At 60.4% G+C, this 111,984-nt stretch carries 106 protein-coding genes, 3 pseudogenes and 1 riboswitch (2 of these 110 running past the window's edge); of the genes and pseudogenes, 52 read left to right on the top strand and 57 right to left on the bottom strand.

The features are described from left to right. The 7 genes from ACA051_RS28060 to ACA051_RS28030 form a co-directional block, all read left to right on the top strand. On the top strand, positions 1–54 hold the 3' end of the coding sequence (locus ACA051_RS28060; protein ID WP_497372728.1) for a heavy metal translocating P-type ATPase. The gene continues 2,250 nt to the left of window position 1, outside the view; only the last 54 of its 2,304 coding nucleotides appear in the window; its start codon lies off the left edge, out of view; the stop codon is at positions 52–54. Positions 55–70: 16 nt separating this feature from the next. Further along, on the top strand, positions 71–934 hold the full coding sequence (locus ACA051_RS28055; RefSeq protein WP_497372726.1) for a LysR family transcriptional regulator: 864 nt from the start codon (positions 71–73) through the stop codon (positions 932–934). Positions 935–1,165: 231 nt separating this feature from the next. Further along, entirely contained in the window at positions 1,166–2,242 is a 1,077-nt protein-coding gene (locus ACA051_RS28050) for a putative 2-aminoethylphosphonate ABC transporter ATP-binding protein (protein ID WP_010466754.1), read from the top strand. After that, entirely contained in the window at positions 2,242–3,966 is a 1,725-nt protein-coding gene (locus ACA051_RS28045; RefSeq protein WP_497306185.1) for a putative 2-aminoethylphosphonate ABC transporter permease subunit, read from the top strand. Before ACA051_RS28050 ends, ACA051_RS28045 begins: the two co-directional genes overlap by 1 nt. A gap of 57 nt (positions 3,967–4,023) precedes the next feature. Then, entirely contained in the window at positions 4,024–5,049 is a 1,026-nt protein-coding gene (locus ACA051_RS28040) for a putative 2-aminoethylphosphonate ABC transporter substrate-binding protein (protein ID WP_497306184.1), read from the top strand. 123 nt (positions 5,050–5,172) lie between these two features. Then, positions 5,173–6,306 carry a TIGR03364 family FAD-dependent oxidoreductase gene (locus ACA051_RS28035; RefSeq protein WP_497372724.1) on the top strand — a complete coding sequence of 378 codons (1,134 nt, stop codon included), beginning with the start codon at positions 5,173–5,175 and terminating at the stop codon, positions 6,304–6,306. Next, positions 6,306–6,863 (top strand): phosphonate degradation HD-domain oxygenase, encoded by a 558-nt coding sequence (locus ACA051_RS28030; RefSeq protein ID WP_497306181.1) that lies wholly within the window; start codon positions 6,306–6,308, stop codon positions 6,861–6,863. Before ACA051_RS28035 ends, ACA051_RS28030 begins: the two co-directional genes overlap by 1 nt. 144 nt (positions 6,864–7,007) lie before the next feature. Here the strand turns inward: ACA051_RS28030 and ACA051_RS28025 are convergent, their stop codons facing one another. Continuing rightward, positions 7,008–8,384 carry a GTPase/DUF3482 domain-containing protein gene (locus tag ACA051_RS28025; RefSeq protein ID WP_497372722.1) on the bottom strand — a complete coding sequence of 459 codons (1,377 nt, stop codon included), beginning with the start codon at positions 8,382–8,384 and terminating at the stop codon, positions 7,008–7,010. Next, positions 8,377–9,756: a DUF2868 domain-containing protein gene (locus ACA051_RS28020; protein WP_497372720.1), complete on the bottom strand. Its 1,380-nt coding sequence runs from the start codon at positions 9,754–9,756 to the stop codon at positions 8,377–8,379. The genes ACA051_RS28025 and ACA051_RS28020 overlap by 8 nt, the downstream gene beginning before the upstream one ends. 85 nt (positions 9,757–9,841) lie before the next feature. On the opposite strand from ACA051_RS28020, the gene ACA051_RS28015 reads away from it, so the two are divergent. Further along, complete coding sequence (locus ACA051_RS28015) at positions 9,842–10,354, top strand: dihydrofolate reductase (protein ID WP_497372718.1); 513 nt, start codon at positions 9,842–9,844, stop codon at positions 10,352–10,354. A 120-nt stretch (positions 10,355–10,474) separates the two neighbouring features. Here the strand turns inward: ACA051_RS28015 and ACA051_RS28010 are convergent, their stop codons facing one another. After that, on the bottom strand, positions 10,475–11,866 hold the full coding sequence (locus ACA051_RS28010; RefSeq protein WP_497372716.1) for an L-cystine transporter: 1,392 nt from the start codon (positions 11,864–11,866) through the stop codon (positions 10,475–10,477). Positions 11,867–12,108: 242 nt separating this feature from the next. Between ACA051_RS28010 and ACA051_RS28005 the strand changes: the two genes are divergently transcribed. Then, the gene (locus tag ACA051_RS28005) at positions 12,109–13,164 is read left to right on the top strand and encodes an HAD family hydrolase (protein WP_497372714.1); all 1,056 of its coding nucleotides are present in this window, start codon (positions 12,109–12,111) and stop codon (positions 13,162–13,164) included. A gap of 188 nt (positions 13,165–13,352) precedes the next feature. Here ACA051_RS28005 and ilvD read toward each other — a convergent pair whose 3' ends face one another. The 5 genes from ilvD to ACA051_RS27980 all read right to left on the bottom strand — a co-directional run bounded on the left by ilvD (position 13,353) and on the right by ACA051_RS27980 (position 20,327). Beyond that, complete coding sequence (ilvD, locus tag ACA051_RS28000; protein ID WP_497306169.1) at positions 13,353–15,194, bottom strand: dihydroxy-acid dehydratase; 1,842 nt, start codon at positions 15,192–15,194, stop codon at positions 13,353–13,355. Positions 15,195–15,452: 258 nt separating this feature from the next. Further along, the gene (locus tag ACA051_RS27995; RefSeq protein ID WP_497372712.1) at positions 15,453–16,658 is read right to left on the bottom strand and encodes an MFS transporter; all 1,206 of its coding nucleotides are present in this window, start codon (positions 16,656–16,658) and stop codon (positions 15,453–15,455) included. Next, positions 16,651–17,628 (bottom strand): diiron oxygenase, encoded by a 978-nt coding sequence (locus ACA051_RS27990; protein ID WP_497372710.1) that lies wholly within the window; start codon positions 17,626–17,628, stop codon positions 16,651–16,653. The genes ACA051_RS27995 and ACA051_RS27990 overlap by 8 nt, the downstream gene beginning before the upstream one ends. Next, on the bottom strand, positions 17,625–18,704 hold the full coding sequence (locus tag ACA051_RS27985) for a SagB family peptide dehydrogenase (RefSeq protein WP_497372708.1): 1,080 nt from the start codon (positions 18,702–18,704) through the stop codon (positions 17,625–17,627). Before ACA051_RS27985 ends, ACA051_RS27990 begins: the two co-directional genes overlap by 4 nt. A gap of 426 nt (positions 18,705–19,130) precedes the next feature. Further along, positions 19,131–20,327, bottom strand: coding sequence for a class I SAM-dependent rRNA methyltransferase (locus ACA051_RS27980; RefSeq protein WP_497372706.1), 1,197 nt, complete (start codon positions 20,325–20,327; stop codon positions 19,131–19,133). Between the two features lie 310 nt (positions 20,328–20,637). Between ACA051_RS27980 and ACA051_RS27975 the strand changes: the two genes are divergently transcribed. From ACA051_RS27975 to ACA051_RS27965, 3 genes are read left to right on the top strand one after another with little or no spacing between them, the layout of a single operon-like run. Then, the gene (locus ACA051_RS27975; RefSeq protein ID WP_497310675.1) at positions 20,638–21,453 is read left to right on the top strand and encodes an HDOD domain-containing protein; all 816 of its coding nucleotides are present in this window, start codon (positions 20,638–20,640) and stop codon (positions 21,451–21,453) included. Positions 21,454–21,498: 45 nt separating this feature from the next. Next, on the top strand, positions 21,499–22,311 hold the full coding sequence (gene mutM / locus ACA051_RS27970) for a bifunctional DNA-formamidopyrimidine glycosylase/DNA-(apurinic or apyrimidinic site) lyase (protein ID WP_010466788.1): 813 nt from the start codon (positions 21,499–21,501) through the stop codon (positions 22,309–22,311). 54 nt (positions 22,312–22,365) lie between these two features. Beyond that, positions 22,366–22,689 carry a multidrug transporter gene (locus ACA051_RS27965; protein ID WP_131061097.1) on the top strand — a complete coding sequence of 108 codons (324 nt, stop codon included), beginning with the start codon at positions 22,366–22,368 and terminating at the stop codon, positions 22,687–22,689. Between the two features lie 126 nt (positions 22,690–22,815). Here the strand turns inward: ACA051_RS27965 and ACA051_RS27960 are convergent, their stop codons facing one another. From ACA051_RS27960 to ACA051_RS27940, 5 genes are all read right to left on the bottom strand, one after another. Further along, positions 22,816–23,067: a YfhL family 4Fe-4S dicluster ferredoxin gene (locus ACA051_RS27960; protein WP_048722619.1), complete on the bottom strand. Its 252-nt coding sequence runs from the start codon at positions 23,065–23,067 to the stop codon at positions 22,816–22,818. 102 nt (positions 23,068–23,169) lie between these two features. Continuing rightward, on the bottom strand, positions 23,170–23,649 hold the full coding sequence (coaD, locus tag ACA051_RS27955) for a pantetheine-phosphate adenylyltransferase (RefSeq protein ID WP_109635631.1): 480 nt from the start codon (positions 23,647–23,649) through the stop codon (positions 23,170–23,172). Between the two features lie 115 nt (positions 23,650–23,764). Continuing rightward, a complete protein-coding gene (locus tag ACA051_RS27950) occupies positions 23,765–25,360 on the bottom strand; it encodes a GMC family oxidoreductase (protein ID WP_497372704.1) in 1,596 nt (531 codons plus the stop codon). A gap of 121 nt (positions 25,361–25,481) precedes the next feature. Beyond that, positions 25,482–26,027, bottom strand: coding sequence for a twin-arginine translocation pathway signal protein (locus ACA051_RS27945; protein ID WP_497372702.1), 546 nt, complete (start codon positions 26,025–26,027; stop codon positions 25,482–25,484). Positions 26,028–26,054: 27 nt separating this feature from the next. Further along, positions 26,055–27,485, bottom strand: a complete 1,431-nt coding sequence (locus ACA051_RS27940; RefSeq protein ID WP_497372700.1) for a coniferyl aldehyde dehydrogenase — start codon at positions 27,483–27,485, stop codon at positions 26,055–26,057. A 147-nt stretch (positions 27,486–27,632) separates the two neighbouring features. Between ACA051_RS27940 and ACA051_RS27935 the strand changes: the two genes are divergently transcribed. Continuing rightward, positions 27,633–28,304, top strand: coding sequence for a TetR/AcrR family transcriptional regulator (locus tag ACA051_RS27935; protein WP_010466800.1), 672 nt, complete (start codon positions 27,633–27,635; stop codon positions 28,302–28,304). Positions 28,305–28,337: 33 nt separating this feature from the next. Continuing rightward, positions 28,338–29,192 (top strand): sulfurtransferase, encoded by an 855-nt coding sequence (locus ACA051_RS27930; protein ID WP_497372698.1) that lies wholly within the window; start codon positions 28,338–28,340, stop codon positions 29,190–29,192. 128 nt (positions 29,193–29,320) lie between these two features. On the opposite strand, the gene ACA051_RS27925 is transcribed toward ACA051_RS27930, so the two are convergent. From ACA051_RS27925 to ACA051_RS27905, 5 genes are read right to left on the bottom strand one after another with little or no spacing between them, the layout of a single operon-like run. Beyond that, entirely contained in the window at positions 29,321–30,160 is an 840-nt protein-coding gene (locus tag ACA051_RS27925; RefSeq protein ID WP_497372696.1) for an AraC family transcriptional regulator, read from the bottom strand. Between the two features lie 3 nt (positions 30,161–30,163). Continuing rightward, positions 30,164–31,162 (bottom strand): hydrolase, encoded by a 999-nt coding sequence (locus tag ACA051_RS27920; RefSeq protein ID WP_497306154.1) that lies wholly within the window; start codon positions 31,160–31,162, stop codon positions 30,164–30,166. 56 nt (positions 31,163–31,218) lie between these two features. Next, entirely contained in the window at positions 31,219–31,830 is a 612-nt protein-coding gene (gene rsmD, locus ACA051_RS27915; RefSeq protein WP_109635619.1) for a 16S rRNA (guanine(966)-N(2))-methyltransferase RsmD, read from the bottom strand. Beyond that, positions 31,830–33,320, bottom strand: a complete 1,491-nt coding sequence (locus ACA051_RS27910) for a M16 family metallopeptidase (RefSeq protein ID WP_497372694.1) — start codon at positions 33,318–33,320, stop codon at positions 31,830–31,832. The genes rsmD and ACA051_RS27910 overlap by 1 nt, the downstream gene beginning before the upstream one ends. Then, a complete protein-coding gene (locus ACA051_RS27905; protein ID WP_497372692.1) occupies positions 33,313–34,668 on the bottom strand; it encodes a M16 family metallopeptidase in 1,356 nt (451 codons plus the stop codon). The genes ACA051_RS27910 and ACA051_RS27905 overlap by 8 nt, the downstream gene beginning before the upstream one ends. A gap of 344 nt (positions 34,669–35,012) precedes the next feature. Between ACA051_RS27905 and ftsY the strand changes: the two genes are divergently transcribed. The 4 genes from ftsY (at position 35,013) to rpoH (ending at position 39,158) form a co-directional block, all read left to right on the top strand. Continuing rightward, a complete protein-coding gene (ftsY, locus tag ACA051_RS27900) occupies positions 35,013–36,503 on the top strand; it encodes a signal recognition particle-docking protein FtsY (protein ID WP_497372690.1) in 1,491 nt (496 codons plus the stop codon). Continuing rightward, positions 36,500–37,171 carry a cell division ATP-binding protein FtsE gene (ftsE, locus tag ACA051_RS27895; protein ID WP_123434743.1) on the top strand — a complete coding sequence of 224 codons (672 nt, stop codon included), beginning with the start codon at positions 36,500–36,502 and terminating at the stop codon, positions 37,169–37,171. Before ftsY ends, ftsE begins: the two co-directional genes overlap by 4 nt. Continuing rightward, positions 37,168–38,190, top strand: coding sequence for a permease-like cell division protein FtsX (gene ftsX / locus ACA051_RS27890; protein ID WP_497306147.1), 1,023 nt, complete (start codon positions 37,168–37,170; stop codon positions 38,188–38,190). Before ftsE ends, ftsX begins: the two co-directional genes overlap by 4 nt. Positions 38,191–38,303: 113 nt before the next feature. Further along, on the top strand, positions 38,304–39,158 hold the full coding sequence (gene rpoH / locus ACA051_RS27885) for an RNA polymerase sigma factor RpoH (RefSeq protein ID WP_007897890.1): 855 nt from the start codon (positions 38,304–38,306) through the stop codon (positions 39,156–39,158). 67 nt (positions 39,159–39,225) lie between these two features. Here the strand turns inward: rpoH and mtgA are convergent, their stop codons facing one another. Further along, positions 39,226–39,948, bottom strand: coding sequence for a monofunctional biosynthetic peptidoglycan transglycosylase (gene mtgA, locus ACA051_RS27880; protein WP_497372688.1), 723 nt, complete (start codon positions 39,946–39,948; stop codon positions 39,226–39,228). Between the two features lie 74 nt (positions 39,949–40,022). Here mtgA and ACA051_RS27875 point away from each other — a divergent pair, with 74 nt between their 5' ends. From ACA051_RS27875 to trmB, 4 genes are all read left to right on the top strand, one after another. Then, a complete protein-coding gene (locus ACA051_RS27875; RefSeq protein WP_497372686.1) occupies positions 40,023–40,394 on the top strand; it encodes a DUF423 domain-containing protein in 372 nt (123 codons plus the stop codon). A gap of 90 nt (positions 40,395–40,484) precedes the next feature. Further along, positions 40,485–40,685, top strand: a complete 201-nt coding sequence (gene thiS / locus ACA051_RS27870) for a sulfur carrier protein ThiS (protein ID WP_454246176.1) — start codon at positions 40,485–40,487, stop codon at positions 40,683–40,685. 60 nt (positions 40,686–40,745) lie between these two features. Beyond that, positions 40,746–41,540: a thiazole synthase gene (locus tag ACA051_RS27865; protein ID WP_007897902.1), complete on the top strand. Its 795-nt coding sequence runs from the start codon at positions 40,746–40,748 to the stop codon at positions 41,538–41,540. 9 nt (positions 41,541–41,549) lie between these two features. Further along, a complete protein-coding gene (trmB, locus tag ACA051_RS27860) occupies positions 41,550–42,275 on the top strand; it encodes a tRNA (guanosine(46)-N7)-methyltransferase TrmB (RefSeq protein ID WP_497306140.1) in 726 nt (241 codons plus the stop codon). 131 nt (positions 42,276–42,406) lie between these two features. Here the strand turns inward: trmB and ACA051_RS27855 are convergent, their stop codons facing one another. From ACA051_RS27855 to ACA051_RS27805, 11 genes are all read right to left on the bottom strand, one after another. Continuing rightward, a complete protein-coding gene (locus tag ACA051_RS27855; RefSeq protein ID WP_497306138.1) occupies positions 42,407–42,955 on the bottom strand; it encodes an RNA 2'-phosphotransferase in 549 nt (182 codons plus the stop codon). A gap of 157 nt (positions 42,956–43,112) precedes the next feature. Next, entirely contained in the window at positions 43,113–43,436 is a 324-nt protein-coding gene (locus ACA051_RS27850; protein WP_084322429.1) for a DUF3392 domain-containing protein, read from the bottom strand. A gap of 22 nt (positions 43,437–43,458) precedes the next feature. Further along, positions 43,459–44,664 carry a radical SAM family heme chaperone HemW gene (gene hemW, locus ACA051_RS27845; protein WP_497372684.1) on the bottom strand — a complete coding sequence of 402 codons (1,206 nt, stop codon included), beginning with the start codon at positions 44,662–44,664 and terminating at the stop codon, positions 43,459–43,461. After that, positions 44,661–45,257, bottom strand: a complete 597-nt coding sequence (rdgB, locus tag ACA051_RS27840; RefSeq protein WP_497306134.1) for an RdgB/HAM1 family non-canonical purine NTP pyrophosphatase — start codon at positions 45,255–45,257, stop codon at positions 44,661–44,663. The genes hemW and rdgB overlap by 4 nt, the downstream gene beginning before the upstream one ends. Next, positions 45,254–45,688 carry a DUF4426 domain-containing protein gene (locus ACA051_RS27835; RefSeq protein WP_497306132.1) on the bottom strand — a complete coding sequence of 145 codons (435 nt, stop codon included), beginning with the start codon at positions 45,686–45,688 and terminating at the stop codon, positions 45,254–45,256. Before ACA051_RS27835 ends, rdgB begins: the two co-directional genes overlap by 4 nt. Before the next feature lie 26 nt (positions 45,689–45,714). Beyond that, positions 45,715–46,335 (bottom strand): methionine biosynthesis protein MetW, encoded by a 621-nt coding sequence (gene metW / locus ACA051_RS27830; protein WP_497372682.1) that lies wholly within the window; start codon positions 46,333–46,335, stop codon positions 45,715–45,717. Between the two features lie 7 nt (positions 46,336–46,342). Continuing rightward, positions 46,343–47,482 (bottom strand): homoserine O-succinyltransferase MetX, encoded by a 1,140-nt coding sequence (gene metX, locus ACA051_RS27825; protein ID WP_497306130.1) that lies wholly within the window; start codon positions 47,480–47,482, stop codon positions 46,343–46,345. A gap of 182 nt (positions 47,483–47,664) precedes the next feature. Beyond that, positions 47,665–47,961, bottom strand: a complete 297-nt coding sequence (locus ACA051_RS27820; protein ID WP_415758753.1) for a DUF167 domain-containing protein — start codon at positions 47,959–47,961, stop codon at positions 47,665–47,667. Next, complete coding sequence (locus ACA051_RS27815; protein WP_497306128.1) at positions 47,961–48,548, bottom strand: YggT family protein; 588 nt, start codon at positions 48,546–48,548, stop codon at positions 47,961–47,963. The genes ACA051_RS27820 and ACA051_RS27815 overlap by 1 nt, the downstream gene beginning before the upstream one ends. 24 nt (positions 48,549–48,572) lie before the next feature. Further along, positions 48,573–49,391, bottom strand: a complete 819-nt coding sequence (gene proC / locus ACA051_RS27810; RefSeq protein ID WP_497372680.1) for a pyrroline-5-carboxylate reductase — start codon at positions 49,389–49,391, stop codon at positions 48,573–48,575. 34 nt (positions 49,392–49,425) lie between these two features. Then, a complete protein-coding gene (locus tag ACA051_RS27805) occupies positions 49,426–50,112 on the bottom strand; it encodes a YggS family pyridoxal phosphate-dependent enzyme (protein WP_497372678.1) in 687 nt (228 codons plus the stop codon). 56 nt (positions 50,113–50,168) lie between these two features. Between ACA051_RS27805 and ACA051_RS27800 the strand changes: the two genes are divergently transcribed. After that, a complete protein-coding gene (locus ACA051_RS27800) occupies positions 50,169–51,203 on the top strand; it encodes a type IV pilus twitching motility protein PilT (protein WP_461977523.1) in 1,035 nt (344 codons plus the stop codon). A gap of 132 nt (positions 51,204–51,335) precedes the next feature. Here ACA051_RS27800 and ACA051_RS27795 read toward each other — a convergent pair whose 3' ends face one another. Beyond that, positions 51,336–51,953, bottom strand: coding sequence for a C40 family peptidase (locus ACA051_RS27795; RefSeq protein WP_077747226.1), 618 nt, complete (start codon positions 51,951–51,953; stop codon positions 51,336–51,338). Positions 51,954–52,202: 249 nt separating this feature from the next. Between ACA051_RS27795 and ACA051_RS27790 the strand changes: the two genes are divergently transcribed. Then, a complete protein-coding gene (locus ACA051_RS27790) occupies positions 52,203–52,634 on the top strand; it encodes an NINE protein (protein WP_497306122.1) in 432 nt (143 codons plus the stop codon). Positions 52,635–52,731: 97 nt separating this feature from the next. On the opposite strand, the gene ACA051_RS27785 is transcribed toward ACA051_RS27790, so the two are convergent. From ACA051_RS27785 to gshB, 7 genes are all read right to left on the bottom strand, one after another. Further along, the gene (locus ACA051_RS27785) at positions 52,732–54,003 is read right to left on the bottom strand and encodes a dihydroorotase (protein ID WP_497306120.1); all 1,272 of its coding nucleotides are present in this window, start codon (positions 54,001–54,003) and stop codon (positions 52,732–52,734) included. Next, positions 54,000–55,004, bottom strand: a complete 1,005-nt coding sequence (locus tag ACA051_RS27780) for an aspartate carbamoyltransferase catalytic subunit (protein ID WP_007897943.1) — start codon at positions 55,002–55,004, stop codon at positions 54,000–54,002. The genes ACA051_RS27785 and ACA051_RS27780 overlap by 4 nt, the downstream gene beginning before the upstream one ends. 27 nt (positions 55,005–55,031) lie before the next feature. Continuing rightward, positions 55,032–55,535, bottom strand: a complete 504-nt coding sequence (pyrR, locus tag ACA051_RS27775) for a bifunctional pyr operon transcriptional regulator/uracil phosphoribosyltransferase PyrR (protein ID WP_497306118.1) — start codon at positions 55,533–55,535, stop codon at positions 55,032–55,034. An 80-nt stretch (positions 55,536–55,615) separates the two neighbouring features. Continuing rightward, positions 55,616–56,053 carry a Holliday junction resolvase RuvX gene (gene ruvX / locus ACA051_RS27770; protein WP_003195067.1) on the bottom strand — a complete coding sequence of 146 codons (438 nt, stop codon included), beginning with the start codon at positions 56,051–56,053 and terminating at the stop codon, positions 55,616–55,618. Then, positions 56,053–56,625, bottom strand: a complete 573-nt coding sequence (locus tag ACA051_RS27765; RefSeq protein ID WP_077747229.1) for a YqgE/AlgH family protein — start codon at positions 56,623–56,625, stop codon at positions 56,053–56,055. The genes ruvX and ACA051_RS27765 overlap by 1 nt, the downstream gene beginning before the upstream one ends. Before the next feature lie 197 nt (positions 56,626–56,822). Beyond that, positions 56,823–57,722 carry an energy transducer TonB gene (locus ACA051_RS27760; protein WP_497306115.1) on the bottom strand — a complete coding sequence of 300 codons (900 nt, stop codon included), beginning with the start codon at positions 57,720–57,722 and terminating at the stop codon, positions 56,823–56,825. Positions 57,723–57,799: 77 nt separating this feature from the next. Then, complete coding sequence (gshB, locus tag ACA051_RS27755) at positions 57,800–58,753, bottom strand: glutathione synthase (protein ID WP_497306113.1); 954 nt, start codon at positions 58,751–58,753, stop codon at positions 57,800–57,802. 235 nt (positions 58,754–58,988) lie between these two features. On the opposite strand from gshB, the gene pilG reads away from it, so the two are divergent. The 6 genes from pilG (at position 58,989) to ACA051_RS27725 (ending at position 68,972) form a co-directional block, all read left to right on the top strand. After that, complete coding sequence (pilG, locus tag ACA051_RS27750; protein WP_497306111.1) at positions 58,989–59,393, top strand: twitching motility response regulator PilG; 405 nt, start codon at positions 58,989–58,991, stop codon at positions 59,391–59,393. Positions 59,394–59,450: 57 nt separating this feature from the next. Next, positions 59,451–59,816, top strand: coding sequence for a twitching motility response regulator PilH (gene pilH, locus ACA051_RS27745; protein WP_027926574.1), 366 nt, complete (start codon positions 59,451–59,453; stop codon positions 59,814–59,816). A 10-nt stretch (positions 59,817–59,826) separates the two neighbouring features. After that, on the top strand, positions 59,827–60,366 hold the full coding sequence (locus tag ACA051_RS27740) for a chemotaxis protein CheW (protein ID WP_497306109.1): 540 nt from the start codon (positions 59,827–59,829) through the stop codon (positions 60,364–60,366). A gap of 147 nt (positions 60,367–60,513) precedes the next feature. Continuing rightward, positions 60,514–62,571 (top strand): methyl-accepting chemotaxis protein, encoded by a 2,058-nt coding sequence (locus tag ACA051_RS27735; protein ID WP_497372676.1) that lies wholly within the window; start codon positions 60,514–60,516, stop codon positions 62,569–62,571. A 52-nt stretch (positions 62,572–62,623) separates the two neighbouring features. After that, positions 62,624–68,524 carry an Hpt domain-containing protein gene (locus tag ACA051_RS27730; protein ID WP_497372674.1) on the top strand — a complete coding sequence of 1,967 codons (5,901 nt, stop codon included), beginning with the start codon at positions 62,624–62,626 and terminating at the stop codon, positions 68,522–68,524. Then, on the top strand, positions 68,517–68,972 hold the full coding sequence (locus ACA051_RS27725; protein WP_497306103.1) for a chemotaxis protein CheW: 456 nt from the start codon (positions 68,517–68,519) through the stop codon (positions 68,970–68,972). The genes ACA051_RS27730 and ACA051_RS27725 overlap by 8 nt, the downstream gene beginning before the upstream one ends. Positions 68,973–69,104: 132 nt before the next feature. Here the strand turns inward: ACA051_RS27725 and ACA051_RS27720 are convergent, their stop codons facing one another. Next, positions 69,105–69,488, bottom strand: a complete 384-nt coding sequence (locus ACA051_RS27720; RefSeq protein WP_497372672.1) for a DUF6124 family protein — start codon at positions 69,486–69,488, stop codon at positions 69,105–69,107. Between the two features lie 305 nt (positions 69,489–69,793). On the opposite strand from ACA051_RS27720, the gene ACA051_RS27715 reads away from it, so the two are divergent. From ACA051_RS27715 to madM, 3 genes and pseudogenes are all read left to right on the top strand, one after another. After that, entirely contained in the window at positions 69,794–70,423 is a 630-nt protein-coding gene (locus tag ACA051_RS27715; RefSeq protein ID WP_497372670.1) for a nucleotidyltransferase domain-containing protein, read from the top strand. Further along, positions 70,413–70,727 (top strand): annotated as a pseudogene (locus ACA051_RS27710) (hypothetical protein); the annotation flags it as partial. The gene ACA051_RS27715 and the pseudogene ACA051_RS27710, both read left to right, overlap by 11 nt. After that, positions 70,727–71,326 (top strand): annotated as a pseudogene (madM, locus tag ACA051_RS27705) (malonate transporter subunit MadM); the annotation flags it as partial. The pseudogenes ACA051_RS27710 and madM, both read left to right, overlap by 1 nt. A 137-nt stretch (positions 71,327–71,463) precedes the next feature. On the opposite strand, the pseudogene ACA051_RS27700 reads toward madM, so the two are convergent. Continuing rightward, positions 71,464–72,377: pseudogene (locus tag ACA051_RS27700) on the bottom strand (LysR family transcriptional regulator). Between the two features lie 129 nt (positions 72,378–72,506). Between ACA051_RS27700 and trhA the strand changes: the two are divergent. After that, a complete protein-coding gene (gene trhA, locus ACA051_RS27695) occupies positions 72,507–73,124 on the top strand; it encodes a PAQR family membrane homeostasis protein TrhA (RefSeq protein ID WP_497372668.1) in 618 nt (205 codons plus the stop codon). A 95-nt stretch (positions 73,125–73,219) separates the two neighbouring features. Here trhA and ACA051_RS27690 read toward each other — a convergent pair whose 3' ends face one another. Continuing rightward, on the bottom strand, positions 73,220–73,939 hold the full coding sequence (locus tag ACA051_RS27690; protein ID WP_497306093.1) for a 16S rRNA (uracil(1498)-N(3))-methyltransferase: 720 nt from the start codon (positions 73,937–73,939) through the stop codon (positions 73,220–73,222). Positions 73,940–74,163: 224 nt separating this feature from the next. Continuing rightward, entirely contained in the window at positions 74,164–75,570 is a 1,407-nt protein-coding gene (locus ACA051_RS27685; protein ID WP_077747239.1) for an adenosylmethionine--8-amino-7-oxononanoate transaminase, read from the bottom strand. Positions 75,571–75,792: 222 nt separating this feature from the next. On the opposite strand from ACA051_RS27685, the gene ACA051_RS27680 reads away from it, so the two are divergent. The 3 genes from ACA051_RS27680 (at position 75,793) to ACA051_RS27670 (ending at position 79,095) form a co-directional block, all read left to right on the top strand. After that, positions 75,793–77,571 (top strand): flavin monoamine oxidase family protein, encoded by a 1,779-nt coding sequence (locus ACA051_RS27680; protein ID WP_497372666.1) that lies wholly within the window; start codon positions 75,793–75,795, stop codon positions 77,569–77,571. 346 nt (positions 77,572–77,917) lie between these two features. Further along, positions 77,918–78,469 carry a cytochrome b gene (locus ACA051_RS27675; protein WP_497306087.1) on the top strand — a complete coding sequence of 184 codons (552 nt, stop codon included), beginning with the start codon at positions 77,918–77,920 and terminating at the stop codon, positions 78,467–78,469. A 32-nt stretch (positions 78,470–78,501) separates the two neighbouring features. Further along, on the top strand, positions 78,502–79,095 hold the full coding sequence (locus ACA051_RS27670; protein WP_497306086.1) for a YceI family protein: 594 nt from the start codon (positions 78,502–78,504) through the stop codon (positions 79,093–79,095). A 246-nt stretch (positions 79,096–79,341) separates the two neighbouring features. Here the strand turns inward: ACA051_RS27670 and rhlE2 are convergent, their stop codons facing one another. The 4 genes from rhlE2 to ahcY form a co-directional block, all read right to left on the bottom strand. Next, positions 79,342–81,219, bottom strand: a complete 1,878-nt coding sequence (rhlE2, locus tag ACA051_RS27665; RefSeq protein ID WP_497306084.1) for an RNA helicase RhlE2 — start codon at positions 81,217–81,219, stop codon at positions 79,342–79,344. A 222-nt stretch (positions 81,220–81,441) separates the two neighbouring features. Then, positions 81,442–82,257 carry a substrate-binding periplasmic protein gene (locus ACA051_RS27660; protein ID WP_497306083.1) on the bottom strand — a complete coding sequence of 272 codons (816 nt, stop codon included), beginning with the start codon at positions 82,255–82,257 and terminating at the stop codon, positions 81,442–81,444. 124 nt (positions 82,258–82,381) lie between these two features. Next, a complete protein-coding gene (gene metF / locus ACA051_RS27655; protein ID WP_497306081.1) occupies positions 82,382–83,227 on the bottom strand; it encodes a methylenetetrahydrofolate reductase [NAD(P)H] in 846 nt (281 codons plus the stop codon). A gap of 181 nt (positions 83,228–83,408) precedes the next feature. Beyond that, the gene (gene ahcY / locus ACA051_RS27650; RefSeq protein ID WP_219095081.1) at positions 83,409–84,818 is read right to left on the bottom strand and encodes an adenosylhomocysteinase; all 1,410 of its coding nucleotides are present in this window, start codon (positions 84,816–84,818) and stop codon (positions 83,409–83,411) included. Between the two features lie 23 nt (positions 84,819–84,841). Beyond that, a riboswitch (S-adenosyl-L-homocysteine riboswitch) is annotated at positions 84,842–84,944 on the bottom strand. A gap of 198 nt (positions 84,945–85,142) precedes the next feature. Between ahcY and ACA051_RS27645 the strand changes: the two genes are divergently transcribed. Together ACA051_RS27645 and ACA051_RS27640 are read left to right on the top strand one after the other, a co-directional pair. Continuing rightward, on the top strand, positions 85,143–85,547 hold the full coding sequence (locus ACA051_RS27645; RefSeq protein ID WP_109635529.1) for an acyl-CoA thioesterase: 405 nt from the start codon (positions 85,143–85,145) through the stop codon (positions 85,545–85,547). Positions 85,548–85,728: 181 nt separating this feature from the next. Further along, positions 85,729–86,616, top strand: a complete 888-nt coding sequence (locus ACA051_RS27640; protein ID WP_497306079.1) for a formate/nitrite transporter family protein — start codon at positions 85,729–85,731, stop codon at positions 86,614–86,616. A 19-nt stretch (positions 86,617–86,635) separates the two neighbouring features. Here the strand turns inward: ACA051_RS27640 and ACA051_RS27635 are convergent, their stop codons facing one another. Continuing rightward, complete coding sequence (locus tag ACA051_RS27635; RefSeq protein WP_497372664.1) at positions 86,636–87,805, bottom strand: MFS transporter; 1,170 nt, start codon at positions 87,803–87,805, stop codon at positions 86,636–86,638. A gap of 219 nt (positions 87,806–88,024) precedes the next feature. Here ACA051_RS27635 and ACA051_RS27630 point away from each other — a divergent pair, with 219 nt between their 5' ends. Next, positions 88,025–88,858, top strand: a complete 834-nt coding sequence (locus ACA051_RS27630; protein ID WP_497306076.1) for an EamA family transporter — start codon at positions 88,025–88,027, stop codon at positions 88,856–88,858. 40 nt (positions 88,859–88,898) lie between these two features. After that, a complete protein-coding gene (locus ACA051_RS27625) occupies positions 88,899–89,282 on the top strand; it encodes an MAPEG family protein (protein WP_497306074.1) in 384 nt (127 codons plus the stop codon). 117 nt (positions 89,283–89,399) lie between these two features. On the opposite strand, the gene mltA is transcribed toward ACA051_RS27625, so the two are convergent. After that, on the bottom strand, positions 89,400–90,584 hold the full coding sequence (gene mltA / locus ACA051_RS27620; protein ID WP_497372662.1) for a murein transglycosylase A: 1,185 nt from the start codon (positions 90,582–90,584) through the stop codon (positions 89,400–89,402). Between the two features lie 128 nt (positions 90,585–90,712). On the opposite strand from mltA, the gene ACA051_RS27615 reads away from it, so the two are divergent. Then, complete coding sequence (locus tag ACA051_RS27615) at positions 90,713–91,162, top strand: c-type cytochrome (RefSeq protein ID WP_219095086.1); 450 nt, start codon at positions 90,713–90,715, stop codon at positions 91,160–91,162. Positions 91,163–91,347: 185 nt separating this feature from the next. On the opposite strand, the gene ACA051_RS27610 is transcribed toward ACA051_RS27615, so the two are convergent. From ACA051_RS27610 to ACA051_RS27595, 4 genes are all read right to left on the bottom strand, one after another. Continuing rightward, complete coding sequence (locus ACA051_RS27610) at positions 91,348–91,743, bottom strand: DUF1090 domain-containing protein (protein ID WP_497306070.1); 396 nt, start codon at positions 91,741–91,743, stop codon at positions 91,348–91,350. Positions 91,744–91,841: 98 nt separating this feature from the next. Further along, on the bottom strand, positions 91,842–93,515 hold the full coding sequence (gene ligB / locus ACA051_RS27605) for an NAD-dependent DNA ligase LigB (RefSeq protein ID WP_497372660.1): 1,674 nt from the start codon (positions 93,513–93,515) through the stop codon (positions 91,842–91,844). Positions 93,516–93,796: 281 nt separating this feature from the next. Further along, positions 93,797–94,987, bottom strand: a complete 1,191-nt coding sequence (metK, locus tag ACA051_RS27600; RefSeq protein ID WP_010466931.1) for a methionine adenosyltransferase — start codon at positions 94,985–94,987, stop codon at positions 93,797–93,799. 18 nt (positions 94,988–95,005) lie between these two features. Next, positions 95,006–96,001 carry an ArsR/SmtB family transcription factor gene (locus ACA051_RS27595; RefSeq protein ID WP_497372658.1) on the bottom strand — a complete coding sequence of 332 codons (996 nt, stop codon included), beginning with the start codon at positions 95,999–96,001 and terminating at the stop codon, positions 95,006–95,008. A gap of 273 nt (positions 96,002–96,274) precedes the next feature. On the opposite strand from ACA051_RS27595, the gene tkt reads away from it, so the two are divergent. The 6 genes from tkt to fba all read left to right on the top strand — a co-directional run bounded on the left by tkt (position 96,275) and on the right by fba (position 102,625). After that, entirely contained in the window at positions 96,275–98,272 is a 1,998-nt protein-coding gene (gene tkt / locus ACA051_RS27590) for a transketolase (protein ID WP_497372656.1), read from the top strand. A 160-nt stretch (positions 98,273–98,432) separates the two neighbouring features. Further along, a complete protein-coding gene (gene epd, locus ACA051_RS27585) occupies positions 98,433–99,482 on the top strand; it encodes an erythrose-4-phosphate dehydrogenase (protein ID WP_497306062.1) in 1,050 nt (349 codons plus the stop codon). A 17-nt stretch (positions 99,483–99,499) separates the two neighbouring features. Next, positions 99,500–100,663, top strand: coding sequence for a phosphoglycerate kinase (locus ACA051_RS27580; RefSeq protein WP_497306060.1), 1,164 nt, complete (start codon positions 99,500–99,502; stop codon positions 100,661–100,663). Between the two features lie 34 nt (positions 100,664–100,697). Beyond that, on the top strand, positions 100,698–100,919 hold the full coding sequence (locus ACA051_RS27575; RefSeq protein ID WP_411960199.1) for a hypothetical protein: 222 nt from the start codon (positions 100,698–100,700) through the stop codon (positions 100,917–100,919). Positions 100,920–100,975: 56 nt separating this feature from the next. Then, on the top strand, positions 100,976–101,308 hold the full coding sequence (locus ACA051_RS27570; RefSeq protein ID WP_077747251.1) for an MliC family protein: 333 nt from the start codon (positions 100,976–100,978) through the stop codon (positions 101,306–101,308). 252 nt (positions 101,309–101,560) lie between these two features. Continuing rightward, positions 101,561–102,625, top strand: a complete 1,065-nt coding sequence (fba, locus tag ACA051_RS27565; RefSeq protein ID WP_219095091.1) for a class II fructose-bisphosphate aldolase — start codon at positions 101,561–101,563, stop codon at positions 102,623–102,625. 62 nt (positions 102,626–102,687) lie between these two features. On the opposite strand, the gene ACA051_RS27560 is transcribed toward fba, so the two are convergent. Together ACA051_RS27560 and ACA051_RS27555 are read right to left on the bottom strand one after the other, a co-directional pair. Continuing rightward, positions 102,688–102,981, bottom strand: coding sequence for a fructose-bisphosphate aldolase (locus ACA051_RS27560; protein ID WP_497306058.1), 294 nt, complete (start codon positions 102,979–102,981; stop codon positions 102,688–102,690). A 592-nt stretch (positions 102,982–103,573) separates the two neighbouring features. Beyond that, a complete protein-coding gene (locus ACA051_RS27555; protein ID WP_497306056.1) occupies positions 103,574–104,242 on the bottom strand; it encodes a polysaccharide lyase family 7 protein in 669 nt (222 codons plus the stop codon). A gap of 323 nt (positions 104,243–104,565) precedes the next feature. On the opposite strand from ACA051_RS27555, the gene ACA051_RS27550 reads away from it, so the two are divergent. From ACA051_RS27550 to ACA051_RS27540, 3 genes are read left to right on the top strand one after another with little or no spacing between them, the layout of a single operon-like run. Continuing rightward, complete coding sequence (locus tag ACA051_RS27550; protein WP_497372654.1) at positions 104,566–106,689, top strand: putative bifunctional diguanylate cyclase/phosphodiesterase; 2,124 nt, start codon at positions 104,566–104,568, stop codon at positions 106,687–106,689. A gap of 46 nt (positions 106,690–106,735) precedes the next feature. Further along, the gene (locus ACA051_RS27545) at positions 106,736–107,227 is read left to right on the top strand and encodes a M48 metallopeptidase family protein (RefSeq protein WP_497306053.1); all 492 of its coding nucleotides are present in this window, start codon (positions 106,736–106,738) and stop codon (positions 107,225–107,227) included. A gap of 13 nt (positions 107,228–107,240) precedes the next feature. Beyond that, positions 107,241–107,537, top strand: coding sequence for a winged helix-turn-helix domain-containing protein (locus ACA051_RS27540; protein ID WP_090178776.1), 297 nt, complete (start codon positions 107,241–107,243; stop codon positions 107,535–107,537). A 96-nt stretch (positions 107,538–107,633) separates the two neighbouring features. On the opposite strand, the gene ACA051_RS27535 is transcribed toward ACA051_RS27540, so the two are convergent. After that, positions 107,634–108,086, bottom strand: coding sequence for a GNAT family N-acetyltransferase (locus ACA051_RS27535; protein WP_497306051.1), 453 nt, complete (start codon positions 108,084–108,086; stop codon positions 107,634–107,636). A gap of 257 nt (positions 108,087–108,343) precedes the next feature. Between ACA051_RS27535 and ACA051_RS27530 the strand changes: the two genes are divergently transcribed. Beyond that, positions 108,344–109,081, top strand: coding sequence for a substrate-binding periplasmic protein (locus tag ACA051_RS27530; protein WP_497306049.1), 738 nt, complete (start codon positions 108,344–108,346; stop codon positions 109,079–109,081). Positions 109,082–109,204: 123 nt separating this feature from the next. Here ACA051_RS27530 and yccS read toward each other — a convergent pair whose 3' ends face one another. Beyond that, a complete protein-coding gene (gene yccS / locus ACA051_RS27525) occupies positions 109,205–111,388 on the bottom strand; it encodes a YccS family putative transporter (RefSeq protein WP_497372652.1) in 2,184 nt (727 codons plus the stop codon). Between the two features lie 249 nt (positions 111,389–111,637). Beyond that, positions 111,638–111,984, bottom strand: the end of a protein-coding gene (locus tag ACA051_RS27520) for a BaiN/RdsA family NAD(P)/FAD-dependent oxidoreductase (protein WP_497306045.1). Its footprint extends 832 nt past the window's final position; only the last 347 of its 1,179 coding nucleotides appear in the window; the start codon falls outside the window, past its right edge; the stop codon is at positions 111,638–111,640.

The raw sequence follows: 111,984 nt of genomic DNA, 5'->3' as shown, positions 1-111,984 counted from the left end.
ATGGGCGTCAGCCTGTTGGTGGTGTTCAACGGTTTGCGCCTGTTGCGCAAATAAGCGATGAGGAGCGGGTGTGCTGAGTGCCGAGCTGAAGGCGTTTTACATGGTTGCCCGCCTGGGCAGCATTACCCTGGCGGCGAAAAAGCTCGGCCTGAGCCAACCCACCGTAACGACCCAGATTCGCAATCTGGAAAGCCAGTACTCGGTTGAACTGTTCTATCGGGGTGGGCGCCGCCTCAGCGTCAGCGATGAAGGCGCGCGGTTGTTGCCGATGGTCAAGGCGCTATTGCAGCAGGAAGCCGAGATTGAGTTTTTCCTGCGCAACAGCGGCCAGGTCCAGGGCACGTTACGTATCGCCGCGACGGCGCCGTATTACATCCTCGACTTGGTGAAGACCTTTCGCGAGCGCTTGCCGCAAGTGGAAGTGTCGGTGGAAATTGGCAACTCCCAACAAGTGCTGGAAGCGCTGGAGGATTACCGGGTAGATGTCGCAGCGTCGTCGCAGTTGCTCGACGATGCGCGGCTGATTCGGCGGGTGCTCGGCAGCGATCCGCTGGTGTTGGCGGTGCATCGCAATCATCCGCTGGCAGTTCACGACCATGTTCCTCTGAGTGCCTTGGCCGGGCATACCCTGTTGATGCGCGAGTCGGGCTCGACCACTCGGCGATTGACCGAAGAGTTGCTGGCCAGCGCGGGGGTGAGTTTCGGGCCGCTGTTGGAAATTGGCAGCCGTGAATCGATCCGTGAGGCGGTGCTGCGCAACATCGGCATCAGCATCATTGCCCGACAGGAAGTGCCGCATGACCCGCAATTGCGCGTGCTGACGATAGAGAATGCGCCGCAGATTCCCGAGTATCTGTATTGCCTCAAAGAGCGAAAAAGCGCACGGCTGCCGGCGGCGTTTCTGGGGTTGGCGCAGGAAATGGCCCCGGCCTGATTTTTGTGTTGCCGGTGCCGGCCTCTTCGCGGGCAAGCCTCGCTCCTACAGGGAAATGCGATCACCTGTAGGAGCGAGGCTTGCCCGCGAAGTCGTCAGATCAATCGCCACATCAGCTGTAACTTTGAACACAAATCCTTGAATACCACTATCAGCCGTTTTTGCCTCACTGCCACATGACGGACGCATTACAAACCTAGGATGGCTTCATCTGCTTGATGAGGCCTGTCCATGAACCACTCGATTGCAACTGCCCTGACCAACCCCGGCGCCCCTATGAAGGTGCGCGGTGTGCAGAAACGCTTTGGCGCCTTCACTGCGCTGGACAATGTTTCCCTCGACGTGGCGGCCGGTGAGCTGGTGTGCCTGCTGGGCCCGTCGGGTTGTGGCAAAACCACCCTGCTGCGTTGCATCGCCGGCCTGGAGAAACAGGACAGCGGCGAGTTGTACCTCGGCGATCGCGACGTTTCCCACCTGGCACCCCAGGCCCGGGACTACGGCATCCTCTTTCAGTCCTACGCCCTGTTCCCCAATCTCACGGTCGAAGCGAACATTGCCTACGGCCTCGCCGGCAGCGGTCGCGATGAAGTGCGCAAGCGCGTGGGTCAGATGCTGGAACTGGTCGGCCTGACCGGCAGTGAGAAAAAGTACCCCGGCCAACTGTCCGGTGGTCAACAGCAACGTGTCGCGCTGGCTCGGGCCTTAGCGCCCGCGCCCTCGTTGTTGCTGCTGGATGAACCCATGTCGGCCCTCGACGCCCGGGTTCGCGAACATCTGTGCACCGAATTGCGCCAACTGCAGCGCAACCTCGGCGTCACCACCCTGATGGTCACGCACAATCAGGACGAGGCCATGCTGATGGCCGACCGCATCGCCGTGATGAACAACGGCAAGGTCGAGCAGTACGCCACGCCGCAGGACATCTACGACCGCCCGGCCACGCCGTTTGTGGCGGAGTTTGTCGGCCAGGGTAACTGGCTGCCATTCAGCCGCAGCAGCGACAGCCACGCCCAGGTCGGCGGGATGAGCATGCGCCTGGCCGATGGCAGCGCTAAAACCACGTCGGGCCGCCTGTTCTGCCGCCCGGAAGCGATCAACGTCAACCCGCCGGTGCATGAAGAAAACCTGTTCCCGGCCAAGGTCCGCGAGATCACCTTCCTCGGCAACCGCTGCCGCATGAGCTTCGAACTCGATCAACTGCCGGGTCATGCGCTGCTGGCGGAACTGGCGCCGGAAGCCATGCCGCGTCTGGGCGCGCAGCAGATCATGGTCGCCTTGCCGCCGCGCAGCCTGCAGGTGTTTGCCTGATGAGCGCGAACATCGCGCTGCCGATACCGCGCAAGCAGGTTCGGCAGACCTCCCGTGCCGAGATCGGCGACCGGGTGTTCGTGGTCGGCGGCAAAGTCCTTTTACTGGGGTTGCTCGGCCTCGCGGTGTTGATGCCATTGCTGGCGATTTTCTGGCGCGGCTTCAGTTCGGAAGCAGGGCAGGGCGGTGGATGGGTCGCCGCTCGTGAATTGGTGACCAGCGCCAATTTCCACTGGTTGCTCGGCAACAGCCTGAAAGTGTCCCTCAGCGTCGCGGCGATTGTCGTACCGCTGGCCTACCTGTTTGCCTACGCATTGCAACGCACGTTGATTCCCGGCAAAGGTATCTGGCGCGGGATTTCGCTGTTGCCGCTGATGGCACCGTCGATGCTGCCGGGGATTGCGCTGGTCTATCTGTTCGGCAATCAGGGCATGTTGCGTGGTTTGCTCTCGGACAATATCTACGGCTTCTGGGGCATTGTGCTCGGCGAGGTCATCTACACCTTCCCACACGCGTTGATGATTCTGCTGTCGGCCCTTTCCCTGGCCGATGCGCGACTGTTCGATGCCGCCTCCAGCATGGGCGCCAGTCCGGCCAAAGCCTTTCGCAGCATCACCTGGCCGGCGACCCGTCAGGCCGTGTTCGCGGCGTTCTGTCTGGTGTTCACCCTGACCATCACCGACTTCGGCGTGCCCGTGGTGGTCGGTGGCGACTATCAAGTGCTGGCGCTGGAAGCCTACAAGGCGGTGGTCGGTCAGCAACAATTCGGGCGCGGCGCGTTGATCGGCATGGTCCTGCTGCTGCCGGCGCTGTTCAGTTTCGGGGTAGATGCCTGGTTGCGTCGACGTCACGGCGACTCCATGAGCGGCCGGGCTCAGGTGTTTCAACCGGCGCCGTCGAAATGGCGGGACGGCTGCTACCTGGCCATCGTGTTGCTGATCTGCGCGGTGTTGCTGCTGGTGTTCGGCATGGCGGTGTATTCGTCGCTGGTGAAATTCTGGCCGTACAACCTGTCGCTGTCGCTCAATCATTACCAGTTCAACGATACGGCGGGCGGTGGCTGGCTGGCCTATGGCAACAGCGTGAAGATGGCCTTGTGCACGGCGTTGATTGGCAGCGTGCTGATCTTCACCGGCGCCTACCTGATGGAAAAAACCAAGGGCCAGCGCGGACTGAACCTGACCCTGCGCATGCTCAGTTTCGTACCGATGGCGGTGCCGGGGCTGGTGCTGGGCCTGGGGTACGTCTTCTTTTTCAACCTGACCGGCAACCCGCTGCATGTGCTCTACGGGACCATGACCCTGCTGGTGGTCTGCACCATTGCTCACTATTTGACCACCGCGCAAATGACGGCCACCACGGCGCTGCGCCAGCTCGACGCCGAGTTCGAAGCCGCCGCGTTGTCGCTCAAGGCGCCTCTATATCGGCATTACCTGCGGGTCACCGTGCCGATCTGCCTGCCGGCGCTGCTGGACATCGTGCGCTACCTGTTCGTCTCGGCCATGACCACCGTTTCAGCCGCGATCTTCCTCTACAGCCCCGACACCATCCTCGCGGCGGTGGCGGTGCTGAACATGGATGACGCCGGCAACGTCGGCGGCGCGGCGGCGATGTCGACCCTGATTCTGTTCACCTCGGCGGGCGTGTCCCTGCTGCTGGCCTGGGCTTCGCGCGGTTTGCTGCGCCGTTCCCAGGCCTGGCGGCAGACCGCTCCTGGTAAATAAATCTGTCCCCATAAAAGCCCTCAACCCAAAAGCCCTCAACTCAAACAGGAAAAGATCATGTTCAAGCCTATGGCCCTGGCCGCTGCTGTCCTCACCGCTTTCAGCCTGAACGCCTTTGCGGCGCAAACCGAGTTGACGGTGTACACCGCCCTCGAAGCCGAACAACTGAAGACCTACAAAGAAGCCTTCGAAAAGGCCAACCCGGACATTGAGATCAAGTGGGTGCGCGATTCCACCGGGATCATCACCGCGAAGTTGCTGGCGGAAAAAGCCCGCCCACAGGCTGATGCCGTCTGGGGCCTGGCGGCGTCGAGCCTGGCGATTCTCGATCAGCAAGGCATGCTGCAAAGCTATGCGCCGAAGGACCTGGGCAAGATCGGAGGCAACTACCGCGACGCCGCCAACCCGCCAGCGTGGGTCGGCATGGACGTCTGGGCCGCGACCATTTGCTTCAACACCGTCGAAGCCGAAAAGCAGGGTTTGACCAAGCCCGTGAGCTGGCAGGACCTGACCAAGCCTGAGTACAAAGGCAAGATCGTGATGCCCAACCCGGCCTCGTCCGGCACCGGTTTCCTCGACGTCAGCGCCTGGCTGCAAACCTTCGGCGAGAAACAAGGCTGGCAGTACATGGACGACCTGCACCAGAACATCGGCCAGTACGTTCACTCCGGTTCCAAACCATGCAAATTGGCGGCGGCGGGTGAGTTCCCGATCGGGATTTCCTTTGAGTACCCGGCGGTTCAGCTGAAGCGTCAGGGCGCGCCGCTGGACATCATCCTGCCGAAGGAAGGCCTGGGCTGGGAGATCGAAGCGACCGCTGTCATCAAGGGCACGCCGCACGAAGAAGCCGCGAAGAAACTGGCTGACTTCTCTGCCAGCCCGGCGGCGATGGAGCTTTATAAAGAGAACTTCGCGGTGCTTGCTCAACCGGGGATTGCCAAGCCACAGACTGAATTGCCGGCGGATTATGAGCAGCGTTTGATCAAGAACGACTTCGCCTGGGCGTCGAAGAATCGCGACGAAATCCTCACCGAGTGGCGCAAGCGCTATGACGGCAAGTCCGAGAAAGTGGTTGCCAAGTAACTGACTCACACCTTGTGGCGAGGGAGCTTGCTCCCGCTGGACTGCGCAGCAGGCCCATTTTCAGGGCCGCTACGCGCCCCAGCGGGAGCAAGCTCCCTCGCCACAAAAAGCGGGATTATCTTCATGACACAACACAACGACATGCTGATCGTAGGCGCCGGCATCCTCGGCCTTTCCCACGCTTACGCCGCCGCCCGACGCGGTCAGAAAGTCACCGTTTTCGAACGCAGCGAAACGCCTTTGGGTGCCTCGGTACGCAACTTCGGTCAGGCACTGGTCACCGGCCAACCCCCGGGCCAGATGCTCGAGCTGGCCAGGGCCAGCCGTGACATCTGGGGCCAATGGGCACAACTGGCCGGCCTGCAACTCAAGCGCAACGGCTCATATTTGTTCGCCCGCAACGAAGCCGAAGAACACCTGCTGGAAGCTTTCTGCACCGGCCGCGCCGTGGAACACGGTTACCGCGTCGAATTACTGCGCGGTGCTGCATTGCGCGATCTGTACGGCGGTCAGTTCATCCATCACCGTGCCGCGTTGCACGGCATGGACGATCAGCAACTGTATTCCCGTGAAGCGATTCCAGCGCTGATCGACTATCTGCGCCGTGAACTCGGCGTCACGTTTCACTTCTCCACACTGGTGCGCGACATCGAGCCCGGCCGCTTGCACAGCACCGCTGGATCCTTCAGCGCCGAGCAGATCATCGTCTGTTCCGGCCACGATTATCAGACGCTGCTGGCCGAGCCGATCGCCGAACTCAACCCGCAAATCTGCCGCCTGCAAATGCTCCGCACCCGACCGCAGATCAACCTCAATCTGCAACACGCATTGCTCACCGGTTTGAGTTGCGTGCATTACGGCGCCTTCGCCGATCTGCCGGAAGCGGCGGCGGTGCAGGCGCAAATTCTGCGCGAGGCACCGCACTTGCACGAAAACGGCATCCACCTGCTGATCAGCCCGACGCCTTACGGTGAGTTGATCATCGGCGACTCGCACCATTACGGCCGCGATCCATCGCCGTTCAATGCCGAGCAGGTCGATGACTGGATGATCGAACTCGCTGAACAAACGCTGGGTTGCAGGGTGCAGGTGGTCGAACGCTGGCAGGGTGTCTATGGTTCGCGGGGGCCGGGGCCGTTCTCGTTCTTGCGGCCGATGCCGGGTGTGAGCGTGGCCCTGATGCACACCGGTGTCGGCATGAGCGTCGGGCCGGCGATGGCCGAACGCAACGTTGCGCAGTTGTTGGGGGAAAGTTGATGGAGCGTCATGAACAAGTGATCGCCGAAGTGTTCGGTTTGTACGAGCGCTTTGGTGACGCCGACTACATCGGCGAACCGGTGTCGCAGATCGAACACATGTCCCAGGCCGCAGAGTTGGCCATGGCAGAAGGCTTTGATGATGAAGTGGTGCTGGCCGCGTTCTTCCATGACATCGGCCATATCTGTGGCGAGAGCGCGCAGAACATGGGCGGCTTCGGTGTGGTCAGCCACGAACGGTTGGGTGCGGATTATTTGCGTCTGGCCGGTTTCAGCGAGCGCCTGGCGCGGCTGGTGGAATACCACGTCCAGGCCAAGCGTTATCTGACGCTTGAAGAGCCCGGGTATTACGAGCGATTGAGCGAAGCCAGCCGCCGGACCCTGGAATATCAGGGCGGGGTGATGACCGCGGAAGAGGCTGAAGCCTTCGAGAAGGATCCGTTATGCAAGGTCAGTTTGCGGATGCGCCAGTGGGATGAGTTGGCCAAGGAGATGTGGGTGCCGGTGATTGATCTGGGTGTCTTGAAGGACAAGGCGTTGCGGCTGTTGGCTGCGTAACGGCTCGAAACCGAGGCGCCGCCTTCGCGAGCAAGCCCGCTCCCACAGGTTCCGTAGTGACTACAGAACTTGTGTCCACCACAAATCCTGTGGGAGCGAGCCTGCTCGCGAAGGGGCCAGCCCGGACACCACAATTGCCAAGGTTTACAACTGCTGCGCCAACACCTCAACCTGCTCCTGCCTTTCTGCCTGACTCAACTTGGGATGAGGATTGAGCGACGACCACTGCGGATGTGCCCGGGCCTTGTTCAGGGCTTCGGGCAGTTTGCCTTCGCGCCAGGTCTTGTCCTGTGGCGTGGCCACCTGGATGCTGTCCAGCGCCGCATGCCCACGGGCATTCAGCGCTTGCAGCAATTGCCGCTGACGCAACGCCAACAGCCGCAGCACGCTGTCGTCGACCGTCAATTCTCGCTGACCTCTGATCTTGCCCATCAACCGGCTGCCATAACTGCGGGCGGTTTGCAGGGCGCCGCCGGCAATTGCGCCGGCCAGTGCCGCCGCGCCGAGGGTCAGGCCGCCCACCAGCAAATCCACCCCGGCACCGGCCGCCGCGCCGGCCGCGATGCCGCCACCGACCCGAACGCCGAGTTGCTTGAGGGTTTCCGGGTTGAACAAATCGTCGCCCCAACGGCCATCGAGCAGCGGCAGATCACTGGCCGCCGCGTCCTGTGGACGGAAGGCGTAGAGCTTGAGCAAGGCTTCAACGCAGCGTTGCTCCCGTTGGCGAACGGCTTTGCGCAGTTCGCTGATCGCCTGCTGTTCTTGCTCGGCTTCGCTGACCACACTGCGCCGGCACGCGGCGCAATCGATCAGTAACTCGGCAATTAATCGCGCCGCACTGTGTTGGCGGGCCAAGCGTTGGGCCTGTTGATCGGCGATCAGGCGCTCCAATTGTGCGCGGGAGTTTTCCAGCAGCAAGGCGAGGCTTTCATAGAGTCGACGTTCGCCATCTTCGGGCGGTGCAACGCTGTCGAAACGCACCAGGGCATGCAGGCCCAAGCGTGCCAGGGCTTCACGCCAATCCGGTTCCCGATGGCTGGCGCTGCTGACGAAATTCAGCACCGGCAGCAGCGGTTTGCCGCAACTGGCCAGCACTTCCAGTTCGTCGCGGTACTTGGCCAGGACCGGCTCCCGAGCGTCGATCACATAGAGACCGGCGTCCGAGGCGAGCAATTGGCGCAGCACTTTGGCTTCCTGTTCAAAACGCTGCCGGGCTTCGCTGCCCTCGAGGAATCGGGCCAGCCGGGCCGGGCCGTCGAGGCGTTCGCCGGGGCGTTCCAGGCGTTCGAGGTAGTCGAGCAGGGCAATGGCATCTTCAAGGCCAGGCGTGTCGTAGAGATCGAGCAACGGCTCGCCGTCCACCGACAACCGCGCGCCTTCGACATGGCGGGTGGTGCTCGGGCGATGGGACACTTCACCGAAACCGACATCCCGGGTGAGCGTGCGCAGCAACGAGGTTTTGCCGACGTTGGTGTGGCCGACCACGGCCAGCTTCAAGGGGGCTTTCCAAGTGTTAGTCATGGCCGGTCTCCAGCCAGTTCACGGGCACACAATCGGCGAACGGCAGGTCCAGCTGTTGCAGCGCCACGTGCCAGTCGCCGAGGCGTTCGGCATCCAGTGCTTCGCCGGGCGGCGCTTGCAGCAGCCAGACACGGGTGGCGGCGGCATTGCGCGCCAGTTCGGCGATCAGCGCCAGGCTGCCACGGTCCGGTGAGCGACGCGGATCGCAGGCAATCGCCAAGCGTGCCGGGGGAAAACGACTCAGCTGTTCGAGCAGTTTGTTGCGCGATTCGCGGCTGTCGAGGATGCCGGCGTTGTTCACGGTTTTCGGCAGCTGCGGCGGCCACGGGCGTTGATCGTCCAGCTCGATGGCCACCAGCAACGCGCCGTCGCTTTGCTGTTCACTGACACCGCTTTCGACACGATGCAGTTGTGCAGGCGCCGCATCGCTGATGCCGAGGCGTTCGCTGGTGGGCATCAGGCGTTCGCGCAACTGGGCATAACCGGGCAGATTCAAATCCAGGCGCAAAGTGGTTTGGCCGGATGACCAGCGCCACCGACAGAACAGCACCAGCAACAGACGCGGCAACACGCCGTAGACCAGCAACACGCCCACCAGCCATGCCGCCCATGCTTGGCGGGCGCTTTCGATGTTCAGCGCAGCATCGCCACTGGCGCGGATCATCTCCACGCTGGGCACGCTGAAACCGAGCAAGGCCGGCAGGGCGCCGAGGGTTTGGGTCATGGCGACGAAGGTGTCGCCGCTAAGAAGGGTGGTTTCCCAGACAAAGCCGTAACGCCGGGTCGCCATTAACGTCAGCAACATCGCCAAGGCGCTGAGCATCGCCAGCAACCATAAGCCGTTGACCAACACGCCGATCGCCCAGCGATTGAGTTTGCGTCGCTGCAATAACAGCAGCAGGGCCGGCGCCAGTTGCGCAGCTTTGGCATCGCGAGCGAGTTTTTCGCTGAGCCACAGCCACAAGCGTCCAAGGCTGGCGCCGTGTTCACCGGCAAACACCAGGCCCAACGCCCAGCTCAACAGCAGAATCAGATTGAGCCCAAGCAGACTGCCCAGGGCCCAGAACACATTCACCGGGGTCTGACCGTCACCCAGTGCGGCAAACGCCAGGCCGGCGCCGCTGACGATGGCCAGCACCGCCATGACGATCAGTGCCAGTCGCGCGCCTTGCAGCCAATGCGTTAGCGCGTCGGCCAAGCCGTCACGCTCGGCCAGCCACACCGCCCGGCGCTGAATCCGCGTCGGCAAGTCGCCGCCGGCACCGCGGGCCAGTCGGTTGGCTTCCAGATCATCCAGGGGGCCGGCGTGTTCTTCACGCAGGCGCACCGTCTCGGTCAGCCAGAGGTTTTGCAGTGGAGTCAGTTCAGTCACGCGCCATCCCGTCGCTCAAATGAGCTGTGAGCATAACCGCTGTGGCGCTTATCGGGGTACGGGAGGCTCTGGTATCCTCGCCGTCATGACTAAATCACTCCCCCTCAGCCTGATCGCAGCCCTCGGTGAAAACCGTGTGATCGGCGTCGACAACAGCATGCCCTGGCACTTGCCGGGGGACTTCAAATACTTCAAGGCCACCACTCTCGGCAAGCCGATCATCATGGGTCGCAAGACCTGGGATTCCCTCGGTCGTCCGCTGCCGGGCCGATTGAACATCGTGGTCAGCCGTCAGGCGGACCTGGTGCTGGAAGGCGCGGAAGTTTATCCGTCGCTGGAGGCGGCCGTGGTTCGCGCGCAGGAATGGGCGAACGAGCAGGGCGTCGATGAGGTGATGCTGATTGGCGGCGCACAGTTGTATGCGCAGGGGTTGGCTCAGGCGGATCGGTTGTATTTGACGCGCGTGGCGTTGAGCCCGGAGGGAGATGCGTGGTTTCCGGAGTTTGATTTGACGCAGTGGACATTGGTGTCCAACACCCCGAATCCGGCCGTCGATGACAAGCCGGCGTACAGCTTTGAGGTGTGGGAGAAAGTCTAAAAGCTTCGCGGGCAAGCCTCGCTCCTACAGGATTTGTGTTGATCGCGAAAATTGCGTACGACACAAATCCTGTAGGAGCGAGGCTTGCCCGCGAAGAGGCCCGCTCAGTCGCTGAACGGGTTAAGCGTGAGCCAACTCCGAATGCTCATCCGCTTCCAACAGCTCTTTATCCGTCTGTTGCATGATCTGGCTGGTAATCGCCCCGGCGGTCATTGACCCACTCACGTTCAACGCCGTGCGGCCCATATCGATCAGCGGTTCAACCGAAATCAGCAACGCCACCAATGACACCGGCAAGCCCATCGCCGGCAGCACGATCAGCGCGGCAAACGTCGCACCACCACCCACGCCCGCCACACCGGCCGAACTCAAGGTCACAATCGCCACCAGCGTCGCGATCCACAGCGGGTCCAGCGGGTTGATGCCGACCGTGGGCGCCACCATCACCGCCAACATCGCTGGGTACAGGCCGGCACAGCCGTTCTGGCCAATGGTCGCGCCGAACGAAGCGGCGAAACTGGCAATGGATTGCGGGATGCCCAAGCGGCTGGTCTGCGCTTCGATGCTCAGTGGAATCGTCGCAGCGCTGGAGCGGCTGGTGAACGCGAACGTCAGCACCGGCCAGATCTTGCGGAAGAACCGCAGCGGGTTGATCCCGGCCGCCGACACCAGCAGGCCATGGACCACAAACATCAGGCCCAGGCCGATGTAGGAAACCACCACAAAACTGCCGAGCTTGATGATGTCTTGCAAGTTGGAACCGGCGACAACTTTGGTCATCAGCGCCAAGACGCCGTAGGGGGTCAGCTTCATCACCAGACGCACCAGACGCATCACCCAGGCTTGCAGGGTGTCGATGGCGTTGATCACTTTCTGACCTTTCTCGACATCATCCTTGAGCAATTGCAGGGCAGCGACACCGAGGAACGCTGCGAAGATCACCACGCTGATGATCGACGTCGGTTTGGCGCGGGCGAGGTCGGCGAACGGGTTTTGCGGAATGAACGACAGCAGCAGCTGCGGCACATTCAGGTCAGCGACCTTGCCTGCATAGTCGGTCTGGATGGTTTGCAGGCGCGCCATTTCCTGGGTGCCGGCCACCAGGCCTTCAGCGGTCAGGCCAAACAGGTTGGTCAGGCCGATACCGATCAGCGCTGCGATGGCGGTGGTGAACAGCAGCGTGCCGATGGTCAGGAAGCTGATCTTGCCCAGCGACGACGCATTGTGCAGACGGGCCACGGCGCTGAGGATCGAGGCGAACACCAGCGGGATGACGATCATTTGCAGCAACTGCACGTAACCGTTGCCTACCAGATCGAACCAGCCGATCGAGGCCTTCAGTACCGGGTTGCCGGCACCGTAAATCGTGTGCAAAGCGACACCGAACACCACGCCCAACACCAAGGCGAGCAAGACTTTTTTCGCCAGGCTCCAGGTGGTGTGACGGGTTTGCGCGAGGCCCAACAGTAACGCGAGAAACACCAGCAGATTGAGGATCAGCGGCAGATTCATGAGAACTCCGAAAGTGACTTGTGCCAGCCACCTTCCGGGGCAGCTGCGAACCGGCAAGCCTAACAGCTTGATTTCCAATGATTTAATATCAAAAAAGTCTGATAACTGTCGTTTTTGGAATAAGTCGGTGTCGCTGTCGGGGATGCATTTGGCGCGAAAGGGACGTGAGCGGTCGCTGGCAGGCGAGAGCTGTCACACTTATTTGTTAGCGTCGACATCTTTGGATCAGGGAGAACCCGCCGATGAAACTCGCACCGAAACTTCTCGCAGCAGCACTCTGTTTTGGCCTCGCTGGCCAGGTCTTCGCCACGGATTTGAAACACTGGCCAGCCGATCAGGCCAAGGCGCTGGACGCGATGATCGCGGCCAACGCTAACAAAGGTAACTACGCGGTGTTCGACATGGACAACACCAGTTACCGCTACGACCTTGAAGAGTCGTTGCTGCCCTACATGGAAAACAAGGGCCTGATCACTCGCGAGAAACTCGACCCCTCCCTGAAACTGATTCCGTTCAAAGACACCGCCGACCATAAGGAAAGCCTGTTCAGCTACTACTATCGCCTCTGCGAACTCGACGACATGGTGTGCTATCCATGGGTCGCGCAAGTGTTCTCCGGTTTCACCCTCCAGGAACTCAAAGGCTACGTCGATGAGCTGATGGCCTCAGGCAAACCAGTGCCGGCCACCTATTACGAAGGCGATGTGGTGAAGAACCTCGACGTCAATCCGCCGAAAATCTTCACCGGTCAGAAAGAGCTCTACAACAAGCTGATGGAGAACGGCATCGAGGTCTACGTGATGACCGCCGCCTCCGAAGAACTGGTGCGCATGGTCGCTTCCGATCCAAAGTACGGCTACAACGTCAAACCGCAAAACGTGATTGGCGTGAGCCTGCTGCTCAAGGACCCGAAGTCCGGCGAACTGACCACGGCACGCAAGCAAATCACCGCGGGCAAGTATGACGAGAAGGCCAACCTCGGTCTCGAACTGACCCCGTACCTGTGGACCCCGGCGACCTGGATGGCGGGCAAGCAAGCGGCGATCCTGACCTACATCGATGAGTGGAAAAAACCGGTGCTCGTTGGCGGCGACACCCCGACCAGCGACGGTTTCATGCTCTTCCACAGCGTCGACGTGGCCAAGGGCGGCATCCACTTGTGGGTCAACCGCAAAGACAAATACATGACCCAGATTAACGGCATGATGGCCAAGCACGCGGCGGCACAGGCCAAGGAAGGGTTGCCGGTGACGGCGGACAAGAACTGGGTGATCGTCAAGCCTGAAGAAATTCAGTAAGCATCGAAGATCCAATGTAGGAGCGAGCCTGCTCGCGTGAAGACGGTGGGTCATTCAGCATTGATGTTGACTGACCCGGCGCTTTCGCGAGCAGGCTCGCTCCCACAGTTGATCTCCATTGGCTGAGGGATTTTGCTCAAAAAAATGCCCCGCACTTGGCGGGGCATTCTTATTTCTACGACTGACGTTTACAGACCGTCGAGCATCGCCTTGTTACGCACGGCGCCCTTGTCGGCGCTGGTCGCCAGCAGGGCGTAGGCCTTCAGTGCAGTGGTCACCTTGCGTGGACGTTTTTCCACCGGTTTCCAGCCTTTCTGATCCTGCTCGGCACGGCGGCCGGCCATTTCTTCGTCGCTGATCAACAGGTTGATCGAGCGGTTCGGAATGTCGATCAGCACCTTGTCGCCGTCCTGTACCAGACCAATCGCGCCACCTGCTGCGGCTTCCGGCGATGCGTGGCCGATGGACAGGCCCGAGGTGCCGCCGGAGAAACGGCCGTCGGTGAGCAGAGCGCAGGCTTTGCCCAGGCCCTTGGATTTCAGGTACGACGTCGGATAGAGCATTTCCTGCATGCCCGGGCCGCCTTTCGGGCCTTCGTAACGAATGATCACGATGTCGCCGGCCTTCACTTCGTCGGCGAGGATGCCGCGAACGGCGCTGTCCTGGCTTTCGAAGATCTTCGCGTTGCCTTCGAAGACGTGGATCGATTCGTCGACGCCGGCGGTTTTCACCACGCAGCCATCCAGCGCGATGTTGCCGTAGAGAACGGCCAGGCCGCCTTCTTTCGAGTAAGCGTGCTCGACACTGCGGATGCAGCCGTTTTCACGGTCATCGTCCAGGGTTTCCCAACGGGTCGACTGGCTGAACGCGGTTTGCGTCGGGATGCCCGCAGGACCTGCCTTGAAGAAGTGATGCACGGCTTCGTCGTCGGTCTGGGTGATGTCCCACTTGGCGATGCCTTCAGCCAGGGTTTTGCTGTGCACGGTCGGCAGGTCGGTGTGCAGCAGACCGCCACGGGACAGCGAGCCGAGGATGCTGAAGATCCCGCCGGCACGGTGTACGTCTTCCATGTGGTACTTCTGGATGTTCGGCGCGACTTTGCACAGTTGCGGCACGTGCCGGGAGAGACGGTCGATGTCGCGCAGGTCGAAATCGATCTCGGCTTCCTGGGCGGCGGCCAGCAAGTGCAGGATGGTGTTGGTGGAGCCGCCCATGGCGATGTCCAGCGTCATGGCGTTTTCGAACGCCTTGAAGTTGGCGATGTTGCGCGGCAATACCGACTCGTCGTTCTCGCCGTAGTAACGTTTGCACAGCTCGACGATGGTGCGGCCGGCCTGCAGGAACAGCTGTTCGCGGTCGCTGTGGGTGGCCAGGGTCGAACCGTTGCCCGGCAATGCCAGGCCCAGGGCTTCCATCAGGCAGTTCATCGAGTTGGCGGTGAACATTCCGGAGCATGAGCCGCAGGTCGGGCAGGCGCTGCGCTCGTACTCAGCGACTTTCTCGTCAGAAGCGCTGGAGTCGGCGGCGATGACCATGGCGTCGACGAGGTCGAGACCGTGGCTGGCCAGTTTGGTCTTGCCGGCTTCCATCGGGCCGCCGGAAACGAAGATCACCGGGATGTTCAGGCGCAGGGCGGCCATCAGCATGCCAGGGGTGATCTTGTCGCAGTTGGAGATGCAGACGATGGCGTCGGCGCAGTGGGCGTTGACCATGTATTCGACGGAGTCGGCGATGATCTCGCGGCTCGGCAGCGAATAGAGCATGCCGTCGTGGCCCATAGCGATGCCGTCATCCACGGCGATGGTGTTGAATTCTTTTGCCACACCGCCAGCGCGTTCGATTTCGCGGGCGACCAGCTGGCCGAGGTCCTTGAGGTGGACGTGGCCCGGTACGAATTGGGTGAACGAGTTGGCAATGGCGATGATCGGCTTTTTGAAGTCGTCATCTTTCATCCCCGTGGCGCGCCACAATGCGCGGGCGCCGGCCATGTTGCGGCCATGGGTGGACGTTTTCGAGCGGTAATCAGGCATGAAGCACTCCGGGCGGCTAATCAGGTATCAAAAGGGAAGTGAGCTTCTATTGACGTCTGGAACACCCAGAAATGGCCGTGTGTCCGGAAGTTGCCGATAACTTTGCGGGATCGCCGCGCGCTTCAGCTTGAGCTCATAAACCCGCCGGGGGATGACTGGCGATGAATGTCGCGATTCTACACGGCTGGCGTCAGGAGGGAATGCCGGGAAGCGTTGATCCGGCGCTGGCGCAACGTGAGGGATGACGACTGGCAGGTTTCAGCCCGCCTTCAGCGCAAGATGCCGTCGTGTAATCAAGACATTCAGGCCAAGACCCGTGGCACTCAAGCTCAGGAAGCACACGGCGAGTGCCGTGGTCAGGTCTTCGGAAGCGAGATTGATCACCACACTGATCACGCCGCCGCACATGAAAATCAGCACGCCGCCGACCGAGGTAGAGGTCCCGGCATTCTGTGGGTAGAGACTCATGGCTTTGGAGTTGGCGATGGGCCTGGCAATGGTGGTGCCTGCCGTACAAATCAGCATGGGTATCAGCACCGCTGCCGCAGAGAGCCCGAACTGATCCGCCAACCACAACATGACCAGCCCTGACAAAGCGATCAGGCCCAGACCAATGACTATTTGCGTGTTGGCCTGCAGATGCCGATGCAGAGCGCTGGCGACAATTCCGCCAAACACATAGGCCACGCCATACAGCAACAACGCCCAGGCAAATGCGTAAGGCGACAACGCCAGCCGCTCCATGAAAATGATCGGTGAAATGACGATGAACGAGAAATGGCAGGCAAAAGCCAAGGCTGAAATCAACCAATACCCCATGAAACGTATATCTGAACACAGCCGCCAATAGGCGCTGAAAAAACGTTCATGTGCCGTGGTATGAAGGTGAGGGTTTTCCCTGAGCAGAAAAAGGGCTTTAAACCAGACAATGACGGCCAGGCTGATAAACACAAAAAAGCTGCCCTGCCAGCCTAGCTGCAATTGCAACCACGTCCCCAGCAGCGGCGAAATCGAAATGAACACCCCGCCGCCGGTCACCATCCAGATTCTGATTCGCTCCTGTTCCTTGCCGACGAACAGATCCTGAACCAGTGCCTGTGACAGGACGAAGGATCCGCAACCAACGGCCTGGATCACCCGGAAGAACAAAAACCAGCTGTATTCGCTGGACACCAAACATCCCGTGGCTCCAACCACCGCAATCGCGATACCGGCCAGCAGTAGTTTCTTGCGCCCCCACACATCTGACAAGGGGCCGACCAGCACCACGGACAACGCCAGACCAATGGCGAACACGCTGACGGACAGGGCGATGTCGGACGGTGAGGTCCGAAAGTAGTCAGAAAGATCGGGAAAGGAGGGGAGCACCACATCCAGGGGAAAGACGCCGAGCAGCGTCATGGTCATCAACAGAATGACCATGTCACGTTGTTCGCCCCGGGCTACCTGTTTTCCGTCATTCATCAAATAGCCCTGCCTTGGAGAAGAGTTGCCGATTGGCAGGCAGATCGAAGAACCCCGCTTTTTTCATTGCGTTGAGCGTGGCACCAGCACCCGACTGTGCGCGCAGGCGCTGTGCTTGCGGGCCGGTCAAATCACCAAGGATCTGCGCGACTGACGTTTCACTCAGGCTGGCGCTGCGCAGGCTTTCCCCGAGCCAGCGTTCATCGACTTCAAAGAAAATCAGCAGGATTTCCAGGAGCGACCTGGCGGTGAACGTGCGTTGGCCGCAACTCAATTGCAGCCACAGATAATGGAACACTTCGCAAAAGTAGCGACTGTGCCTTGCCTCATCGGCAAGGTGGTCCCTGAGCATTTCCTGAACGCTGCTCACCAGCGTGTCACGGCAAACGTCGAGTAGTTCCTTGGCGATGATCGTCTCCGAAACGAAGCCGACGAGAAACCACGCCAGTGCTTTGTGCTTGTCCGGCGTGCGGTCGAGCAGGGCCTTCAGCCGGGCGATCCGTTGGGGCAGGACCGGGCGTTCAGTCATGCCGTAAATATCGGCAATCTGCTCGGCGAGGCTGTTGGAGAACAGCGCGTGGTAAGCCTCATCGGTGTAGAGCTGCAGCGCGGCCGTTTTCATCCGTGGGGGGATGGAAACCCCCAGTTCGTTGTGGATGATGGTTTCCACGGATCGGTTGACGATGCGGTGTTCGAGCAGTGTGGTGTAGTCGAGGAAATACACCAAATGATTGGCGGACAGGCGATGAGCGATCGCTCTGCCGGCTGCTTCGACCGCCGGGTGCTTCAGGTAAGGCAGAAAAGCCGGGGGGAACCAGTGGCGGGTTTCCAGTTGCCGTTCCAGGTCAGAGGGCAATTGGTAGGTGTGTTCGCAGATGCGCACCGACGCTCGGGTATTCCAGTCTCCAAGGGTGAAACGATGGGCCCATGAGGCGGGGGCGGATGCGATGTCGACGAGGGGCTCGGTCATTGTTCCGGTCCCCGATTGCTCAGCAGCGCTTTCAACTCCTTGCACATCACTTGCCCGTCGCTCTGGCCGCAGCCGACAAAGAACAGCGGTTGCTCTGCGCTGTTCTCAAGTCCCAGCAGCGCTTCGACCTGGTCATCTGTCAATGCGCCGGTCAGCCAGGTGTTCAATCCCAGCGAGGTGGCCGCCAGTTGAAAGGTCTGGGAAATATGACCGGCCTCGACGTACGCCATTCGGTACGCCCGCGAGTGTTCATATTTCCACCACAGCTTGTCGAATCGACTGGTGATGAACAGGCCTGCGGGCAGGTTATTGATGAAGTGTTGCCCACACATCAGTTGCCCCAAAGGCTGGGGAGGCAGCGGATTAACGAAACTCAGCGCGTGCCCGGTGGGGTGATAGGCGTAGACGCCGGGTTGCAAGCCGCTGACGTTTTGCACCAGCAAAAAGCCTTCGCAGGCATTAAGTCCGCCACCGGACGGGCTGCTGCGCCGGGCGCCGAGACTTTCGGCGATGCTTTCGTCAACGTCGTTTTCGCGCTCATGCAGATAACCGAGGGACAGGTACAGCAATGTACTCACCGCTTCGAGGGAAACCGCTTCCCCCGTGAAGGTGCGGCAGGTTTTGCGATTGACCAGGGCGTTTGCCAGGGAGCCTTCCGGCAGGCAGGAAGGTTTTGGCAGGGTAATCAGCTCGCATGCCAGGCGTTCCGAGCGCCTGGCTTTCGGCGAGGGCGTGCTCAGTACGTCGGTGCAATGATCAAGGTATTGCTTTGACCATTCATTAATATTTTGCGGAATGTGTTCGCAAGGAATGTTCTTGGTGCCGATATGGAATATCTTCGACAGTTCGTCCCAGCCCCACTCAGTAATATCTGCTGTTGCCGTTGTCAGTATTCCAGCGCCAAGTAGTTGGGTGTCAATTGTATTGCGGTCATTGAACTTTTCGGGATTGTCGATAAGTTCCGCCAGTCGAGTGGAGTACTTGAGGTTCAGTTCAAACTGTTTGTGATTCTTGTAATCCCAGACTATTTGACCGGGCGTGCGAGGAAGTATGAATAAATGAGGGCTGATCTGCATGATGGGCGGTTCGCTCTGGGTAATGCCATAGAAAACGCTGGGTAGCTGGCACTCCCCAGCGCCTCATTCACTTAGCGGGCTTTAGGGGCAACCAGAAAAGCCAGGTTGGCGATGCTGTTAGCTTCCAGAGTAATTGCTTTCATTTGGAACTCCTTGTAATTGAAAGTAAGTGTCACTTCGTGGTGACACGCTCAATCATAGAGTGTAATGAGCGCTTATCAAGGCGATATTGGGTAGGAATCTTCCAGCAATTTTGTCAGATCGATCTTGGGTATGAACAAGTTTTGTCAGTCGAATGCTTAATAGTGAAAGGCGCAGGGAAACGTCCTGCTAGTTTGTAGGATTGTAAGTGTAGGAAGTTAGAGCGGAATTCAATATCGGATAATAAAACGGGGAGCCGTCTGGCTCCCCGTCGAACCGGCGTTATCAGCTGTTTGGCAGCAACCGGCAGGTGATGCTCTTGATGTAGCGGGTTTCGGCGATGGCCGGGTGCACCGGGTGATCCGGGCCCTGACCGCCACGCTCGAGCATCTGGATATTGCGGTCCAGGTGGCGGGCGCTGGTCAGCAGGATGTTCTGCAGGTCGTCTTCCGGCAGGTGCATCGAGCACGACGCGCTGACCAGGATGCCGTCCTTGCTGAGCAGGCGCATGGCTTGCTCGTTCAGGCGACGGTAGGCGCCTTCACCGTTCTTCATGTCTTTCTTGCGTTTAATGAAGGCGGGTGGGTCGGCAACGATCACGTCGAAGCGTTCTTCGCTGGCTTTCAGCTCTTTCAGGGCTTCAAACACGTCGCCTTCGATGCAGGTCATTTTTTCGGCGAAACCGTTCAACGCGGCGTTGCGCTCGACGCCGTCGAGGGCGAATGCCGACGCGTCGACGCAGAACACTTCACTGGCACCGAACGCGGCTGCTTGCACACCCCAGCCGCCGATGTAGCTGTACAGGTCCAGTACGCGTTTGCCTTTGGCATAAGGAGCCAGGCGCGCGCGGTTCATGCGGTGGTCGTAGAACCAGCCGGTTTTCTGACCCTGGATGACCGGGGCTTCGAATTTCACGCCGTTCTCTTCCAGCGCGACCCATTCCGGCACCAGGCCGAACACGGTTTCGACATAACGGTTGAGGCCTTCGGCGTCACGGGCAACGGAGTCATTCTTGAACAGAATGCCGCTTGGCTTGAGCACTTGGGTCAACGCGGCGATCACGTCTTCTTTATGGGCTTCCATAGTTGCCGACGCGATCTGCACCACGAGGATGTCGCCGAAGCGGTCGACCACCAGACCTGGCAGCAGGTCGGAGTCGCCGTAGACCAGGCGATAGAATGGCTTGTCGAACAGGCGATCGCGCAGGGACAGCGCAACGTTCAGGCGATGGACCAGCAGCGACTTGTCCAGCGGCAACTTGATGTCGCGCGACAGCAGACGGGCGCAGATCAGGTTGTTCGGGCTCATGGCCACGATGCCCAGCGTCTTGCCGCCGGCGGCTTCGAGGATCGCCTGGTCGCCAGCTTGAAAACCGTGCAAAGGGGTCGCCGCTACATCGATTTCGTTGCTATAGACCCACAAGTGGCCGTTTCGCAGGCGACGGTCGGCGTTGGCTTTGAGGCGCAGGCTAGGCAGGGACATGACGTCGCTCCGGAAAAAAGAGCGGGAGTATAGCGTGTTGCGGCTTGCGGCGGGCCGGGCGGGCGATGAAACGCTGATGGCCCCTTCGCGGGCAAGCCTCGCTCCTACTGGATCGTGTAAACCTGTGGAGCGAGGCTTCCCCGCGAAAGCGATTTCGATTGCTATGCAGAAATGAAACTTTCGCCAATGTGTCGGCCGGTGTGTCGGATCCAACTTTTAGAAGCTAGAATCTGCGCCTGGCCCAGAGTGTGTACTTATGTCCCAAGAGCTGACTTCCGAACAGATTCAACAGTCCCTGCAAGGCATCAGCGTGCCTGCCCAGCCGCAAATCATGGTGGATTTGCAGATGGAGCAGTACATGCCCGACCCGGATCTGGAAGTGATCGCAAAGCTGATCTCCCAGGATCCCGGACTCTCTGGCGCCTTGCTGAAGATCGTCAACTCGCCGTATTACGGCTTGAGCAACAAGATCGCCTCGATCCAGCGTGCGGTGAACCTGCTGGGCAGCCGCTCGATCATCAACCTGATCAACGCGCAGTCGATCAAGGGCGAGATGAACGACGACACCATCGTCACCCTGAACCGGTTCTGGGATACTGCTCAGGACGTGGCGATGACCTGCCTGACGCTGGCCAAGCGCATCGGCGCCCAGGCCGGCGACGAAGCGTATGCTCTGGGGCTGTTCCACGACTGCGGCGTGCCGCTGATGCTGCAGCGTTTCCCCAACTACATGACCGTTCTGGAAGAGGCCTACGCCAACGCCGGTGCCGAATGCCGGGTGGTCGACACCGAGAACCGGGTGTTCAACACCAACCACGCGGTGGTCGGTTACTACACGGCCAAGTCCTGGCGGCTGCCGGAGCATGTGACCGCCGCGATCGCCAATCACCACAACGCCCTGGCGATCTTCAGCGATGAATCTTCGCGCAACGCTCAGCTCAAGAACCTGCTGGCGATCCTGAAAATGGCCGAGCACATTTGTGCGTCTTACCGGGTGTTGGGTAATCAGGCCGAAGACCATGAGTGGAACAGCATCGGGCATCTGGTGCTCGATTATGTCGGCCTCTCGGACTACGACTTCGAGACCCTCAAGCAAACGATTCGTGACCTCAGGACTCACCACTGAGCATCAGCGGCTTCATTTATTCGAGAACCCTGATTCGAGAACACCATGCCTGAACTGCCGGAAGTCGAAACCACTCGCCGCGGGATTGCGCCGCACCTGGAAGGCCAGCGCGTCAGCCGAGTGATCGTGCGTGACCGTCGCTTGCGCTGGCCAATTCCTGAAGACCTCGATGTGCGCCTGTCCGGCCAGCGTATCGTGCTGGTGGAACGCCGCGCCAAGTACCTGCTGATCAATGCCGAAGTGGGCACGCTGATCAGTCATTTGGGCATGTCGGGCAATCTGCGGCTGGTGGAAGTCGGTATGCCGGCGGCCAAGCACGAGCATGTGGACATCGAACTCGAATCCGGCCTGGCCCTGCGCTATACCGACCCGCGCCGTTTTGGCGCGATGCTCTGGAGCCTCGACCCGCTCAACCACGAACTGCTGATCCGTCTGGGGCCGGAGCCGTTGACCGACCTGTTTGATGGCGATCGCTTGTTCCAGCAGTCTCGGGGGAGATCCATGGCGGTCAAGCCGTTCATCATGGATAACGCGGTGGTGGTAGGCGTCGGCAATATCTACGCGACCGAAGCGCTGTTCGCCGCCGGCATCGACCCGCGTCGCGAGGCCAAGAGCATTTCCCGGGCGCGCTATTTGAAGCTGGCGATCGAGATCAAACGCATTCTGGCTGCCGCTATCGAGCGTGGCGGTACGACGTTGCGGGACTTTATCGGCGGCGACGGTCAGCCGGGGTATTTCCAGCAGGAATTGTTCGTCTACGGCCGGGGCAGTGAGCCCTGCAAAGTCTGTGGCACTGAACTGCGCGAAGTGAAACTGGGGCAGCGCGCCAGCGTCTTTTGCCCACGCTGCCAGAGCTGATACGTCCGACGGTCTATAGTCAGTGTTCTCACTGCCTAGCCGAAGGACCGTGCCATGAATTCGTTTCGAACCCTTGTCGTTGCGCTGCTGCTGAGCGTCGGTGCACCCGCGCTGGCGGCCAACAGCGGTAGCGGTGATCCGCGTTACACCATCCAGAATCCCCCGGCCTACGCCATGCTCGGCGACTTGCTGATCGCCCGACCCTTGCTGGTCGTGGCGACGGTGATCGGTGCCGGGGCGTTTGTGGTGTCGTTGCCGTTCACTGCCTTGGGCGGCGGCATTGGCGATGCAGGACAGGCGCTGGTGGTTGATCCGGCGAAAGCGGCGTTTGTGCGGTGCCTGGGGTGTATCGGGGAGGGGTTTGAGCAGCGGGAGTGACGCTGAAAAGCTTCGCGGGCAAGTCGGATCGCTCGCTCCTACAGGATTTGCGAAAAATTCGAGACTACGCCCTACCTGTAGGAGCGAGGCTTGCCCGCGAAGGCGTCCTCACAGACGCCCAATGACTCAAGCCTTGCCGGTAATAACCCGATACTTCGCCATCAACTGCTCTTCAGTCTCCGGATGCGCTTCATCCAGCGGAATGCAATCCACCGGGCACACTTGCTGGCACTGAGGTTCGTCGTAGTGGCCGACACACTGTGTGCACAGGTTAGGGTCGATCACGTAGATCTCTTCGCCTTGGGAAATAGCGGCGTTCGGGCACTCGGGTTCGCAGACGTCGCAGTTGATGCAATCGTCGGTGATGATCAGGGACATGCTAACTCCAGCCAGGGCGGACGGCCCGGGCGCAATAAACCAATGCGCGCAATTGTGCCGCATTGGCGCCCGCAGTGCACGCGGGCGCCGCTTGAGCGGTCGTTACTTCTTGAAGCGTTCGGTGAGGGCATCCGCCACCGCAGGGTGGACGAACTTGGTGATATCGCCGCCCAACGCTGCGATTTCACGGACCAGCGTCGAGGAAATGAACGAATAACGCTCGGACGGTGTAAGAAACAGACTTTCCACATCCGGCGCCAGTTGGCGGTTCATGTTGGCCAGCTGGAATTCGTATTCGAAGTCCGACACCGCGCGCAAACCACGCAGGAACACGTTGGCGTTCTTCTCTTTGGCGAAATGTGCCAGCAACGTCGAGAAGCCGACGACTTCAACGTTCGGCAGATGTTTAGTAACCTCGCGGGCCAGCGCCACACGTTGTTCCAGGGGAAACAACGGGTTTTTCTTCGGGCTGGCAGCGACGGCGATGATCACATGATCGAACAGGCGCGCGGCGCGTTCGACCAAGTCGCCATGGCCCTTGGTAATAGGGTCGAAGGTACCTGGGTACAACACTCGGTTCATCGCGTCGTCCTGGCGGGAGTCCGTTGGGGAGTCGGATGGTATCGCAGCCTTCCCGGTCGGCCAAGTCGCCTGTTGGGTAAGAAAGCACTATAGACGATACGAATATTCTCCGTTTTCATGGGTTTTTCAAACGTTCGGCCAGCGAAGTCGCCAGTTGCGCGGTCAACCCGTAGACCGACAATTGTGGGTTTGCGCCAATGCTGGTGGGGAACAGCGAGCCATCGTGGATGGAGAGATTGCTGATCTGGTGATGCCGGCCAAGGCTGTCGGTCACGGCGTTCTTCGGGTCTTCACCCATGGCACAACCGCCCATCACATGAGCACTGCCCAGGCGGGTGCGATACAACTCAAGGCTCAAACCGTCGATCAACGTGCGCGCTTCGGCCAGGTTTTTCACGTAGCGCGCGTCGGCGTGCATCGGCATGACCGCCTTGGCGCCGCCGGCGAACTGGATCTCGGCCATGCTGTGAAAGGCCCGGCGCAAGCCATCCCAGGCATAGGGTGAAACCTGATAGTCGAGCACCGGCGTGTTGTCACCGCGCAATTCGACACTGCCGCCGGGGCTGTCCGGGTGGAAACCGTCGCGCAACAACGCCAGCATCGCGTGGGTGTGGGGCAGATTTTCCATGTGCCCGGCGTTTTCCTTGCCAAAACCACCGAGCAGGGTGGAAGCCAGCGCCGGGTGCAGTGGCGGCACCTCCAGTTTGTAGGACATCTTGCCGGTGGTGCCGTCCTGCCATTGGAAATGGTCGGAATAGATCGACTGCGGTGCACCGTAGAACGGGTTGATCACCTCGTCGAACAGCCCGGCGGACATGTTTACCAGGTGCAGGAACGTGCGTTTGCCCAGCCGCTGGTGTGGATCGGGTGCCTCGGAGCGCAGGAGCAGCGCCGGGCTGTTGATCCCGCCGCCGGCCAGCACGTAATGCCGCGCCTTGACCGTGATCGTGCGTCCGGTGGGCGCAACGCAACGGTCGTCCATCGCCACACATTGCAGGCCCGTGACTTTGCCGTCCTTGATCGAGAGCTTTTCGGCGCGGGCCAGATACAGCAGCTCGCCACCTTTTTCCAGGGTCGCGGGAATGGTCGTGACCATCATCGATTGCTTGGCGTTGGTCGGGCAGCCCATGCCGCAATAGCCAAGGTTCCAGCAGCCGCGCACGTTGCGCGGGATGACGTGCCAGGAGTATCCGAGTTTTTCGCAGCCTTTACGGATCACATCGTTGTTGGCGTTGGGGGGCACCATCCAGGGCGCAACGCCCAGGCGCTGTTCCATTTTCTCGAACCACGGCGCCATCTCGGCCGGGCTGTGGCTTTTGACGTTGTGTTCCCTGGCCCAGTGCTCAAGCGTCGGGTCGGGGGTGCGAAAGCTCGACGTCCAGTTGATCAGCGTGGTGCCGCCCACCGCGCGGCCCTGGAGGATGGTGATCGCGCCGTCCTTGCTCATGCGGCCAATGCCTTCCTGATAGAGGCTGGTGTAAGCCTGGTCTTCGAGCATCTTGAAGTCGCTGCTGGTCTTGAGCGGACCTTCTTCGATCAGCAGCACCTTGTAGCCGGCAGCGCTGAGGATTTCTGCGGTAGTCCCGCCGCCCGCGCCGCTGCCGATGATCGCTACGTCCGCGTCCAGGGTCAGGTCCTGGGTCAGTTGCGAGCCGTTGTAGGTTTTCCAGCCACGGGCCATGCCTTCGCGGAACGGGTCGGGTACGGGCATCTTCGGGTTCTCTAGTTGTTATGTTTTTGGATGCAGTGGTGTTCATGAGGATGCCTTCGCGGGCAAGCCTCGCTCCTACGGGTGTGGGAGCGGGCTTGCCCGCGAAGGGGTCGACTCGGTCTCAAACCGTAGGCGGCCCGGGATACCCGCAATGCACCCACGATTCCGCGCGGCTGTACCAAGCCATCATCACCAGTTGCAGCAACGAGCTGTGCCCCATGCGCAACAGGCTCAAAGAGCTGTTTTCCCAACGATCGAGAAAGTGCCGGATCTCATCGGAGCTGGCGTTTTCCCAGCTGCCCCAGATCCCGGTCAGCGGCCCGCGGGTCACCGCCATCCCCAGCACGTCGAACAATTGCTGAGTAAGCTTGAGCATTTCCGGGGACAGGTGATTCAGGTCGTTATCCAGGGTTTTCAGGGTGCCCTCGACGGCCGTCGGCATCTTCTCGACGGCCACGGCGCCCTCGAGCATCACCGGGACCAATGCCCGCAGAAACAGCAGATCGCCGCTGCGCAGGATCGCGAAACCACTGGCCGGGATGCTCGATGAGCAGCCGCTAAGGCTCGCGCCCAATCCGGCCGTGGCCAGAAACGCACTCGCGCCGAGGCTGAATTTAAGCAGGCCGCGCCGTGACAGCGCGGGTGTATCAGACAGGCATGGGCTCATTATTGTTATTACCCGACGGTGTGATCGTTAGCGGATAAACAGCTTCTGGATCAGTTTCTGAATGGATTTTCCGTACGGCGGGTAAATCAGTTTCGCCGCGTTGAAACGTTGCTTGATCAGCACCCCTTTGGCCTTGCTGAAGGTCAGGAAGCCTTCGTGGCCGTGGTAATGGCCCATGCCCGAGGCACCGATGCCACCGAACGGCATATCGTCCTGGGCAACGTGTAGCAGCGTGTCGTTGAGGCACACGCCACCGGAGTGGGTTTCGTGGAGTACACGATTTTGTTCGTGCTTGTCGTAGCCGAAGTAATACAGCGCCAGCGGACGAGGTCGTTGATTGATGTAGGCAAACGCCTGATCGAGATCCTTGTACGGAACGATCGGCAGCAGCGGACCAAAGATTTCGTCCTGCATCACGGTCATGTCGTCGCTGACGTTGAGCAGCAGGCTATGACTCATACGCCGGCCCTGGCCCTGATCGAATAGCGGAATCAGCAGCGCGCCCTTGCTGGTGGCGTCGCTGATGTAGTCGTTGATCCGTCCCAGTTGTCGGTCATTGATGATCGCGGTGTAGTCCGGGTTGTCGGCCAGTGTCGGATAAAATCCGCGAACCGCCTGGCGATAGGCTTCGACGAAAGCACCGACGCGATCTTCCGGCACCAGCACGTAGTCCGGAGCCACGCAGGTTTGCCCGGCATTGAGCGTCTTGCCGAACGCGATGCGTTCGGCGGCGTCCTTGAGCGGCACGTCGAGGGACACGATGGCCGGGGACTTGCCACCCAGCTCAAGGGTCACCGGCGTCAGGTTCTCGGCTGCCGCGCGCATCACGTGCTTGCCGATGCTGGTGGCGCCGGTGAACAACAGGTGATCGAAGCGCAGTCTGGAGAACGCGACACCGATATCGGCTTCGCCCAGCACCACGCAGACGAGGTCTTGCGGGAAGATCCGGCCCAGCAACTCCTTGAGCAGCAAACCGGTGGCAGGGGTCGACTCACTGAGTTTGAGCATCACCCGATTGCCCGCCGACAACGCACCCACCAGCGGCCCGATGGCCAGATACAGCGGGTAGTTCCACGGCACGATCACGCCGACCACGCCCAGCGGTTGGTAAACCACTTTCGCCGAAGCCGGCTGAAACGCGATACCGACCTTGCGCCGCGAGGCTTTCATCCAGCCTTTGAGGTGCTGACTGGCGTAATGAATACCGTGCAGGCTGGGCATCAGTTCTGCGAGCAGGGTTTCATCGGCGCTGCGGTGGCTGAAATCCTGGCTGATCGCATCGATCAAGGCCTGGCGCTCATTGCTCAGCAGATCGCGCAGGGCTTTGAGCCATTGCTGACGCTGGGCAGCCGGTGGCATCGGGTTGGCTGCATAGGCCGCACGCTGCGCTTCGAACAGGGCCTGGAGTTCGTCCAGAGGCTGTTGCAGGTTCTGCAGATAAGCGATGTCGGCGGTCATGATCGGCTCCGGTTTTTGTTGTAATGAGGCACCTTTTAGAGTCTATGCTCTAGAAAGTCAAATGACATCCTGGCGCAGCATTGTTTTATCCGCTCGCCGATAGGTCGTAAGATGCCCGTCAACGCACTCTGAATTAAAGCTCAAGCCATGGCCCCTCGGATCAAAACCAGCGAGCGCATCGTGCAGAACAGCCTGGAGCTGTTTAATCAACAGGGCGAGCGCAGCATCAGCACCAACCACATTGCTGCCCACATGGAGATTTCTCCGGGCAACCTGTACTACCACTTTCCCAACAAGCAGGCGATCATCGCCGTGCTGTTCAGTGAGTACGAAAGCCTCGTGGATAGCTTCCTGCGCCCGCCTCAGGGCCGAGCGTCCACGGTGGAAGACAAGCGCTTCTACCTTCAGGAACTGCTGGCGGCGATGTGGCGCTACCGCTTTTTACATCGTGATCTTGAGCATTTGCTCGACAGCGATCCCGAACTGGCCGCCCGTTATCGGCGTTTCTCCCAGCGCTGCCTGATCCATGGCACCCACATCTACGCCGCCTTCGTCGATGCCGGCATCTTGAAAATGGACAAGGTCCAGATCGAATCCCTGACGCTCAATGCCTGGATTATCCTGACGTCCTGGGTGCGTTTCCTGTGCACCACGCGGGAAAATTCCAATCACCTGAGTGAGCAAGCCATCAAGCGTGGGGTGTATCAGGTGCTGGTGCTTGAGGCCGGTTTCGTCACGGAACAGTCTCGCGACGCGGTCAACGCGCTGTACGAAGAGTTTTACGTGCCACTGGCCCAGGCGCTGGAAGAAGTGCAGTAGGATTCAAGACCGACTTAATCACAGGAGCCCGTTATGCCCATTGCGCAACTGATCAGCCCGCAAGCGTTGGACCTGAAAAAGGAGCAGCCCGGGCTGGTGATTCTGGATTGTCGTTTTGCCCTCGAAGACCCGGACTACGGCCAGCGCAGCTATGCCGAAGGGCATATCACCGGGTCGAGCTTTGCCGATCTTGAGCGTGATTTGAGCGGGACAGTGGTCAAGGGCGTGACCGGGCGCCATCCGCTGCCTGAACCTGAAGACTTGATCGAGCGCCTCCAAGCCTGGGGCATCAATGCCGACAGCGAAGTGGTTTTGTACGACGACGGCCCCGGTGCCTACGCGGCGCGGGCCTGGTGGTTGCTGGCCTGGCTGGGCAAGCGTGACGGCGTGTTTATTCTGGATGGCGGGCTCAAGGCCTGGCATGCGGCCGGGTTGCCGCTGAGTCTGGATGCGTGCGACATCGAGCGTGGCACCTTCAGCGGGACGCCGGACGACGCGCTGATCTTGAGCGCCGAACAGCTCCAGCAGCGTCTCGGCCAACCCGCGCTGACCTTGCTCGATGCCCGCGCCTTGCCGCGTTTCAAGGGCGAAGTCGAACCGATCGACCCGGTTGCCGGGCACATCCCCGGTGCGCAGTGCGCAGCCTTTACCGAGAACCTGGGCAGTGACGGGCGTTTCCTGCCGGCTGAGCAGCTCAAGCAACGCTTTGCTGCGAAGCTCGGTGATCGTTCGCCGAGAGATCTGGTGGCGTATTGCGGTTCCGGCGTGACGGCCTGTCACAACCTGTTCGCGCTGTGCCTGGCGGGTTATCCGTTGGGCTCGTTATATGCCGGGTCGTGGAGCGAGTGGATCAACGATCCTGCGCACGGCATCGCAACCGGCGAATAAACACCAAGCACCTGTAGAAGCGAGCCTGCTCGCGATAGCGGTGGATCAGTCAACATTGATGTCCACTGGTCCACTGGTCCACCGCCATCGCGAGCAGGCTCGCTCCCACATTTGGACCTGTGTCGAGCTCAATATCCTGGTAATTGCCGGGCACTGCGATACGCCCCCGGCCCAACGCCGTAAACCTGCTTGAACTGCCGACTCAGATGACTCTGGTCGGCAAACCCCAATTGCATCGCGACTTCCAGCGGCAAACAACCGTTCTGTAGCAGCACCCTTGCCTGCGCGATGCGTTGCTGCATCAGCCAGGTATGCGGCGGCATTCCCGTGGCGCGACGAAATACCCGGGCGAAGTGGAATGGGGAAAGATTGACCGCTGCCGCCAGTTCTTCCAGCGAGGGCGCCGCCGCCAGTTGTGCTTGTAGCAAGTCCTTGGCCAGCGTCACCGCCCGGTGCTCCTTGCCGGGTTTGCCGGCGATCGGCACGGCGGCGTGACGTTGCAGCAGCAACAGCATCATCTCGCGCCAGACGGTTTGCTGTTGCAGCGCCGTGGACGGACTTTCCAACAAACGATGGAGTTGGCAGAAACCCTTCACCAGATCAGGGTCGCGATACAGCGTCGCGCCAAACCCCGGCAAGTGGGTGGTCGGCAACTCCAGCTCGTTCAGCAGCGAGAGAATCTGCCCGCTGTCCGGATAAAACGCCCGGTACAACCAGCCATCCTCCGTGCCTTTATGGCCGGTGTGCAGTTCATCGGGGTTGATCAACACCAGCGTGCCGCTGCCGGCCAGGTGTTCGGCGCCGCGATAGCGATAACGCTGGGCGCCGGCCATGATCATGCCGATCACATAACCGTCATGCACGTGGGGCGCGAAGCGATGTTCGATGTAGCGCGCGGACAATAATTCGACGCCGGCCAACGGCGCCGTTTGCCAGAAGCGGATCGACTCGCCCTGATCGGCGGCCATGGCTTAGCCGCGACCCACGGCGCTCAGCCACTGAGGAATGCGCCGCTCCAGGTAATAACCCGGCTGGCGGAACGAACCATCGACGAAACCGACATGCCCGCCCTTGGCTTGCAACTCGAACTGGGTGGAGGCGGACAATTCCGATGCGTGCGGCAGGCTATGCGGGAACACGAAGGGATCATCGGCCGCCTGGATGATCAGGGTCGGCGTGCGAATCTCTCCAAGAAAATACCGGCTCGAAGCGCGGCGATAATAATCCTCGGCATCGACGAAACCATTGAGCGGCGCCGTGACCCGGCCATCGAAATCCCAGAAGGTGCGCATGTTCTCCAGCGAGCCCAGCGCCGCCAACGCCGCCAGTCCATCTTCGCGCCCGTCATGCTGGAACTGGCGCTGTTTGTTCTTGATGTAAGCCACCATCTCGCGCATGAAATGCGCCTGATAGACCTTCGAGAAACCCTGGCCGATGCGATCGGCGCAATGATCGAGGCGAAACGGCACCGACACCGCGACTGCGCCTGACACGCCACTGTCACTGCCAGTCTCGCCCAAATGCTTGAGCAAGACATTGCCGCCCAGGGAATAGCCGACCGCATACAGCGGTGCGAGAGGGCGCTTGGCCCGCAGGTGCTTGATGGCTTCGGCCACGTCTTCACTGGCACCGGAATGGTAGCTGCGCGCCAACAGATTCGGCTCGCCCGAACAGCCACGCCAGTTCAACGCGACGCTGGCCCAACCCTGGGCAGCGAGCGCCTTCTGCACCCCTGCCACGTAGGGCGAATTCGAAGAGCCGGTCAGCCCGTGCAGCACCAGCACCAGCGGCGCATCGGCGGTGTGCGGGCCGTGCCAGTCCATATCGAGAAAGTCGCCATCCTCAAGCCACAAGCGTTCGCGCTCGCGTTCGATGTGCGTGGTTTTGCGCCAAAGCGGTCCCCACAAGGTTTGCAGGTGCGGGTTGCCGAGGCCGAAGGCGGGGGTGAAGCGTTCTGACAGAAAGGACACGATTGCTCTCGATGCAGCGGTGCGCAGCCGGTGCGCACCTTTTTCAGGCCGGTCGGTTAACCGGCGATCTCTGCCATACGTTGCCACAACGCGTAATACACCCGCCCGGATTTCTGCTCCCGGTGCAGGCGCCAGTTGCCTGGCAAGCCGAGGCTCGACGGCGCGTTTTCGCTTTCAGTGTAGATCCAGGCTTCATTGGCCAGCCACTGACGCTCTTCAAGCAGCGTGCAGACGGTCGGTAACAGGTCCTGGTTGAACGGCGGGTCGAGGAACACCAGGTCGTAGGCGGTCGCGGTCTGGGTTTCCAGGTAGCGCAAGGCATCGGCGGTCTGGATCTGGCCGGTGGTGCAGCGCAACGTGCCCAGATGCTCCTTGATGCTGGCAACCGCGATGTTGCTGGCGTCCAGCGCCTGCCCCATCGCCGCGCCACGGGACAAGGCCTCGAGGAACAACGCGCCGCTGCCGGCGAACGGATCAAACACTTTGGCCCCGGCAACGTAAGGCGCGAGCCAGTTGAACAGGGTTTCACGCACCCGGTCCGGGGTCGGGCGCAGGCCCGGGGCGTCGGGGAAGCTCAACTTCCGGCTGCCCCATTCGCCGCCGATGATGCGCAATTGGTTCACGCCGTTGTGTACGTTGTGAACGGGTTTCTTAGGACGAGTGGCCATCAATGCTCCGGAACCCCGAGCGGCTGCTCGGCAGGTTTATCAGTTGGGGCCGGTAACGGCTTTTGCGGCACGGTCGGGCCAGCGCTGACGATGACCATTTTGTCCGTGCTCAAGTGTTTGTTCAGTGCGGCTTTGACCTGTTCGACGGTCAGGCTCTGCGACTCACGCATGAAGTCGTTCAGATAACTCAGCGGCAAGTTGTAGAAACCCATCGCGCCGAGCTGGCCGACGATATCGGCGTTGCTGGCCGTGGACAGCGGGAAGCTGCCAGCCAGTTCGCGCTTGGCGTCGTCGAGTTCTTTCTGGGTCGGGCCGGTTTTAAGGTAGTCGGCGAGCACGTCCTGCACCAGTTTCAGCGTGCCTTCACTCATCTCGGCGCGGGTTTGCAGGTTGATCATGAACGGGCCGCGTGCCTGCATCGGGGTGAAACCCGAATAGACGCCGTAGGCCAGGCCACGCTTCTCGCGTACTTCGCTCATCAAACGGGTGCCGAAACCACCGCCGCCGAGAATCTGGTTGCCCAGAGACAGTGCGGCGTAGTCCGGATCGTCACGGTCGATGCCCAGTTGGGCAAGCATCAGGTTGGTCTGCTTGGACGGGAACTCGATGTGACCGATGCTGGCTTTTGGCTCTTCAGGTTGCGGGATTTTCGCCAGGGCCGGGCCTTTTGGCAGCGCGCTGGAGACCTGCGCGGCAATCGCCTCGGCTTCGGCGCGGGACAAATCACCCACCAGCGCAATCACCACGTTGCCGGCCGCGTAGGCTTTCTCGTGGAACGCCTTGAGTTGCGCCACGGTAATCGCCGGGACGGTTTTCGCCGTGCCGTCGCTGGAATGCGCGTAGGGGTGATCGCCGTACAAGCGGTTCATCAGTTCCAGGCTCGCCAGTTTGCCCGGGTTCTGCTTCTGGTATTCGAAGCCGGCGAGCATCTGGTTCTTGATGCGCGCAAAGGAGTCGGCAGGGAAGGTCGGTTTGCCGACGACTTCAGAGAACAGTTTCAGCGCGGGTTCGCGTTTGTCTGCGGCGCTGAGGCTGCGCAGGGAAGCCAGTGCCATGTCTTTAAACGCGCCGTTGCCAAAGTCTGCGCCCAGGCCTTCGAAGCCTTGAGCGATGGCGCCAACATCTTTACCGGCCACACCTTCGTTGAGCATCGCGTTGGTCAGCAGCGCGAGGCCGGGCGCGTTGCCGTCCTGGCTGCTGCCGGCGGCGAAGATCAGGCGCAGGTCGAACATCGGCAGTTCGCGGGCTTCGACGAACATCACCTTGGCGCCTTCGGCGGTGTTCCAGGTCTGTACGTCGAGCGAACGGTGGCTCGGCGCCTTGCCGTCGAGTTCACTCAGCGATTGCAGCTTCTGGCTGGACTTGGCCTTGTCGAGGGCTTCGCTGGCCGTGGAGTCTTCGCTTTTCGACAAATAGAACGCAGCAGAGCCGATCAGGGCGACAGCGATCAGGCCGATCAGGGCCAGACGGGATTTTTTACGCTCACTCATGAGTCGTCTCCAGTGGCAGTACATGGGCGACGCTGAGACGTTCGCGGGTGAAATACAGCTTGGCGGCTTTCTGGATGTCTTCCGGTGTCACGCTTTCGAGGTCGGCGAGTTCGGTGTCCATGAGTTTCCAGGACAGGCCGACGGTTTCCAGTTGGCCGATGGAGGTGGCCTGGCTGGTAATCGAATCACGCTCGTAGACCAGACCGGCGATGACCTGCGCGCGGACGCGTTCCAGTTCTTCGGCGGACGGCGCGGTAGTTTTCAGCTGTTCGAGCAGCTTCCACAGGCCAGCTTCAGTCTGGGCCATGGTTTTCTTTTTCTGGATGTTCGGCGTGGCCGACAAGGTGAACAGACTGTCGCCGCGAGTGTAAGCGTCGTAACTCGACGAACCACCGGACACCAGCTCTTCGCCGCGTTCCAGTTGCGTCGGGATGCGTCCGCTGTAGCCGCCGTCGAGCAGGGCGGAGATCAGGCGCAAGGCATTCACCGAGCGCTTGTCTTCGGCGGTGGCGATGCTCGGCACGTTGAAGCCCAGCATCAGGCTCGGCAATTGGGTTTGCACGTGCAGAGTGATCTGGCGTTCGCCAGGCTCGGCCAGTTCCAGAGGGATTTTAGCCGATGGCACATCGCGTTTGGCGATTGGGCCGAAATACCGCTGGGCCAGAGTTTTGACCTCGTCCGGGGTCACGTCGCCGACCACCACCAGTGTGGCGTTGTTCGGCACGTACCAGGATTGGTACCAGTGGCGCAGCTCTTCGACTTTCATGCGGTCCAGGTCAGCCATCCAGCCGATGGTCGGCGTGTGGTAACCGCTGGCCGGGTAAGCCATGGCCTTGAAGCGTTCGTAGGCCTTGGACATCGGCTTGTCGTCGGTGCGCAGACGACGTTCTTCTTTAATGACTTCGATCTCGCGGGCGAACTCGTCGGCCGGCAGGCGCAGGCTGGCCATGCGGTCGGCTTCCAGCTCGAAGGCCACGCCCAGACGGTCACGGGCCAGCACCTGGTAATAAGCGGTGAAGTCATCGCTGGTGAACGCGTTCTCTTCGGCGCCGAGGTCGCGCAGGATCAGCGACGCTTCGCCGGGGCCGACTTTTTCGCTGCCCTTGAACATCATGTGTTCCAGGGCATGGGACAAACCGGTCTGGCCCGGCGTCTCGTAACTCGAGCCGACCTTGTACCAGACTTGGGAAACCACCACTGGCGCACGATGGTCTTCGCGCACAACGACCTTCAGGCCGTTATCCAGAGTGAATTCGTGGGTGGGTTGTGGATCGGCAGCCAGGGCCGAGAGGGGCAGACAAACTGTGCTGAGCAGCAGGCCTGCAGCGCGGCGGGCTAAAGCATTCATTCGTTTTTAAACCTGTTGAGCTGCCCGCTTGGTCTTAGCGTCGGCGGGCGAGAGGGTGCTAGGATACTGGTCCGTTTTACTGGCGGCCACGCCTATCAGGCCTTTGATCGGCCGGAAGGTTGCATGGGTTACCTGCGGAAGCTTTGAGTTTGTCAGCTAAACTCTGCGTTTTCGCCGACGATGCCGTTCCAGTCCTTCGTATTAGTCAACCTTTGAGGTGCTGTTTGCACCTCGACAAAATGTTGCGCGTGAACAAGCTGGGTCAATCGCAGTCTGTTCTGCATCGAATATTTATTTGCCGGGGCGCCCTTTGGCGCGTCGCTACCGTGAGATAGCCGTCCTCCATGTTTGGTTCCAACGACGACAAGAAGACCCCAGCTGCGGCTGGCGAGAAGAAAAGCCTGTTCGGATGGCTGCGCAAAAAGCCGCAGGAACCCGTCGTCGAACAGCCACAGCCACTTGCTGAGCCAACACCCGCGCCGGTAATAGAAGAAGAGCCGACGCCGGTTGTTCTGCCGATTTCCGAGCCGGTGCTGCAACCGATGGCTGAGGCTGAACCTGAAGTCATTGCCGAGCAGCCGCTGGCACCCGCTCTAGAGCCGTGGCTGACGTTGCCGGTGGCGGAAGAACCGGTGGCCTTGGTTGAAGACGAGTTGGCGCCGCACGTAGCGCCACCTATTCCTGCGCCCACTGCCTTCGCTCCCGAGCCTGTTCAAGTGCCGGTGGTTGAGCCCGTTGTCACGCCTGTGGTGGTCGCCGAGCCTGAGCCTGTGATTCCTGCGTTCGTCGCTCCACCTGCTCCTGTGGTTCAAGCCTCTGCACCCGTTGCTGCTGCTCCGGCAGTCGCCACGCCCGCAGTTCCCGCCGAAGTCCCGATCGAGCCGCCGCGCACCGAAGAATCCAAAGCCGGTTTCTTCGCCCGCCTCAAGCAAGGCCTGTCCAAGACCAGCGCCAGCATCGGCGAAGGCATGGCCAGCCTGTTCCTGGGCAAGAAAATCATCGATGACGAGTTGCTCGAAGACATCGAAACCCGTCTGCTGACCGCTGACGTTGGCGTCGAGGCGACCTCGGTGATCATCCAGCGCCTGACCCAAAAGGTCGCGCGCAAAGAACTGGCCGATGCCGACGCGCTGTACAAATCCCTGCAGGCTGAACTCGCCGCGATGCTCAAGCCTGTCGAGCAGCCGCTGAAAATCACCTCGCAGAACAAGCCTTTCGTGATTTTGGTGGTCGGCGTCAACGGCGCTGGCAAAACCACCACCATCGGCAAATTGGCGAAGAAGCTGCAACTCGAGGGCAAGAAAGTCATGCTCGCGGCCGGTGATACCTTCCGCGCCGCCGCCGTCGAGCAATTGCAAGTCTGGGGCGAGCGCAACAAGATCCCGGTCATCGCCCAGCACACCGGCGCCGACTCGGCTTCGGTTATCTTCGATGCAGTGCAAGCCGCAAAGGCTCGTGGCATTGACGTGCTGATCGCCGACACCGCCGGTCGTCTGCACACCAAAGACAACTTGATGGAAGAGCTGAAGAAGGTTCGACGGGTCATCAGCAAACTCGACGCCGACGCGCCGCACGAAGTGCTCTTGGTGCTCGACGCCGGTACTGGCCAGAACGCCATCAGTCAGGCCAAGCAATTCAACCAGACCGTCGAACTGACCGGCCTGGCGCTGACCAAGCTCGACGGCACCGCCAAGGGCGGGGTGATTTTCGCTCTGGCCAAGCAGTTTGGTTTGCCTATTCGCTACATCGGAGTCGGTGAAGGCATCGATGACTTGCGTACTTTTGAAGCAGAACCCTTTGTCCAGGCACTGTTTGCCGAGCGGGAGCGTTCATGATTCGTTTCGAACAGGTCGGTAAACGCTACCCGAACGGTCACGTCGGCTTGCATGAGCTGAGCTTTCGAGTCCGTCGGGGCGAATTCTTGTTTGTCACCGGCCATTCCGGTGCCGGTAAAAGCACCTTGTTGCGGCTGCTGCTGGCGATGGAACGTCCGACCACCGGCAAACTGCTGCTGGCCGGCCAGGACCTCGCCACCATCAGCAACGCGCAGATTCCTTACCTGCGCCGGCAGATCGGCGTGGTGTTCCAGAATCACCAGTTGCTGTTCGATCGCACGGTGTTCAACAACGTCGCTCTGCCGTTACAGATTCTTGGGCTGTCCAAGGCCGAGATCGTCAAGCGCGTGGATTCGGCACTTGAGCGCGTGGCGCTGTCGGATAAAACCGATCTCTATCCCGGCGACCTGTCCACCGGCCAGCAACAACGCGTCGGCATCGCCCGCGCCATCGTCCATCGTCCGGCCTTGCTGCTGGCGGACGAACCGACCGGTAACCTCGACCCACGTCTGGCGGCAGAGATCATGGGCGTGTTCGAAGACATCAACCGCCTGGGCACCAGCGTGCTGATCGCCAGTCACGACCTGGCGCTGATTGCCCGTATGCGTCATCGCATGTTGACCCTGCAACGCGGCCGATTGATTGGCGACGGGGAGGCAGCGGAATGAGTGCGACACGTAGCCCCAAGGTTTCCGAGCGCGTGGCGCCGAAAGCTGCCGATCCGCAACCGCAGAAGAAAAAGCGCGACGATGACGACGGCCCGGACTTCGCCACGCTGTTTCGTGCCTGGATCGAAAGCCATCGGGCCAGTTTGCTGGACAGCCTGCGTCGATTGGGCAAGCACCCGATCGGCAGCTTTTTCACCTGCATGGTGATGGCAGTTGCCCTGAGTTTGCCGATGGGCCTGTCACTTTTGCTAAGTAACGTCGAACGTCTGGGCGGTTCCTGGCAGCGTGCGGCGCAGATTTCCCTGTACCTGCAACTCGAGGCCAGCCCTGCTGAAGGCGAGTCGCTGCGCGAGCAGATCAAAGGCATGCCCGGCGTTGCGGAGGCGGAATATGTCGGTCGTGATCAGGCGCTGGAAGAGTTCCAGCAACAGTCCGGTCTGGGCGAAGCGCTCAAGGAATTGCCGGAAAACCCGCTGCCTGGCGTGGTGCTGGTGACCCCGAACGAGGTCGACAAGCCCGCGCTTGAAGCATTACGACAAAAACTTTCCGAGCTGCCGAAGGTACAACAGGCACAACTTGATCTAGTCTGGGTCGAGCGTCTGGCAGCGATCCTCAAGCTGGGTGACCGTTTTGTCTTCGGTCTGACCGTGCTTTTGGTTTCTGCATTACTTTTGGTGATAGGCAATACCATTCGTCTTCATATTGAAAACCGCCGCACAGAGATAGAAGTGATTAAACTCGTCGGCGGCACGGACAGCTATGTGCGCCGGCCCTTTCTGTATATGGGCGCGTTGTATGGCTTCGGTGCGGGGATTCTTTCCTGGGGTGTATTGGCGTTCGGCCTTAACTGGTTGAACGACGCGGTGGTGGGGCTGGCCGGTTTGTACGGCAGTGATTTCGCGCTGGCCGGAGTGCCAGTTGCCGACGGCCTGTCTCTCTTGCTTGGCGCGGTGCTGTTGGGGTATATCGGTGCATGGATTGCAGTCGCACGCCACCTGAGGGAGCTTGCGCCTAAGTAGTATCATTTTGCTCGTATTGACCTTTCAGCGTTTATGGGAACTTGTCTTTTGGTTTTCGGTCAATTTTCGCAGTGCTGAACTGCACGAGTTATGTAAGTCGGAGGTTTTTTCGTATGACCAATTCTTTGCAACCTGCATATGCTCTGGTCCCGGGTGCGAACCTGGAGGCCTATGTGCACACCGTGAACAGCATTCCATTGCTGACGCCGGAGCAGGAGCGTGAACTGGCCGAGAGTCTCTATTATGAGCAGGATTTGGGGGCGGCTCGGCAGATGGTGCTCGCCCACCTGCGTTTTGTTGTACATATCGCCCGTAGCTATTCCGGCTACGGCCTGGCTCAGGCTGACCTGATCCAGGAAGGCAACGTCGGCCTGATGAAGGCGGTGAAGCGCTTCAACCCGGAAATGGGTGTGCGTCTGGTTTCGTTCGCGGTGCACTGGATCAAGGCGGAAATTCACGAGTTCATACTGCGCAACTGGCGCATTGTGAAAGTCGCGACCACCAAGGCCCAGCGCAAGCTGTTCTTCAACCTGCGCAGCCAGAAGAAACGTCTGGCGTGGCTGAACAACGAGGAAGTCCACCGTGTGGCGGAAAGCCTCGGCGTAGAGCCGCGGGAAGTGCGTGAGATGGAAAGTCGCCTGACCGGCCATGACATGGCCTTCGACCCGGCCGCGGAAGCGGACGACGACAGTGCATTCCAATCGCCGGCCAACTACCTGGAAGACCACCGGTACGACCCGGCCCGTCAGCTGGAAGATGCCGACTGGAGCGACAATTCGAACCACAACCTGCACGAAGCGCTTGAAGTGCTGGACGACCGCAGCCGTGACATCCTCTACCAGCGCTGGCTGGCGGAAGAAAAAGCTACGCTGCATGACCTGGCGCAGAAGTACAACGTCTCGGCCGAGCGTATTCGTCAGCTCGAGAAGAGCGCGATGAATAAGCTCAAGTTGTCGATTGCCGCATAACCTGCGCGCAGGCATAAAAAAACGCCCCGATCATTGATCGGGGCGTTTTTGTTTATGCATCAAAAAATCACTGAGCCCAAGGTGCGCGGCGTGAATCATTGATGCCTACCAGATAGCTATCGCCACCGAGCTGACTCATCTGCTGTCGAATCCATCCCGCTCGCCGTGCGACGTAGTTAGTTGGATGACTCGCACTCCATACCCGCGGGTTAGGCAGTACCGCCGCCAGCAAACTCGACTGCTGTCGAGAAAGCGATTTGGCACCAACACCAAAGTGATGCCGGGCCGCCGCTTCCGCGCCAAACACCCCGTCATCCCACTCGACGCTGTTGAGGTACACCTCAAGAATCCGCTGCTTGGGCCACAGCACCTCGATCAACCCGGTGAACCAGGCCTCCAGGCCTTTACGCAGCCAACTGCGGCCGGACCACAAAAACAGATTCTTCGAGACTTGCTGGCTCAGGGTGCTGGCGCCGCGAATCGAACCGCCAAGCTCGTTATGGGCCAGGGCTTTCTGGATCGCCCCAAAGTCAAAACCCCAATGCTCCGGGAATTTCTGATCCTCACCCGCGATGACCGCGACTTTCAGATCGTCAGAGATTTCATCCCAAGGCTTCCAGGTGCGTTGCAGGTCGATGGGCTCGCCGTCGAACCAGGATTCGACCTTGCGCTCGACCATCAGCGCCGTTCCCGGTGGCGGTACCACGCGAAAAATCAACACCAGCAATACGCTGCCGCCCGCGAACCAGAGCAGGGCCTTTGTGAATCGTCGCAAAAATAAACGCAGCATAGAGATGGCTTGGCCGAACCCGTTGAGCGGGCCATTATACAGACCCTGTTGATCGAGTCTGACTGGAGTTCTTCATGCTGCGTGGCTTTCTGATGCTTGCCGCTTTCTTCGGCTTCACCGGTGTTGCTCTTGGCGCGTTCGCCGCCCACGGCCTGAAAAACCGTCTGACCCCCGAGTACCTGGCGATTTTCCATACCGGCGTCACCTACCAATTGGTGCACACCCTGGCGCTGCTGGGCGTGGCGCTGCTGGCCACGCAGATTCCGGGACGCTTGATCACTTGGGCAGGCGCCTCGTTTGTCATTGGCATCCTGTTGTTTTCCGGCAGTCTGTACCTGCTGACCCTGACCGGCGTCAGCAAGCTGGGGATCATCACACCCTTCGGCGGCCTGGCATTCCTGGTCGGCTGGTTCTGCGTGGGGCTTGCCGCCTGGCGGTTGAGCTGACCGGGCGGTCCATTTCATGACGAATGGCTTGGGTCGCCAAGACTGATCGGGCTAGAATGCCAGCCCCTAAAAATGATGGCGGCATTCGGTATGCGCATTCAGTTGAACGGCGAATCCCTTGAACTGCCCGACGGTGAAACCGTTGCGGCCCTGCTGACCCGTCTGGAACTGACCGGACGCCGGGTGGCGGTCGAACTCAATCTGGATATCGTCCCGCGCAGCCAGCATGCAGAAACCACGCTGAACGACGGCGATTCCATCGAAGTGGTCCACGCCATCGGCGGCGGCTAGCCGCCCGGCCCGCAAGGGCACAGAATTCTGCAAGAACCTCACCCCTACAGAGGATTTCCCATGAGCATCGTTCGTAGCGACAAGCCCTTCGTCCTGGCCGGTCGTACTTACCAGTCGCGTTTGCTGGTAGGCACCGGCAAGTACCGCGACATGGAAGAAACCCGCCTGGCCATCGAAGCCTCGGGTGCCGAGATCGTCACCTTCGCCGTGCGCCGTACCAACCTCGGCCAGAACCCGGGCGAACCGAACCTGCTCGAAGTCCTGTCGCCGGATCGCTACACCTTCCTGCCGAACACCGCCGGTTGCTTCGACGCGACCGAGGCTGTGCGCACCTGTCGCCTGGCCCGTGAGCTGCTCGGCGGCCACAACCTGGTGAAGCTGGAAGTGCTGGCGGACCAGAAAACCCTGTTCCCCAACGTGATCGAAACCCTCAAGGCCGCCGAAGTGCTGGTCAAGGAAGGTTTCGACGTGATGGTCTACACCAGTGATGACCCGATCATCGCCCGTCAACTGGCGGAAATCGGTTGCATCGCGGTCATGCCGCTGGCCGGTCTGATCGGCACGGGTCTGGGGATCTGTAACCCGTACAACCTGCAGATCATCCTCGAAGAAGCCAAGATCCCGGTGCTGGTGGATGCCGGTGTCGGGACCGCCTCCGACGCCACCATCGCCATGGAACTGGGTTGCGAAGCGGTGCTGATGAACTCGGCCATCGCCCATGCCCAGCAGCCGATCATGATGGCAGAAGCCATGAAACACGCCATCGTTGCGGGCCGCCTGGCCTACCTCGCCGGCCGCATGCCGAAAAAACTCTATGCCAGCGCCTCCTCGCCGCTGGATGGTCTGATCAAGTAAGAGCCATTGATGACTGAATCAAACGAAACGCCTATCCAGCCGGAAGAAGGCGACGAGCGCCAACACCGCCGCATCAAGAGTTTCGTGATGCGCGCCGGACGCATGACCGAAGGCCAGCAAAAAGGCCTGGAGCAGGGCACGCCGTTGTTCGTGTTGCCTCTGGCCGACGCGCCGGTGGACTTCGACCAGGTTTTCGGTCGCTCGGCGCCGCGCTCGCTGGAGATCGGTTTTGGCATGGGCCATTCGCTGCTGGAAATGGCCGCGGCCTCGCCAGAGCAGGATTTCATCGGTGTGGAAGTTCACCGTCCGGGTGTCGGCGCGCTACTCAACGGCGTGCTGACTCAGGGCCTGACCAACCTGCGGGTCTACGATTGCGACGCGATCGAAGTGCTCAACCGTTGCGTGGCCGATAACAGCCTCGATCGCCTGATGCTGTTTTTCCCGGACCCGTGGCACAAGAGCCGTCACCACAAACGCCGTATCGTTCAGGCCTCGTTCGCTGAGCTGGTGCGCAGCAAGTTGAAGGTCGGCGGCATTCTGCACATGGCCACCGACTGGGAACCCTACGCCGAGTACATGCTGGAAGTGATGAACGTCGCACCGGGTTATCGCAACCTGGCCGAAGACGGCAAATGCGTCCCGCGCCCAACCGAACGCCCGATCACCAAGTTCGAACGCCGCGGCGAACGTCTTGGGCATGGCGTGTGGGACCTGAAGTTCGAAAAACAGTCCTGAGCCGTAATGCAATAAAAACTGTGGGAGCGAGCCTGCTCGCGATAGCGGTCTGACAGTCAACGAAGATGTTGAATGTTAAGCCCTCATCGCGAGCAGGCTCGCTCCCACATTTGTTTTGTGTCGTTTTTTGCTTACAGAGGCGTGATGAATTTCACTGGCACTTGCTCAGTTAGCCAAACGCCATTCTCGGCCTGATAGAACTTGAAACCGTGCTCCAGCATCTGCAAGGCAGCGACCTGCAGAATGACCACTGTCCCATAGCGCTGGCCCACGGCACTGGCGGTTTCGACCTCTTGGGACAGGTGCACGTGATGCCGTGAACCCGCGATCAACCCTTGCTCGTTGATCGACGCCATGAACCGGGACGCGGTGCCGTGGTACAGCGTCGCGGGAGGGCGTTTTTCTTCGAATTGCAGGTCGACGGTTTTCGTTGAGTGGCCCTGGACGGCGCGGATGCGTTGGCCGTCTTCGGAGATCGAAAAGCGTTTCTTGTCACTGCTGTCGACGACCTGTTGGATCAATGGTCGATCCAGGGTTCTACCGTCGAGCGCCGCGCCGCTGATCAGCGCGTCGATAGCCGCCCAGCCGTCGGAGTCCAGTTTCAAGCCGATGGCCTGTGGCTCGTGGCGCAGCACATAGCTGAGAAATTTGCTTGTTTCATCCAGCAGCTTTTTACTCATGATCTTCCCTGACGGTCAGCAATCAACGCGCTGATCTCAAAACCTGTAGGAGCTGAGCTTGCTCGCGAACGCGGTTTGACAGTCAGCATAAATGTTGAATGTCAGGGCCTCTTCGCGGGCAAGCCTCGCTCCTACAGGTTTTGTGTTGGGTTCGGGTTCAGCGGCGGTCTGCGACGACGCCGATCAGCACCAGCACCACCAACAACACTGGCGCCAGGCTGTAGTTGTTGAACTGGCTCAGGCCTTTGATGATCCACGGGGTGGCATAGATCAACGCGACGCCGCTGCCGACCATGCACAGCAGGGCCATTAGCGGGACGCGCAAGGCGCCGGCGATGCTGCCCAGACGTTGGTCGACCCAGCCTTTGATATCGGCGCCAAACAACACGAGCAGGCAGCCCACCAGCGCCAGAGAGATTTCCGACAGGTTGCTGCGGCTCCAGCGGGAGACGGTGGCGAGCAGGTCGAGTATCAAATCCATTCGTTTTCCCCTAAGGCTGAAATCAGCTCAGAAATATTTGCAGCAAATCATTGAGAAACAGCTGTCCGCGATCGGTCGCCGCCAGACGTGACGGTTCGACCTGCAACAAGCCGCTTTGTTCGGCTTCCCGGCGGCCTTCTGCGAGGCTTTCCAGGCTCAGTCCGGTGCGTTCCGGATACAGCCGCGATTCGACGCCCTCGGTCAGGCGCAAGGCATTCATCAGGAACTCGAACGGCAGTTCATCGTTGGTCAGCGCTTTCTCGCCAGCCTTGAAGCTTTTCGCAGGGTTCAGGTAATCCTTCGGCAGGCGAGTCTTCCAGGTGCGCACGATGCGCCCGTCGGGATGGCTGAGTTTGCCGTGGGCGCCGGCACCGATGCCGATGAAGTCGCCGAAGCTCCAGTAATTTAGGTTATGACGTGCCGGACGACCGGGCTGGGCATACGCTGAGACTTCGTATTGCGCGTAACCGTGTTCGGCGAGCAGCGCCTGGCCGGCTTCCTGAATGTCCCACAGCGTGTCGTCTTCCGGCAGCGTCGGCCGCTGGTTCCAGAACACCGTGTTCGGCTCCAGCGTCAGTTGATACCAGGACAGATGCGTCGGCTTCAGGGCGATTGCCTGACGCAGGTCGCTCAACGCGTCGTCCAGCGACTGATCGGGCAAGCCGTGCATCAAGTCCAGGTTGAAGTTATCGAACCCGGCCTGACGCGCCATGCCGGCAGCACGCACCGCTTCGTCGCCGTTGTGAATTCGCCCTAGGGCCTTGAGTTTTTCTTCCTGAAAGCTCTGGATGCCGATCGACAGGCGATTGATGCCCAGGGCGCGGTAGGCGACGAATTTCTCTTGCTCGAACGTGCCGGGATTGGCTTCCAGGGTGATTTCAATGTCGCTGGCGAACGGAATCCGCTGCTCGACGCCTTTGAGCAAACGGCCCAAGGCTTCGGCGCTGAACAGGCTCGGCGTGCCGCCACCGAAGAAAATCGAGCTCAGCTCACGACCGTAAACCGCGTGCAGGTCCTGATCGAGGTCCGCCAGCAACGCGTCGACGTATTCCTGCTCAGGCAGCACGGGGCTGGCGGTGTGGGAATTGAAATCGCAATAAGGGCATTTGCGCACACACCACGGGATGTGGATGTACAGCGCCAGGGGCGGCAGCACGGTGAGCGCGGCCCGAGGCGATTGGGCGGCGCCGCCGAAAATCAGCGGTGACGCGGATGAGTCGTGGGTCATATCAGGCCTAGACGCTGGCGCAGCAGATCCATTGCACGGGCGCGGTGGCTGATGAGGTTCTTTTCGCTGGGGCTCAGCTCGGCGCTGGAGCAATCACGCTCTGGCACCCAGAACAGTGGATCGTAGCCAAAACCATGTTCGCCGCTGGCCGCCGGCAAGATGCGCCCGTGCCACAGACCTTCGCAGAGGATCGGCAGCGGGTCGTCGGCATGTCGCACCAGCGCCAGAACGCAGACGAACTGTGCGCCGCGTTCGGCTTCTGGCACATCCTTCAACGCGTCGAGCAGTTTGGCGTTGTTCGCCGCATCGCCCTGGCCATCCGCGTAACGAGCCGAATAGATACCCGGCGCACCGCCAAGGAAATCCACCGCCAGCCCGGAATCGTCGGCCAGCGCCGGCAGACCGGAGATGCGCGCGGCATTGCGGGCCTTGAGGATCGCGTTCTCGACGAACGACAAGCCGGTTTCTTCAGGCTCGACGCTGCTGAACTCGCCGATCGAGCGCAGTTGCACCGACTCGCCGAGCATGGCCTGGAGTTCCTTGAGTTTGCCGGCGTTGTGGCTGGCCAGTACGAGTTGCGTGAAGTTGATCATTCGCCGGGGAAAAGCTCTTGGTTGAAATTGATGGTGTTGATTTTGTCGCCGTTCTGCACCTTGATCTCGAAGGTGCGGACTTCCTGCTGATCGACCGGGAACTGGGCGATGTAGTAGATCGCGCCTTGTTCGGTGATCTGTTTGAATTTCAGCGGCACGCTTTGGCTGGTCAGGTCTTTGACCGTACCGCTGACCTGAGCCATCAGCGGTTTGCCTTCCTTGATCACCGATACGTTGATCACGCCTTGGTTCTTGCTGCGGGTAAGTTCCGCGGCTTTAGCGATATCAGGGGTCAGGAAGGTCGAGTTGAAGGTGTTGTAATGCACCGTCACATCACCAAATTTTTCCTGACGATCACCTTTGATGACGTCGGCGGCCATGGCCGTGACGCTCAGGCAGGCAGTAAGTACAAACAGCGCTAGACGACCCATGTTCGTTCTCCTCGAAGTGTCGTGACTCAGACCGCGACCTTGTGGTCTTGCAACCCGGGGCTGCTGACGCGGTAAATACCGATTTCACCTAACAGATTAGGCCATAGCTTACTGGCCCACCCGTGGCGGTGCTGTTGATCCACGGCCAGCCGATCAATGACCTTGGCTTCACGTTCGCGACAAAGTGCTTCAAAGTCTTCGAAGGTGCAGAAGTGGATGTTCGGCGTGTTGTACCAGGTGTACGGCAGAAACTCGGACACCGGCATCCGGCCCTTGCTCGCCAGGTACCAGCGGCAGCGCCAGTGACCGAAGTTGGGGAAGGTGATGATGCACTGGCGGCCGACCCGCAGCATTTCGTCGAGGATCTTGTCCGGGTAATGCACCGCTTGCAGCGCCTGGGTCATGACCACGATGTCGAAGCTGTTGCTGGCGAAGTTGCCCAGACCCTTGTCCAGGTCCTGCTTGATCACGTTGATGCCCTTGGCCACGCATTCGGCGATGTTGTCCGGGTCGTTTTCCAGGCCATAGCCGGTCACTTGTTTGTTATCGCGCAGCCAGGTCAGCAGTTCGCCGTCGCCGCAACCGAGGTCGAGCACGCGGCTGCCGGCGGGGATCCATTCCTGGATGATTTCCAGATCAGCTCTCATGGCTTTCTCACAACGTAATGCGGTTCATGTAATTGCTGAAGGCCTGCAAGTAACGCGGGATCGGAATCAGGAAGGCGTCGTGGCCTTGCGGAGCGTCGATCTCGAGGTAGCAGACGTCTTTCTTGGCCGCCATCAGCGCGTCCACCAGTTCCCGCGAGCGGGCAGGGGAGAAGCGCCAGTCGGTGGTGAAAGACATCACGCAGAACTTGGCCTGTGCATGGGCGAAGGTTTTCGCCAGGTCATCGTCGAAGTTCGCCGCCGGATCGAAGTAGTCCAGCGCCTTGGTCATCAGCAGGTAGGTGTTGGCGTCGAAACGCCCGGAGAACTCTTCGCCTTGATAACGCAGGTAGCTTTCGACCTGGAACTCGACGCTGTGGAAGTCGTAGTTGAGCTTTTCGCTCTTCAGGCCACGGCCGAATTTCTCACCCATCGAGTCATCGGACAGGTAGGTGATGTGCCCGACCATCCGCGCCAGCATCAAGCCGCGCTTGGGGATCACGCCCGCCTCCTGGAACGAGCCGCCGTGGAATTCGGGGTCGGTGAGGATCGCCTGGCGCGCCACTTCGTTGAAGGCGATGTTCTGCGCCGACAACTTGGGGGCCGAGGCGATGGCCAGGCAATGGCGAATGCGTTCGGGGTAGGTGATGCTCCACTGCATCGCCTGCATGCCGCCGAGGCTGCCGCCAATCACGGCGGCCCATTGGCTGATGCCGATCCGGTCCGCCAGGCGCGCCTGACTGTGCACCCAGTCTTCCACGGTCAGCACCGGGAAGTCGGCGCCGAACGGCTTGCCGGTCTCCGGGTTGGTGCTGCTGGGGCCGGTGGAGCCGTTGCAGCCGCCGAGGTTGTTCAGGCTGACCACGAAGAATTTGTTGGTGTCGATCGGCTTGCCAGGGCCGATGCAGCTGTCCCACCAGCCGGGTTTGCGGTCGTCGGGGCTGTGGAAGCCGGCAGCGTGATGATGACCGGACAAGGCGTGGCAGATCAGCACGGCGTTGCTCGCCGTGGTGTTCAGCGTGCCGTAGGTTTCGTAAATGAGGTCATAAGCTGGGAGCGAACGGCCGCAGGCCAGGGCCAGGGGTTCACTGAAGTGCGCCACTTGCGGCGTCACCAGACCAACAGAATCGGCGGGAAAGGCAGTTGGCATCGACCCTGCTCTCGTTGAAATGAGGCGTAAGTCTAAAGACCGCTGCCCCTAGCAGCAAGCAAAGGGCGGGCCTGATTTCATTCAGCGGGACCGAGGTGCGGCATTCGCGGGCAAGCCTCGCTCCTACAGGGATTGCGTAATCTTGTAGGCGCGAGGCTGGCCCGCGAAGAACGATGACACGGTCAGCCTGCCGGACGCAGCAGATCCGGTAAATCCGGCAGCTTCTTCGGCGAACAGATCCGCACCCGCTTCTGCCGGTTCAACTCTCCGCTGATCAGACTGACCTGACTCTTGGACACCCCAAACGCCTTGGCCAAAAACGCGATCAGATACGCATTGGCCTTGCCTTCGACCGGTGGTGCGGTCAGGCGAATCTTCAGCCGATCACCGTGCAGCCCGCAGAAATCATCGCTGCGGGCCGCTGGTTGCAGGTGACATTCCAGAATCAGGTCGTCACCGTCCCAGCGAAAGTAGCTCATCAGATCAGGCCGAGCAGCCCCAGCGGCATGAGGGCGAAGTTCGCAAGACGCGGGATCAGCCAGCTTTGCAGCAACTGGATCACGATAAACGCGAAGATCGGCGAGATGTCGAGGCCACCCAGGTTCGGAATGATCCGACGGAACGGGGCGAGTACCGGTTCAGTGATCTGCGCGACCAGCTCTGCACCCGGATTGTGGCTCCCCGGGGCGACCCAGGACAGAATCACGCTGATGATCATCGCCCAGAAAATAATATTCAAAAACAGCGAGAAGAGGGCGATCAGGGCCCACGGCACCAGGAACAGCCAGTCGACCATGAAGCCTTTGAGCAGCAGGATCACCGCAATCAGCAGTATCTGAATGATCAGCGCCAATACCAGGGACGACATGTCCAGCCCGAACATGCTCGGGATGACCCGGCGCAGCGGCTTGAGCAGAGGTTGAGTGGCTTTCACGATGAACTGGCAGAGCGGGTTGTAAAAATTCGCCCGAACCAGTTGCAGGATGAAGCGCATCAGTACGATCAGCAGGTACAGGCTGCCCAGGGTTTTGATTATGAAAATGGCAGCGTCATTGAGTCCAAGCATCATTGATTCCTTTGTAAGAGCTGATTAGCGGCCAAGTTGCTCAGCCATCTCGGCCGAGCGGTGCGCAGCGGCACCGAGTGCTTTTTCCACCAGCGCTTCGAAGCCGCCGGCCTGGAACGATTTGATTGCCGCTTCCGTGGTGCCCGCAGGGGACGTCACGCGACGACGCAGTTCTGCAGCGTCGACATCGCTGGCAACCGCCATGTGCGCAGCGCCCAGCGCGGTTTGCAGCGTCAGTTGGGCGGCGATGTCCGCTGGCAGGCCGAGCTTCACGCCGGCAGCGGTCATGGCTTCGATCAGCAGGAAGAAGTACGCCGGGCCCGAGCCGGAGACGGCGGTGACCGCGTCCAGTTGCTGCTCTTCGCTCAGCCACAGCGCAATGCCGACCGCCGACAACAGCTCTTCGGCCTGCTGACGTTGCTCAGCGTTGACTTCGGCCGTGGCAAACAAACCACTTACGCCCTGACGTAGCAGCGCCGGGGTGTTGGGCATGCAGCGCACGATCGGCTGGGCGCCGAGCCAGTGGTTCATGCTGGCGCAGGTGATGCCGGCCGCAATCGAAACCACCAGTTGATTCGGCTTCAGGCTCGGGCGAATCGCTTCGCACACGGCTTTCATCGCCTGGGGTTTGACCGCCAGCACGACCACGTCAGCGCCTTGAATGGCATCGGCGTTTTCAGCGAAAACTTCAACGCCGTGTTCGGCCTGCACCTTGGCACGGGTTTCGGCGCCCGGATCGCTGGCGCGGATCTGTGCGGCGTCCAGACCTTTGGCGCGCAGGCCGCCGATCAGGCTGGCGGCCATGTTTCCGGCACCGATAAAGGCAATACGAGTCTTGCTCATGTCAGGTCCTTATAAAGAGAGGCGTCAGCCATTGTCATGGTTGACCGTAGTCGCGGGCGCCAAACAGGGCCGTACCGATGCGGACCCAAGTGGCGCCCTGGGCGATGGCCGACTCGAGGTCGTGGCTCATGCCCATGGAAAGTGTGTCGAGCGGCAGGTTCAGGCTGGCTTGCAGGCTTTGTACGGCAGCAAAAGCGGCGTCCTGGACGGCGCGATCGTAAGTCGGCTCAGGGATCGCCATCAACCCGCGCAACTGGATGCGCGGCAATTCGCTGATGGCCTTGGCCAGGGCCGGCAGGTCGGCCGGGGTGCAGCCGGATTTGCTGGTTTCACCGCTGACGTTGACCTGGATGCAGATGTTCAAGGGCGGCAGGTCGGCAGGGCGTTGTTCGGACAGGCGTTGTGCGATTTTCAAGCGATCCACGGAATGCACCCAGGCGAAGTGCTCGGCGATAGCGCGAGTCTTGTTCGATTGAATGGGGCCGATGAAGTGCCAGATCAAGGGCAGGTCGGCCAATTCGAGCTGTTTGCCCAGGGCTTCCTGCAGATAGTTTTCGCCAAAGTCACGAATCCCGGCGGCATGGGCTTCACGCAGGGCTGCGGCGGGCTTGGTCTTGCTCACGGCCAGCAGCTGGACGCTGTGTTCGTCGCGGTGGGCGGCGAGGGCGGCGGCGTGGATGCGCGAACTAACCTGAATAATGTTGTCTGCTATCGTGGACATCAAGAGGCGCCGGCGGTTTGAAGGTTGGCGGCATTCTACTGGAATTGAGGAGCGCTATGGATATCACTGAGCTGCTGGCCTTCAGCGCTAAACAGGGCGCGTCCGACCTGCACCTGTCTGCCGGCCTGCCACCGATGATTCGTGTTGACGGCGATGTGAGGCGCATCAACCTGCCGGCCCTGGACCACAAACAGGTGCATGAACTGATCTACGACATCATGAACGACACCCAGCGGGTGGACTTCGAGAAACACCTGGAAACTGATTTTTCCTTCGAAGTGCCCGGTGTGGCGCGTTTCCGGGTCAACGCCTTCAACCAGAACCGGGGGGCGGGTGCGGTGTTCCGGACCATCCCGTCGAAAGTCCTGAGCATGGACGACCTCGGCATGGGCGAGGTGTTTCGCAAGATTACCGAGGCGCCGCGCGGGCTGGTGCTGGTGACGGGCCCCACCGGGTCCGGCAAGTCCACCACCCTGGCGGCGATGATCGATTACCTGAACAACCATCGCCATCACCACATCCTCACCATCGAAGACCCGATCGAGTTCGTCCACGAATCGCGCAAATGCCTGATCAATCAGCGCGAAGTCCATCGCGATACCCGCAGCTTCGCCACGGCCCTGCGTTCGGCCCTGCGGGAAGATCCGGACGTGATTTTGGTCGGGGAGATGCGCGATCTGGAAACCATCCGCCTGGCACTGACGGCCGCCGAGACCGGTCACCTGGTGTTCGGCACGCTGCACACCACGTCAGCGGCGAAGACCATCGACCGGGTGGTGGACGTGTTTCCGGGGGACGAGAAGTCGATGGTGCGTTCGATGCTGTCCGAGTCGTTACTGGCGGTGGTGTCGCAGACCCTGATCAAGAAGATCGGCGGTGGGCGCATTGCGGCACACGAAATCATGCTTGGCACGTCGGCGATCCGTAACCTGATCCGCGAAGACAAGGTGGCGCAGATGTACTCGTCGATTCAGACCGGGGGCAACCTGGGGATGCAGACGCTGGATATGTGCTTGAAGGAACTGGTGACCAAGGGCTTGATCAGTCGGGAGCATGCGCGGGAGAAGGCGCGGTCGCCGGATAATTTCTGAGGGTGGAATGCGGACCTGTGGCGAGGGAGCTTGCTCCCGCTGGGCTGCGAAGCAGACCTAAAAACGGGGAGCGCTGTGCACTCCAGCGGGAGTAAGCTCCCTCGCCACAAAAGCCGCGAAGGCGTCAGCAGATCAGCGCTGAACAACCTGAAGGGTGTTCTTCTCTTTCGGCAGAACCCGCTTGGCAACCACGTAGTGGCTTTCCCAGTACGGTTTCTTCAGGGTGTCGATGGTCACCGACTTGCCACGGCGCGGTGCGTGGATAAAGCGGTCGTTGCCCAGGTAGATGGCAACGTGATTGACCCGACGGCTCTTGATGTTGAAGAAAATCAGGTCGCCCGGCTTCAGATCCTTGCGATCGACTTTCTCGCCATGACCGCTGGCCATGGCATTGGACGTGCGTGGCAGGTCAAACGTGGCATCGTTGAACGCGTATTTCACCAGGCCGCTGCAATCGAACCCTTTACTTGGGCTGCTGCCGCCCCAACGGTAAGGTGTACCGAGGACGTTGACGGCGCGACTCAGCACGTTGCTGCTTTCCTTGGTCGCCATCGGCGGAACAAGGCTGCTTTTGCTAGCCAGCTGTGGAGCACGTTTTTCGGTTTTCTTGTTTTTGCTCGAAGGAGCAGAAACATGAGATTTTTGGGTGTAACCATTAACGTTTGGAAGACGTTGCTCACGATTGGTGGCGTGGGCGGCCAGTGGCATCAAAAGGCAAATGGTTAGCCATGTCTTGAAAAATGGACGCATTAGGCAAGGCTCATATGGGTTAGCGCGCAACTTTATAACAGCTTTTTTTGTCCTTCCGAGGCCGTTGGTCGATTCAACTTGTGGTCAACGGAACCAAATAAGCGGCAAATGGACGCAATTGTCGGACAGGAGTCAGGTGGTATAAGGCTTTGACGGAACCCACGTTAACATTTGCCATACGTCGGCAACCTGTAAAAAAGTCACAAAGAATTCAAGAATATTTATCTATCGTGTGAATCGAGGTCCTTCATGAACACCTATCAACAGGCTGGCCAGCAGCAAGATACGCACAGCAAAATGATCGGCTACCTGCTGTGGATTTTTGGTTTTACCGGGGCGCACCGCTTCTATTACGGCAAGCCGGTGACCGGGACGATCTGGTTTTTCACCTTTGGATTGCTGGGGATTGGCTGGCTGATCGACGTGTTCCTGATCCCGGCCATGGACCGTGAAGCGGACCTGCGTTTTACCGCCGGGCCTATCGAGTACAACGTGGCGTGGATTCTGCTGACGTTTCTCGGGATATTCGGCGTACACCGGATGTATCAGGGGAAGTGGATCAGCGGATTGCTGTACCTGGTGACGGGCGGGTTGTTCTTTCTGGGGGTTTTGTATGACTTCTGGACGCTGAATGACCAGGTTTCCGTGCGCAACGCGCAGAATCGCGGCACGTTCCAGTAACTTGTGGCGAGGGAGCTTGCTCCCGCTGGGCTGCGCAGCAGACCCTGCTTTGGGGTCGCTTCGCGACCCAGCGGGAGCAAGCTCCCTCGCCACAGTGTTACGCCTGGTGGCTAATCCGCCCATCCACCAGGGTGTAGCGCACGACGCTTGGCAGGCTGTGGCCAATGAACGGGCAGTTTTCGCCTTTGGACAGCCAGGTTTCGCCTGCCACGGTCGAAGCCGCCGGATCAAACAGCACGATGTCCGCTGGTCCACCCACGGCCAACTTACCGGCCGGCAGGCGCAACGCCTCGGCAGGCCCGGCGCTGAGGCGCGCCAACAATGTCGGCAGATCCAGCAACCCATCCTCCACCAGCGTCATCGCCAGCGGCAGTAGCAGTTCAACACTGCTGATGCCCGGTTCGGTCGCGCCAAACGGCGCCAGTTTGGCGTCCCGTTCGTGGGGCTGGTGATGGCTGGAGATGGCCGAAACCACGCCCGACTTGACCGCTGCGCGCAAGCCATCGCGGTCGGCGCGGGTGCGCAGCGGTGGCTGGACGTGATAGAGGCTGCTGAAGTCGATCAGCGCTTCGTCGGTCAGGATCAGTTGATACAACGCCACATCGGCGGTCACCGGCAGGCCGCGAGCCTGGGCTTGAGCAATCAGGGCCACGCCGCGGGCGCTGGTGAGCTGGCTGAAGTGCGCACGCACGCCGCTTTGCTCGACCAGCAGCAGGTCTCGGGCCAGGGCCACTGTTTCAGCGGTTTCCGGAATGCCCGGCAAGCCGAGGAAACTGGCGGTCGGGCCTTCATGGGCCAATCCACCTTCAGCCAGGTCGTGGTCCTGCGAGTTGAAAATCACCGTCAGGTCGAAGGTCGCCGCATATTCCAGCGCCCGGCACAACGTGCGGGTGTTGCGGAAGCTCTCCAGGCCGTTGCCGAAGGCCACACAGCCGGCATCGCGCAAGGCGACCAGCTCGGCCAGTTGCTCGCCGTCCAGGCCTTTGCTCAGGGCGCCGATGGGGAATACTTTGGTGTTGCCGGCCTCGCGGGCGCGGTCAAGGATCAGTTCGGCCACGGCCGAAGTATCGAGCACCGGTTTGGTTTTCGGCGGGCAGCACAGGCTGGTCACGCCACCGGCCGCGGCCGCGCGGGTTTCGCTGACGATCGAGCCTTTGCGGCTATAACCCGGCTCACGCAGGGCGACGTTCAGGTCAACCAGGCCGGGGGCAGCCACCAGGCCTTTGGCGTCAATGGTGTCGACGGGCACAAAACCGGCGGGCGCGGCGCCAAGTGCGACGACCTTGCAGGCTTCAATATGGATATCGGTAACTTGATCCAGGCCGCTGGCCGGGTCGATGACACGTGCGCCGAGAATGCTGAGCTTCACTGGGCGTTCTCCTGCTCGAATTGGCGCTGGGCAGTCTGCCCGCTCATGGCCATGGACAACACGGCCATACGAATCGCAATACCGTAGGTGACCTGGTTGAGGATCACCGAGTGCGGGCCGTCGGCTACCGCCGACTCAATCTCCACCCCGCGGTTTATCGGTCCTGGGTGCATGACGATGCAATCCGGTTTGGCTCCGGCCAGGCGCGCGGTGGTCAGGCCGAACAGGCGGTAGAACTCGCCCTCGCTTGGCAGCAGGCCGCCGGTCATGCGCTCACGTTGCAGGCGCAGCATGATCACAACGTCGACGTCTTTCAGGCCTTCGGTCATGTCGGTGTAGACCTTCACGCCGTATTGCTCGATGCCGATCGGCAGCAGGGTTTTCGGCGCGATCACGCGGATGTCCGGGCAACCGAGGGTTTTCAGCGCCAGCATGTTCGAGCGCGCCACCCGCGAGTGCAGGATGTCGCCGACGATGGCTACGGAAAGGTTTTCAAAGCCGCCCTTGTGCCGACGAATCGTCAGCATGTCGAGCATGCCCTGGGTCGGGTGGGCGTGACGGCCGTCGCCGCCGTTGATGATCGCCACTTGCGGGCAGACATGTTCGGCGATGAAGTGCGCAGCGCCGGAGTCACCGTGACGCACGACGAACATGTCGGCCGCCATGGCTTCCAGGTTGCGCAGGGTGTCGAGCAGGGTTTCGCCCTTGCTCGCCGACGACGTTGACACGTTCAGGGTGATGACGTCGGCCGACAGGCGCTGGGCCGCCAGCTCGAAGGTGGTGCGGGTGCGGGTGGAGTTCTCGAAGAACACGTTGCACACGGTCTTGCCGCGCAGCAACGGGACTTTTTTCACCGCCCGGGCGCCGACTTCGAGGAACGAGTCGGCGGTGTCGAGGATTTCCGTCAGCAACTCGCGGCGCAAACCGTCGAGCGAGAGGAAGTGGCGCAGCTGGCCCTGATCATTGAGCTGCAGCGGGCGCTTGGTTTCTAGAGGCGTCATCGCGAGGGGGACTCTCAATAGGGCGAATTAAAGGGCGAGGTCTTGCAGTTCGAGCTTGAGCTCCGGGCCGGACAGCTTCACCCGCTCGTGGGCCGCAAGCGCCAGCGTCGCGCCGACCACGTTCGGGCGGATCGGCAGCTCGCCGGCGTCCAGGTCCAGCAGGCACACCAGCGTCACGCTGGCCGGGCGGCCGTAGTCGAACAGTTCATTCATGGCGGCGCGGATGGTCCGGCCGCTCATCAGCACGTCGTCGATCAGCACCAGGTGCTGGCCTTCGATTTCGAACGGCAGGGCGGAGGGGCGCACTTGCGGGTGCAGGCCGTTCTGGCTGAAGTCGTCGCGGTAGAAGGACACGTCCAGGGTGCCGAGGGGCGAGTCGCTGCCCAGTTCATCGAGCAACGCCTGGGCGACCCAGACGCCGCCGGTACGAATGCCGATGTAACGCGGTTCGCTGATGCCACGGTGTTCCAGGTGTGCCTTGAGACGGATCGCCATCTGGCTGATCAGTTCGGCGGGATTGGGCAGGCTCATGGTTGCTCCTTCTTTGGCCCGAGCCGGTGCGTGCGGGGTTTGGCTCGGGTTGTCGCTAAGAGAGACGCTGTGACGGCGCTTCAGGATTCGAACAGTGCGGTGTTTTCGTCGAGCCAGCCTTGCAACAGCAGGGCGGCGGCGATGGCGTCGACCGGGTTGTCGCGGTAGCTGCCCTTTTGTCCGCCCCGATCACGCCGCTCGCCCTTGGCTTCAAAGGTGGTCAGGCGCTCATCGTGGGTATAGAAGGGCAGGTTGTAGCGGCCATTGAGGCGGCGGGCGAATTTCTCCGCGCGCAGGCACATGTCGCTCGGCGTGCCATCCATGTTCAGCGGCAGGCCGACGACGACAGCGTCGGGCTTCCACTCTTTAATGAGGGCTTCGACCTGATTCCAGTCGGGAACACCGTTTTGTGCCTTCAAGGTGCACAGCTCGCGGGCCTGGCCGGTAATCACCTGGCCGACCGCAACGCCGATCTGTTTGGTGCCGTAGTCAAAACCCAGAATCAGTCGCAGGGCCATCAGGCGTGCCCCGCCTGGCTGGTGAGCAGGCTGAGATTGACTCCGAGGTGCTTTGCCGCTGCATCCAGGCGCAGTTCGCTGCTGGTGTTGAACAGGATGTCGGCGTCGAACGGGCAGGTCAGCCAGGCGTTCTGCGCCAGCTCGGCTTCAAGTTGCCCGGCTTCCCAACCGGCGTAACCGAGGGCAATGACGCTTTTGGCCGGGCCGACGCCGTCAGCGATGGCGAACAACACGTCCTGGGAGGTAGACAAGGAAAGGTCGCCTTCCAGATCAACGGTCGCCTGAAAGGTCTTGCCGGAAGGGTGCAGGACGAAGCCGCGATCGGTCTGCACCGGGCCGCCGATAAAGATCGGCACATGCTGGCAGAGCACGGGCGGTTCGATGTCGGGGCGCAATTGCTCAAGGATATCAGCCAGATTCAGGTCTTGCGGGCGGTTGACCACCAGCCCCATGGCACCATTGGCCGTGTGCTCGACGATGTAGGTCAAGGTGTGCGCAAAGTTCGGGTCGGCCATGTGAGGCATGGCGATCAGGAAGTGATGCTTGAGGTAGCTGGGGCTGACGTTCTTCATGAGCGCTAGTGTGGCGTTGGAGGGGCGAACTGACAAGCTGGGGATGCACAGCAAATGCCTGCGCAGGTGTCTTTTTGATTTGGGTTTGCTTGAGGGCCTCTTCGCGGGCAAGCCTCGCTCCTACAAAGTAAACACCGTACCTGTAGGAGCGAGGCTTGCCCGCGAAGGCGTCGGCCCAACCACCACAAATCAATCGATCAGTTACTGGAGAGCTTGTCCCCGCGCGCAAACTTCCAGGTCCGGATGATCTCCAGCCGGTCGATGTCCGACAAATCCCCGGTAAACGGTGAAAACGGTGCCGCCAGCCGCACAATCCGCTGCGCCGCCTGATCCAGCAACGGTTGCCCGGAGGATTCCAGCACCAGCACCTCATAAAGCGAGCCATCGCGGTTGATCGAGACCATCAGTCGCAAATTGCCGTAGATCTGCTTGCGCCGTGCCTCGTCGGGGTAATTCAGGTTGCCGATGCGCTCGACCTTCTTGCGCCATTCGTCCTTATACCAGGCGCCCTTGTCTTTCATGGTCGAAGCAGCGCTCAGGCGGTGGATACGCGGGCGCTTGGCGTACAGCTGCTGTTCGTTGGCCAGTTCCGCTTCCAGGCTGGCGATGTCGCTGGACAGCTGTTCACTGTCGAACGTCGGCGCGGCCACCGCGGGTTTGGTTAGGGGCTTGACCTCTTCGTTCTTCGCCGGGGCTTTTTTGGGCTTCGGCGCGACCGTGGTCACGGCAGCCTTGGGCGCTGCTTCCGGCACTGGCGGCTTGGCGGCCGGCGGTGGCGTGACTTTCTGCACCTTGTTGTCCTGGAACGGCGCGACCTCGGTGGTCTTGGGAATCGCCTTTTTATCCAGGGTGCCGCTGCCTTCCTGATTTTCCTGGGCGAGGAAATCAGCTTTCGCAGGCTTCTTTTCGCTTTTGAAGGTGGCGAGGGTGATTTCCAGGGTTTTGCTGATTTGCTTGGGTTCGACCATCGTAAAGCCGACGCCCAACAGCAAGGCCAGGTGAATCAGCGCCGCGAGAAACAGGGTAAATCCGAGGCGATCGGCCGGGCGCACGCCACGATGGGCGAGTTCAGCGGGCAGATCGGACGGAAGTGTCATAACAAGGGAACCAACATCGCTTTTTTCACAGGCCGCGCATGATAACGCAATGTTGGTTTCATCTTGGCTGTTCTATATCAACGAGCCTTGAGCTTCTGATCGATGGCATCCATCAGCATCCCGCCAATGTCGGTGCCGAAGGCATTATCAATCTCGCGAATGCAGGTCGGGCTGGTGACGTTGATTTCGGTCAGGTGTTCGCCGATCACGTCGAGGCCCACGAACAACAGGCCTTTCTCACGCAGAGTCGGGCCGACTTGTGCGGCAATCCAGCGATCCTTGTCGGTCAGCGGGCGGGCTTCACCGCGCCCGCCGGCCGCCAGGTTGCCACGGGTTTCGCCAGCGGCGGGGATCCGCGCCAGGCAGTAATCCACTGGCTCGCCGTCGATCATCAGGATGCGTTTGTCGCCGTCCTTGATCGCCGGCAGGTACGCCTGGCCCATGATCTGTTGGGTGCCCAGCGCGGTCAGGGTTTCCAGAATCACCGACAGGTTCGGATCGCCCGCGCGATGACGGAAGATCGAGGTGCCGCCCATGCCGTCCAGCGGCTTGAGGATCACGTCGCCGTGTTTGGCGGCGAATTCACGCAGTACGTCGGCGCGGCGGCTGACCACGGTCGGCGGCGTGCACTGCGGGAACAGCGTGGCGAACAGCTTTTCATTGCAGTCGCGCAGGCTCTGCGGCTTGTTGACCACTAGCACGCCCGCGCGCTCGGCTTGTTCCAGCAGGTACGTGGCGTAGACGAACTCCATGTCGAACGGCGGATCCTTGCGCATCAAGATCACGTCCAGATCGCTCAGCAGTGCGTCGGTCTCGGCTTCCAGTTCAAACCATTTTTCCGGGTTGGCGAAGACTTTCAGGGGACGCATCCGCGCACGTGCCTCGCCTTCGCCCTGATACAAATCGCGCTGTTCCATATAGAACAGTTCCCAGCCGCGCTTCTGTGCGGCCAGCAGCATGGCCAGCGAGCTATCCTTTTTATAGGAGATGCTGGCAATAGGATCCATGACAATCCCGACGCGAACGCTCATGGGTTTTTCCTCGAATTTGGGTGGTCCGAACGGACACGAAAAAGTGGCGTCAGAGTGGCGCTGAGTGTGTTCCCGGTCAAGGAAAAACCACTGTGCCAGTCGGCCGATAGATTGGTGTTGGAGACTGTGCTAAAAAGGCTGCCACGTGGTGCTGGCCCTTGAACATCAAGGGTTTCGAGCCACCGGTAACCGAAAAACGGACAATTTGATTCGCAAAGGCGACGGCAGAGCATTTATGGACCAGCATCCCAGCGCCTTGAAGGTCATGGTGATCGACGATTCGAAGACGATTCGCCGCACCGCCGAAACGCTGTTGAAGAACGTGGGTTGTGAAGTCATCACGGCCATCGATGGTTTCGATGCCCTGGCCAAGATTGCCGACAACCACCCCGGCATCATCTTTGTCGACATCATGATGCCGCGCCTGGATGGCTATCAGACGTGCGCGTTGATCAAGAACAACAGTGCGTTCAAGTCCACGCCAGTGATTATGCTGTCGTCCAAGGACGGGCTGTTCGACAAGGCCAAGGGGCGCATCGTCGGCTCCGATCAGTTTTTAACCAAGCCTTTCAGCAAGGAAGAACTGCTGAACGCGATCCAGGCCCATGTACCGGGCTTCGCCGCCGTTTTGCCGCAGTAGGATACTCACAGTGACGCTTGGCCAGCGGGCCTGGCGTTGACAAGAATGGGGAAGACCATGGCACGTATTCTGATCGTCGATGATTCGCCGACCGAAATGTACAAACTGACCGGCATGCTGGAAAAGCACGGTCATGAAGTGTTGAAAGCCGAAAACGGCGCTGACGGCGTGGCCCTGGCCCGCCAGGAAAAACCGGACGCGGTGCTGATGGACATCGTCATGCCCGGCCTCAACGGTTTCCAGGCGACCCGCCAGTTGACCAAAGACCCGGACACCGGGCACATCCCGGTGATCATCATCACCACCAAGGATCAGGAAACCGACAAAGTCTGGGGCACGCGCCAGGGCGCCAAGGATTACCTGACCAAGCCGGTCGACGAAGAGACCCTGATCAAAACCCTGAACAACGTGCTGGCCGGTTGATCGTCCGGCCATGACCGAGTCGCTGACGGCTTTCGAACTGCTGCTGCAGATCGACCAGCGCTGTCGTCTGCTGGCGGCGGATCTGCCATCCCAGCCGACCCGACAGGACCGCTGGAGCGGCATCGGCTTTCGCTTGGGCGAAAACTGGTACGTCGCGCCCATGGGCGAAGTCAGCGAGGTCCTGCACGAACCGCGTTTCACCCAATTGCCGGGCGTCAAACCCTGGGTCAAGGGTGTGGCCAACCTGCGCGGGCGATTGCTGCCGATCATGGATTTGTGCAGCTTCTTCGGTCATGAACAGTCGACCCTACGCAAACAGCGAAGGGTGTTGGTGGTGGAACACGGCGAAGTGTTTGCCGGGTTGATGGTCGACGAAGTCTTCGGCTTGCAGCACTTTGCCCAGGACAGTCTGGAACCGGTGTCGATGGCCGATCTGCACGGGCCGATTGCCGCGTTCGTCCGGGGCCGGTTTCAGCGTGAGCAGAGCTGGCAAATATTCAGCCCGTTTACGCTGGCGCAGTCACAAAGCTTCATGCATGTAGCGTTGTAATCCAGGCGACGCCGCAATCCTGTAGGAGCGAGGCTTGCCCGCGAAGAACGATAACGCAGTGTTCCTGTAAGACCGTAGCGCCTGCTTCGCGGGCAAGCCTCGCTCCTACAAGGGCGTCGTTGAATTGGGTAGTACAGGCGAGGACCGATGATAAAAACAAAAACAGGCAAGCCAGAAGGATCGCGCAGCCGCTCGCAGATCATCGTGCTGTTCATCGCGCTGATCATCTTTATCATGCTGCTGTTCGCCAACTTCGCTTACCTCAACACGCAAGCCACGTATGACAAACAGTACATCGGCCACGCCGGCGAGCTGCGCGTGCTGTCCCAACGCATCGCCAAAAACGCCACCGAGGCCGCTGCCGGCAAAGCGGCGGCGTTCAAGCTGCTGAGCGATGCGCGCAACGACTTTGCCCAACGCTGGGGTTACCTGAAAAAGGGCGACCCGGCCACCGGCCTGCCGCCGGCGCCGTCCACCGTGCGCCCGGAAATGCGCGCTGTGCAGCTCGACTGGGAACGCCTGCTGAAAAACACCGACGCCATCCTCTCCAGCGAGCAGACCGTACTGTCGCTGCATCAGGTCGCCGCAACGCTGGCCGAAACCGTGCCGCAGTTGCAGGTCGAGTACGAAAAAGTCGTCGAAATCCTCTTGCAGCGCGGCGCGCCGGCCGCTCAGGTGGCCATGGCCCAGCGCCAATCGCTGCTGGCCGAGCGCATTCTGGGCGCGGTGAACACCGTGCTTTCGGGTGATGAAAACTCGCAACAGGCCGCCGACGCGTTCGGTCGTGACGCCGCGCGATTCGGTCAGGTGCTCAACGGCATGCTCCAGGGCAATACCTCGCTGCGGGTCAGCCAGGTCGAAGACCGCGATGCTCGTGCCAGGTTGACCGAGATTTCCGAGCTGTTCGAATTCGTTTCCGGCTCTGTGGATGAAATCCTCGAAACCTCGCCGGAGCTGTTAAAGGTTCGCGAATCGGCGACCAACATTTTCACCTTGTCGCAAACCCTGCTCGACGAAGCCTCGCTCCTGGCTACCGGGTTCGAAAACCTCGCTGGCGGGCGTGACACCGACACCATCGGCGGCTACGTGCTGGGCCTGCTGGCGCTGATGTCGATCATCCTCATCGGCCTGGTGATGGTTCGCGAAACCAATCGCCAGCTGCGCGAAACCGCCGAGAAGAACGAGCGCAACCAGACCGCGATCATGCGCCTGCTCGACGAGATCGAAGACCTGGCCGACGGCGACCTCACCGTGACGGCCTCGGTCACCGAAGACTTCACCGGGACCATCGCCGACTCGATCAACTATTCCGTCGATCAACTGCGCGATCTGGTGGCGACCATCAACCTCACCGCCGGCCAGGTCGCCGCTGCCGTGCAGGAAACCCAGGCCACCGCCATGCACCTGGCGCAGGCCTCGGAGCATCAGGCGCAACAGATCAGCGAAGCGTCCACCGCGATCAACGACATGGCGCAGTCCATCGACCAGGTTTCGGCCAACGCCGCCGAGTCCTCGGCGGTGGCCGAACGTTCGGTGGAAATCGCCAACAAGGGCAACGAGGTGGTGCACAACACCATCCACGGCATGGACAACATTCGCGAGCAGATTCAGGACACGGCCAAGCGCATCAAACGTTTGGGCGAGTCTTCTCAGGAAATCGGGGACATTGTCAGCCTGATCGATGACATTGCCGATCAGACCAACATCCTCGCGCTCAACGCGGCGATCCAGGCTTCGATGGCCGGTGATGCCGGGCGCGGTTTTGCGGTGGTGGCCGACGAAGTGCAGCGGCTGGCCGAGCGCTCATCCGCCGCCACCCGGCAGATCGAAACCCTGGTGCGGGCGATCCAGACCGACACCAACGAAGCGGTGATTTCCATGGAGCAGACCACCACCGAAGTGGTGCGCGGCGCGCGTCTGGCGCAGGATGCCGGAGTGGCCCTGGAAGAAATCGAAGGTGTGTCGAAGACCCTGGCGGCGCTGATCCAGAGTATTTCCAACGCCGCGCAGCAGCAGACGTCTTCGGCCGGTCAGATTTCCCTGACCATGAACGTGATCCAGCAGATCACCACGCAGACTTCATCGGGCTCCACCGCCACCGCCGAGAGCATCGGCAACCTGGCAAAAATGGCCAGCCAACTGCGGCGCTCGGTGTCCGGTTTCACCTTGCCGGCCGCCAAGGCGCAAGCGGCGGACACAGTGTGAATCGCCTGCGGGCGTATGCTTTTTTTGGGTAGAGCAGTGATTTGGAGTGGTTATGGGTGATCGGCACGACTATGTGGCCCTCGAGTGGGTCAAAGGCGAGATTGCCGAAACGCTGAAAGTGGCTCATCAGGCCATCGAAACCGTGCTTGATGACCCGCAGGCGATGCACGCCCTCAGTGAATGCCTGGCGTGCATCCATCAGGTTCACGGCAGTTTGCAGATGGTCGAATTCTACGGCGCGGCCCTGTTTGCCGAAGAAATGGAACACCTGGCCGCCGCCTTGCAACAGAACCGCGTCAGCCATCGCGACGAGGCGCTTCATTTGCTGTTGCAAGCCCTCGGGCAACTGCCGATCTACCTCGATCGGGTGCAAGGCGCGCGCCGTGACCTACCCTTGGTCGTGCTGCCGTTGATCAACGACTTGCGCAGCGCCCGGGGCGAAAGCCTGTTGTCGGAGACCAGCCTGTTCAGCCCGCAATTGACCGACCTGCCAGCGCTGGACGAAGCGTCGCTGGCCCTGCTGGAACCGGCGGATTTTCCCAATGTGCTGCGCAAGTTGCGGCAGATGCTGCAGATGGCCCTGGTCGGGCTGCTGCGTGAGCAGGATGACGAAACCCACCTCGGTTATCTGACCAAGGTTTTTTCACGCCTGGAAGGGTTGTGCGGCAACGCACCTTTGAGCCCGTTGTGGCAAGTGGCCTCGGCGCTGGTCGAAGGCATGCGTGCGGGTTCGATTGCCAACAGTCCGGCGCTGCGCAGCCTGTTCAAGGACGCCGACAAAGAACTCAAGCGCCTGCTCGAACAGGGCCTGCGCGGCATCAATCAGCCGGCACCGCCGGAGTTGCTCAAGAGTTTGCTGTTTTACATTGCCAAGGCCGAACATCCCACCGGGCAGATGCTGACCATGAAAGATCGCTACGGACTGGACGACGCGCTGCCTGACAGCGCAATGGTCGACGAAGAACGCGCCCGCCTGGCCGGACCGGACCGTGACGCCATGCGTTCGGTGCTGGCCGCGCTGTGCGAGGAGCTGGTGCGGGTCAAGGAACGCCTGGACCTGTTTGTGCGCAGCGACCGCCAGCACACCTCCGACCTCGAAACCCTGTTGGCACCGTTGCGGCAAATCGCCGACACCCTGGCGGTGTTGGGTTTCGGCCAACCGCGCAAAGTCATCATCGATCAACTGGCGGTGGTGCTGAGTCTCGCCCAAGGCCAGCGCGAACCCAACGATGCCATTCTCATGGACGTCGCCGGGGCCTTGCTCTACGTCGAAGCGACGCTGGCCGGCATGGTCGGCACCGTTGAGCCGGAGAGCCAGGAAGAAAGCCACCTGCCGACCACCGACCTGACGCAGATCCATCAGATCGTGATCAAGGAAGCGCGCATCTGCCTGCAACAGGCTAAGGACATGATCGTCGACTACATCGACGCCGACTGGGATCGGCAGCACTTGCAGGCCTTGCCGGCGTTGCTGACCCAGGTGCGCGGCGCGCTGTCGATGATTCCGTTGGGCCGCGCGGCGAGCCTGATCGAAACCTGCAACCACTTCATTCGCGAGCATCTGCTGCTGGACCCGGACCAGCCCGACTGGCAGGAACTGGACAGCCTGGCCGACGTCATCACCAGCATCGAGTATTACCTGGAGCGTCTCAGCGACGACCCCGAGGCTCCCGGCGAACAGCTGCTCGACGTGGCGGAAAAGAGCCTGGCGTCACTCGGCTTTTTCCCCAGCGAACAGCATGTGCCGATGCTCGAGGATGTGCTGAGCCCGAGTGAAGCTCAGGTGATGCAGGACCTGCAGGAACTCGATGACCCCGATACCGTGCAGTCGCTGGCCGATGTCTTGGCCAGCCCGGTGTATTCGGTCAATCCGCCGGCCCTGACCACCCCGGGCAGCCTGCTGCCACCGCCCGCCGGCGAAGAGCCGGTGGACGATGAGCTGCGGGAAGTCTTCCTCGAAGAAACCGATGAAGTCCTGGAAATCCTCCGGGAGTACTTGCCGCGCTGGACGGCCAATCCGGACGATAAACCCGCCTTGAGTGAATTGCGCCGGGCGTTCCATACCTTGAAAGGCAGTGGCCGGATGGTCCGTGCGCTGGTGCTGGGTGAGTTGGCGTGGGCAGTGGAAAACCTGCTCAACCGCGTGCTGGAGCACAGCGTTGCGCCTGGGGCGGCGGTGCAACAATTGCTCCACGATGCACTGGAGCTGCTGCCGGCGTTGGTGGCTGAATTTGCCGCCAATGCCCAGCGCCAATGCAATCAGGTCGACCAACTGGCCGCTAGCGCCCATGCCCTCGCCAAGGGCGAAGCACCTGCCAGCGATGAAGACACCCAGGATGTCGCGGCCCTCGATCCGCTGTTGCTGGAGATCTTCCGCAAGGAAGCCGAGACCCATCTCGCCAGCCTCAACCGTTTCCTCGATCAAGCCGCCGAGCACGTGCCGCTGCAAGCCAGCGACGAGTTGCAGCGGGCGTTGCACACCTTGAAGGGCAGCGCGTCGATGGCCGGCGTATTGCCGATCGCCGAGCTGGCGACGCCACTGGATCAACTGGCCCGTGAATACAAGGCGCACTTGATCGCCCTCGACCTCGACGAAGTCGAACTGCTGCTGGAAGCTGAAGGTCTGTTCCGTCTCGGGTTGCGGCAACTCAAGGCTGATCCGCTGGCCGAGATCCCGGGGGCGCAGTCGTTGATCGAACGCACCAAGACGCTGCTCGCCGAACGTCTGGATGCGCTGTTGAAAGCGCCGAACACCGCGCTGCGGATCAAGCGTGATCCGCAACTGATCAACAACTTCCTGGCCCAGGGCATGGACATCCTGCTGGACGCCGAAAGCCTGTTGCAGCGCTGGCAGCAGCACCCCGGCGAGCGTCAGGAACTCAGCGCGTTGCTGGACGAATTGACCACGTTGGGCGAAGGCGCGCACCTCGCTGATCTGCACCCGGTCGATGAACTCTGCGAAGCATTACTCGACCTGTACGGTGCGGTGGAAGAGAGCAGCCTGGCGGTCAGCGACCGGTTTTTCCACGAGGCGCAAAGTGCTCACGAAGCGTTGATCAACATGCTCGACGAACTGGCCGCCGGCCAGGAAGTCAGCCCGCAACCGGAACGCATCCGGGCCTTGCGCGGCTTGCTCGATGAGAGCCTTGATCCGTCTTCCATGGGCCTGATCCGCAGCGATGGCAGCCGCACCCTGAGCATCCGGGAATTGGGTAGCGCCACCGCCGAACTGGAAAAGACCGCGACCCAGGTCGAACTCGACGATGAGATCGTTTCGATCTTCCTCGAAGAAGCGGTGGATATCCTCGAGAGCGCTGGCCAGGCCTTGCAGCGCTGGCTCAGCGACCCGGACAACGCCGCGCCGCTGTCGTCCTTGCAGCGGGATTTGCATACCCTCAAGGGCGGCGCGCGGATGGCCCAGGTCGAGCCGGTCGGCGACCTGGCCCATGAACTGGAAAGCCTTTACGAAGGTCTGGTGGACCGCCGTTACAGCCACAGTGAAACCCTGGCGCAGCTGCTGCAACAGAGCCATGACCGGCTCGCGGTGCTGCTCGAGCAGTTGCAGAACCAGCACACCCTGGGTGCTCCGAACGAACTGATCGAAGCGATTCGCGAGTTCCGTCAGGGCAATGCCAACACCACCGAAGTGGCGGAACCCGCGCCAGCCAATGACTCGCCAGGCCACGACCCCGAGCTGCTGGAGATCTTTCTCGAGGAAGGTTTCGACATCATCGAAAACTCCGGCGCGGCGCTGGTGCGCTGGCAAGCCGAACCGTCGAACCGTCAGGAAGTGGAAACCCTGCTACGCGATCTGCACACGCTCAAGGGCGGAGCGCGGATGGTGGAAATTGCCCCCATCGGCGACCTCGCCCATGAGCTGGAATTTCTCTACGAAGGCCTGTCCGCTGGCTTGCTGCAACCGACCCCGGCGCTGTTCGCGCTGCTGCAAAGCAGTCACGACCGACTGGCGCAAATGCTCGATGCCACCCGCGCAGGCCAGCCCTTGCCGCCGGCCGATCGGTTGATCGACGCAATCAAGAACTTCAGCCATCCCGCTGTTCTCGATACACCGGTGATCGTGCCCGCCACGCCGAAACCCGACGCCCCGGCACCGCAAGCCGAAGCGGGCGCCGACATGGTCAAGGTCTCGGCAGAACTGCTCGACGATCTGGTTAACCTGGCCGGCGAAACGTCGATCTTCCGTGGCCGTATCGAACAACAGGTCAACGATGCACGCGTGGCCCTGAGCGAGATGGAAACCACCATCGAGCGCATGCGCGATCAGTTGCGCCGGCTCGACACGGAAACCCAGGGACGGATTCTCAGCCGCCAGCAGGTCGACGCCGAACGCCAGGGCTACGAAGAATTCGATCCGCTGGAAATGGACCGCCACTCGCAGTTGCAGCAGTTGTCGCGGGCGCTGTTCGAATCGGCCTCCGATCTGCTCGACCTTAAGGAGACCCTCGACCAACGAAATCAGGACGCGGAAAACCTGCTGCAACAGCAGGGCCGCATCAACACTGAATTGCAAGAAGGCCTGATGCGTACGCGCATGGTGCCGTTCGAGCGCATGTTGCCGCGGTTGAAACGCATCGTCCGTCAGGTCTCTAGTGAACTGGGCAAAGACGTCGAGTTTGTGGTCGGCAACGCCGAAGGCGAGATGGATCGCAACGTGCTTGAGCGCATGGCGGCTCCACTGGAGCACATGCTGCGCAACGCCGTGGACCACGGCCTGGAATCGGCCGAAGTGCGTATCGCCGCCGGCAAACCGGCCCAAGGCCGGATCACACTCGACCTGTCCCGCGAGGGCGGCGATATCATTTTCGACATTCGCGACGACGGTGCGGGCGTGCCGCTGGACGCGGTGCGGCGCAAGGCAATCAAACGCGGCTTGCTGGCCGCGGACGCCGATATCAGCGACCGCGACGTGCTGCAATTCATCCTGCAACCGGGGTTCTCCACCGCCGAGAAAATCACTCAGATCTCCGGGCGTGGCGTGGGCATGGACGTGGTTCACGAAGAAGTCCGGCAGCTCGGTGGCACCATGATCATCGACTCGACACCGGGGCAGGGCGTGCATTTCCGGATTCGCCTGCCATTCACCGTGTCGGTCAACCGCGCGCTGATGGTGCAGTGTCTGGAGGATCAATACGCGATCCCGCTGAACACCATCGACGGCATCGTTCGCGTGCTGCCCAACGAACTCGAAGGGCATTACCGGCTCGATCCACCGACCTATGAATACGCCGGGCAGACGTATGAGCTGTGCTACCTCGGCGAACTGCTGAAAACCAGCACCCGCCCGAAACTGTTGGGCCAGAGCCTGCCGCTGCCGGTCTTGCTGGTGCAGTGCAACGAGCGGCACGTCGCCGTGCAGGTGGACTCGATGGCCGGCACTCGCGAGATTGTGGTCAAAAGCCTCGGCCCGCAGTTTGCGTCGGTGCAAGGGTTGTCCGGGGCGACGATTCTGGGCGATGGCCGGGTGGTGCTGATTCTCGATTTGCTGGCGCCAATCCGCGCCATGCAAGCGCACGTGCCGCAGAGGACCCAGACCCAGGACCCGGAAGTCGAGCCGCATAAGCCGCTGCTGGTGTTGGTGGTCGACGATTCTGTCACTGTGCGCAAGGTCACCAGCCGCCTGCTCGAACGCCACGGCATGAACGTGTTGACCGCCAAGGACGGGGTCGATGCCATGCTGCTGCTCGAAGACCACCTGCCCGACGTCATGCTGCTCGACATCGAAATGCCGCGCATGGACGGTTTTGAAGTCGCGACCCAGGTACGCGCCGACGAACGTCTGCAGCACTTGCCAATCATCATGATCACCTCGCGCACCGGCCAGAAACACCGCGACCGCGCCATGGCCATCGGCGTCAACGACTACCTCGGCAAGCCGTACCAGGAATCGGTGCTGCTCGACAGCATTGCCCTGTGGAGCAAAACCCATGCTTGAACACCGCACCAGCAATCTCACCGGCCTGCTGTTGCCCCTGGCCGACCGCAACCTGATTCTGCCCAACGTGGCGGTGGCGGAGTTGATTGACTACCAACCGGGGGCGTTCGATCTGGATACGCCGCCGTGGTACCTGGGGTTGGTGACGTGGCGGGACCGGCAGATTCCGTTGCTGAGTTTCGAGTCGGCGTGTGGCAATAAAACCGTCATCGGCGAGCGGGCGCGGATCGTCATTCTCAATGCCCTGGGCGGGCGGCCGGAGTTGAAGTTCATTGCCCTACTGGTGCAGGGGATTCCGCGCTCGTACAAGCTCGACAGTCAGTTGAGCTATGTCGATGTGCCGTTGTGTCCGCTGGAACAGGCGGCGGTGCAGGTGGGGGAGCAAGTGGCGAAGGTGCCGGATTTGCTGGCGCTGGAGGAGCTGCTGGTGAATGCCGGGTTGATCTGACCCGTATCCTGTGGCGAGGGAGCTAGCTCCCGCTGGGTTGCGAAGCAGCCCCAAAATCTCCAGCGAACCGATTATTTAGCGACTGCTGCGCAGCCGAACGGGAGCTAGCTCCCTCGCCACAGGGATTGTGCGCTAGACCTTGCCGCGCATCTGCATCTGCAACGCCTCGTTATGATCCAGCGCCCGCTCCACCAACAACTGCACGCCATCGGCCATTCGACTGAGCGCCAAAGCTACCGAACGGCGCGAACCTTCCACATCGTCTGCCAGATCGGCCGCAATGGCGCTGATGGACAGCAAGTCTTCGGAGGCGTTGGCCAGCAGGGCTTCGGCGTCAATGTCGGGGCATACGGTGAAGAGCTGGGACTTGTTACGGCGCCTCGACGGTTTTTCGTGAGCAGGGGGGAAGTCATGAGCGAAGGCGCGGTCGGCGGCTTCCTTGAGTTTTTCGGCTTCGAGAGATGCTTGGGGATCGGTGCCAGTGTTTTCTGCGGGGTTGGTCGTTACCTTGGACATTATGAGTTTCCGATTACAGATTGGCGTTGGTCCATTCGAAATGAATGGCGCTTTTTCTCCGTCTTTTCGGGGGTTCCAGACCCGGTCGCTGATTTGGCAGCGACCCATAAACGATAACGATCAGCGCAAAACCCCACCAGTCAGCGGCTTCCGGCATTGCTGTAGGCCACGACGCCTGACTGCGTAGCCTCTCACCGTTCCTGCGGACAAATGTTTAAACACAAATCCCCATTCGGCTCGCGACGGGTTGAAGATTCCCAAAAAGGGACCTGTCGTTCCCTTTTTGGGACTCATCGGTTGTCATTGTGAAAAACCTTTCCCTCAGCGAAGCCCTGTTCACCACCACTCAGCAAAAAGTGCTGGGCTTGTTGTTCGGCAAACCCGATCGAAGTTTTTACGCCAACGAAATCGCCCGCTGGGCTCAAGTGGGTAAAGGCAGCCTCATGCGAGAGCTGGATCGGTTGCAACAGGCAGGCGTGCAGACCCTGAGCCGTCAGGGCAACCAGACCCACTATCAGGCCAATCCGCAATGCCCGATTTATGCTGAGCTGTTGGGCATCGCCCGCAAAACCTTTGGCATCGCCGAGCCTCTGCGCCAGGCGCTCCAACCCTTTGCCGAACAGATCACTTGGGCATTTGTGTACGGCTCTATCGCCAAGAATCAGGCGAACGCATCCAGTGACATTGATCTCATGCTGATCGGCGAAGGCCTGCACTACGGTGGAGTGATGGAGCGGCTCATGCCTCTGGAGGAACAACTGGGCCGCGCCCTAAACCCGACGCTCTACACCCCTGACGACTGGGCCGCAAAACTGACGGCTGAAAACAGTTTCGTCGTGCGGGTCGCGCAGCAAGACAAGATCAACCTGATGGGGGAAAACCCTTTGGAGTCCAAGGATGGGCAGCAACGAGAATCTGTAGAACCTGTTACGTAGCGGTGGACTGAAAGCGGAGCCACCGGATCGCAAGGAATGTGAAGGGTTGATGCGGTCGGCTGTGGATCGATTGAAAGATGCGCAAACGTCTTCGCTATCCTTCGCGAGCCCTTTCGACTTGGCTTACAACGCTGCCCACGCCCTTGCACTGACAGCTCTTCGCTTGTGTGGCTACCGTTCAGACAAGCGATATCTGGTGTTCCAGTGCCTGGTTCATACCGCCGATATTGGCAAAGTACCGGTTCGGTTGTTCGCCCTGTGTCATGAGCGACGAAACCTGACGGAATACGAAGGCTACATGGAGTCGGCGGCACCATGACCGGCGGGCAAAAAGGCTTGGCGGACCTGTCGTTGTTCTCCGGCATCGGCTTGATGGGCGGCGCCATGTTGCGTGACTTCGCCATCGTCGCCGCGGCGTTCGAAGTGCAGGCCACCGAAGCGAAGAAGGCCGGGTTGATTGATGTGATTGCGCTGCTGCTGGGCACGATACTGCCGTTCATTGTCGGGGCGAGCATGGCCTGGGCGTTCGGTTATCGCGATGCGATCAGCATGACCACCATCGGCGCGGGTGCGGTGACTTACATCGTCGGGCCGGTGACCGGCGCGGCGATTGGTGCGAGTCCGGATGTGATGGCGTTGTCGATTGCCACCGGGTTGATCAAGGCGATTCTGGTGATGGTTGGCACACCGATGGCCGCACGCTGGATGGGGCTGGATAACCCGCGCTCGGCGATGGTGTTTGGCGGGTTGGCGGGTACGGTGAGTGGTGTGACCGCCGGGCTGGCGGCGACGGATCGGCGGTTGGTGCCTTATGGGGCGTTGACGGCGACGTTCCATACCGGGCTTGGGTGCTTGCTGGGGTCTTCGTTGTTGTACTTCATTGTTCGCGGGATTGTGGGTTGAGCCGCGGGATCTTCGCTGGCTGTTCTGGCGCTTTCGCGGGCAAGCCTCGCTCCTACAGGTTTTGTGTCGTGGCCTAATCCATGGCACATGCACATCCTGTAGGAGCGAGGCTTGCCCGCGAAGGGCGCGACACGGTCTCAAGCCTGGCGATTGGCATACATCCGACACTCCGCCAACAACGCCAGCAAATTCGGATCGCGCTCCTTGGCCTTCAGGAACACCACGCCGATGTGCTGCTGCAACCGATACCGTTCCTGCAACGGAATCAGCTTCACCCGGTTCTCATACACCGCCGCAATCCTTACCGGCAGCAGCGCATAACCCACGCCAGAGCTGACCATGCTCAGCAGGGTGAAGATGTCGTTGACCTGCATCGCCACCTTCGGTTCGCCCCCCGCTTGCTTGAACACCCGATTGCCGTCCTGGTGCGTGGCAAACCCCTGGGTCAGGGTGATGAAGGTTTCGTCGCGCACTTCGGCCAGGTCAACTTCCGCCCGTTGGGCAAACTTCGAATCCGCCGGCGTGGCCAGGAAGATGTCATCGGAAAACAGCGGAATCTGCTCGCAGTCCGGGTCATTCACGCTGTCGTCCAGGGACACCAGGATCGCGTCGACTTCCATGTTCTTGAGCTTGTACAGCAGGTCGAAATTCGAGCCGAGGATCAGGTCGATGTTGAGCTCGCTGCGGCGAATCTTCAGGCCATGATCAGCTGCGGCACCGTCTTCACTGTCAGCGAATACAACGAGCCGAGCTTGAAGCGTTCAGCCGAGAACCCGGCGGCTTCGCGGGTCAGGCGCACGGTTTCTACCACGTCCTGAATCAGCTTCTGTGCGCGTTCTTCCAGCACGTAGGCGCTTTCCAGTGGTGTCAGGTTGCGGCCTTCGTGTTTGAACAGCGGGCAGCGCAAGGCGCTTTCCAGCGAATGAATAGCGTGGTGCACGCTGACGTTGCTGGTCTGCAACTCGGCAGCCGCCCGGGCCAGGTTGCCGGTGCGCATGAAGGCGAAGAACACCTCGAGTTTTTTCAGGGTCAACTCTTCGTCGATCAGCATGGCGTGGTCTCTTATTCGAATGGCTCGATTGTGCACGCATGAGGGAATTTGTGATCTGAAACATTGCGCTTTTAAGCTCAAGGGCTGAGCCTTGCGCGATGTTGTAACGAATGTTGAGGTGAGCAACACATGTATCACGGGGAGCGATTGAACGCCTGGACGCATTTGGTCGGGGCGGTGGCGGCGACGGTTGGGGTGGTGTGGATGCTGGTGATTGCCAGCCTGGACGGCAGCCCGTGGAAGATCGTCAGCGTGGCGATTTACGGTTTTACCTTGATGGTGCTTTACAGCGCCTCGACCGTTTACCACAGCGTGCGCGGGCGCAAGAAAGCGATCATGCAGAAGGTCGATCACTTTTCGATCTACTTGCTGATTGCCGGCAGCTACACACCGTTTTGCCTGGTGACCTTGCGCGGGCCGTGGGGCTGGACGTTATTCGGGATTGTCTGGGGGTTGGCGCTGATCGGCATCCTGCAAGAGATCAAGCCGCGTTCGGAAGCGCGGGTTCTGTCGATCGTGATTTATGCGGTGATGGGCTGGATCGTGCTGGTGGCGGTCGAGCCGTTGCTGGCGGCGTTGGGCAGCACAGGTTTTGCCTGGCTGGCGTCGGGCGGGGTGTTGTACACCGTGGGGATTGTCTTTTTTGCACTCGATCATCGGTTGCGGCATGCGCACGGGATCTGGCATTTGTTCGTGATCGCGGGGAGTTTGCTGCACTTCGTGGCGATTATGTTTTATGTCCTGTAGGAGCGAGGCTTGCCCGCGAAGGCCTCACCGCGGTCACCCTAAAACACCGCGGTGAGGCCTTCGCGGGCAAGCCTCGCTCCTACAGTTAGTGGTGTCTAGAAATCCCCCCAAAGTTGCTGGGCAACCGCCAGTGCAACCACTGGCGCAGTCTCGGTGCGCAACACCCGCGGGCCGAGGCGGGCGGCATGGAAGCCGCCAGCCTTGGCCTGCTCGACTTCAGCGTCCGACAACCCACCCTCAGGCCCAATCAGAAACGCCAACGTCCCAGGCTTGGCATGACTCACCAACGGCTCAGCCACCGGATGCAGCACCAGTTTCAATTCAGCCTCGGTCTGCTTCAACCAGTCCGCTAATAACAGCGGCGGATGAATCACCGGCACCCGTGAACGTCCGCATTGCTCGCACGCGCTGATTGCCACCTGGCGCCAATGCATCAAGCGTTTGTCGGCGCGTTCGTCCTTCAGGCGGACTTCACAGCGGTCGCTGAAGATCGGGGTGATTTCGGTGACGCCCAGTTCGGTGGCTTTCTGGATCGCCCAGTCCATGCGCTCACCTCGGGACAGGCCCTGGCCGAGGTGGATCTGCAAGGGCGACTCGATTTGCCCGGCGAAGCTTTCATCGATCTGCACGACGACGCGCTTCTTGCCGACCTCCACCAGTTTGGCGCGAAACTCATGGCCCGAGCCGTCGAACAGTTGCAGTGCATCACCCTCGGCCATGCGCAGCACGCGGCTGATGTAATGGGCCTGGGCCTCGGGCAACTCGTGTTCGCCAGTGCTCAAGGGGGCGTCGATAAAGAAGCGGGACAGTCTCATGCTGGGTCTCTACTGAATCTGATGTTCGGCATCGTAAGTTGGGTCGAACTGGCTTTGTGGCGAGGGGATTTATCCCCGTTCGGCTGCGAAGCAGTCGTCAATCCGGCTGATGCGGTTTAACTGATAAATCGCGGTTGCCGGTTTTGGGACTGCTGCGCAGTCCAACGGGGATAAATCCCCTTGCCACAGATAAATCCCCTCACAACAGGGAACTGTGTCTGGCTTCAGCCCGGATCGCGGAAGCCGGGGTGGAAGTCTTTCGGCACCGACACGCTGATGCCTTCACGGGTCGCGATGTCGATGCCTTCACTGGCCACTTCTGCCAGAAAATCGATCTGCTCCGGTGTAATCACATAAGGCGGCAGGAAATACACCACGCTGCCCAACGGTCGAAGTAAAGCACCGCGTTCCAGTGCGTGCTGGAACACCTTCAAACCGCGACGTTCCTGCCACGGATAAGCTTCCTTGGTGGCCTTGTCCTTGACCATCTCGATGGCCAGCACCATGCCGGTCTGGCGCACTTCCGAAACGTTCGGGTGATCGGCCAGGTGCGCGGTGGCGGAGGCCATGCGCTGCGCCAATGCCTTGTTGTTCTCGATGACGTTGTCTTCTTCGAAGATATCCAGCGTCGCCAAGGCCGCCGCGCACGCCAGCGGATTGCCGGTGTAGCTGTGCGAATGCAGGAAGGCGCGCAGGGTCGGGTAGTCATCGTAGAACGCGCTGTAGACGTCCTCGGTCGTCACGCACGCCGCCAACGGCAGATAACCGCCGGTCAGGGCCTTGGACAGGCAGAGGAAGTCCGGGCGGATGCCGGCCTGTTCACAGGCGAACATCGTCCCGGTGCGGCCGAAACCGACGGCGATTTCGTCGTGGATCAGGTGCACGCCATAGCGGTCGCAGGCTTCGCGCAGCAGTTTCAGATAAACCGGGTGGTACATGCGCATGCCGCCAGCGCCCTGGATCAGCGGCTCGACAATCACTGCCGCGACGGTGTCGTGATTCTCGGCCAGGGTCTGTTCCATGGCGGCGAACATGTTGCGCGAGTGTTCTTCCCAGCTCATGCCTTCGGGGCGCAGGTAGCAATCGGGACTCGGCACCTTGATGGTGTCCAGCAGCAGCGCCTTGTAGGTCTCGGTGAACAGCGGCACGTCGCCTACCGACATCGCCGCCATGGTTTCGCCGTGGTAGCTGTTGGTCAGGGTGACGAAGCGCTTCTTGTTCGGCTGGCCGCGGTTGAGCCAGTAGTGAAAGCTCATTTTCAGCGCGACTTCGATGCAGGACGAGCCGTTATCGGCGTAGAAGCACCGGGTCAGGCCTTCCGGCGTCATCTTCACCAGGCGCTCCGACAGCTCGATCACCGGCTGATGGCTGAAACCGGCAAGGATCACGTGCTCCAGCTGATCGACCTGGTCCTTGATGCGCTGGTTGATGCGCGGGTTGGCGTGGCCGAACACGTTGACCCACCAGGAGCTGACGGCGTCGAGGTAGCGTTTGCCTTCGAAGTCCTCCAGCCACACGCCTTCACCGCGCTTGATCGGGATCAGCGGCAGCTGTTCGTGGTCTTTCATCTGGGTGCAGGGATGCCACAGCACCGCGAGATCGCGTTGCATCCACTGGTTATTCAGGCCCATGTTCAGTCTCCTCGAGGCGGCTCGCTGGTTTCGCGGGCAAACAATCGCGCAAGCCTATGCAATGCATCGCACGGGGACAACCCATTGTGTCGATTGAGCTACTTTGTATAGGTCGATAGACGTCGCTGGCGGCCTTTTGATGGCTAACGTATTCTTCGCGGTTCTTTGAGTCGCCTGACTCGTAAAACCGCTATTTTCTCGTGTATTTCCGGAGTTCGCTGAATGTCTGCTGGTTGGCTGCGCGCCTGTGCGCTGGTGATGTTGGGGCTGTTCAGCGTGTCTGCGCTGGCCAAGGATAAAACGGCGATCGTGATCGGCGGCGGGCTCTCGGGCCTTACCGCCGCTTATGAACTGCAGAACAAAGGCTGGCAGGTGACCCTGCTGGAAGCCAAGCCGAGCCTGGGCGGTCGCTCCGGCATGGCCACCAGCGAGTGGATCGGCAACGACAAGACCCAGCCGGTCCTGAACAAATACGTATCGACCTTCAAGCTGAGCACCACGCCAGCCCCTGAGTTCGTGCGGACCCCGAGCTACCTGATCGATGGCGTGTATTACACCGCCGCCGACCTGGCCAACAAGGAACCGGCCACCAGCGAGGCGCTCAAGCGCTACGAAAAGACCGTGGATGATCTGGCGCGTTCGATCGAAGATCCTCAGAACCCGGCGGCCAACAGTACGCTGCACGCTCTGGATCAGATCAACGTCTCCAACTGGCTCGACCGTCTGAGCTTGCCAGCCACGGCACGTCAGTTGGTGAACCAGCAGATTCGTACCCGCTATGACGAACCTTCGCGCCTGTCGCTGCTGTATTTCGCACAGCAGAGCCGTGTTTACCGCGGCGTCTCCGACCGTGACCTGCGTGCCTCGCGCCTGCTCGGCGGCAGCCCGGTACTGGCCCAGGCCTTTGTCAAGCAGCTGAAAACCATCAAGACCAGCTCTCCAGTGTCGTCCATCACCCAGGACAAGGACGGCGTGACCGTCAAAGTCGGCAGCGTCGGCTATCAGGCTGACTACGTGGTGGTGGCCGTGCCGTTGCGCGCCCTGAACAAGATTCAAATGACCCCGGCGCTGGATGCCCAGCACCTGGGCGCCATCAAGGGCACCAACTACGGCTGGCGTGACCAGATCATGCTGAAGTTCAAGACGCCAGTGTGGGAAAGCAAGGCGCGCATGTCCGGCGAGATCTACAGCAACACCGGCCTGGGCATGTTGTGGGTCGAGCCGGCGCTGAAGGGTGGCGCCAACGTGGTGATCAACCTGTCCGGCGATAACGCACGGGTGATGCAGGCGTTCGGCGACAAACAGATGGTCGACCAGGTGCTGATTCGTCTGCACGCGTTTTATCCACAGGCGCGCGGTTCGTTCACCGGTTATGAAATCCGCCGCTACAGCACCGACCCGTCGATGGGCGGCGCTTACCTGGCCTTCGGCCCGGGCCAGATCAGCAAATACTGGCGCCTGTGGGAACGTCCGCTGCAGCGCGTAGCGTTCGCTGGCGAGCACACCGACACCTTGTACCCGGGCACGCTGGAAGGTGCGCTGCGCACCGGTCAGCGCGCGGCCAGTCAGGTTGAAGACCTGGCAGCGGGCAAGTCGTTTGAGCCTGCGAAGGTTGTGCCGGCAGCGACCGCTGTAGCGGCGGGTGCGGTGGCGGCGAAGAAAGGCAACTTCTTCACCAACCTGTTCGGTGGTTCGTCCGATGACGACAAGAAGCCGGAACCCGTCAAGGCACCAGAGCCAGTGGCTCCGGTAGCACCGGCTCCTGCTCCAGTGCCAACTCCAGCCCCTGCGCCAGTGGAAGCACCGAAGCCTGCTGTTCCTGTCAAAGCCGAGCCAGCCAAAAAAGCCGCGGCCAAGCCTGCGGCGAAGAAGCCTGCGGCTAAAACCGAGGCCAAAAAGGCTCCGGCAAAACCTGCGGCGAAGAAAGCTGAACCTGCGAAGAAGCCGGCGGCCAAGCCTGCTGCGCCAACTCCGGCAGCGACAGAGACCAAGGCGCAGTAAGGCTTTGGCGTGAAAGGAAGCGCGGTTTGAGAGCCGCGCTTTTTTTTGCCTGGCAGATAGCATTCGCGAGCAGGCTCGCTCCCACAGGGTTTTGTGTTTTGCCGTAGATTTTGTGTTCAGCACCGATCCATTGTGGGAGCGAGCCTGCTCGCGAAGCGGCCTCCCATTCACCTGGCATTTCTGCGCGTGCAGCTAACATCCCGCCACACTTTCGCCTTTAATCTTTCCTTAACGCCTTTCTTTCAGACTCTTGATCGTATTTCTCGATATTTCAAAGCGAAATTTTCCGCTTTAATTCGATAGATAACTCGATAGTCTTGGTCGCAGTTCTCACAGGATTTGGGCAATGCAGCTACGTAATTCTTCTTCGCGCTACGGTTGGGTCAGCATCTTCATGCACTGGGGCGTGGCGCTGGCGGTCTTCGGCTTGTTCGCGCTGGGCTTGTGGATGGTCGGTCTCGACTACTACAGCACCTGGCGTAAAGACGCGCCGGAATTGCACAAGAGCATTGGCCTGGTGTTGTTGGCTGTCATGGTCTTGCGGGTGTTGTGGCGCTTTATCAGCCCGCCACCGCCGACACTGGAAACGTATAGCCGCATGACGCGTCTCGGCGCCAAGTTCGGTCATTCGTTCCTGTACCTCAGTCTGTTTGCGGTGATGATTGCCGGATACCTGATTTCCACCGCAGACGGTGTCGGGATTTCGGTGTTTGGCCTGTTTGAAATTCCTGCGCTGGTTTCCGGGCTACCGGACCAGGCAGACACCGCCGGTGTGATCCATCTGTATCTGGCGTGGGCACTGGTAATTTTTTCCGGTCTCCATGCGTTGGCAGCATTGAAACACCACTTTATCGACCGTGATGCGACCCTCACTCGAATGCTGGGCCGCAAAGCCTGAAGTTCAACCTCGACTCCAAAGGAATAGAAAGCATGTTGAAAAAAACACTCGCTGCTCTGGCAATCGGTTCGGCTCTGCTGTCCGCTAACGTAATGGCGGCCGACTATGTCGTCGACAAAGAAGGCCAGCACGCCTTCGTTGACTTCAAGATCAGCCACTTGGGCTATAGCTTCATCACCGGTACCTTCAAAGATATCGATGGCAAGTTCAGCTTCGATGCGGCCAAGCCGGAAGACAGCAAGATCGAGTTCAATGTCAAAACCGCCAGCGTATTCACCAACCACGCTGAACGTGACAAGCACATCGCCAGCGGTGACTTCCTGAACGTGGGCAAGTTTGGCGATGCCAAGTTCGTCTCCACCAGCGTCAAATCCACCGGCAAAAACGCCGCTGGCAAAGACACTGCCGACGTGACCGGCGACCTGACCATTCTTGGTGTGACCAAACCAGTCGTGGTCAAGGCCACTTTCCTGGGCGAAGGCAAGGATCCGTGGGGCGGCTACCGTGCCGGCTTCGAAGGCACTACCAGCATCAAACGTTCCGATTTCGGCAAACAGAAAGACCTGGGCCCATCGTCCGATGCGGTCGATCTGTACGTGACGTTTGAAGGTGTGAAAGCGAAGTAATTTTCGCCGCCTGAACAAAAACGCCCCCGATCTCGCGATCGGGGGCGTTTTTTATGGCGAACATAATCTGCGTCGCACCACAAATCCTGTAGAAGCGAGGCTTGCCCGCGAAAGCGCCAGCGGCCTCACCACGGAAATCCGGTTGACCCCTTCGCGGGCAAGCCTCGCTCCTACAGGGATTTTGGTGAAGCAAAAAAAAATGCCCCGGATCGTGAGACCCGGGGCATTTTTCATTGCAGCGATAAATCAGCGATTGCGGGTCAGCAACGCTGGCTTCTCACCGCGCGGACGGCCTGGCAGTTGATCAAGTTGCTCTGGAGTCGGGAAACGATCGGTTTTCGACTCCTTGTGAATGATCTTCGGTGCCGGTCCGCGCGGGTTTTGCACGGCCGGTTCCGAACGCGGCTGGTCGTCGGTGCGAGCCGGACGACGGTTGCGGGACTCTTCGCGGCGGGCCTGGCCGTCACGTGGAGCGCCGTTGCGAGGGCCGCTGCGCTTGGCCGGCGGGGTGCCGGTGGTGGCGCCGTCGCTGCTGCGCGGACCGCTTTGGCGACCCTGAGGCTTGCCGCCGGTGCGTGGAGCACCTGCGCCGGCTGCCGCGCCTGGTGCCGGAGCACCCGGACGGCGGCCACGGCCCTGAGCCGGTTTGGCTTGAGGCACGTAGTCAACGCGGTTACCGAAGTTATCCACATCGTCGTCCAGGAACTCATCCGGAGCACGATCAGCGGCAGCACGAGGGGCCGGACGCTGTTGCTCGCGAGCCGGGGTGCCTTCGCGTGGTTTGTGTTCACGGGCCGGGCGATCACCACGGCCAGTGGCTGCAGGTTTTTCCTTGCCGCCCTTGTCCTTGCCCTTGTCTTTACGACCGCCGCCACCGCCGGTGCCGTTCGGGCCGTCGCCGCGTGGGCCACGTGGGTTGCGTGGGTTACGCACATCCGGACGCTCGCGCACTTCCGGTTTTTCGGCTTCTACAGCGCTGGAGTCGAAGCCCATCAGGTTGCCGTCGGCAATCTTCTGCTTGGTCATGCGCTCGATGCTTTTCAGCAGCTTTTCTTCGTCCGGGGCAACCAGCGAGATCGCCTCACCCGAACGACCGGCACGGCCGGTACGGCCGATACGGTGAACGTAATCTTCGTCGACGTTCGGCAGTTCGAAGTTGACCACGTGTGGCAGTTGGTCGATGTCGAGGCCGCGCGCGGCGATGTCGGTAGCGACCAGGATGCGCACTTCACCGGCCTTGAAGTCGGCCAGGGCTTTGGTGCGGGCGTTCTGGCTCTTGTTGCCGTGGATCGCGACGGCGCTGAGGCCGTGTTTGTCCAGGTACTCGGCCAGACGGTTGGCGCCGTGCTTGGTGCGGGTGAACACCAGGACCTGTTCCCAGGCGCCAGCGGTGATCAAGTGCGCCAGCAGCGAACGCTTGTGGTTGGCTGGCAGGCGGAAGACGCGTTGCTCGATGCGCTCGACCGTGGTGTTCGGTGGCGTGACTTCGATGCGTTCCGGGTTGTGCAGCAGCTTGCCGGCGAGGTCGGTGATGTCTTTGGAGAACGTCGCCGAGAACAGCAGGTTCTGACGTTTGCTCGGCAGACGAGCCAAGACCTTCTTCACGTCATGGACAAAGCCCATGTCGAGCATGCGGTCGGCTTCGTCCAGCACGAGGATTTCCACGTGGGACAAATCGACGCTGCCTTGGCCAGCGAGGTCGAGCAGACGGCCCGGGCAGGCCACCAGCACGTCAACACCGCGGGACATGGCCTGAACCTGCGGGTTCATGCCGACGCCGCCGAAGATGCAGGCGCTGACGAACTTCAGGTCACGGGCATAGACCTTGAAGCTCTCGTGTACTTGAGCCGCGAGTTCGCGGGTAGGGGTCAGGACCAGTACGCGCGGTTGGCGCGGGCCGTGACGCTGGGATTTGTCCGGGTGACCGTTAGGGAACAACCGCTCCAGAATCGGAAGGGCGAAGCCGCCGGTTTTACCAGTACCTGTCTGAGCCGCGACCATAAGGTCGCGACCTTGCAACACGGCGGGGATAGCCCGCTGTTGCACCGGAGTAGGCTCGGTATAGCCCGCTGCCTCGATGGCGCGGACTAAAGCCTCGGAGAGACCGAGGGAAGCAAAGGACATGAGTAATCCTGTTTTAGTTAGGGCTTGGCCCAATGGGAGTCTTGCCTGGCGCGAATGGCGTTTAAGAGGAACGCAATCCCGTCCGGTCCTGCTGGGCCTCGAAGGCTCGTCTGGAGCGCTCGCGCGGGCTGAAAAGCTGCGCTGTAGCGGATCGAGATGCCTTGAACAAGTCCGAGCGTCCGGGCGTGAGCCTGGCGGGAAGGCCGGAGTATAACAGAGCAATCACTGCGCGCCGCTTTCCTGCTGCTCAACGGTTTTTACGGTGGCCGTGGTGGCGGTAGTAGCTTGCCCTCCAGTGCCGGGACCCGCGCCATAACGGGCGCTGAGCTCCGCGTAGGCGGGCTCGCGCTTGAAGCGCTTGAGCTCGGCACCGAAACGCTGCACCAGCAAATCCATGCCGGCGTTGCGCCGTACCGCCAAAAACTGGCTCTGGTGGCTGATGACGGTGGGGTTTTCGGTGATCTTGTCGCGGATGCCCAATTCGTCGAGCAAATGCTGGCCGACCCGGCGATCGGTGATCAACAGGTCGATGCGCCCGCGCACCAGTTTTCCGAAGTTGGCTTCGTGGGTGGGCGCCGGCTCCCGAGTAAACAGTGTCGAGCCGCTGAAGTCCTCGCTGTACAGATAACCCGGCGAGGTGCCGATAGTCAGGCCTTTCAGATCGTCCAGGGTGCGAAACGGATGGGGCCGCTCATTGGCGTAGAACATCACGAATTCGACTTCCGACAGCGGTTCGCCGGGATACAGGAGTGTCGCATCGCGTTCATCACTATGAAAGATGTCCAGCGCGCCATCGGCCTGGCCCGATTCAAGCATCGACAGACAGCGTTTCCATGGCAGGAACTGCCAATCCACTTCGATTCCCAGGCGATTGAAGACGATGGCCGTGGTTTCGTAATCCAGGCCCAGGGATTTGCCGTTTTCCTCATACACATAAGGCGCCCACGGCTCGGTGACAATGCGCAGCTTCTCGCCCCGGGCGGCAAAGCTCAGGCAAGTGAAAAGAAACACGGTCAGTAACTGTGCGATCAGAGGCATGGCTTGAGATTACGACGAGAAATCATAAAGAGCCAGAAGGTCGATTCAGAAGCTCTGGCCCAATGCGCAGTCCATAAAAAAGGCCCTGGGTTTCGCCAGAGCCTTTTTGCAGTACTGCACTGTATCAGCGCGGCAGCTTCAGGTTATTCCACACTGCCAGACTCGCTTCAGCCTGGTTCAGTGTGTAGAAGTGCAGCCCCGGTGCGCCACCTTGCAGCAGGCGTTCGCACATTTCTGTGATGACTTGCTCACCAAAGCCTTGAATGCTCTGAGTGTCGTCGCCGTAGGCTTCCAGCTGCTTGCGGATCCAGCGCGGAATTTCCGCACCGCAAGCGTCGGAGAAACGCGCGAGTTTGCTGTAGTTGGTGATCGGCATGATCCCCGGCACGATCGGGATGTGCACGCCCATCGCCCGTACACGCTCGACGAAGTAGAAGTAGCTGTCGGCGTTGAAGAAGTACTGGGTGATCGCACTGTTGGCGCCAGCGTTGGCCTTGCGCACGAAGTTGTTCAGATCGTCTTCGAAATTGCGCGCTTGCGGATGCATTTCCGGGTAGGCAGCGACTTCGATGTGGAAATGATCGCCGGTTTCTTCACGAATGAATTGAACCAGGTCATTGGCGTGGCGCAATTCGCCGCTGGCCATGCCCATACCCGAAGGCAGGTCACCGCGCAGGGCAACGATGCGCTTGATGCCGGCTGCCTTGTATTGAGTCAACAGGCCGCGCAGGTCGTCCTTGCTGTCGCCAACGCAAGACAGATGCGGTGCGGCAGGGACTTTGACTTCGCTTTCGAGCTGCAACACGGTGTTGAGGGTGCGATCACGGGTCGAACCGCCAGCGCCATAGGTGCAGGAGAAGAAATCGGGGTTGTACGTGGCCAGCTGACGAGCAGTGGCGAGCAGTTTTTCATGCCCAGCGTCGGTCTTCGTAGGGAAGAACTCGAAGCTGTAGCGACGGTCTTGGGACATGGTCATATCCTTGGAAACGCGTAAGCCTTGCAGGCGCCGTGCTCTCTGTAGGAGCGAAGCTTGCTCGCGAATATTGGCGCCGCGGTGTTTCAGTAACACCGCGGTGAAGCGTTCGCGAGCAAGCTTCGCTCCTACAGAGCGATGAGTCCGCCCCACAGAGTAGGGCGGACAGCAGGACCGATCAGTAGCGGTAAGCGTGCGGCTTGAACGGACCTTCGACGGTCACGCCGATGTAGTCGGCCTGGGTCTTGGTCAGTTGAGTCACCACGCCGCCGAAACCGCGGACCATTTCCAGGGCCACTTCTTCGTCGAGTTTCTTCGGCAGTACTTCAACGGTCAGGCGCTCGGCTTTCTGGGCTGGCGACAGGTCGGCGTACTTCTGGCCGAACAGGAAGATCTGCGCCAGAACCTGGTTGGCGAACGAACCGTCCATGATGCGGCTTGGGTGGCCGGTGGCGTTACCCAAGTTAACCAGACGGCCTTCAGCCAACAGGATCAGGTAGTCGTCGTTCTGGGCATCGAATGCGCCAGGACCGGTACGGTGGATCTTGTGAACCTGTGGCTTCACTTCTTCCCATGCCCAGTTCTTGCGCATGAAAGCGGTGTCGATTTCGTTGTCGAAGTGGCCGATGTTGCAGACAACAGCGCGCTTCTTCAGGGCTTTGAGCATGTTTGCATCGCAAACATTGACGTTGCCGGTGGTGGTCACGATCAGGTCGATCTTGCCCAGCAGGGCTTTGTCGATGCTGGCTTCGGTGCCGTTGTTGATACCGTCGATGAACGGCGAAACCAGCTCGTAACCGTCCATGCAGGCTTGCATGGCGCAGATTGGGTCGACTTCGGAAACCTTGACGATCATGCCTTCCTGACGCAGGGACTGAGCGGAGCCCTTGCCCACGTCACCGTAACCGATGACCAGCGCTTGCTTGCCGGACAGCAGGTGGTCGGTACCGCGCTTGATCGCATCGTTCAGGCTGTGACGGCAGCCGTACTTGTTGTCGTTCTTGCTCTTGGTTACCGAGTCGTTGACGTTGATGGCCGGGATTTTCAGCTCGCCCTTGGCCAGCATGTCCAGCAGACGGTGAACGCCAGTGGTGGTTTCTTCGGTGACGCCGTGGACGCGGTCCAGGATCGCCGGGTATTTCTTGTGCAGCAGCTCGGTCAAGTCGCCGCCGTCGTCGAGGATCATGTTGGCATCCCAAGGCGCGCCATCTTTCAGGATGGTTTGCTCCAGGCACCACTCGTACTCTTCTTCGGTTTCGCCTTTCCAGGCATAAACCGCGATGCCGGCAGCAGCGATAGCGGCAGCGGCCTGGTCTTGAGTCGAGAAAATGTTGCAGGACGACCAACGCACTTCGGCACCCAGGGCAACCAGGGTTTCGATCAGCACGGCGGTCTGAATGGTCATGTGGATGCAGCCGAGGATCTTGGCGCCTTTCAGCGGCTGCTCACCGGCGTATTTGCGGCGCAGACCCATCAGGGCTGGCATTTCGGATTCGGCGATGATGGTTTCGCGACGGCCCCAGGCAGCCAGGGACATGTCGGCCACTTTGTAATCGGTAAAATCTGCAGGCGTGATAACAGCGCTCATGATGAGCCTCCATTCGTAATGTATGCGAATGGGCGCCGTTGTGCGTTTAGTGTCCGGCCGATCATGGCCAGTCAACGCCCCATCCGAGCCTGACAGGTCGAACCTGCTGCAGCGCCCCTCGGACAGGTGGCGGGAAAACGGTATCAATGGAACGTTACCGTTTTGAAACGGTGGCGATTATAGCGGGCTATTCTTATCTTCCAAAGCGTTTCTATCAGTCAATGTCCGAACGGTAATCGAGACCATAGTCGATGCTCAATAGAGCTCTAGGTCGGGCTCTGCCATGATGCCGCCCAACATTCGGCAAGACGCTCAGGAGTGAATATGAATTTCCACACCCGCAAATGGGTAAAACCCGAAGACCTCAACCCCAACGGCACGCTGTTCGGCGGCAGCCTGTTGCGCTGGCTCGACGAAGAAGCGGCGATCTACGCCATCGTCCAGTTGGGCAATCAGCGTGTGGTGACCAAGTACATTTCCGAGATCAACTTCGTCAGCGCCTCGCGCCAGGGCGACATCATCGAACTGGGCATCACCGCCACCGAGTTCGGTCGTACCTCAATCACCCTGAAGTGCGAAGTCCGCAACAAGATCACCCGCAAAAGCATCCTGACGGTGGATAAGATTGTCTTCGTCAATCTGGGTGAAGACGGCTTGCCCGCTCCGCACGGCCAGACCGAGATCAAATACGTCAAAGACCAGTTCAAGGACGATATCGCCAGCGAGTAATGCGAGCCCCGTAGGAGCGAAGCTTGCTCGCGAAGGCGTCATTTGTGTCACCACCAATACCGAGGTGAACCCTTCGCGGGCAAGCCTCGCTCCTAAAGAGCCGGTTTCGTTGGACGGTCAGTGAACAGCTCCGAACCTCGCGTGTCGTACCTACATGACACACCACCGGTTCCGGAGCTTTATGGACGCCAAGAAAGAAGGCAAGACCCCAAACCTGTCGCCGGAAGAACGGCACGAGGTCGACAAGAACCAGCCACCGCGCGCCGCGGTGCTGCACGAGATCATTCGCACCCAGGGTGATCAGGAACTCGAGCGCAGTGTCGCCGCCTTGTGGTGGTCGGCACTGGCCGCCGGCCTGACCATGGGGTTGTCGCTGATGGCCATGGGATTGCTCAACTCCCGACTGCCGGACGGTGAAGGCTTCAAGGTGATCGCCAGTTTCGGCTACTGCGCTGGCTTTCTCGCGGTAATCCTCGCCCGTCAGCAGTTGTTCACCGAGAACACCCTGACGGCCGTGCTGCCGATCATGACCAAACCCACACTGAACAATTTCGGCCGATTGCTACGCCTCTGGTCGGTGGTGCTGGTCGGCAACCTCTGCGGCACGCTGCTCGTGGCCTACGTGATGCTCAATCTGCCGATTTTCGACAGCAAGACCGACCTGGCTTTCCTCGATATCGGGCGCAAGATCATGGAAAACGACGCCAGCCAGATGTTCGCCAAAGGCATCGTCTCGGGCTGGATGATTGCCACCATGGTCTGGATGATCCCATCCATGGAGAGCGCCAAGATGTGGATCATCATCCTCATCACTTACCTGATGGCGCTGGGGGATTTCACCCACATCGTGGTCGGTTCGGCGGAGGTCTCGTACCTGGTGTTTGCCGGCGAGTTGCCGTGGAAGGATTTCTGGCTGGTGTTCGCCGGGCCGACGCTGGCGGGGAACATTATCGGCGGCAGCTTCATCTTCGCGCTGATCAGCCACGCGCAGATCCGCAGCGAGAGCGGCCCGCCGAAGAAGACGGCGGATCAGAATTCGGAGCCTGATCCGCAGAAGAGCAAAAAGTAATCAGTGATGCCCGGCCTGTTCAGCCGGACACATTGACCGCGGCCGCCCCGCGACGTTGCAGGTATATATAGAACAGCGCCGTCAGCACCGTCAGGCCACTGACCAGCGCTCCGGTCCACGGCAGATCCGCCAGGTCCGCACCGCTGGCAACCACCAGGCCGCCGATCCAAGCGCCCGCCGCGTTGCCGAGATTGAAAGCGCTCTGGTTCAGCGTCGAGCCGAGGTTCGGGGCATCATGCGCCTGATCGATGATCAGCAGTTGCAGAATCGGGCACAGGGCAAAGGCAAAAATCCCCCATAGCACCAGCGTGATCGCCGCCGGAATAACCGAGTGACTGGTCTGGCTAAAGGCAGCCAATACCACCGCGACGGCCAGCGCCATGCCCACTAATGAAGGCAGTAATCGGCTGTCTGCAAGACGACCGCCCAGCATGCTGCCCGCCGTCAGGCCGACGCCAAACAACAGCAGCATGATCGTCACGCCATGCGGGCTGACACCGGTGATGTCCTGCAGAATCGGCGCGATGTAGGTGAACACGCTGAACAAGCTGGTCGACGCCAGCACGCTCATGCCCAAGGCCAGCAACACATTGACCTTGCCCAGCACTTTGAACTCGCTGGCGAGGTTGGCCTTGTCCATCGCGATGTCCTTCGGCAGCCAAAGCCACTGCGCGAGGGCTGCAATCACGCCGATTACCGAGACCGCCCAGAACGTCGAACGCCAACCGGCGTATTGCCCGAGCGCGGTGCCCAATGGCACGCCGAGCACGTTGGCCAGCGTCAGGCCGGTGAACATCATGGCAATGGCCTGCGCTCTTTTGTTCGGCGCAACCAGCCCCGCCGCGACCACTGAACCGATGCCAAAAAACGCACCGTGGCACAGCGCGGTGACCACTCGTGCGGCCATCAATGTGGCGTAGTTCGGCGCCAATGCGCACAACACGTTGCCGAGGATGAACATCAGCGTCATGCCCAACAGCGTGGCTTTGCGCGGCATGTTGGCGGTGCCGATAGCGAGGATCGGCGCACCGAACACCACGCCCAGGGCGTAGCCGGTGATCAGCAGGCCGGCGTGGGGAATGCTCACGGCGAGGTCGCGGGCGACGTCGGGCAGCAGGCCCATGATGACGAATTCAGTGGTGCCGATGCCGAACGCGGCAACAGCAAGGGCGAGCAAGGCGAGTGGCATGCGCAAGGTCTCTGTCGGTAGTCTTGACGCTCTGATCAGGCATACGCATGCCGATGACCGTTCTCGATGAGCGCGGGCAGTGGCAGAAATTATTGGAATTAGTCTGTGCGCAACTGAGTGCGGCGTGGTCGCGTGCAGTATAAACAGCTGCTGACCTATGGCGAATCAATTATCCATGCGCTTCCCGTAGGAGCCAGCGGTCAATAAAAGGAGTGTGCCGTGCTTGCGACGGCTTTGGTGTTGGTGGCGGCGCTGTTGCACGCGGCGTGGAATACCCTGATCAAATTCAGCGCCGAACGTCTGCTGGTGGTGGCCTGCATGGACAGCGTCGCGATGCTGTTTGTCGCTCTGATGCTGCCGTTCGTGGCGCTGCCACCGAGTGAAATCTGGCCGTGGATTCTGGCGTCGGCGGCGTTCGAATTGCTCTATCGCTATCTGTTGATCCAGGCGTATCGAGTCGGCGACCTCGGGTTGGTCTATCCGTTGATGCGTGGGCTGTCGCCGCTGGTGGTGCTGGCACTGACGCTGATCTTCGCTGGCGAAGTGCTGACGAATCAGCAGATCTTCGGAATCCTGTTGATCCCGTTTGGCATGCTGTGCCTGCTCTGGCAGGGCGGCGGGGGTGCGCGTCTACCGTGGTCGATGTTGCCGGTGGTGGCGCTGATCGGCCTGTGCATCGGCTGCTACACCTTCATCGATGGCCAGGCGTTACGGCGCTGGTCGCACCCTCTGGACTATCTGGTCTGGGTCACGTTGCTCAGCGCCTGGCCGTTCCCATTGCTGGCGTTAGTGCGCAAGCGCCCGGCGTTCATGCTGTTCTGGCGTGAACAGTGGCGACTGGGGCTGGCGGTCGGGTTCTGCGTGTTGTTCAGCTACGCTTTGGTGCTGTGGGCAATGCAGCTGGGGTCGATTGCCGAAGCGGCGGCGTTGCGCGAGATCAGCGTGATCCTGGTGGTGCTGTTCGGCATGCGTTACCTGAAAGAACCTTTCGGCAGGCCAAGGCTCTTAGCCTGTGGGCTCGTGCTGATCGGTATTTTGGTGATGAAGTTCTGACGGGTACTCAACATTCTAAAACTGAAGAAAGGACTGCTTTATGACGGTTGCTCTGTGGTGCATTTTGATCGCGATTTTCCTGCCCTATCTCTGCACGGGCATTGCCAAGGTCAGCGGCAGGTTCGGGCTGCAAGACAACCATGACCCCCGGGACTTTCTTGATTCGCTGAATGGTTTGGGTCGACGCGCGTATGCGGCGCAACTGAACAGTTTTGAAGTGACCCCGGCGTTCGCGACGGCGGTGATTGTTGCGCACCTGGTGGGCACGGCGCAGCTGGTGACGGTCAACGTGCTGGCGGTGCTGTTTATCACCAGTCGGCTGCTGTACATCATTTGCTATCTGGCGGACTGGGCGATTTTGCGGTCGCTGGTGTGGTTTGTGGGGATGGGGTTGATTGCCAGTTTCTTTGTAGTATCGGTCTGAAAGAACGTCGGTGATTGTGCTGGCCTCATCGCGAGCAGGCTCGCTCCCACATTGGAATGCGCTCCCTCTGTGGGAGCGAGCCTGCTCGCGATAGCTATCTGACTGCCAGTGCAGATTTCAGGGCTTATCTTTTACTGCATCGGCAACTTGTGGCACTTGCGGCAACGCCGCGCCTTTAGGCCAGAGCATCCAGATCTGCCCTTGCTGCTTCATATCCCCAGCCAGTTGCCCGGCCGCCTCGCCAGTGCCCCAGAACAGATCCGCACGCACTTCGCCAGCAATCGCGCCGCCCGTGTCTTGCGCCGCCACGGGCCGTACCAGTGCTGTGCCGTCCGGTCTGGTGGTGGATAACCACAACAGGCTGCCCAGCGGAATCACTTTGCGATCCACCGCCGCACTGTAACCGGCCGTCAGCGGAACGTTCAGCGAGCCGCGTGGCCCTTCGTTGCTGTCCGGGTTGCGGGTGAAAAACACATAACTCGGGTTGCTGCCCAGCAGTTCCGGAATACGCGATGGATTGGCCTTGGCCCACGTGCTGATGGCACCCATGGTCACGTCTTCTTTCTTCAGCTCGCCTTGCTCCACCAGCCAGCGCCCGATGGGGCGGTATGGATGGCCGTTCTGGTCAGCGTAAGCGATGCGCAACTGACGACCGTCGTCGAGCTGAATGCGCCCCGAACCCTGGATTTGCAGAAATTGCAGGTTCATCGGGTCGGTCAGCCACGCAACCACTGGCGCCTTGACCCCGTTGGTCTCGATCGTTGCCGCATCGTCGTAAGGTTTGAGTACGCGTCCTTCGAGACGTCCGCGCAGGCGTTTGCCCTTGAGTTCGGGGTAGATGCTGTCCAGCGAGACAATGATCATGTCCTCGGGCACGCCGTACACCGGAATGTTCGCCACTTCGGTCTGGGTCAGGCTGCCCGGGTAGACCGGCTCGTAATAGCCGGTGATCAAACCGTTGGGATTGTCATTGGCGGCGCGCAGGCCGTAGACATCGAGGTTCTGCTTGAGGAAGCCGCGAATGTCGCTGGCGGTCTGCGGCACATTGGCCGAAGCCGCGCAGGTCGAGCCCCAGACCGGGTCGGCCTTGAGCCGGGTGCAGGCGCTGCGCCACGAGCCGAAGCCGGCGACCAGATCGGTGTCGGACACCGCCGGCAGTGCTTCCCAGCTGGCACTGGAGTAAGTCGCCAGCGCGTGGGTCTTAGGGGTGTTTTTATCGCCGCCGGTGCAGCCGGCGAGCACGGCCACCATTGGAAGAGTCCACACGAGGTGGTGACGCCATGTCTTGAAACGGCTGTTCATGGAGTAATTCCTTTGCCGGTTGCCTGAGTGCTCCATGCGCTCAAACAACCCGTATTGATAATAGGGCTATTGGTCTTTGCCGATGACGCGAGGATACTGGCCGCCGTTTCCCGTGACCTGAAGCCACCATGACTCTTAAAAGACTTTCTGTTGTATTGCTGGCCTGCCTGACCTTGTCTGCCTGCGGTGGGGTTGATCCGAATTCGCCGCTGGGACAACGCAAGGCGATCTTCAAACAGATGCTCAAGACCGGCGAAGACCTGGGTGGCATGTTGCGTGGTCGTATCCCGTTCGACGGTCCGAAATTTGCGGAAGGCGCCGTGAAGCTCGACACCTTGTCCCGTGAGCCGTGGAAACATTTCCCGCAGGTGCGCGAAGAAGATCACACCAGCGCCAAGGACAATGTGTGGCAGCAGCAGGCGCGTTTCCAGGACATGGTTCGCACCCTTGAAGCCGCCACCGGTGAGTTGGTGATTGCCAGCAAGGTTCAGCCTTACAAGGCCAGTAATCTGGGCCCGGCGGTGCAGAAAGTCGAAGATGCCTGCAGTGCCTGCCATAAAGAGTTTCGGGATCATTGATTCTCGGGTGTGATCTGGGTAGACCTGCTGCGCAACTGTGGCGAGGGAGCTTGCTCCCGCTCGGCGGCGAAGCCGTCGTAAACCCGGAAAATGCGGTCTGCCTGAATAACCGCGTTTAGGGCCGCTTCGCAGCCCGGCGGGAGCAAGCTCCCTCGCCACAGGTAAGCCCCCGATTCAGTGATGGCTTACTTATCCAGCTCGTCGAGCGCGTCCTGCAATTCCTTGCGGGACTCGGCGAGTTTATCTTTGCGCTTGTTGATCTTGTCCGGATCGCCTTTCTTCATGGCTTTGTCCAGGTCGGACTGACGCTTGCTGACTTCATGCTTGGCGTCGAGCACCTTGTTTTCCCGTTCCTTCTTCAGCGAGGCGTCGGTGCAATGGGCGGTGACTTCGCTCAGGGCCGTTTCGAGGCCGGCCTGCTGTTCGGCGTTGCCGTGGGATTTGGCCAGTTCGATCTGATTGATGATGCCCTGTTTCTTGGCGGCGCAGCCGGTGAGCCCTGGGGCTTCTTCGGCGGCCATCAGGGGAGCGGCCATCACGCTGCAAAGGGTCAGCAAGGCGAGCGGTGAAAGAAATTTCATAAAAGCTCCATGTGCAAAGACAATCGGGTCGATGTGGCGATGGGCGTTTGAGCCCGTTGGCACCTTTGGGTTCCCGGGCTGCCAGGTGTCGCCGACGTTTAAAAGCCGTCAATCCCGGCTATGCGTAATGTTTGACTCAGTGCCAGGACGTGCGGGTCGCGGAAAAACGCGCTCAATTGCGCCGCGCGTCCCGGGCCGATTCCTGCTTCTGCCTGCCATTGTTCGGTGTTTCTATTCGCCAGTTCCTGCCATGAATCGGCAAGCCGTGCCTGGCCGGTCGGCGGCAACCCCAAGGCTTTGAGCCAGCGAGCAAACGGACGTTGCCGGGCGCTGTGAAAACTGTCTGAAAGACGAGCCGCGCTGCGCTCGCCGAAGCCGGCAATGTTAGCAAGCTCTTGAGCATCGAGGGTCAACCAATCCAGCAGGCCGTTTAGGCGGCCTGTTTCGAAAAGTTTCTCCCAAGTGCCAGGGCCGACATGGGGCAAAGCCAGTCCCTGTTTGCCGCTGAGCCAGGTCAGGCGCGCGAGGAATTGGCTCTCGCATCCTGATGTCGGTTGCCAGCAACTCAAATGATGAAAGTCTGCTGCCGACGGCACGTTCAATTCCGTGCGTTCGGTACTGCGCAGCACGACACCGTCGAGCCTTGGAATGGTCAACCCCGCCAAGCTGACGGACACCTGATCGCCGGGGCGGATATCCAGTTCCTCCCAACGCCGCAGGGAGCTGACGCTGACGCGCTTGATCTGTCGGTCATCGAGCTTCACGGGTGCAAGATCGAGCACCGGTGTAATCCGCCCAGTCCGTCCGATCTTGAAGTGGACCTTGCGAACTTCGGCCAGTGCCTGGGCGAACGGATACTTCCAGGCAACGCTCCAGAAGGAGGGTCGCGCTTGCCAGCGATCGGCCGGTGGCCGCTGGCTCTGACGCAAAACGACACCGTCACTGGCGAAGGGCAGGGGCGTGCGATACCAGTGATCGCGCCATCGTTCCGCGTCGGCAAACACCTTGATCGGCTGGCTGTAAGGCGCAGTGCCCGGAAAACCCATTTCATCGAGAGTCGCCACGCGAGCGGGCAGGCTTGCCGGACCTTGCGGCCAATCCCAGACAAACAATCCGATTCCACCGGCCTGTTCTGCGTTCAGCTCTTTGCGCGCCATCAGCCCGGCCACCGTGGAGCGGGCGTTGAGGCTGCCTGCCTTGGCTTGCACATGGTCGGTCAGGCGCCAATAGAGTTCGCCTTGCACCAGCAAATCCAAGGGTTGCGGCAGTTGCCGGGGGATGGCGGGAATCAGTCGCGCCGAAGTGGTCCAGTCTTGGCCGTTGACTCCGTCACCGCGACTGATCGCCTGGCGCAGCAAACCGTTGCGATAGATCAGCGTCACCGCCACCCCATCGACCTTGGGTTGTATCCAGATGTCGCTTCGATCACGTATCCAGTCTTCTACGGCACTTCCATCACGGAGTTTGTCCAGGCCGGTATGGGCGATGGGATGGGTAATCTTGCCGCCCGCCGTGCGCAAGGGGTCGGGCGCCAGACTCAAATCAAAACACTCACGCCATTCGCTCAATCGCGCGTGGGACTGATCATAGATTTCATCGGCGACCCGTGAGCGTCCGTGGCGGTGATAATTGTCGTCCCAGAAATCGATCTGTTTTTGCAGGGCGGTGATTTCGTCCAGGGCGCGGGCGGGTGGCCAGTCGGGGCAGTCGGCAGCGTTTGAGCTCAGGCAAAACAGGGTCAGGAACAAAGCGGAAAACAGGCGCAGAAGCATCGTGAGCGTCCTTGCTCAGGGGGGATGCATGAAGGTTAGTCAGTATTTTCTTGGGGGAAGAGTGGGTGTTTTGCCTGGTGTTTCCGGAGGTGACCAGGCTGGCCCCATCGCGAGCAGGCTCACTCCCACAAGAGCCTCTGCCGTACACAAAATCTGTGCTCACTAAAGATCCAATGTAGGAGCGAGCCTGCTCGCGATGGGGGCAGCCGGGTATAAAGCAGACCCAATAAAAAACCCCGCACGGCGAACCGTGCGGGGTTTTTGGTGCCGCCAGGAAAGTCTTACAGGCCGGCTGCAGTACGCAGGTCGTCGGCGCGATCGGTCTTTTCCCAGGTGAACGTGGTGAAGGTGTCTTCGCCCACAGTCTTGGTCGCCGGGGTGCGGCCGAAGTGGCCATACGCAGCGGTTTCCTGGTACATCGGGTGCAGCAGGTCGAGCATGGTGGTGATCGCGTATGGGCGCAGGTCAAAAATTTCGCGGACCAGTTTGACGATCTTGTCGTCGCTGATCTTGCCGGTGCCGAAGGTGTTCAACGAGATCGACGTAGGCTGGGCAACACCGATCGCGTAGGAAACCTGGATCTCGCAGCGCTCGGCCAGGCCGGCAGCGACGATGTTCTTGGCCACGTAACGACCGGCGTAGGCCGCCGAGCGGTCAACCTTCGATGGATCTTTACCGGAGAACGCGCCGCCGCCGTGACGGGCCATGCCGCCGTAGCTGTCGACGATGATCTTGCGACCGGTCAGGCCGCAGTCGCCCACCGGGCCACCGATGATGAACTGGCCAGTCGGGTTGATGTGGAACTGGGTGTCTTTGGTCAGCAGTTCGGCAGGCAGTACGTGCTTGACGATCAGCTCCATCACGCCTTCGCGCAGGTCTTTGTACGACACTTCAGGGTTGTGCTGAGTCGACAGTACAACAGCGTCGATACCAACAACCTTGCCGCCTTCGTAACGGCAAGTCACTTGCGACTTGGCGTCCGGGCGCAGCCAAGGCAGCAGGCCGGATTTACGGGCTTCGGCCTGGCGCTGCACAAGCTGGTGCGAGAAGGTGATCGGTGCTGGCATCAGCACGTCGGTTTCGTTGCTGGCGTAGCCGAACATCAGGCCCTGGTCGCCGGCGCCCTGATCTTCAGGCTTGGCACGGTCGACACCCTGGTTGATGTCAGGGGATTGCTTGCCGATGATGTTCATCACGCCGCAAGTGGCACCGTCGAAGCCGACATCGGAGCTGTTGTAGCCGATGTCCAGAATGACGTTACGCACGATTTCTTCCAGGTCGACCCAGGCCGACGTGGTGACTTCACCTGCGATAATTGCCACGCCGGTTTTAACCAGAGTTTCGCACGCTACGCGGGCGAACTTGTCTTCAGCAATGATGGCGTCCAGCACCGCATCGGAAATCTGGTCGGCGATTTTGTCCGGATGCCCTTCGGACACGGACTCGGAGGTGAAGAGGGAGTATTCGCTCATCTCGATTTTTTCCTGAATTTACCGATGGTGAGTGTCGCCAGCCGGTCGCTGAAAATGGCGGACCTGGATCTGGAAACCATTACGTAAGCCTACATAGAGGCTTTCCCCGGGAACGAGTCCCGCAGCGGTGGCCCAACGGGCCAAATCGTCCTGTTCAAACCCCAACCACAGATCACCGCAGGCCTCCCTGGCCCAACTCTGGTTGTGGCTACATAACTCTGTCACGAGCAGGCTACCGCCCGGTTGCAGCAAGTCGGCCATGTGCTTGAGCGCTTCGGCCGGCGCGGCGAAATGGTGCAGCACCATGTTCAGTACAACGCAATCGGCCTGAAGGCTGACGCCATTCAATGCATCGGCCAGTTGCAGGCTGACGTTAGCCAGCGTTTCACGTTCGCAGACCTGACGCGCCAGTTCGAGCATCGCCGGGCTGTTGTCCAGCGCCGTGACCTCGGTGAAGCGGCGTGCCAGTTCCGGCAAAAATTCACCGTCGCCGGGGCCGACTTCAATGGCCGTCGGGCCGTCTCTGAAACTCAGCTTGTCGAGCAGCGCCACCACGCTATCGCGGTACTGCGGCAGACCGGCGATCAAGTCTTGCTGGGCGCGAAATTTCTCCGCCACCCGTGAGAAGAAGTCCTGGCTGGCCGCCGCGCGTTGCCCATGGACCTGAGCGATCCGCGACTGCACATCGGCCGGCAGGGTCAGGTTGTCCACTTCTTCCAGCAGGGCGGCGTGCAGCTTGCCGCCCAGCAGGTCGGTGTGGGGCAGGGCGCGACGGTAGAAAATCGCGTTGCCTTCACGGCGGGTCGCCACCAGGTCGGCCTGGGCCAGGACCTTGAGGTGGTGACTCATGCCGGACTGACCAATCCCGAAGATCTGCGCCAGTTCCAGTACGCCAAACGAATCGTTGGCCAGCGCGCGCAATACATTCAGTCGCAGAGGATCGCCGCCGGCCTTGCACAGGGCCGCCAGCTCATCGCAATCGTCATGTCGAATGGAAGGCACGCGTAAATTCATAAGGCCAGCAGTCTAGTGACGCTCAGAAATCACCGCAAGGGCAATATCAAAAAGTTTTGATATTGGTCGATAGATGGCACTTCCAGACGTTAGGTTCAGTCAACAAACGAACTGCAGAAAGGTTTCATCAGTCGAAACCGCTGTTAACAATTGGAAAAACGCCTCCAGATGACTATCTGTCATTGCCCCGAGGCGGGTGGGTGAGGGAAAATGCTCGCCTTTTTTCCGTTTCGTTTTATTCACTCTCGATACAGAACCCGCAGGAGAACAGCGATGCCCAGCCGTCGTGAGCGTGCCAACGCCATTCGTGCCCTCAGCATGGATGCCGTGCAAAAAGCCAACAGCGGCCATCCCGGTGCCCCGATGGGTATGGCGGATATCGCCGAAGTACTTTGGCGTGACTACCTGAAGCACAACCCGAGCAATCCATCGTTCGCCGACCGTGACCGCTTCGTGCTGTCCAACGGTCACGGTTCGATGTTGATCTACTCGCTGCTGCACCTGACCGGCTACGACCTGTCGATCGATGACCTGAAAAACTTCCGCCAGCTGCACAGCCGCACCCCGGGTCACCCGGAATTCGGCTACACCCCAGGCGTTGAAACCACCACCGGTCCGCTGGGCCAAGGCCTGGCCAATGCCGTCGGTTTCGCCCTGGCTGAAAAAGTCCTGGCGGCGCAGTTCAACCGTCCTGACCACAACGTTGTCGACCACCACACCTACGTGTTCCTGGGTGATGGCTGCATGATGGAAGGCATTTCCCACGAAGTCGGCTCCCTGGCCGGTACGTTGGGCCTGGGCAAGCTGATCGCCTTCTACGACGACAACGGCATCTCCATCGACGGCGAAGTCGAAGGCTGGTTCACCGATGACACCCCGAAGCGTTTCGAAGCCTACAACTGGCAGGTGATCCGCAACGTCGACGGTCACGACCCGGAAGAGATCAAGACCGCGATCGAAACCGCACGCAAAAGCGATCAGCCAACCCTGATCTGCTGCAAGACCACCATCGGTTTCGGTTCGCCGAACAAGCAAGGCAAAGAAGACTGCCACGGCGCCCCATTGGGTGACGCGGAAATCGCCTTGACCCGTGCTGCTCTGAAATGGAACCACGGTCCGTTCGAAATCCCGGCTGACATCTATGCCGAGTGGGACGCCAAGGAAGCCGGCCGCGCGGCCGAAGCCGAGTGGGATCAGCGTTTCGCTGCCTACTCCGCAGCTTTCCCTGAGCTGGCCAACGAACTGGTCCGTCGCCTGGGCGGCGATCTGCCGGAAGACTTCGCGGAAAAAGCCTCGGCTTACATCGCTGAAGTCGCGGCCAAGGGCGAAACCATCGCCAGCCGTAAAGCCAGCCAGAACGCACTGAATGCCTACGGCCCGCTGTTGCCTGAATTGCTGGGCGGCTCCGCTGACCTCGCGGGTTCCAACCTGACCCTGTGGAAAGGTTGCAAAGGTGTTTCGGCTGAAGACGCCAGCGGCAACTACATGTACTACGGCGTTCGCGAATTCGGCATGAGCGCGATCATGAACGGCGTGGCGTTGCACGGCGGTCTGGTGCCTTACGGCGCCACCTTCCTGATGTTCATGGAATACGCTCGCAACGCCGTGCGCATGGCTTCGCTGATGAAGAAACGCGTGGTGTTCGTCTACACCCACGACTCCATCGGTCTGGGCGAAGACGGCCCGACTCACCAGCCGATCGAGCAACTGACCAGCCTGCGCAGCACGCCGAACCTCGACACCTGGCGTCCAGCTGATGCCGTTGAATCGGCCGTTTGCTGGAAAGAAGCCATCGAGCGCAAGGACGGCCCTTCGGCGCTGATCTTCTCGCGTCAGAACCTGCAGCATCAGGAACGCAGCGCGCTGCAGATCGCCGACATCGCCCGTGGCGGTTACGTGCTGAAGGACTGTGCAGGCGAGCCTGAGCTGATCCTGATCTCTACCGGTTCGGAAGTCGGTCTGGCGGTTCAGGCTTACGACAAGCTGACCGAGCAAGGTCGCAAGGTGCGTGTTGTTTCGATGCCGTGCACCAGCGTGTTCGATGCTCAGGACGCCGGTTACAAGCAAGCGGTTCTGCCGTTGCAGGTCAGTGCCCGTATCGCCATCGAAGCCGCGCACGCGGACTACTGGTACAAGTACGTGGGCTTGGAAGGCCGCGTGATCGGCATGACCACCTTCGGCGAGTCGGCGCCTGCGCCGGCCTTGTTCGAAGAGTTCGGCTTTACCCTGGAAAACATCCTGGGTCAGGCTGAAGAGCTGCTGGAAGACTGATCCAGAAGTTGCGTTATCGGGGCTGACGTCTTCGCGGGCAAGCCTCGCTCCTACAAGGGATCGCGTTGTTTTCAAGACAACCGAAGACCTGTAGGAGCGAGGCTTGCCCGCGAAGGCGGCAGTCCTGGCAACCTCATTCCCAAGCTTCATCGAGAACCCCATGCCTCAACCGCGTCCTTACAAAGTTGCACTCAACGGCTACGGCCGGATTGGTCGTTGCGTCTTGCGTGCGTTGTTTGAGCGAGGCTCGACGGCTGGGTTTGAAATTGTCGCGATCAACGATCTGGCTGACATGGCTAGCATCGAATACCTGACACGCTTCGACTCCACTCACGGGCGCTTTCCCGGCGAAGTGCGAGTAGAAGGCGATTGTCTGCATATTAAGGGCGACTGCGTGAAGGTCCTGCGCAGTGCCACCCCCGAAGGCATCGATTGGGCGTCCCTGGGCGTCGATCTGGTGCTGGAGTGCTCCGGTGCTTACAACACGCGTGCCGATGGCCAGCGCTTCCTTGATGCCGGCGCACCCCGCGTGCTGTTTTCCCAGCCGATGGCCAGCGAGGCGGATGTCGACGCCACCATCGTCTACGGCGTGAACCAGGATTGCCTGACCGGCGACGAGCTGCTGGTGTCGAACGCGTCCTGCACCACCAACTGCGGCGTGCCGCTGTTGCGCCTGCTGGATCAAGCCATTGGTCTGGAATACGTGTCGATCACCACCATTCACTCGGCGATGAACGATCAGCCGGTCATCGACGCCTATCATCACGAAGACCTGCGCCGCACGCGTTCGGCGTTCCAGTCGGTGATTCCGGTGTCCACTGGTCTGGCGCGTGGCATCGAGCGCCTGCTGCCGGAACTTGCCGGGCGAATTCAGGCCAAAGCCGTGCGGGTGCCGACGGTTAACGTGTCTTGCCTCGACATTACGATGCAGACCGTCAGCGACACCGACGCCACCGAGGTCAACCGGATTCTGCGCGAGGCCGCCACCAGCGGCCCGCTCAAAGGCCTTCTGGCCTACACCGAGTTGCCTCACGCCAGTTGTGATTTCAACCATGACCCACATTCGGCCATCGTCGATGCCAGTCAGACCCGAGTTTCCGGCCCAAGGCTGGTGAACATCCTGGCCTGGTTCGACAACGAATGGGGTTTTGCCAACCGAATGCTGGACGTTGCAGAACACTATCTGCAAACAGCGACTCAAAAACCGTAAACCAGGAATTGCGACCCATGACCGTGTTGAAGATGACCGACCTCGATCTGCAAGGTAAGCGCGTACTGATCCGCGAAGACCTCAACGTCCCAGTCAAGGACGGTGTAGTCACCAGCGATGCGCGAATCCTGGCTTCGCTGCCGACCATCAAGCTGGCCCTGGAAAAAGGCGCGGCCGTGATGGTCTGCTCGCACCTTGGCCGTCCGACCGAAGGCGAGTTCTCGGCCGAGAACAGCCTCAAGCCCGTCGCCGACTATCTGAGCAAGGCCCTGGGCCGTGAAGTGCCGCTGGTCGCCGATTACCTGGGCGGTGTCGACGTCAAGGCCGGCGACATCGTGCTGTTCGAAAACGTGCGCTTCAACAAGGGCGAGAAAAAGAACGCTGACGAACTGGCCCAGCAATACGCCGCCCTGTGCGACGTCTTCGTGATGGACGCCTTCGGCACCGCTCACCGCGCCGAGGGTTCGACCCATGGCGTGGCCAAGTTCGCCAAAGTCGCCGCCGCTGGCCCGCTGCTGGCTGCTGAGCTGGACGCACTGGGCAAAGCCCTTGGCGCCCCGGCCCAGCCGATGGCTGCCATCGTTGCCGGTTCCAAGGTCTCGACCAAACTCGACGTGCTGAACAGCCTGAGCCAGATCTGCAACCAGCTGATCGTCGGCGGTGGCATTGCCAATACCTTCCTGGCCGCTGCCGGTCACCCGGTCGGCAAGTCGCTGTACGAGCCGGACCTGCTCGACACCGCTCGCGCCATCGCCGCCAAGGTCAGCGTGCCTTTGCCAGTGGACGTGGTGGTTGCCAAGGAATTCGCTGAAAGCGCGACCGCTACCGTCAAGCTGATTGCTGACGTGGCCGCCGACGACATGATCCTGGACATCGGCCCGCAGACCGCGGCGAATTTCGCCGAGCTGCTGAAGTCGTCCAAGACCATCCTGTGGAACGGTCCGGTCGGTGTATTCGAATTCGATCAATTCGGTAACGGCACCAAAGTGCTGGCCCAGGCCATCGCGCAAAGCTCGGCGTTCTCGATTGCTGGCGGCGGCGACACCCTGGCGGCCATCGACAAATATGGCGTTGCCGATCAGATCTCCTACATTTCCACCGGTGGCGGCGCGTTCCTCGAGTTCGTGGAAGGCAAGGTTTTGCCTGCCGTTGAAGTCCTGGAAAGTCGGGCCAAGGGCTGAGGTCATTCATTTGACCAAGCAAAGGAGTGTTCTCATGGTCAAGCCATTAGCGCTGCTGATCGCTGCGGGTATGCTGGTGGCTTGCGGGAGTAACCCGAAAGCCAAGCCGGATCCTGCGCCGCAGTCGGTGGAAAAAGGCTGCTACCAGGCCGACTGGCAAGCGGAAACCAACCCGGTGATCAACAAGCGATCCGGGCCTGATGGCCTGGAGAAATACGAGACGCAGACCCCGGCCAAGGAACATGGTTGCCCTTGACGGGTCAGACACTTTACTCAGGGCTGGCGGCGTGCGCCGTCAGTCGAGGAACATGGATGAAAGGTTTTATCGCCGTTACGGCGTTGGCATTGCTGGCCGGTTGCTCGAATTTCAACCTGTTCAAGCCTGCCGAATCGACGGACAACTGGACCACCTGGACCTGCGACAGCCAGGCCAAAGTGCTCTGGCGCTACACCGACGACAGCCGCAAGGAAGTCGACGTGCGCCTCGGCGGGGCCGATCAGGTCTACCGCTTGAAGCTTGAACCGGGCGCCGAAGGTTCGCTGTACAGCAACGACATGTTGGCGTTTCACGTAAAAGGTGAGGAAGGCCTGGTTTACTGGGTCGCCACCAATGATTTGATCGGCCGCGGTTGTAAAGCGCAGTAATTGAGGCTTGTGCGAAACCTGTAGGAGCGAAGCTTGCTCGCGAAGACGTCATCACATTCAACACATGTGCTGCCAGTTAAACCGCTTTCGCGAGCAAGCTTCACTCCTACGGGAATTCGATGGCTTGTAGAGATTTTGGCATCACCGAATTCGCAGCCCGGGCCAACCCCCGATCTGCAATAACTTGAATAGCCGCCGCCGCTACGGCAGGCTGGCACGATTAACGACCCTCAACCGGGAGAGACACACACAATGGCACTTATCAGCATGCGCCAGATGCTGGACCACGCAGCCGAGTTCGGCTACGGCGTTCCAGCCTTCAACGTCAACAACCTTGAGCAGATGCGCGCCATCATGGAAGCCGCTGACAAGACTGACTCCCCGGTGATCGTCCAGGCCTCGGCCGGTGCTCGCAAATACGCCGGCGCCCCATTCCTGCGTCACCTGATCCTGGCCGCCATCGAAGAATTCCCGCACATCCCGGTGTGCATGCACCAGGACCACGGCACCAGCCCTGACGTCTGCCAGCGCTCCATTCAACTGGGCTTCAGCTCGGTGATGATGGACGGTTCCCTGGGCGAAGACGGCAAGACCCCGACCGACTACGACTACAACGTGCGCGTTACCCAACAAACCGTGGCCCTGGCTCACGCCTGCGGCGTATCGGTAGAAGGCGAGCTGGGTTGCCTGGGTTCGCTGGAAACCGGCATGGCCGGTGAAGAAGACGGCATCGGCGCCGAAGGCGTTCTGGATCACAGCCAAATGCTGACCGACCCGGAAGAAGCCGCTGACTTCGTCAAACGCACCCAGGTCGATGCCCTGGCCATCGCCATCGGCACCAGCCACGGCGCGTACAAGTTCACCAAGCCGCCTACCGGCGACGTGCTGGCCATCGACCGCATCAAAGAAATCCACAAACGCATCCCGAACACCCACTTGGTGATGCACGGTTCGTCTTCGGTTCCACAAGACTGGCTGGCGATCATCAACCAGTACGGCGGCGACATCAAAGAAACCTACGGCGTGCCGGTTGAAGAGATCGTTGAAGGCATCAAGCACGGCGTGCGTAAGGTCAACATTGATACTGACTTGCGGTTGGCTTCGACCGGTGCGATGCGTCGGTTGATGGCTACCAACCCGAGCGAGTTTGACCCGCGCAAGTTCTTTGGCGCGACTGTTACTGCCATGCGTGATGTGTGTATCGCACGTTATGAAGCGTTTGGTACTGCCGGTAATGCTTCGAAGATCAAGCCGATCTCGTTGGAAGCGATGTATCAGCGGTATTTGAAGGGTGAGTTGAACGCTAAGGTTAACTAAGGCTTTATTGTTTAGCAGTACTAAAAAACCCGCAGAGATGCGGGTTTTTTATTGTCTGATTTTTACTGCTGCTTAGGCGTATCAAATCCGCGCTGTTCGATGACCCCAAAAACGTCGGCAATGTCCTGAACCATAATTCGGGCAATGTTAGTGACGGTGTTGATGTCGTGTTCTGCATAGTCCGGCAGGCTGGTGCAGGCCATGAGGTTCAGATATTTGAGGACGGCGTTGAGGCGTTCGCTGACGCAGTTGTGGAGTTCGCGTAGAGGGGCGTCGTTGTCGATGAGCAGGACGGGGTAGTCGGTGGCGAGTTGGGACATTGGGGTGAAGCGGCGGGGCGGTTTGTTCATGGTCATAAGTAAATCTTCCTCGTATCTGAAAGAAGAGCTACTACCGTTCGCTGCGAAACGATTGGGGTGGTAGCTATGTGCGGGTTCGCAGACCAGGGATACGAGGAACCCGGCAGACCCGAAGGTCTCCCACACACAGCCACCATAAAAAGGAGGGCGAGCGTTTACGCGCCCCTTTTTTCGAGGCGCTAGGTTACTACACGTATCGTCAGGGCTGCGAAACCCTATCGCCAACAATGTCAGCGACAGGCCAACTTTAGACAGCGATTCGGGTAGCCGCAATCGGGCTGTAGGACGTGAATGCGGTCATTGTGGCAAGGGCACTCGTTCCCGTTCGGCGACGCAGGCGCCGTAAATCGGGGGGTGTGGTGTGTCTGGGGGAATCAGGTGGCAGGATTTGGGGCTACTTCGTAGCCCCGCGGGAGCAAGCTCCCTCGCCACAGTCGGAGGCGTCCTACACTTTTTTCGGACGCTGTAGCAGCTGTCGAGCCTGCGAGGCTGCGTCCGGCTGCGCAGCAGTCGTCAAGAGATTGCGAGGACTTCGTCCTCGGACGCAGCCTCGCGCAGCTCGACAGCTGCTACAGGGGCAGAGGTGTTTTTACTTGTCGTGATCAATATCCAGCTTGCTGAACGTCACTTTCCCGCCTTCGCTGGTGTACCCGGTGTGGTCTTGCACATAGACCCCGGCCTTGAAATACAGTGGCTTGTCACGCCACGTCGCGCTGATGTCGGTGTCCCACTGATAACCCGCCGCACTAATGCCCAGCGCGCCGCCTGGGCTCAGGTGGATGAGGTAGGAAAACTCCCGGTCAAGTTTCACCCCGGTGGCGATGGTGATGATCCGGCCTTCGCCGTCATCCGGGCGCATGCGCACCTTGGCGACGATGTTGCCCGACTGTGTGCTGGTCTTGTACTGATACTCGAGCTTCACCATGGGTTTCTGGCTTTCATAGGCGTGGATCTGGCCGATGACGATTTTGCCTGAGCTCGGTACCTGGTTGACCGCGAGGGTGGCACGCAGTGAATTGTCGGCGTCCGGGTAGAGCCAGTTGCGCAGGGTACCGTTACTGTAGGTTTCGCGCAGTTCGGTGCGAGGGTATTTTGCGTTTTCAGTTTTAGATCCGGTGACCGGGGCCCAGAAAAACAAGGTGCCGGTGTCGGAGTGGAAGTATTGATCCTTGAAGCCATCCACCAGTTTTGACGTGTCAACGGTGTACGGCGGATTGCCGACGGGAACACTGAGGTTCCAGGTTGCGAGATCGATCATAGACAAAAGCTTCCACGGATTTTTTACTGCACGCACGTGCCAGAAGCTCTGGCACGCGCCTTGGGGGCAATCCTTATAAGCGCAGAAGTTCAATTTGTTAATGCGTAAATGACAAACGGATGGCGTCAAAATCCTGTTAAAAGGCCATCTTTCCCGGTTTCAGGGGGCTGTAGAAGCGACCGTTAGTCGGCAAATGTACTCGATGGTTAAATGATGGCGCACTGATAGCTTCTGCTTTAGCGGATCCCGGTCTAGAGTGAAGGCTCAGTATTTGTCCGGTTTTCACGAGAAACCGGCCTGACGCCCCGAATAAGAGAAGCAGCATGGAATGCGCGCACCCCACGCCAGCTGAAGGCAGCTCGATCCTTTTAATCGTTGATGATTACCCCGAAAACCTGATCAGCATGCGTGCGTTGCTCCAGCGCCAGGATTGGCAGGTCATTACCGCAGCTTCCGGTTTTGAAGCCCTCAGTCTTTTGCTCGAACACGATGTCGACCTGGTGCTGCTGGATGTGCAGATGCCGGGCATGGACGGTTATGAAGTGGCGCGTCTGATGCGCGGCAGTCAGCGAACCCGTCTCACACCGATTATTTTCCTGACCGCCAACGAACAATCCCAGGATGCCGTGATCAAGGGCTATGCCAGTGGTGCGGTGGATTACCTGTTCAAGCCGTTCGACCCGCAAATTCTCAAGCCCAAAGTACAGGCGTTGCTCGAGCATCAGCGCAATCGCCGTGCGTTGCAGCGCCTGAGCCACGATCTGGAGGTCGCTCGCGCGTTTAATGCCTCGGTGCTGGACAATGTCGCCGAAGGCATCCTGGTGGTGGGTGAGGACGGTCTGATCCGCTTTGCCAACCCGGCGATGTCGCGGTTGCTCAATGCCACGGTGCAAGACCTGCAAGGCAGAGAGTTTCTGGATTTCCTGCAGAAGCCGCACATCCCGGTCTGGGCGGACTCAGACTTTTACACCGGCTACAAACGCGGCGAAACCCTGCGCCTGCACGACGCGTTGCTGCGAACGGCGCCCGGCCAGCAAGTGCCGGTGGCGCTGTCTTGTGCGCCATTGCCCAGCGAACAACATGCGATGGTGGTGACGGTGCTGGACATGTCGGTGGTGCGCCATCTGCATCAGCAACTGGAGTTCCAGGCGGTGACGGACCCGCTGACCGGGCTGCTCAATCGTCGCGGCTTCTACCAGACGGTGGAGAATCTGCTGCTGCGCGGTGAACGGTCTGACGGCGCCTGGGTGCTGCTGTACCTGGACCTCGATGGATTCAAGCGCGTCAACGATTCCCTCGGTCACGATGCCGGCGACCGGGTGCTGCGCTGGGTGTCCGAGCAATTGAAAGCCTGCCTGCGGCCCTTCGACATTCTGGCGCGTATGGGTGGCGATGAGTTCACGGCGTTGCTGGATCTGGAGTTCCCGGAGCAAGCAGCGAAGATTGCCGAGAAGCTCATTGAACGGGTGTCGATCTGTCAGCAGATTGATGGTCTGGATATCGCCTTGGGCGCCAGCATCGGCATCGCCACTTTCCCGGATTGCGGTTCCAATCTCGACGGTTTGCTACGTGCGTCGGACATCGCCATGTACGAGGCCAAACGCGCCGGCCGTCAGCAGTACCGTTTCTATGATCACGAAATGAACGGCCGGGCCCGCTCGCGGCTGATGCTCGAAGAGAGCGTGCGCACGGCCATCGAGAACCGTGATTTTAATCTGGTGTACCAGCCGCAGGTCGCCATCGACAGCGGGCAGATTCGGGGGTTCGAGGCTCTGCTGCGCTGGCAACACCCAAGTGTCGGCGATGTACCGCCGGGGCTGTTTTTGCCGTTGCTGGAAGAAGCGCGGCTGATCAGTCGTCTGGGCAGCTGGATTTACCATCGCGGGGCCGGCCAGCGCAAAGCCTGGGAAACCTTGTTTGCCGAAGACCTGGTTCTGGGGGTGAGTTTGAGCAGCACCCAGTTCGGCATGCCCAACCTGGTCACTGAATTGCGCCAGGTATTGGAACGTCACGGCTTGCAACCGCGTTATCTGGAAGTCGAAGTGACGGAAGAAGCGTTGATGCAAAACCCCGAAGAAACCCGCAAGACGCTGCGCTTGCTGCGCAATCTCGGGGTGCGGGTGGCGCTGGATGACTTCGGCACCGGACCTTGCTCGCTGGCGCATCTGCGCGACCTTGAGCTGGACACGCTTAAGCTTGACCGACATTTGATCGCCCGATTGCCGGCGTCCGAACGGGATGCGGCACTGGTGCGCAATGTGATCGACCTGTGCAAGCAATACGGGATGCTGGTGATTGCCGAAGGGGTGGAAACCATTGCGCAATATGAATGGCTGCAAGCCAACGGCTGCCAGTACGTGCAAGGTTTTCTGGTGGGGCGGCCGATGATGGCCGAGGACGCTAGCGACTTTGTGGCGCCGTTTGACTGGAGCGCGCTGACCCGCTGAATTCGCTACACTGGCGACCTTTTCGTGATTCGTGTTGCCGACCCTGATGACCGCGTTGAAATACCTCCAGGCCTATCCCGCTGCGTTGCAGGACCAGGTGCGCCAGCTGATCGCCGAAGGTCGGCTGGGCGACTACCTGAGCCAGCGCTACCCGGAAAAACACGCGGTGCAGAGTGACAAGGCGCTGTACACCTTTGCGTTGGACCTCAAGCAGGAATACCTGCGCAATGCGCCGTCCATCGACAAGGTGCTGTTCGACAACCGCCTCGACCTGACCCATCGCGCCCTTGGCCTGCACACGACGATCTCGCGGGTGCAGGGCGGCAAGCTCAAGGCCAAGAAGGAAATCCGCGTGGCCTCGTTGTTCAAGGAAGCGCCCTCCGAGTTTCTGAAAATGATCGTGGTGCATGAGCTGGCGCACTTTAAAGAGTCGGATCACAACAAGGCGTTCTACAAGCTCTGCGAACACATGTTGCCGGGGTATCACCAGGTGGAATTTGATCTGCGGGTGTACCTGACGTGGCGGGATATGCAGTAAAGGGAGTGTTTGGATGGATGTAAGCAAGACCAAGAGCAGCTTCTATCGCCGGTTGTACGTGGCGTACCTGATCGACAGTGGCCTGGCCAGCAGCGTCCCGGCGCTGACCGAAGTGACCGGCATGCCCCGGCGCACGGCGCAGGACACGATTGCGGCGTTGGCGGATCTGGACATCATTTGCGAGTTCGAGCAGGAAGAGGGCGCGCGCAATCATGCGGGGCGCTATCGGATCCGCGAGTGGGGGGCGATTGATCGGGGGTGGATCGAGCGTAATTTACGGCAGATTAAAGCGGTGCTCGAGTATCCCTGAGTTCTTCGATGATACAGCTGGCGCCATCGCGAGCTGGCTCGCTCCCACATTTGACCGCGGTCCCCTGTGGGAGCGAGCCAGCTCGCGATGAGGCCCTCAAGGACGACGCATCCCGATATGCGGAATGTCATCCTCCAGAAACTCCTCACCCGACACCACAAACCCGTACCGCCCGTAATACCCCTGCAAATGCGCCTGGGCCGAGAGATAGATCGGCACCTCAGGCCAGCGTTTCCCGGCCTGCTTCAACCCCTGGGCCATCAAATCATGTCCCAGTCCGGCGCCACGGGCGCCAGGCGCTATAATCACCCGCCCGATCACCACGTCTCCGCCCTGCGTTTCCGGATCGAGCAAGCGCAGGTAGGCCACCAGCCGATCCCCGTCCCACGCCATCAAATGGCAGGTGTCACCTTCCAGATCCTGGCCATCGACATCCTGGTAGGCGCATTTCTGTTCGACGACGAACACTTGCGCACGTAACTGGAGAATGGCGTACAGCTGCTCTTTCCCCAGATCGCTGTGGTGTTTGCAGACCCAATCGATTGTCATCTTCACTTTCCTTGAGCAACGTCCTTCGGATACTAAGCGTCCTGGCGATAGATGTCTTTATGGTGGAGAAATCTGTGACAAAGGCCAAAATGCCATCATTCATCTCGCGCGGCGCTGTCTTCTTTGTGTAATCTGCAATGAAGCGCTGTGCAGTCGCTCCCATGAGCTAATGTTGAGTACCTGAGTGTCGGTACATGAGTCTTGGAGTTTTGGCAGAAAAACACACCGGGCAGCCCGCCCGCTAAGGATTTTCTAGCATGCCGCGATTGCATCGAGCGTTTGCTTTGATTGGATTGCTGTTGCTGACACAAAGCGCGGCAGCGGAAAGGCTGCGTCTGGTCGCCGACGCCTGGCCGCCGTTTACCGACGCCACGCTGGTCAACGGTGGCTTGGCCACCGACATCGTCAGCACTGCGCTGGCCCGGGCGGGCTACGCCAGTGATTTTGAACAGGTGCCTTGGGCGCGAGCGTTGCTCGGCGTCGGCGAGGGCCGTTACGACGTGCTGGTCAATGCCTGGTACACCGACGAGCGCACCAAGCTGGGCCAGTTCTCCGGCGAATATCTGCTCAACCGCGTGCGCTTTCTCAAGCGCAAAGACGCGCCCATCGAATACAACAACTTGCAGCAATTGCACACTTACCCGATTGCGGTGGTGCGCGGTTATGCCTATTCATCGGAATTCGACGACGATGTGTCGCTGCAGAAAGTCCCTGTGCATAACTTCGCCATGGCCGTGCGCATGGTCGCGGCCGACCGGGTCAAGTTGACGCTGGAAGACGAATACGTGGCCCGTTATTACCTGGCTCGGGAATCATCCAAGGTTCGCAATGCCGTGGAGTTCTTGCCCAAGGCGTTGAGCGAGAACAGCTTGCACATATTGGTCAGCCTGAAAAATCCGCAGCATGAACAGATCGTCGCCGGTTTCGATCGCGAGATTGCCGAGATGAAGGCTGATGGCAGTTATGAGCGGTTGATGAAGCAGCATGGGATGTAAGCTTCGGTGAGGCTGATGGCCCCTTCGCGAGCAAGCCCGCTCCCACAGGGGCTTTGTGTCACACAATAGATCAATGTGGGAGCGGGCTTGCTCGCGAAGGGGCCCGCCCAGTCACCGGAGATCTCAGGCTTCACTGGTGTCCTTGATCAGATGCGCCGCCAATGTCCGCAACGGCCCCAACTGCCGGCAGATCAACGCCAACTGCGTCTGCACCAACCGCTGCCCTTCATCGATCTCATCCGGCATCTGCTCCAACTCATTGGCCAGCGCCTCTTCGGCATCGCTCTGAATCGCAATCGGCTGTTTGCTCGCCAACCCGTGTGCGATCTCGTCGATGCTGGTCGCCAGAGTCACGCCCGCGCCGTCGATCAAAAGCTCGCGCACATCCGGCGGTAACTGGGTTTCACGGTGCGCACCCAATCCAGACAAGTAGCTGAGCAACGTGTGCGACAGCACCAGGAAGCGAAACCCGACATCCGCTTCCTTACGGAAATGCCCCGGCTCCATGAGCATGTTGGCCAACGTCGTCGACAGTGCCGCGTCAGCGTTGTGCGCATTACGTCGGGCCAGTCGATACGCCAAGTCGTCGCTCTTGCCGGCGGCGTATTGCTGCATGATCTGGCGCAGATAAATGCTGTTGCAGGTCAGGGTATTGGCCAGCACTTTATTCAGGCGTCGGCCCTGCCAGTCCGGCAGGAACAGGAATACCGCGAGCCCGGCGATCAGGCTGCCGAGCAAGGTGTCGAACAGCCGCGGCAGGAACAGCCCGTAACCATCACCGACCTGATTGAAGCAGAACAGCACCATCAAGGTGATCGCGGCGGTCGCCAACGTGTAGCGGGTGGTGCGGTTGATAAAGAACACCACCCCGGCAGCAATTGCGAAGCACGACTGGATCAAGGGATTGGGGAACAGATCGAACAGCGCCCAAGCCACCGTCAGGCCAATTGCGGTGCCGATGATCCGTTGCCCGAGTTTGCGCCGGGTAGCGCCGTAGTTCGGTTGGCAGACAAACAGCGTGGTGAGGATGATCCAGTAACCCTGCGAGGGGTGAATCAAGTGCACCATGCCGTAGCCGATGCTCAGCGCCAGGGGCAGGCGCAGTGCATGACGGAACAGCAGCGAGGTCGGCGTCAGCTGCGTGCGCAAGCGAATCCACACATCCTTGAGGTTGCGCGGCGAGCGGTCGAGCAGGCTGCTGTCGGTGGCGTCGGCCAAGGCGTCGGGGTTGCTGGCATCGCTGAGCAAACGGTCGAGGGTGCCTAGGTTGGCGGCCAATGCCCGCAATGAACGCAGCAGACCGCGCCAGGCCGGGTTGCTCTGGATGCGCAGGTGTTCGATGGAGGCGTGCAGATCGCTCAGCGCTTCGGCGAAGCTGGCGTCATAGATGAACGGCTGGCGCATCTGGATCGATTCCGCCAACGCCCGGCAGGCTTTGCCTTGCTGGCGCAGCAGGCGCTGGCAGCGGAACAGCACGTCGCTGTGAAAGAACGCCTCGGCCAGCGCGTTGTAAGGGTAGTGCGAAGAGCTGGCGCGCTCGTGGATGTCTTGGGCGAGGAAGTACAGCTTGAGGTAGCGGCTGACTTTCGAGCCCGGCCGTCCATTGCCGACCCGGTGCAGGATGATTTCCTTGGCGGCGTTGAGCGCCGCCACCACCCGACCGTTTTGCTGCGCCAGTTCCAGTCGGCGCGCTTCCACGTCCATCTGACGGATCGGCTCGAACAGCGATGCTTTGAGTTTCAGGTAATAACCCAATTCTCGGAACAACCGCGCCAGGCTCTGCTGCACCGGCTGGTTGGAAAACATCGCCTGCCACAGCACCGAGAGCAAGCCGTACCAGGCCGCACCGGCCACCAGCAGCACCGGTTCGTGCCAGAAGTCGGTGACCGCACCGCCGCGCTGGTCCACGCCGATCATGGTGTAGACCGACAGAATCAACGTCGCCGAGGCTATCGCGCCATAGCGCTCACCGAGGGCGCCGAGCATGGTCAGGCCGAAACTGGCGAGGGCCAGGGCGATGATGAAGATGATGGGGTAGGGGAAAAGCAATTCGACGGAGAGGGCGGCGACGCTGAAGCACACCAGCGTCACGGCCAGCGCATTGAGGCGGCCTTGCCAACTGTCGTCGGTCTCGGCCAGGGCGCTGGCGATGATCCCCAGGAACAATGGGATCAGCAGCCCCATTTCATCCTGATACCAACAGACGGCCATGCTGCCGGTCAGGGCGATGAACACCCGCACGCTGTAGCTGAATTTATCCAGCGCCCAGAGACGGCGCAGAGACTGACGAAATGAGGTCGATGACATGAAGTGCGAAGGCCTTCCGAGGCAATGCCGCTAAATTGAGCCAGTAATGACGCCGACGCAATGGCGCCGATCACATCTGACAGCAAAATCTGTTCCTTGATTGTTCTCTGTTCTCTGTTCTCTGTTCTCTGTTCGGACGCCTTCGCGGGCAAGCCTCGCTCCTACAGGATCGAGGTTTGCCGTAATTTTATATACGACGCATAACCTGTAGGAGCGAGGCTTGCCCGCGAAGAACGATAACGCGGTCGATCAGACGTATTGCGCGGCAGCGTATCCGGAGGCCCAGGCCCATTGGAAGTTGAAGCCGCCCAGGTGGCCGGTCACATCAAGCACTTCACCGATGAAATACAGGCCAGGGCTTTTCAGCGACTCCATGGTCTTGGACGACACTTCATGAGTGTCGACACCGCCCAAGGTCACTTCCGCAGTGCGATAGCCTTCAGTGCCGGCAGGAACCACTTTCCAGCTCGCCAGTTTTTCGGCGATGTCGGCGATTTCCGCATGGGTGTATTGCTTCATCGGTTTGGAGACGAACCAATTGTCCGCCAGCAGGTTGGCCATCTTCTTGGTGAAGATTTCACCGAGCAGGGTTTTCA

This window comes from Pseudomonas sp. LBUM1669 (genome assembly GCF_059695705.1).
This window is presented reverse-complemented; position numbering and strand designations above follow the sequence as displayed.

Excerpts from the sequence above, each read along its gene's own strand:
- ACA051_RS27555 (WP_497306056.1), bottom strand. The coding sequence starts at position 104,242 with ATGATCGATCTCGCAACCTGGAACCTCAGTGTTCCCGTCGGCAATCCG.
- coaD (WP_109635631.1), bottom strand. The coding sequence starts at position 23,649 with ATGAACCGAGTGTTGTACCCAGGTACCTTCGACCCTATTACCAAGGGC.
- rdgB (WP_497306134.1), bottom strand. The coding sequence starts at position 45,257 with ATGATCAACTTCACGCAACTCGTACTGGCCAGCCACAACGCCGGCAAA.
- ACA051_RS27570 (WP_077747251.1), top strand. The coding sequence starts at position 100,976 with ATGAAAGGTTTTATCGCCGTTACGGCGTTGGCATTGCTGGCCGGTTGC.
- ACA051_RS27680 (WP_497372666.1), top strand. The coding sequence starts at position 75,793 with ATGTCTGCTGGTTGGCTGCGCGCCTGTGCGCTGGTGATGTTGGGGCTG.
- ACA051_RS27560 (WP_497306058.1), bottom strand. The coding sequence starts at position 102,981 with ATGACCATGAACAAACCGCCCCGCCGCTTCACCCCAATGTCCCAACTC.
- ilvD (WP_497306169.1), bottom strand. The coding sequence starts at position 15,194 with ATGCCTGATTACCGCTCGAAAACGTCCACCCATGGCCGCAACATGGCC.
- ACA051_RS27930 (WP_497372698.1), top strand. The coding sequence starts at position 28,338 with ATGCCCATTGCGCAACTGATCAGCCCGCAAGCGTTGGACCTGAAAAAG.
- ACA051_RS27850 (WP_084322429.1), bottom strand. The coding sequence starts at position 43,436 with ATGGATTTGATACTCGACCTGCTCGCCACCGTCTCCCGCTGGAGCCGC.
- ACA051_RS27735 (WP_497372676.1), top strand. The coding sequence starts at position 60,514 with ATGATAAAAACAAAAACAGGCAAGCCAGAAGGATCGCGCAGCCGCTCG.
- ACA051_RS28045 (WP_497306185.1), top strand. The coding sequence starts at position 2,242 with ATGAGCGCGAACATCGCGCTGCCGATACCGCGCAAGCAGGTTCGGCAG.
- ACA051_RS27640 (WP_497306079.1), top strand. The coding sequence starts at position 85,729 with ATGGACGCCAAGAAAGAAGGCAAGACCCCAAACCTGTCGCCGGAAGAA.
- ACA051_RS27865 (WP_007897902.1), top strand. The coding sequence starts at position 40,746 with ATGAGCATCGTTCGTAGCGACAAGCCCTTCGTCCTGGCCGGTCGTACT.
- metK (WP_010466931.1), bottom strand. The coding sequence starts at position 94,987 with ATGAGCGAATACTCCCTCTTCACCTCCGAGTCCGTGTCCGAAGGGCAT.
- ACA051_RS27660 (WP_497306083.1), bottom strand. The coding sequence starts at position 82,257 with ATGCCTCTGATCGCACAGTTACTGACCGTGTTTCTTTTCACTTGCCTG.
- ACA051_RS27950 (WP_497372704.1), bottom strand. The coding sequence starts at position 25,360 with ATGCCCGTACCCGACCCGTTCCGCGAAGGCATGGCCCGTGGCTGGAAA.
- ACA051_RS27935 (WP_010466800.1), top strand. The coding sequence starts at position 27,633 with ATGGCCCCTCGGATCAAAACCAGCGAGCGCATCGTGCAGAACAGCCTG.
- pilH (WP_027926574.1), top strand. The coding sequence starts at position 59,451 with ATGGCACGTATTCTGATCGTCGATGATTCGCCGACCGAAATGTACAAA.
- ACA051_RS28040 (WP_497306184.1), top strand. The coding sequence starts at position 4,024 with ATGTTCAAGCCTATGGCCCTGGCCGCTGCTGTCCTCACCGCTTTCAGC.
- ACA051_RS27625 (WP_497306074.1), top strand. The coding sequence starts at position 88,899 with ATGACGGTTGCTCTGTGGTGCATTTTGATCGCGATTTTCCTGCCCTAT.
- ACA051_RS27805 (WP_497372678.1), bottom strand. The coding sequence starts at position 50,112 with ATGTCCACGATAGCAGACAACATTATTCAGGTTAGTTCGCGCATCCAC.
- ftsE (WP_123434743.1), top strand. The coding sequence starts at position 36,500 with ATGATTCGTTTCGAACAGGTCGGTAAACGCTACCCGAACGGTCACGTC.
- ACA051_RS27980 (WP_497372706.1), bottom strand. The coding sequence starts at position 20,327 with ATGTCCCTGCCTAGCCTGCGCCTCAAAGCCAACGCCGACCGTCGCCTG.
- ACA051_RS27800 (WP_461977523.1), top strand. The coding sequence starts at position 50,169 with ATGGATATCACTGAGCTGCTGGCCTTCAGCGCTAAACAGGGCGCGTCC.
- ACA051_RS27675 (WP_497306087.1), top strand. The coding sequence starts at position 77,918 with ATGCAGCTACGTAATTCTTCTTCGCGCTACGGTTGGGTCAGCATCTTC.
- ACA051_RS27730 (WP_497372674.1), top strand. The coding sequence starts at position 62,624 with ATGGGTGATCGGCACGACTATGTGGCCCTCGAGTGGGTCAAAGGCGAG.
- ACA051_RS27595 (WP_497372658.1), bottom strand. The coding sequence starts at position 96,001 with ATGAATTTACGCGTGCCTTCCATTCGACATGACGATTGCGATGAGCTG.
- ACA051_RS27545 (WP_497306053.1), top strand. The coding sequence starts at position 106,736 with ATGACCGCGTTGAAATACCTCCAGGCCTATCCCGCTGCGTTGCAGGAC.
- ACA051_RS27965 (WP_131061097.1), top strand. The coding sequence starts at position 22,366 with ATGAATTCGTTTCGAACCCTTGTCGTTGCGCTGCTGCTGAGCGTCGGT.
- ACA051_RS27760 (WP_497306115.1), bottom strand. The coding sequence starts at position 57,722 with ATGACACTTCCGTCCGATCTGCCCGCTGAACTCGCCCATCGTGGCGTG.
- mltA (WP_497372662.1), bottom strand. The coding sequence starts at position 90,584 with ATGAACAGCCGTTTCAAGACATGGCGTCACCACCTCGTGTGGACTCTT.
- ftsY (WP_497372690.1), top strand. The coding sequence starts at position 35,013 with ATGTTTGGTTCCAACGACGACAAGAAGACCCCAGCTGCGGCTGGCGAG.
- ACA051_RS27925 (WP_497372696.1), bottom strand. The coding sequence starts at position 30,160 with ATGGCCGCCGATCAGGGCGAGTCGATCCGCTTCTGGCAAACGGCGCCG.
- metW (WP_497372682.1), bottom strand. The coding sequence starts at position 46,335 with ATGAGAGCTGATCTGGAAATCATCCAGGAATGGATCCCCGCCGGCAGC.
- ACA051_RS27610 (WP_497306070.1), bottom strand. The coding sequence starts at position 91,743 with ATGAAATTTCTTTCACCGCTCGCCTTGCTGACCCTTTGCAGCGTGATG.
- ahcY (WP_219095081.1), bottom strand. The coding sequence starts at position 84,818 with ATGAGCGCTGTTATCACGCCTGCAGATTTTACCGATTACAAAGTGGCC.
- mtgA (WP_497372688.1), bottom strand. The coding sequence starts at position 39,948 with ATGCTGCGTTTATTTTTGCGACGATTCACAAAGGCCCTGCTCTGGTTC.
- ACA051_RS27995 (WP_497372712.1), bottom strand. The coding sequence starts at position 16,658 with ATGAATGACGGAAAACAGGTAGCCCGGGGCGAACAACGTGACATGGTC.
- fba (WP_219095091.1), top strand. The coding sequence starts at position 101,561 with ATGGCACTTATCAGCATGCGCCAGATGCTGGACCACGCAGCCGAGTTC.
- rsmD (WP_109635619.1), bottom strand. The coding sequence starts at position 31,830 with ATGGCCACTCGTCCTAAGAAACCCGTTCACAACGTACACAACGGCGTG.
- ACA051_RS27720 (WP_497372672.1), bottom strand. The coding sequence starts at position 69,488 with ATGTCCAAGGTAACGACCAACCCCGCAGAAAACACTGGCACCGATCCC.
- thiS (WP_454246176.1), top strand. The coding sequence starts at position 40,485 with ATGCGCATTCAGTTGAACGGCGAATCCCTTGAACTGCCCGACGGTGAA.
- ruvX (WP_003195067.1), bottom strand. The coding sequence starts at position 56,053 with ATGGCCCTGCGACTGATTCTGGGTTTTGACTACGGCACCAAACAGATC.
- ACA051_RS28030 (WP_497306181.1), top strand. The coding sequence starts at position 6,306 with ATGGAGCGTCATGAACAAGTGATCGCCGAAGTGTTCGGTTTGTACGAG.
- ligB (WP_497372660.1), bottom strand. The coding sequence starts at position 93,515 with ATGCTTCTGCGCCTGTTTTCCGCTTTGTTCCTGACCCTGTTTTGCCTG.
- ACA051_RS27815 (WP_497306128.1), bottom strand. The coding sequence starts at position 48,548 with ATGCTTGGACTCAATGACGCTGCCATTTTCATAATCAAAACCCTGGGC.
- ACA051_RS27940 (WP_497372700.1), bottom strand. The coding sequence starts at position 27,485 with ATGACCGCCGACATCGCTTATCTGCAGAACCTGCAACAGCCTCTGGAC.
- ACA051_RS27875 (WP_497372686.1), top strand. The coding sequence starts at position 40,023 with ATGCTGCGTGGCTTTCTGATGCTTGCCGCTTTCTTCGGCTTCACCGGT.
- ACA051_RS27635 (WP_497372664.1), bottom strand. The coding sequence starts at position 87,805 with ATGCCACTCGCCTTGCTCGCCCTTGCTGTTGCCGCGTTCGGCATCGGC.
- ACA051_RS27615 (WP_219095086.1), top strand. The coding sequence starts at position 90,713 with ATGACTCTTAAAAGACTTTCTGTTGTATTGCTGGCCTGCCTGACCTTG.
- ACA051_RS27780 (WP_007897943.1), bottom strand. The coding sequence starts at position 55,004 with ATGACGCCTCTAGAAACCAAGCGCCCGCTGCAGCTCAATGATCAGGGC.
- ACA051_RS27835 (WP_497306132.1), bottom strand. The coding sequence starts at position 45,688 with ATGGGTCGTCTAGCGCTGTTTGTACTTACTGCCTGCCTGAGCGTCACG.
- ACA051_RS27765 (WP_077747229.1), bottom strand. The coding sequence starts at position 56,625 with ATGAAGAACGTCAGCCCCAGCTACCTCAAGCATCACTTCCTGATCGCC.
- ACA051_RS27540 (WP_090178776.1), top strand. The coding sequence starts at position 107,241 with ATGGATGTAAGCAAGACCAAGAGCAGCTTCTATCGCCGGTTGTACGTG.
- ACA051_RS27905 (WP_497372692.1), bottom strand. The coding sequence starts at position 34,668 with ATGAATGCTTTAGCCCGCCGCGCTGCAGGCCTGCTGCTCAGCACAGTT.
- metF (WP_497306081.1), bottom strand. The coding sequence starts at position 83,227 with ATGTCCCAAGACCGTCGCTACAGCTTCGAGTTCTTCCCTACGAAGACC.
- gshB (WP_497306113.1), bottom strand. The coding sequence starts at position 58,753 with ATGAGCGTTCGCGTCGGGATTGTCATGGATCCTATTGCCAGCATCTCC.
- hemW (WP_497372684.1), bottom strand. The coding sequence starts at position 44,664 with ATGACCCACGACTCATCCGCGTCACCGCTGATTTTCGGCGGCGCCGCC.
- ACA051_RS27795 (WP_077747226.1), bottom strand. The coding sequence starts at position 51,953 with ATGCGTCCATTTTTCAAGACATGGCTAACCATTTGCCTTTTGATGCCA.
- ACA051_RS28050 (WP_010466754.1), top strand. The coding sequence starts at position 1,166 with ATGAACCACTCGATTGCAACTGCCCTGACCAACCCCGGCGCCCCTATG.
- ACA051_RS27790 (WP_497306122.1), top strand. The coding sequence starts at position 52,203 with ATGAACACCTATCAACAGGCTGGCCAGCAGCAAGATACGCACAGCAAA.
- ACA051_RS27990 (WP_497372710.1), bottom strand. The coding sequence starts at position 17,628 with ATGACCGAGCCCCTCGTCGACATCGCATCCGCCCCCGCCTCATGGGCC.
- ACA051_RS27985 (WP_497372708.1), bottom strand. The coding sequence starts at position 18,704 with ATGCAGATCAGCCCTCATTTATTCATACTTCCTCGCACGCCCGGTCAA.
- yccS (WP_497372652.1), bottom strand. The coding sequence starts at position 111,388 with ATGTCATCGACCTCATTTCGTCAGTCTCTGCGCCGTCTCTGGGCGCTG.
- ACA051_RS27535 (WP_497306051.1), bottom strand. The coding sequence starts at position 108,086 with ATGACAATCGATTGGGTCTGCAAACACCACAGCGATCTGGGGAAAGAG.
- tkt (WP_497372656.1), top strand. The coding sequence starts at position 96,275 with ATGCCCAGCCGTCGTGAGCGTGCCAACGCCATTCGTGCCCTCAGCATG.
- trmB (WP_497306140.1), top strand. The coding sequence starts at position 41,550 with ATGACTGAATCAAACGAAACGCCTATCCAGCCGGAAGAAGGCGACGAG.
- ACA051_RS28025 (WP_497372722.1), bottom strand. The coding sequence starts at position 8,384 with ATGACTAACACTTGGAAAGCCCCCTTGAAGCTGGCCGTGGTCGGCCAC.
- ACA051_RS27855 (WP_497306138.1), bottom strand. The coding sequence starts at position 42,955 with ATGAGTAAAAAGCTGCTGGATGAAACAAGCAAATTTCTCAGCTATGTG.
- rhlE2 (WP_497306084.1), bottom strand. The coding sequence starts at position 81,219 with ATGTCCTTTGCTTCCCTCGGTCTCTCCGAGGCTTTAGTCCGCGCCATC.
- ACA051_RS27740 (WP_497306109.1), top strand. The coding sequence starts at position 59,827 with ATGACCGAGTCGCTGACGGCTTTCGAACTGCTGCTGCAGATCGACCAG.
- pilG (WP_497306111.1), top strand. The coding sequence starts at position 58,989 with ATGGACCAGCATCCCAGCGCCTTGAAGGTCATGGTGATCGACGATTCG.
- ACA051_RS27530 (WP_497306049.1), top strand. The coding sequence starts at position 108,344 with ATGCCGCGATTGCATCGAGCGTTTGCTTTGATTGGATTGCTGTTGCTG.
- trhA (WP_497372668.1), top strand. The coding sequence starts at position 72,507 with ATGTATCACGGGGAGCGATTGAACGCCTGGACGCATTTGGTCGGGGCG.
- ACA051_RS27690 (WP_497306093.1), bottom strand. The coding sequence starts at position 73,939 with ATGAGACTGTCCCGCTTCTTTATCGACGCCCCCTTGAGCACTGGCGAA.
- ACA051_RS28005 (WP_497372714.1), top strand. The coding sequence starts at position 12,109 with ATGAAACTCGCACCGAAACTTCTCGCAGCAGCACTCTGTTTTGGCCTC.
- ACA051_RS27580 (WP_497306060.1), top strand. The coding sequence starts at position 99,500 with ATGACCGTGTTGAAGATGACCGACCTCGATCTGCAAGGTAAGCGCGTA.
- ACA051_RS28035 (WP_497372724.1), top strand. The coding sequence starts at position 5,173 with ATGACACAACACAACGACATGCTGATCGTAGGCGCCGGCATCCTCGGC.
- ACA051_RS27960 (WP_048722619.1), bottom strand. The coding sequence starts at position 23,067 with ATGTCCCTGATCATCACCGACGATTGCATCAACTGCGACGTCTGCGAA.
- ACA051_RS27945 (WP_497372702.1), bottom strand. The coding sequence starts at position 26,027 with ATGAGCCCATGCCTGTCTGATACACCCGCGCTGTCACGGCGCGGCCTG.
- proC (WP_497372680.1), bottom strand. The coding sequence starts at position 49,391 with ATGAGCAAGACTCGTATTGCCTTTATCGGTGCCGGAAACATGGCCGCC.
- ftsX (WP_497306147.1), top strand. The coding sequence starts at position 37,168 with ATGAGTGCGACACGTAGCCCCAAGGTTTCCGAGCGCGTGGCGCCGAAA.
- mutM (WP_010466788.1), top strand. The coding sequence starts at position 21,499 with ATGCCTGAACTGCCGGAAGTCGAAACCACTCGCCGCGGGATTGCGCCG.
- ACA051_RS28015 (WP_497372718.1), top strand. The coding sequence starts at position 9,842 with ATGACTAAATCACTCCCCCTCAGCCTGATCGCAGCCCTCGGTGAAAAC.
- pyrR (WP_497306118.1), bottom strand. The coding sequence starts at position 55,535 with ATGAGCCTGCCCAATCCCGCCGAACTGATCAGCCAGATGGCGATCCGT.
- epd (WP_497306062.1), top strand. The coding sequence starts at position 98,433 with ATGCCTCAACCGCGTCCTTACAAAGTTGCACTCAACGGCTACGGCCGG.
- ACA051_RS27645 (WP_109635529.1), top strand. The coding sequence starts at position 85,143 with ATGAATTTCCACACCCGCAAATGGGTAAAACCCGAAGACCTCAACCCC.
- ACA051_RS27670 (WP_497306086.1), top strand. The coding sequence starts at position 78,502 with ATGTTGAAAAAAACACTCGCTGCTCTGGCAATCGGTTCGGCTCTGCTG.
- ACA051_RS27910 (WP_497372694.1), bottom strand. The coding sequence starts at position 33,320 with ATGAGTGAGCGTAAAAAATCCCGTCTGGCCCTGATCGGCCTGATCGCT.
- rpoH (WP_007897890.1), top strand. The coding sequence starts at position 38,304 with ATGACCAATTCTTTGCAACCTGCATATGCTCTGGTCCCGGGTGCGAAC.
- ACA051_RS27820 (WP_415758753.1), bottom strand. The coding sequence starts at position 47,961 with ATGAGCTACTTTCGCTGGGACGGTGACGACCTGATTCTGGAATGTCAC.
- ACA051_RS27550 (WP_497372654.1), top strand. The coding sequence starts at position 104,566 with ATGGAATGCGCGCACCCCACGCCAGCTGAAGGCAGCTCGATCCTTTTA.
- ACA051_RS28010 (WP_497372716.1), bottom strand. The coding sequence starts at position 11,866 with ATGAATCTGCCGCTGATCCTCAATCTGCTGGTGTTTCTCGCGTTACTG.
- ACA051_RS27575 (WP_411960199.1), top strand. The coding sequence starts at position 100,698 with ATGGTCAAGCCATTAGCGCTGCTGATCGCTGCGGGTATGCTGGTGGCT.
- ACA051_RS27685 (WP_077747239.1), bottom strand. The coding sequence starts at position 75,570 with ATGGGCCTGAATAACCAGTGGATGCAACGCGATCTCGCGGTGCTGTGG.
- metX (WP_497306130.1), bottom strand. The coding sequence starts at position 47,482 with ATGCCAACTGCCTTTCCCGCCGATTCTGTTGGTCTGGTGACGCCGCAA.
- ACA051_RS27725 (WP_497306103.1), top strand. The coding sequence starts at position 68,517 with ATGCTTGAACACCGCACCAGCAATCTCACCGGCCTGCTGTTGCCCCTG.